We start from the raw sequence: 115,343 nt of genomic DNA on the forward strand, positions 1-115,343 counted from the left end.
TGTCCAAAACCATTTTCGTCTAATGCATGGCGAATTGCTGTTACAAAGCCGTCCATCATGTTTGATGGCGCAATAATGTCCGCTCCTGCTTTCGCTTGACTTACAGCTGTTTTCGCAAGAACTGCAAGAGACTCGTCATTTAAAATAATACCATCTTCAATTACACCGCAATGACCATGGCTTGTAAATTGACATAAACATGTGTCTGCAACTACTACTAGCTCAGGGAAATCACCTTTAATTTGCTGAATAGCACGTTGTACAATTCCATGATCACAATATGCTGATGATCCAACTTCATCCTTTTCAGCAGGTAAACCAAATACAATAACAGAACGAATACCTAAATCAACAACTTCTTGCATTTCAGCTTGCAATAAATCTAAAGACATTTGATATACGCCTGGCATAGAAGGAACTTCATTACGAACATTTTCACCTTCTAATACAAAAATAGGGTAAATAAAATCTTCCGTATGTAAAAACGTTTCACGCACAAGCGCACGCATGCCCCCGCTTTGTCTTAAACGACGATGACGATTAAATTGTAAAGAGTTCATAGATTTCTATCCCCATTCTTTCATTTTATAGATTCACAAACATATTGTAGTAATGCTTCTACAGTGTACTCTTTCGGCACAATAACAGACGGAAAATAAAGACTTGCCTCTTTTTCCGTAATAGGTCCTATACAAGCAATTGTACATTTTTTTGTCCATTCTCTCCAGTTTGTACCCTCAAGTAAACGAACAAAACTAGTAACAGTTGAAGGGCTCGTAAATGTAATAATGTCTACTTTCCCTAACTTCAATGCCGCTATAAGCTCTTGCTTTTTTTCTATATTCACTTTCGTACCGTATACGGTTAGCTCATCTAGAGAAACACCAATTTCCCGAAGTGCAACCGGAATTACCTCTCTTGCTAAATTCCCTTTCGGAAATAAAATACGTTCATTTCCACTTAATTCTTTTAGAAACTCTTCTGCAAATGCTTCTGCAACAAATGAAGTCGGAACAAAATGAACTTGATAGCCCCTTTTTTCTAACTCTAATTTTGTTTTCACACCTACCGCAGCGATTTTAATGGTTAGTGGTAGTTTCTTTTTTAAACTATCTAGAAAAAAAGCTACACCATTTCTGCTCGTAAAAATAACCCAGTCGTATGAATGTAGCTGCTCTTCAATATGTTGAATTTGCCTATGAGACATACCTTCCATACGCAAAAGCGGAATTTCCAATGGAATTCCGCTCTTTTCTTTCACTGCTACACTCATTTGTTTCGCTTGATGCTGGGCACGTGTAATCAATACCGTTTTTCCAGCGAGAGCGTTCATATTTATTGTTGCTCCTTATTTGCAGCAAGAATGAGTTCTTTGGCGCCTTGCTTAATTAAACGGTCCGCGGCCTCTAATCCTACTTCCTCAGGATCAGTACCCACTACTGTCTCTTTTAATAAAACAGAGCCATCCATAGAGCCGACAAGAGCTGTTAATTCGATTGCATCGTTTTCTGTAAGGGTTGCATATCCAGCGATTGGAACTTGGCATCCACCTTCAAGTTTATGAAGAAATACTCGCTCCGCCGCCACTGTTCTTTCTGTTATCGCATCATTAATATGCGCTAACAACTGCAATAAATCCTTATCATCCTCACGACACTCAATCGCTAATGCACCTTGTCCTACAGCAGGTACACATAACGTTTCATCTAAATGTTCTGTAATAACTTCATCATCCCAGCCCATTCTTTGTAATCCAGCTGTCGCTAAAATAATCGCATCGTAATCTTCTTCTTTTAATTTACGTAAACGTGTATCGATATTCCCGCGAATCCACTTCACTTGTAAATCTGGTCTCGCAGCGAGTAGCTGTGCACTACGTCTTAAACTACTCGTACCTAAAATAGCACCTTCCGCTAACTCTTTAAACGATGCTCCATTTTTTGAGATAAAAGCATCACGAGGGTCAACACGCTTTGGTGTACAGCCAATCATTAAACCTTCTGGAAGTACGGCTGGCATATCTTTCATACTATGTACAGCCATATCGATTTCTTTCGTAAGTAGCGCGTGTTCAATCTCTTTTACAAACAAGCCTTTGCCGCCTACTTTTGAAAGAGTAACATCTAAAATAACATCACCTTTTGTGACAATTTCTTTCACTTCAAATTCATATGGTAGACCTAGGGCTTTTAACTGATCAATAAACCAGTTTGTTTGCGTTAATGCTAGTTTACTCTTTCGTGATCCTACAATAATTTTGCGCATAATTCTCTCTCCTCATTATAAATACCAAAAGTGGAAATTGGATAAACTGCTTAATAGAAAAATGTTTACTAGCATTACGAGAAACGATCCGATATTCCACTGTACAATTTTCTTACCTTGCAACACATCTGCCGCTCGTAAATATAAACCTGTGCAATACACAAATAGAACGACAAAAGATCCGATTACTTTCGTATCATACCAATGGAAATTGTCCAATTTTGTATATCCCCATATACATCCCAATAAAATTGCTAGTAAGAAAAATGGAACAGAAAATAAATTTAATCCGTAAGACATAGATTCTAGCTTCGGTAAATTCCCTAATCTTCTTAATCTCGCATTCCATTTTTTCTTTTTTAATAGGCGATATTGTAATAAGTACATAATAGAAAAAATGAACGATACAGTAAACGTTGCGTAAGAAATAATTGCCATACCGACATGCACGTATACAAGTTCTGAAACTAATTGTTCCGCAAGTACTGGCGACATCTTTCCGAGCGGTGTAAAAATAGAAAAAGCGCTTACGCCAAATGCAACAACATTTGTAAAAAAGACTAAAAAGTCAATTCTCATAAATCGATTAATGACTAACGACATCGTAATCAATAACCAAACATAAAAATATATCCCTGATAATAAAGTTAAAATAGGATTCGTTTCTGAATCTGTAGCCCTAAGTAACATAAAAATAGACTGCAGGACCCATACAATCGAAAGTAACCAAAAAGCAAATCGGTTCGCCTTTCGGTTACTTTGGAAATAATCTATAAAATATAAACTAATGCTACAAGCATATAAAATAATTGCAATATGATAAATAATACTGTTATTTAAAAAACTCATCCGATCATCCTTCCAAATTATAAAGATGGAACGGATGGTGTCCACACTTTTTTATGTTCTACTTCTTCCGCACAATTCTCTACGTCTTCCGTTTCTAAATCGAAAATCTTCGCAAATAACGCTAATTTTTCGCTCGCTCCCTCTTCAGCAGCTATTTCTTTCGCTACTAAAATTGGGTCTTTTAATAATTGATTAATAATACTTTTCGTATGCTTACTAATAACTTTTTTCTCGCGATCACTAAGGTTTGGTATTTTTCGCTCTAGGCTTACCATCGTTTCACTTTGGATTGCAAGTGCCTTATCACGAAGAGCTGATATTAATGGAACAACACCAAGTGTACTTAACCACGTTTTAAATAGAACAATTTCCTCTTCAATCATAAATTGAATTTTCTCTGCTTCTTTCAAACGCTCAGCACGGTTTGCCTCCACTACTCCTTGTAAATCATCAATATCATACAAGAAAGAACCTTCTAGCTCATCAATCGCTGGATCAATATCACGTGGCACTGCAATGTCAACCATAAACAAAGGGCGACCACAGCGCATTTTCTCCACCTTTGTCATCATCTCTTTCGTAATGACATACTCAGATGCACCAGTTGAACTAATTAAAATATCTGCTTCTAATAATGCACATTGTAATTCGCTTAACGATTTTGCATGTCCCATATATTTCTCAGCCATTACTTCTGCTTTCGAAAGCGTCCTATTCATAACTGTTACTTTACGAGCACCACTTCCATATAAGTTTTGCAGTGCAAGTTCGCCCATTTTACCAGCACCAAGAATAAGCACATGACAATCTGTTAACTCGCCAAATATTTTCTTTCCAAGCTCAACAGCAGCATAACTAACAGACATCGCACTTTCCCCGATTGTTGTTTCTGAGTGGGCACGTTTTGCTAATGTAATGACTTGCTTAAACAATTCATTAAAAATTGTGCCTGTTGCTTTAACTTGTTGCGCTTCTAAAAAGCTATCTTTTATTTGACCTAAAATCTGCGTTTCTCCGACTACCATAGAATCTAAACCGCACGTTACGCGGAATAAATGATCTATTGCACCATCTTGTTCAAAAATAGTTAAATATGGCGCGACTTCTTCTATTTCAAGCTGAAACCAATCAGCTAAAAACTTCTTAATATAATACCGTCCCGTGTGTAATTGATCGACAACAGCATAAATCTCAGTGCGATTACAAGTTGATACAATGACATTCTCTAACACGCTCTTTTGATTTTGTAATGTAGTCATCGCTCGCTCTAGTTCTGCTGCCTGAAATGTGAGTTTCTCACGAAATTCTACAGGGGCTGTTCGATAATTTACACTAACAACAAGAATATGCACGCAGCATGTCCCCCTTCACCCGTTTTATCACTTTATCTACTATCATAATACAACTTTCCTCTTATGAATCTGACAATCGTGTGAACAACTGATTATTTTTTAATTATTCTCCGTATGTAATAAAGGAGATTCAGTAACACTAATAAAAAAACTTCTACTTTATAATGATTATAAATTAATAACTCTATTTGTACGTTACCAAAAAAAGCCCTCATAATCAAGTGATGGAAACTATTCCATATAAATTATAACATCATCTTCCCTATCTTCTTTCATCATGAAGGAAAATATGTATGATTGTTCCAAAATGCAACAAAGACTTTCTCAATACAATGTATTTGACATTGTATTTCTTTTTCGTTATATTGGTTTTACGAAATTAAATTGTGCACAAATTAATTAGAAGGGAGTTATTTATGACAGAGGACTCTTTGCATCTAGATAACCAACTTTGTTTTTCTATTTACGCCTGCTCTAGAGAGGTTACTCGTTTTTATCGACCTTATTTAGAAGAAATGGGTATTACGTATCCCCAGTACATTACTTTACTCGTACTATGGGAGCAAGATGGACTAACAGTAAAAGAAATTGGAGAACGTCTATTTTTAGATTCTGGTACGTTAACACCTATGTTAAAACGCATGGAATCATTAAAACTTGTAAAACGTGTTCGTTCCAAAGAAGACGAGCGAAAAGTTTGTATTGAATTAACAGAACAAGGCAAAGATTTAAAGGAAAAGGCTTGTTCATTACCGACAACGATGGCTACAAACTTAGGAATTACAGAGCAAGAATATCGCTCTTTATTAATTCAGCTAAATAAACTAATTGACACAATGAAAACAATTAATGATAGAAAAGGGGAATAAATATGGATAAATTATATACTGCTTCAGTAACAGCAACAGGTGGAAGAAATGGGAAAGTAGTTTCAGATGATGGCATATTAAATCTTGATGTAAAAATGCCGAAAGCACTAGGTGGTGCAGGCGGAGAAGCAACAAATCCAGAACAACTATTTGCAGCTGGTTATGCAGCTTGTTTCGATAGTGCATTACAACTTGTCATTCGTACAAAACGTGTGAAAGTAGAAAGTACAGAAGTAACTGCTCACGTTTCTATCGAAAAAGATACAGATGGTGGTTTCGGCCTATCTGCTGTACTTGATGTACATGTGGCTGGCGTTTCACATAACGAAGCACAAGAACTTGTAGAAGCGGCTCACGGTGTATGTCCTTACTCGAAAGCAACACGAGGAAATATTGAAGTTACATTAAACGTACGCTAAAAAATTTAGCAAAACAAAAACGCGCGACATTCGTCACGCGTTTTTTGTTTTTGTAAATTTATGAATTGCTTTCCACGCTTCTTCTTTTCCAAGTCCTGTTTCAGAAGAGAATAGAACAATTTCATCGCCAATTTCAACAGCAAGCGTTTCTTTTACAACTTTTAAATGCTTTTGCCATTTCCCTTTTGGAATTTTATCGGCTTTCGTCGCAATAATAATTGTTGGGATTTCATAATGCTTTAAGAAATCATACATCATCACGTCATCACTTGTTGGTTGGTGACGTAAATCAACTACTAATACAGCTGCGTCTAATTGCTCACGCGTTGTAAAGTACGTTTCAATCATTTTCCCCCATGCAGCGCGCTCGGATTTAGATACTTTCGCATATCCATAACCTGGAACGTCAACAAAGTGCATCATCTCATTGATTAAGAAAAAGTTCAGCGTTTGCGTTTTTCCTGGTTTAGAAGAAATACGCACTAACTTTTTACGATTTAAAATTTTATTTATAAAGGAAGACTTCCCCACATTTGAACGACCTGCTAATGCAATTTCTGGTAAATCACTGTCTGGATATTGTTCTGGTTTAACAGCACTAATTACAATATCTGCTTTTGTTACTTTCATTGTTTCACTCCTACTAATGCGTGCTCCAATACTTCATCTAAATGAGATGCAAGCACAAACGTAAGGTTTTCTTTTACGCTCTCTGGAATATCATCTAAATCTTTCTCGTTTTCTGCTGGCAAAATAATTTTTGTTAAGCCTGCGCGGTGAGCACTTAATGTTTTTTCTTTTAAACCACCAATTGGTAATACACGACCACGAAGTGTAATTTCACCTGTCATACCCACTTCTTTACTTACAGGAATACCTGTTAGCGCAGAAATAAGTGCCGTTGCCATCGTAATACCTGCTGACGGTCCGTCTTTTGGAACTGCTCCTTCTGGAACGTGAATATGAATATCATTTTTCTCATGGAAATTCGGATCGATTTGAAGCTCTTCTGCACGAGAACGTATATAACTAAACGCAGCTTGTGCTGATTCTTTCATAACATCCCCAAGTTTCCCTGTTAAAATTAGTTTCCCTTTTCCTGGCGCTACAGAAACTTCAATGGCAAGTGTATCGCCGCCTGCTGCTGTGTAAGCTAGACCTGTTGCCATACCAACTTGGTCTGTTTTTTCAGCTTGCCCATAACGGAATATGTGTTTACCAAGTAAATCAACAATCTTTTTCTCTGTCACAACGATACGTTTACGTTCTGCTGTAACGATAATCTTCGCTACTTTACGGCAAACTTTTGCAATTTGGCGCTCTAGCGTACGAACACCAGCCTCACGTGTATAATAACGAATAATCTCAAGCAGCGCTTCATCACGCACTTGTAAATTACCTTTTCGTAAGCCATGTTCTTTTAATTGTTTCGGCAACAAATGCTCACGAGCAATGTGTACTTTTTCAAGTTCTGTATAGCCAGCAATCGAAATGATTTCCATACGGTCAAGTAATGGACCTGGAATACTTGAAAGTGTATTAGCAGTTGCTACAAACATAACTTTTGATAGATCATATGGTTCTTCAATGTAATGATCACTGAAGTTATGGTTTTGTTCTGGATCTAATACTTCAAGTAATGCCGCTGATGGATCTCCACGAAAATCGTTAGACATTTTATCAATCTCATCTAATAAGAAGACTGGATTAACTGTTTTCGCCTTTTTCATACCTTGAATAATGCGTCCTGGCATTGCTCCAACATATGTACGACGGTGACCACGAATTTCAGATTCATCACGCACACCACCAAGAGATACACGGACGAAGTTACGATTCAATGATGTTGCAATTGAACGCGCTAGCGAAGTTTTGCCGACCCCAGGAGGGCCTACTAAACAAAGGATAGGTCCTTTTAATGAATTCGTTAACTTCTGTACAGCTAAATATTCAAGTACACGCTCTTTCACTTTTTCAAGACCGTAATGATCGTTATTTAAAATCTCTTCCGAATGAGCAAGGTCAATTATATCTTCTGTTGCCTCTGTCCACGGAAGCGCTAATAACCAATCAATATAATTGCGAATAACACCACTCTCCGCAGAACTTGCTGGTAACTTTTCATAACGATCTAATTCTTTCAGGGCAGCCTTCATTGTTTCTTCCGGCATTCCTGACTGTTCAATTTTCTCACGAAGTTCTTCTACTTCTCCGCCCTTGCCTTCTTTGTCGCCAAGTTCAGTTTGAATCGCCTTCATTTGCTCACGTAAGAAATATTCTTTTTGCGTGCGCTCCATGGAACGTTTCACTTTTTGCCCAATTTTCTTTTCTAGACTAAGTAACTCTTGTTCATCTTGAATAATTGAAATAAGTGTTTGTAATCGTTCTTTTACAGATACAATCTCTAAAATCTCTTGTTTCTGCTTCGTTTTAATCGGCAAGTGAGAAGCAATTAAATCAGCTAATCTCCCTGGTTCTTCCACATCAGCTACCGTTGCAAAAGTTTCATTTGAAACTTTTTTCGAAACTTTAATATATTGTTCGAAATGCTCCAGTAACGTACGCATAAAAGCTTTCTCTTCTAAATCATCTTCTACTTCTTCAGTTACCGTTTTAATAGACACTTGTACTACATTTTCTTCTTCGATAAACTCTATTACTTCTGCTCTATGTAAACCTTCCACAAGGACACGAAGCGTACCGTTCGGCAATTTTAACATTTGCTTCACTTTCGCCACTGTACCTACACTATATATGTCATCTTCTTTCGGATCATCGATATTCATTTCTTTTTGCATTGCTAAAAAGATGATATTTTCATCCATTGCCGCCTGCTCTAGTGCTTGTATCGATTTATCACGTCCTACATCAAGATGCAAAACCATCGTTGGATATACGAGAACGCCTCTTAATGGTAGGAGGGGCACGATTCTTTCGTTCGTATTCATACTAGACATAGCACCTCCATAATAAATTAAACTCCTGTTCAACTATTTTATATTACAATACACCTAGATGCAATTGCTGAGATTCCGCGCAATTGTAAATAGCTTGTTTTTCTACCTCACGAAAAGAAAAAGACTCCGATTAAGCATACAAACTTAAACGAAGTCTGGCAAATTTTATTATTGTTTATTTTTACATAGATTGTGCATCTGTTTCGTCTACGTGAGTATGTACATCTAGCTCTCTATGCATATTTTCTTGCATAAACGTTAACTCAAATACTTCTTTTAACTTACGAACAGGAATAATTTCAATTCCCTTAATCGTATACAAAAATGGTTGCATATTTTCAGCAGGAATAATGACTTTCTTAGCTCCCGCTTTTTTCGCAGCTTTTATTTTTGCGTACACGCCACCAATAGGTTTTACTTCTCCGTGTATACTTATTTCCCCTGTCATCGCTACTTCATTATTTACATACGTGCGGTGCACCGCAGAATATACACCTGTTGCCATAGCGATTCCCGCAGAAGGTCCATCAATTGGGATACCACCTGGAAAATTAATATGTATATCATATCCTTCTGGCAACACATCTAAAGAACGAAGTACTGTTAATACATTATCAACAGAGCCTTTCGCCATACTTTTACGACGAATCGATTTCGTTTGACTACCAATACTTTCTTCTTCCACAATTCCCGTAACATTTACCGATCCTTTATCTTTCGCCGGAATTGCTGTTACTTCAATTTCTAATAACGCACCTGTATTGGGTCCGTATACAGCAAGACCATTTACAAGACCAATCCTTGGAATCGGATAAATGCGCTTTTCATATTTCGGTGTAAGCTGACTTGAGTGAACAACCCACTCTATATCTTCATCCTTAATGAAAGAACGTTCTTCATTTATCGCCATACCCGTAGAGATTTGCACGAGATTAATCGCTTCTCGTCCATTCCTTGCATACATCCCAATCATTTCAATACCATTTTCACCTATTTGCATTTCCACTTTTTCCGCGGCATTTTTCGCTACTTTTTGAATTTCTTCCGTATCTAATTCACGGAAAAATACTTCTAAGCAACGTGACCGAATAGCAGGAGGAATTTCCTCTGGCGAACGTGTCGTTGCTCCAACTAAGCGAAAATCTGCCGGTAAGCCTTTTTGGAAAATATCATGTATATATGTTGGGATCATTGTATTTTCTTCACTATAGTACGCACTTTCTAAAAATACTTTTCGATCTTCTAACACCTTTAACATTTTGTTCATTTGAATCGGATGGAGCTCGCCAATCTCATCAATAAACAAAATACCACCATGTGCATCTGTTACAGCACCTTTTTTCGGTTGCGGAATACCTGCTTGCCCCATCGCCCCAGCACCTTGATAAATCGGATCATGCACCGAACCAATTAAAGGGTCTGCGATACCACGTTCATCAAACCGAGCTGTTGTCGCATCAAGTTCAATAAATGTTGCATTCGTACGAAATGGAGATTTAGGATTTCGTTTCGCTTCTTCTAATACAAGACGTGCTGCCGCTGTTTTCCCAACACCTGGTGGGCCATATATGATTACATGTTGCGGATTCGGACCACAAAGAGCCGCTTTTAACGACTTAATCCCGTCCTCTTGCCCTACAATATCTAAAAAGGTTGTAGGACGCACCTTTTCTGCTAGCGGCTCTGTTAAAGAAATCTCACGCATTTTACGAAGTTGTTCTAATTCTTTTTTCGATTCTCGATCAATTGAAACTTTTTGTGTTCGTTGATTTCGAAGTAAATGCCAGAAATACAATCCGACAATTACACCAAAAACAAGTTGAACAACTAAAAATATATTTGTCCAGCTCATTATTTATTTCCTCCCGCAATATTTTATCTCTTAGTATTTCCGCGGAGGAACGTAGCTAAACATAAAGAAAAACAGCAATTATAAAAATTGCTGTTTCCCTTTCGCATTCGCATTATGCAGATGTTTTTGTATCAAGTACAGTACCGTCTTGTAACACCAATTTTGGCGGCTCATTATCAGCTACTGTTTCTTTTGTAAGAATACACTTCTCGATATCTTTACGAGATGGAAGTTCGAACATTACATCAAGCATTAAGCCTTCAATAATAGAACGAAGTCCACGAGCACCCGTTTTACGTTCAATTGCTTTTTTCGCAATTTCGATTAGTGCACCTTCTTCAAACTCTAACTCAACATCGTCAAGCTCCAATAGTTTTTGGAATTGCTTAACAAGTGCATTTTTCGGTTTCGTTAAAATATCAACAAGAGCATCTTCATCAAGTGGCTCTAGGTTCGCAATAACTGGAAGACGACCGATAAACTCTGGAATTAAACCAAATCTTAAAAGATCCTCTGGTAATACGTGAGATAAAACATGCTTCTCATTTACATCAGCATTTTTCTTCTCAGAACCAAATCCAATTACTTTTTCACCAAGGCGACGTTTAATAATCGGCTCAATGCCATCAAACGCTCCACCACAAATGAATAAGATGTTCGTTGTATCAATTTGAATAAACTCTTGGTGCGGATGCTTACGACCACCTTGAGGTGGAACGCTTGCTACAGTACCTTCTAAAATTTTCAGAAGTGCCTGTTGCACACCTTCACCAGATACATCACGTGTAATTGATGGATTTTCGGACTTACGTGCCACTTTATCAATCTCATCAATATAAATGATTCCTTTTTCCGCTTTCTCTACATCATAATCAGCTGCTTGAATTAATTTTAGTAAGATATTTTCTACATCTTCACCAACATATCCAGCTTCTGTTAAAGATGTTGCGTCCGCGATTGCAAATGGAACATTTAGAATACGCGCTAACGTTTGTGCAAGTAATGTTTTACCACTACCTGTTGGCCCGATAAGTGCGATATTACTCTTCGCTAATTCTACATCATCAATTTTGCTGTTAGAATTAATGCGTTTGTAATGGTTATATACCGCTACCGCTAGTGCTTTTTTCGCGCTATCTTGCCCGATGACATACTCATCTAAGATTTCACGAATTTCTACCGGTTTCGGTACATCTTTGAATTCTACTTCTTCGTCCTTCGCAAGCTCCTCTTGTACAATTTCAGTACAAAGTTCGATACACTCGTCACAAATGTAAACACCTGGACCTGCCACTAACTTTCGAACTTGCGTTTGTGTTTTACCACAGAAAGAACATTTTAATTGCCCTTTTTCATCATTAAATTTAAACATATTTTCACACCCCTTACAAAGTGCTAACCTCTTGCCTTCGTATGTACACGATAAATGTATCGTATGTAAATACATATTATGTCACTACGTGGCGAGAAATACAAATAATATGACTAGTTATGTACAAATAAAAAATTTTTAAAACTTTTGAAATATGTATATTCGACTTGTAAAGGAACTTTTCCTTCTCCATCGAAAAGTTTTATAAATATATTTCTATATTTATAAAACAAGGCACGATTTTAATCGTGCCTTGTTATTTTATTATGCAGCGTTTTCTACTAAGAAGTCTACAGCTTTACGCACTTTAAGATCTTCAGCTAAAGCGTCTACGCTTCCAAGAGCTTGCTTGATAGCGTCTACTGGCATACCGTACATTTCAGCCATTTTTTCAACTTCTGCAGTTACTTCTTCTTCAGTAACTTCGATGTTTTCAGCTTCAATGATAGCTTCAAGAACAAGATTGATTCTTACACGTTTTTGTGCATCTTCTTTCATTTGCTCTTTTAATTTGTCAGCGTCAGTACCTGTGAATTGGTAGTAAAGCTCAAGGTTCATACCTTGTTGGCTTAAACGTTGCTCGAATTCACGAACCATACGATCTAACTCAGTGTTGATCATAGCTTCTGGAATTTCGATTTCAGCGTTAGCAGCAGCTAATTCTACTACTTCGTCACGTACTTTGTGCTCAGCTTCGTGCTTTTTGCCTTCTTCTAAGTTTGTGCGAAGTTTTGCTTTTAATTCATCAAGAGTTGCAACCGCTTCGTCTGCTTCTTTAGCGAACTCGTCGTTTAACTCAGGAAGTTCTTTTGTTTTGATTTCATGAATTGTTACTTTGAATGTTGCTGGTTTGCCAGCTAATTCAGCAGCATGGTACTCTTCTGGGAATGATACTTCAACGTCTTTAGACTCACCAGATTTAAGACCGATTACTTGCTCTTCGAAACCTGGGATGAATGTACCAGAACCGATTGCTAGAGAGTAGTTTTCGCCTTTTCCGCCTTCAAATGCTTCGCCATCAACGAAACCTTCGAAGTCGATTACAGCTGTATCACCGTTTTCAACAGTTCCTTCTTCTTTAACAACTAGTTCAGCTTGACGCTCTTGTAAAGATTTTAATTCGTTCTCTACATCTTCATCAGTTACAGTTGTTTCAACTTTTTCTACTGCTAAACCTTTGTACTCACCTAATTTAACTTCAGGTTTCACTGTAACTTTTGCAGTGAAGATAAGGTTAGCATTTTTTTCGAACTTCTCGATGTCGATTTCAGGATGATCAACTGGGAAGATACCAGCTTCTTCAATCGCTTCACCGTATGCTTTTGGTAAAATGATATCTAAAGCATCTTGGTATAAAGATTCAATACCAAAGCGTTGTTCGAATAATGGACGAGGCATTTTTCCTTTACGGAAACCTGGTACGTTAATTGTTTTTACTACTTTTTTGAACGCAGCGTCGATAGAGTTGTTTACTTCTTTAGCATCAACTTCGATTGTTAAAACGCCAACGTTACCTTCTAATTTTTCCCATTTTGTAGACATTTATTCTTTCCCTCCAACTATAATAATGTATGCACATACCTCTATAGATTAAGATCTTCATTATCTCTTTTTTGAAATAACAAATACACAAATAATCCTCTAGCAAAAGCTTTCAGATATAATGTTCCAATCTACTAATTGCCCAGAAGACAACTACGGTATATTTTGTTCGAGAATAATATGAAACATATTAAGTAAGAGAATTACACTTCTCTTCTCTTACAAACAGGCAGTTTTCTGCCTTTTGCAACCCTTATATTATAACATAGAATATGCTCGTTTCAAGAACTGAACGATTCTTTTTCATAATTATACGGGCAAATATCCTTCTCTTTCAACACGTAATAACCATTGATAGGCAATATGAAACTCTTCCAATTCGATATTGTATGCTGCCATAAGCTCTTCTTCATCAATAGCCAATCCGAAACGCTTTCTTCCAATTCTCTCTAAAACAGCTGACCAAATCTCTTCTTTATCCATTAATAGAGCGAATGGGAAAATGCTAATTTGCAATTCTTTCCAATATGTAACCATCGCTTCAAATATATCGGGATAATTTTGCTCTAATCGACTTGATAATTTATGTATAATGTTATTGGATTGCTCCTCATTATGACCTGTAAATGCTGGAATTACCTTAATCGTATTCCCAAACTTTTCTACCTCTATTTCCTCTTCTACCTGACTTTCTATCATTTTATACAAAATAGAAGTTTTCAAATAGGGGTGTTGCTCTTCGTCTATTAAAAATTTCTTTAAAACAGGTAATGCAAGATCTAAGTCTTTTAACGAAAGTCGCTGAATCGCTCTTAGCTTCTGTCCAAAGTTTTCTCCAAAAATTTCATTAGTAAACTCATCCAACTCAAAATTTGAATCCACTAGCGATGCGTCTCCCTCATTTAGCATACCTTCTGCAAATAAAGCAAGCTGCGCTAATTTTTCCTTTTGATCAGGCATTATATCTTTCGTTTGTAAAACCTTTTCAACAGTTTCAATAACACCTTCATAATCATTTGTTTGAACTAAAATAGTCACGTACGTTTCAAGAATATCACCAAATAAGACAACTCCTGTTTTAAGCAACTGTTCACATTTGTCTTTCGCTTCTTCCATACGTTTTAATTCGAGTAAACAAATAACTGAAGCTAATTCCGTTTGTTCCGTTTCCGCATTATACTGACGTAATATTTCAAAGCAGCGCAATGCATCTTCGAACTTCCGCTCTTTCAGCGCTAAAAAACCTTCATCAATATAGCGCTCTGATAGCTGCGGAAACAATACGACCGTATTTTCTTTTTTATCCATACGTCCGCCTCTTTTTCTTGATTTTAATTATGTTCAAAGTAAATATATCAAATGCGTAATGAGAACACAACATCCCAAAACTATTTGTTTGAAATATGAAAATATTTAATTTTTACATTCCAATACAAATAAATCTCTACTAAAAATTAAAATTGTACAAGTAAAAATCCCCAGCAACAAACGCAGAGGATTCATCATTAATGGAAAGCTTTTATAATTGTGGGGTATATTACAAGGGTAATAATTTGGAGAACAATAATTGCCATAACAATCATGCTAAAATAGAAGATTGGTTTACTTCGCTTCATTAAAAACATAATAATAAGCATCGTACAAGCAAACAAACTTAAGAAGAACAAACTTGTTGTCGAACTAAGTATACCACTTGGGACAAAGAACAATAACACTACACTACAAGTACCTATAATTCCAAATAACCATTCCATTCATTCACTCATTCCCTTTCCCTCTCATGGCTGTTTTCTCTAAGCAATCAAATGTTTCACAACATCAACTACATACGTTAATTTCTCATACGCTACAAATCCAAAAGCAACCGTCAAGCCCGTTACAACTAATCCTTTCATCATTTCTGCCTCCTCGTTTTATCGTTGTTATCTTCATTATAAAAGATTAGCAATTTCTTACCATCGAACTACCTTACAGTTACCTTACAGAATTGTAAGATTTCAAAAAGAGATTGAAAAACACCTCATATCGCTTGAGGTGCTTTCACGGAATTTATTTATAATCACTTGCAAAATTAACTTTTTCTCTTTGTTATTTTTCGGAGAATCCACTCTTAAACTAATAGATTTACTAAAAATTTTTGGATTGAAATAATAACAAAAATCTGTTTGAGGACAGTATACACAATACACATCTATCTCTTCTTTATTCACTTCTTTTGTAGTGACTCCGCTTGTCGTAGAATAACTAGATCGGAATCTAACTTCTAGTATCCCTCTTGCATTCAATTCTCTATATTTCACTTGTACCCTTTTAAATCTCCCGTCTTTATACACTACAAGATCAAACGGCGAATGCTCTGTTTGTGGCATTAAAATCATGTATCCTTTTTCATACAAATCAACTTGTGCCTTTAAAACAGCTAAATCTCCTTTTGTTTTTGTATGATGGTACACTTCTTCTCAGCACCTTTTTACATATTTTATAATAATATTCGTTCCTTTTCTTAACTTACCTCCCAATATTTTCTCATTAAAAGAACACCCTTTGTTAAAATCATGTTAATATATTTTTGTGCAATTAAGAATTTTTTTGCAAGGGGGATTATATATGTTCAAAAAAGTAGCTGCCGATGTTTTAGGATTAAGCGATGTAGGTTCTGTCATTACACCGAAAGATTACGATAAAGTCGATGCTGATGATTACGTAATGCATGAAGATGGAGAGAAAATTTACTTTCTAATTAAATCGAAATCAGATGAATATTGCTTCACAAACAAAGGATTACTCCATCTAGATGGTACAAGTGCGACAAGTAAAAAACGTACACTACGCCGCTTTAGTTATAGCAAATATCAAATTAAAAACGTAGCACTTGAAACTGCCGGAACGATTGATTTAGATGTAGAAATTAAGTTTCAAATGGGCGATGAGCATTACTCAATTGATGTTCATAAAAAACATATTGAAGAATTAAAAGATTTATATAAGGCTTTACTTAAAATCGAAGAAATTTCATACGACAACGATATTACATTACAATATGCACACAAAAGTTTAGATATGGCATCTAATGCTTTCAGCCGTATTTCAAACGCACAAGTAAACTTAGCAGAGCAATTTAAAGAGATGAACGAGATCGCCTTTAACTGGCTTGTTGATACGAAGAAACAATATAATGTGAAAGATTATGGTTTTGTCTTTGACAAGTTTATTAACAACTAATTTAAAACAAACAAAAAACCTTGTTATCAGAAGATAACAAGGTTTTCTTAGCGTCCCAGGAGAGATTCGAACTCCCGCTCCGCCCATTTCCTTACTACTTTATATATTTTGATCGCAGTCTTAATATATCTTCTCCTTCGCGAATGCCTGCCGATCCTTTCCTCACATTTTTTACGACAGTCCAATTCGGGTTAGTTTCATCACCGATGTTCTGTACTGTAAAATTGCCATCACCATATTTCCGGTGACCTTCTGCCAATTTCTCCGTTAAATCATTCTCATTTGATCTCGCCATCTTTGCGCCATCTCCCTTTTTTATACGACCTTCTTAAACCATCTAACCAATCACAGGTCCAGTCAATTGGAGATTCTCGTTTTCCGCTTCTATTAATTGTAACACACTAACAGGAATAAGTTTCGATAACGGTTGCTCAATCGTACTAGAGCGGTAAAAAGTTTTATAATATTGTAAGTGAACAGTTAGGAGAATCTGGATATGGATTTGAGTTCCACCATAAACCTATTGATTCTTTAAATTAAATAAGAGGAATAGGGCGCAACAGTTATAGGCAAAGGGCAACCACCTTTTGTAGGTGGTACGGAAATACCTCCAACTAAAGTTGAAATTAGAAGAAAACAATAGATAAGAGGTGTACTTATGTCTTTATACGAATTAGAAAAAGTTGATTTTATGGGCTACAATAAAGAAGAAAAAATAGCCTATTTAGTCATCGCTGATGAATTAGACTGGTCTGATGAGGAAAAACATATTGAATTACTGCAAGAAAAAATCAATTTGTATTTGGGCTTTATAGAAAGTGACGAGGTTTACGAAAGGTATCCTGAAGTAAAAGGGTATCGTTTTGTTATTAAGATATTGGGGAAATATCTTTTTACTGAATGGGGCAAAGAATTTTTAGAAAAGGTTGATGAGGTTCTCGTTGAAGCTGGATATGGTTTTCAATACGTGCATAAACCATTTGATGAGCCTGAACAAACAAATAATATAACTGACTAGCAAAGAGCTTTTTTAAGCGCTCTTTTTAATGCACTTTAATCTGTTGCATATACTCATTATCATATATCCCGTTATAATATTTTTAAACCTCTTGCACATACATCAATTTGTAGACAAACAAAAAACCTTGTTATCAAAAGATAACAAGGTTTTTTTAGCGTCCCAGGAGAGATTCGAACTCCCGACCCGTCTTTAACCTAAATATATAAACACTAGTATAATCCGTTTGTTGAATCGTTCATTGTTTCGGTCAACTGACCATTTGTTAAAATTCTACCTTATTATATACCTTATCGTCAAGATGATGCTTTTTCAATTAATTGACCTATTCCCTACCCCATATAATCAATTTCTAATTGAATTATAGTACAGTTTCTCGAAGCAATCTTTTTCATAAGCAGTCAAAAAAATTATAAAACACATGCTTTTTCCTGTTATAATGTCTCTATTTCTAAATCTACTTCTAATTCTAGAGCTTCGTTACATGCCTTAAATAACATTTCAAACATGTCTTTACCACCACTTGTGTAAAAGTAATTAGATAAGTCTGTTATATCTGTTGAAATATTATCTCCCCATGGTGGTTGCTTAGATAAATCTTCAATATCCCATACTACTTCTGATGGTGAGAATAATTTCAATTTTTCACGAGCTTCTTTCGCTTCCTCAATCGCCTTTGGGATATTTTTGAGTGTTAACCTTCCATTATATAGTTCTTTCATTAAGTGTGGATATCTTGTTCCCCAACCTTCTTTTTCTAAATGAAAACTAATAGTTGAGAAAAATGAATGTACAAAATCCGATGTACCTAATCTATACCATAGAAAGTCTGCTTTAAATCCCGTTGCCATATTCAATCACCTTATTTCAGTTTAAGATGCTAACAGTAAAAGTTAAGATGTTTTATCTGCTAAACTTTTTCGTATTACAATATCTATTTCTACTTCTTGTGCATCATCAAATGCGTGAAATAGCAGGTCGAAATAGGTAACTCCTCTAGATGTGACATAATATGTAGTTAAATCTGTCACTTGTGGTGGAAGTTGTTGTCCATCCCAAGGAGGTCTCTTTTCTAAATCTTCAATATCCCAAACCACTTCATCGGGTTTCTTTTTTTGTAATACATTTTGAATCTCTTTTAAATTTTCTCTTGCTTCTTTTACATCTTCCCAACTTAATTTTTTAAAGTACAAATCTTTCATAAGTAAAGGATATTTTGTTCCCCAACCTTCAGGTTCTGTATGGTAAGACATCGTTGAAAAAAAGCTGTGTAATAAATCAGGATGACCTACTTCATAAAAAATAACATCTACCCCAAATCCTGCATTTGACATATTATCACTCCAATATACTAATTTTTAATGTGTTTATGCCCCTATTTTTTACAAATAAGAAACAGGAACAAGTTTAAACTCCCTTTTTATAAAACAAAACATCTCAAAGGAAGCCCTGAGATGTTTTTGCGGAATTTTATTTACCTAAATTTGAAACTGTCACATCAATTTTGTTTCTTTTAGCGACTTTTAAAGCATTGCTTAGTAAGTCTAAGAAAGTTTTACCTGTTGGGGTAGCATGATAATTTTCCAAGCTAGTTATTCTAGTAGGAATCTTATTTCCCCAAGGTGGCTGTTTTTCTACATCCTCAATGTCCCAAATGACTTTTGATGGAGGTAATTTACTTAAAATCCCTCGTATTTCTTCTACATTTTGAAGTCCTTCTTCTGTATCTTCCCAACTCAACTTGTCAAAATACAAATTTTTCATTAACAGTGGGTACTTAGTTCCCCAACCTTCAGGTTCTGTATGATATGAAATTGTTGAGAAGAAGCTATGTAAAAAGTCAGGATGACCTACTTCATAAAAAAATATATCTACTTTAAATCCTACTGCCATTAATATCAATCCTCTCGCTTGAATATTACCTCTGGTGTTTCTTTAGCCTTTTCCCTTATTTTCCTTACAATATCAAATAAAGCATCTTCAGGAACGGTTTGTCCTCGTATATCAATAATGACGGTTTGTTTTGTACCCACAGGTAAATTATCAACCCTATCATTAACTTGTTTAACAATAACTCTAACTAGGTTACTTCTTTTTGACGAAGTAGACAAGTCATAATTTTTCACTTCCAAGCTGTGACCCTCTATATAAAAATCAGGTCTTGTACTACCTTTTGTAGCCTTTGAAACTTCTTCTCTATCTTTAAAAGCAACTTGGTCATCATAATCAGGATATTCCTTACCTACGTCAAGTTCAGACTGTCTCCATGAAGGTCTAGCAAACATGAGGTAGCTACTCAAATAATTTCCCCAATTTCCTGACGATGGTAATGCACTAAGTACTGCTTCACCAGTTAATCCAACACCTGCAAAGGCAGGTTGTAAACGTGGTGGAGTAATCTGAGTTATTTTAGAGAATCTAGCTCCTCTAGCAAGTGTAGAAACTTTATCCAACCCTTTACCTCCAAGGAATCCTAACCCGACTGATGTTACAAGGTAAGAACCCCAGCGAAAGCCACTTTCAACATCACCATGCCAAACATCATCCATAAAAGAATCTGAAAAGGCATTCCACATGGCAGGGAGAGTTTCGTCATAATTGACAACTGCATCCCACATGGCTGACCATGTTTCACCGTCACCTAACGCTTTAAATCCTTCCCAAGCATCTCCAACACCTTTTCCTGCACCATCATAAAGACCATCCCAAGCTTTCTCTAAATCAGATTTTGGTTTGCCACACATTGCACCTTCTTCAATTGAATTATCAGCCTGACGATTCCTATCTTCTGCAATCGCTTGAATAGAAGCCACCCACTCCATATTTAATTCTTTCGTACTAAATGTACCACTTGCAGGACTAAATCCTTTTCCACTTTGTACTTCTGCAAGACCTGTTGCAATACTAGCGGCTAGTTGAAGTGCTGTTGCGTAATTATTACTAGACGTTCGATTAAATTCATATAGATGTTCTAATTTTTCCTGAATTTTACGCCGCATCTCAATAAAAAGATTTACCATAGCGTCCATGCCCGAGATTGGCATAGCTTGATTGAGTGCTTCTGTACTTGCTATCATTCGGTCAATCTCTCGAATTTGTTCTAACAGTTCTTGTTCAACTACATCTGTGGAAGCAACTTGTGATTGAAATTGATTTGGAAAGGCATCATTCTGACGGATTAATTCTTCACATAAATAAATGATTCCTTATGCTAAAGGACGAAAAGTTTCTGCGAAGAATGCTTTTGCACTATCGTAAGTTTGCCCTTGTAGAACAGTATCGCTTGTAAAAGCATCAATCGACTGAATGGCTTGTTCCATACCTTGAATGGTAGAGGAACATACAGCGTTCATGCTATGAGTTTGGCTTTGTACTTCTCCCAAATACATATTTAAACTCATGCATTGATCCTCCTTCTTTATAAAGCATTTTATAAGAAAATTATACCATGTATGGTTATTTCACTGTTCCAAATATTAGAAATTACTAACAGGGAGAATGAATGCAATTAGTTACATAATTGAAAATAAAATTGTTAGACATAACTAACAATTGGGGGTGTATTTTTTTATAATACAATTTGTCACATAAAAAAATAAGCCCCCTAACTCGTTAGCGACCGCACATTGTACGATTCAACTTACGAATTAGAGAGCTTATATATTGCGGACTTTGACGTCACCGCAAAAGGTTTTTTTAGCGTCCCAGGAGAGATTCGAACTCCCGACCGTACGCTTAGAAGGCGTATGCTCTATCCGGCTGAGCTACTGGGACATGGAGCGGGTGAAGAGAATCGAACTCTCGACCAGAGCTTGGAAGGCTCTTGTTTTACCACTAAACTACACCCGCATATGTTATTTTATTTTTCTTCGTTAGCGCCGTTGCCCTATCGACAATATTTATTATATGTATAACCATACATAAAGTCAACACCTTTTTTAAAAGAGGATAATTTTTCTTATCCTCTTTTAAAAACTGCTTGTTCAACTAGCTGTCCGTCTAACGTTTCAAAACGAACTTCCATTTGATTTTCATCCATTTTTAATAAAGCAAATGTCTTTTCTACACGCTGACGTGGTAATAAAACACTGCCTGGGTTAATAAATAAAACGCCGTTGATTAATTCTGCACCTAATACGTGAGAGTGTCCGAAGCACGCAACTTGCGCCCCTACCTCTTCTGCATGGTACGCTAATGTTTGCAATGTCATTTTCACGTTATGACGATGTCCGTGCACAACTAAGAAACGAATGCCATCTACATCAGTTACGATTTCGTCTTGAAAGTTAGCATAATCACAATTCCCTTTTACAACATGGAAACCTTGCAACTCTTCATGAGCAGGCGTTAGCTCCGAATCACCGCAATGAATCATGATATCTACTTTCCCTTCATATTTCTCTTTTAACTGCTGTAATTCCTTCACAGAGCTATGACTATCGCTTACGATTAAAGCTTTCATCAATCTCTCTCCCTTATTCTCCTAAAAACCATTCCGGGATTTTTTCTTCTAATTTACGAAGAGCACGTCCGCGGTGGCTAATGGCATTTTTCTCATCTGAGCTTAGTTCCGCCATCGCTTTTTTATATTCTTCCACATAAAAAATCGGATCATATCCAAAGCCGTTTTCTCCGCGGCGCTGTTCTAAAATATATCCTTCACACGTCCCGTTTACAATAACAGGCTTTTTATCACCTTCAGGGAAAGCTACTGCTAATGCACAGTAGAAGCGAGCTTTACGCTTATCAAACGGTATTTCATTTAATTCTTGTAACACTTTATCAATATTCGCTTGATCATCTTTCGGCTCTCCAGCAAAACGAGCTGAATACACGCCTGGCTTTCCATTTAAAGCATCTACAATAAGACCTGAATCATCTGCGATTACAATTGCATTCAACTGTTTGCTCAGACTATCCGCTTTTAAAATCGCATTTTCCTCAAATGTTTCACCAGTTTCTTCGACTTCTTCAATATGAGGAAAATCGTGTAATGATTTTACTTCTAAATCAAATCGCTCAAATAACTCAGCAAATTCACGTACTTTCCCCATATTTTTTGTCGCTACAACAACTTGTTTCATACTTTCCACCTCTACTCTATATGAGATACGATGTCGCCTAAAGCTTCTTTTTGCATGTCAATCAGTTGGAAAATGCCTTGTTCCGCAGCATCAAGTAATTCATTTAACTGTGCTCTGCTAAACGTCGCTTCTTCTCCAGTTCCTTGCACTTCAACAAACTGCCCTTTTCCAGTCATAATTACGTTCATATCAACATCTGCTTTAGAATCTTCTACGTAGTTTAAATCTAAAACAACACCTTGTTCTTCAACAATTCCTACCGACGTTGCTGCTAAATAATCTTTCACTGGAATTTTAGATACTTTTTCTGCTTGTAATAACTTCTCAAACGCTAATACCATTGCTACATATGCACCTGTAATAGAAGCAGTTCTCGTTCCACCATCCGCTTGAATAACATCACAATCAATCCAAACTGTTCTCTCACCAAGTGCTTCTAAGTCAACTACCGCACGTAATGCTCGTCCAATTAAACGCTGGATTTCCATTGTACGTCCTGTTACTTTCCCTTTACTTGACTCCCTAATTGTACGTTGTTCTGTCGCACGTGGAATCATCGCATATTCAGCTGTTACCCAGCCCTTTCCTTCTCCACGCATAAACGGCGGGACACGCTCTTCAATTGTCGCTGAGCAAATTACCTTTGTATCCCCAACCTCAATTAATACTGATCCTTCTGGATGTTTTAAATAATTCGTATGAATATGTATATGGCGTAATTCTGTTTTCTCTCTACCATCTACTCGCATAAAAATAACCTCCTCATAACTACTTGTTAGTATAGCCAAATTTAAATGTATGATATGTATACAATAAAAGAAGGGGAACTCAAAAAGCAATTCCCCTTTCTTACTTAAGTATATCAAATTATTGGCGATTAAAAACTACCTGTATTCACGTTTTCTGGACGATCTACCGGTTTTATTAACTTTCCGCCCTTTTCATCTATAAGATTTGCTTTACCATTTACTTCAATAGAAACGCTTTTCACGCCTTTCTTTTCAGTTAAAGATAAAACTAACGACTTCAATACGTAATTTGAAATCATATTTTTATCTGGGTTTACAAATATATTTTCATTAAAGTTTAATGTAAGATTTCCGTCTTGTAATTTCGGATTCGTAATAAGCTTAACGCCTGGATTAAAATCATTCAGGAGCGATTGATGGATCGGACCTTTTACAAGCTCATCTATAATTGCTGCATAGTCATTTTCTTTACCTTCCGCAACGCGGCGTGTGACTGGTACGTAGTATTGCTGTTTATTATTATTTTGCGCCATAAAATACAGTGTGACTGGTTTTGTATTTGTTACATCTGCTACTTGTTCATCATCGAAGTTAATACCATTTGCACGGCTCACTCCTTCACCAAGCGGTGTACCACCAACCGGCATCTTTGCCAATTTCTCACCATTTATTTGGAACTGCACTTGTTTTATCTCTGTAAATTGCGTCAACGTCCAAGCTATAGATTCAACGATTTGACGCTCTTCTTCTTTCGCATAGTTTTTCATTTCTTTAGAGAAATCAATAACTGCCGTTCCGTCCTTTTTCAAATCTAAGGTCATCGTTGTATTCGCCGGAATGACTGCACGAAACCCATTTGGTAATAAATTCGTTACCGGTCCATCTTTCACAAGGTATTCTAACGTTTGCTTCACAGTCTCATTTGCTTTCGGAGTAGGTATAGCTAACGTTTGTGGTACAACATAACCATTTTTATCAACAAGGTATAGTTCTCTATTTACCATTTGCCCTTGCTTATCTTTTTTAGCTACTTCTTTCTTCCCACCCTCTGTATACGTAACTTGTTTTGGCGGATCAATTTGTTCAGTTGCTTTCTCTTGATTTATAAAGCCACACCCTGTTAGTAAAACAGCGCTCACAGTAGCACCAACAACCCATTTAAAAGTGGATTTAGGCATGCCATTCCCCCCTAAAATCTAAGTTTGTACTATTATGTATACGAGCTGTTTCACGTTTTAGAACAAGCTGTGCCTCTTATAAATTGAAACTTTAATCAGCAGGGGTCTTACTACCCAGCAAATAGCAAGATAAAACAAAAGCTCCTGATTTCTCAGGAGCTCACTTATATAAATTCTACTATTATTCTTTTTCTAAATGAATATGCTTCACATTTTCAATCGGTTGACCAAACCATTTTGATGCAATTTCTTTAAACAAGCCTATTTTTCCTGTTGTTAAGAAGAGATGATCGCTTTGTTCTTCTCCTTCATTCAACATTTTACTATGATATAAGATTGTACTTACTTCACGTGCTGTTTCATCACCAGAACTAATTAGTTGCACTTTATCTCCCATTACTTTTTTAATAACAGGTCCTAAAATCGGATAATGTGTACAACCTAATATAAGTGTATCAATATCGGTACTTTTCAGTGGTTGCAGCGTTTCTCTTACAACTTCATACGCCATTTCACTTTCGAAATTCCCACTCTCTACAAGTTCAACGAAAGGTGGACAAGCTAAACTTTCTACCATAACACGGTTATTAATAGACTTTAACGCCTCTTCGTATGCACCACTTTTCACCGTTCCAATCGTTCCAATAATCCCAACGTGATACGTGTTTGTCACTTTTAAAGCTGTACGTGATCCTGGGTGAATAACTCCTACTACTGGAATTGGTAATTGTTTTTGCATCTCTTCTAATACAACTGCAGTTGCTGTATTACACGCAATAACTAACATTTTAATATTTAAATCTAGTAAATGCTCCGTCATTTCCCACGTAAATTGACGTACTTCTTCTCGAGAACGTGGACCATAAGGACAACGTGCTGTATCTCCTAAATATATGATACGCTCTTTCGGCAATTGACGAATTAATTCCTTCGCTACTGTTAAACCGCCAACTCCTGAATCGATAACACCGATTGCTCTATTCAACTTCATCACCCGTTTTCTCATTCATCATCTTTTATGTTTATCATTATATTTTACACACTTTAAGTTCGCTCACTTCAAATGCTTCTGTATGAAAATTTTCATTTGCCCATGTATAGACTAGGACCTTTTTTATTTTGCTCCTTTTTTTCGTAATTTGCAAGATAGAAAAATAACCGACCTTCTATAAGAAAGTCGGTTTCTTCTATATAAAGTGCATATTCATTGCTCCATCTTTTTTTGAAAAGAAGACATTCCCATTAATAAGAAGAAATGAGCAGAAATTAAAATGACGATAATTTATTTACAGCCCTTTTTATAGCCTTACCTATTTCCACGCTAGACTGTGGATTTTGTCCTGTAATTAAATGACCATCTACTACTACATGCGGCGTAAAATTGGGGGCTACATAAAACAAAGCTCCTTCTTCTTTCAACTTACTTTCTAACAAAAACGGAACGCGCTTTTCTAAATGTACAGCTCTTTCTTCATCGTTTGTATAACCTGTTATACGCTTACCCGCAACAAAAAACGAGCCATCCTTATTTTTCACACCGACTAAAGAGCTTACTCCGTGACAAACAGCCGCTACAATCCGGTTATTGTTATACATATTCTCAATCAAATTTGCTACATATGGATTACCTGGAAAATCTACAATCGCCCCGTGCCCACCACAAAATAAAACCGCATCATAATCCGAAAAATGAACATTTGAAATCGGCCTCGTATTTTGCAATAAAGAAGCTACATGCTTGAATTCGCGAGGTATACCATTCGGAATAGACACTCTATCTATAGGTACTCTCCCACCTTTTATTGACACAATATCAACATCAAACTTAGCCTTTTTAAATACATGATAAGGAGCTGCGAGCTCTTCCAGCCACAAACCAGTCGGGTGTCCATTCATATCATGAGCACTTGTTGAAACTAACAGTATCCTTTTCAACATATCCCCTCCTTATTACCTATTTATGTATGGAGTGTTCTTATCATTCATATAGCAAGTGAAGCAAACAAAAAATAGCCGACTTTTATATAAAAGTCGGCTGCTTTCTTATAATTCGAGCTCTCCCATACGAAGAAGCTCCACAACTGCTTGTGAACGTCCTTTAACCCCTAGCTTTTGCATTGCGTTTGTTATGCATAATTGTAGATAGTTAAGACTACATTTCTATCCTGTAGACGATTTTTATATCCCCGTTCTCAAATATCTCAATCCTATCTATAATCCTTTTAAACTCTTCATACAAATTCTTACTTTCATCTAACAAAGCAAAAGCTTTTCTAAATTCATCTTGAGTTTGTTTAACTTCGCTCTTATCCTCCATCGACACAAATTGAACTTCTTTTTCCTTTATAGTCTTCTCTAATTCGTTGCGGCGACTCAAAAATTCTTCTTTTTCAATAAGTTCTTCCATATATAAATCAATCAGTTTTTTTCTCTTTTCTTCAATCCTTTGTATTTCTCTTTGTAATTTGTTTTTCTTCTCTGCATTTGAACTTTCTTCATTCAAATTGAATTCCGTTTCTAACTGTTTTTCTTTTTCTTTCAAATTCTCTAATATAAACTCACGAAATTCATGATATTGAATTGGAGCGTGGCGTACACATTCATCACTTCCGTATCGTTTATATCTAGAGCACTTTAAGTATCTCCACTCTTCCTTAGTTCCATCTTTCTTTTTCTTAGCGCTATATACAACTTGCATTGCTGAGCCACAATGCGCGCAAAACATTATCCCTCGAAATTCATTCCATAGTGCAGGCCTTCTCTTTTTAGCAGAGCGCGGCTTATTTACTAATTCCCACTGTTCCTCAGATACAATGGCAGGATGATGTTTTTTAAATATTGTCCATTTTTCTTCAGGATTTTTTATTTGTTTCTTACGACCTGAAACCTTTACTGTAGTGTACTGATTTAATATATAGTCACCTTTATAAATTGGATTCTTAATAATTCTTTGCACGGAAGACATTTGCCATTTACCGCCAGTTTTTGATGGGATGCCTCTTTCGTTTAATATTTTTGCAATTCCTATATATCCAATTCCTTTTGAATACATATCATAGATTTCTCTAACAATCTCAGCTTCTTCCTCATTAATTACATATTTCTTCTCACGATCAGAATAACCAAAAGGCAAACGCCCACCTGTATGCTCCCCTCTCCTAACTTTAGCTGATAAAGCTGCCGATATAGATACAGATAAAGTTTTCGGATATTGCGATGCGAACATAGCAAACATTTCAAACTTCATATCGTTTTTTCCTTCGTAATGGCTATCGTATCCCTCTTCGATTGTGACTAATCGAATCCCATTAGCAATAAGTATTTCTTTAATCTCTAGAGCATCTTTTAAATCACGCGCTAAACGATGGATTGATTTGAATAACACCATCTGTAATTCACGTTTTTTAGCTTTCTCTAGTATAAGTTGCATTGCATGTCGTTCTAATAAAACCGTGCCCGTAATACCATCATCAAAATATATTGAGTTTTCATCCCAATCATACCCATGCTGATCTAACCAATATCGACATACATCGATTTGATTTTCTACAGATGAGACTTGTTCGTCCCTGTCTGTAGATACCCGAACATAAACTGCATACTTCAATCAAATCACCATCTTTACTAGTTATAATTACTCATATCAATAAAATGTGAATGATTAAAGTATACAAACAAAATCTTATCCCTACAATCCTTTTTACTTATTCTGTAAGCCAATCATATAAGGTGTCTCTACACTCTTTTCTTCGTTCCACTATAAACTTACTTTCAACAATTCTATAAAAATAACCTTCAAAAGTACTTCTAATTTTATTTGCTTTTTCTGCGAAAACAGTTTCTTTGAATGCTTGAATCGCTTGATTTATTACTTGTTCAATAGGCTTGTCTATTTTTGAACGTTTATAAGCCATTAATACTCGATGATACAGTTTATAAATTTTATCTGCTGATTTGAAGAATGGGGCTACCACATCTCTGAATTGGCTTGGTACATTTTCTGGTGTGAAAGTTTCATCTAAATCCTCTAATTCGATTTCTTTAGATTCCCTTGCTGACCTTTCTTTTACGTTTAATTCGTTTTTTAATTCTTCTAGAGGATGTGATTCAGAAAGCTTAGTTTCCTTGTCCGATTTTGCATCGAAAACCTTTGATTCTGTAGGGTTTTCTTCATCTTGTCGCTGTGACATTTTCGGTAGGACATTCGGTGTGACACTATATTTTTTTAGAAGGACATAGACGTTATGCCCATTCCCTCCACGTAATTTCCCTTCCGTTCGAATTGTTTTATGTCTAGTTACTACCTCAAAATCCTCTAACACTTTTAATACCCTACGGACAGTTCGATCGCTTATATTTAATGCTTCAGCAATTGTTCCTACCTTCAGGAAAGATACACCTGGAATCTTGCAAGAATGCCTTGCTAGAAATTTCAATACTTTTATTGCTGACTCAGATAGTTCATGTGCATGTTTGTATAAAAAAGAACATATCGCTTCATTCATCTCTTCTACTGATTGGAATGATTGTAGTTCTTTGTATTGTGTGTAACTTGCTGAACTAAGCATCTCCTTACCCCCTAATTATATAAGTACAATAATCATATTAATTACAATTAAAATCGCAGAAACTGTGTAGAAACCATAAAACCATACAAGATCCGATTTACTTTCTAAACCAAAATAATCATTTAATCTTTGCATGTTTGTTCCTCCTTTTTAGTTCAACTATAAAAGTTGAACTATTTAAGTTGAATTATAACCCTCCAAATATTCAACGTCAATAGTTGAACGAAAAAAGTTTTACTAATTTCGATTGATGTTGTAAAATGGGTACAAGATAACCAGTGTTGCGGAGGAGAATAAAATGAAATTCACACTCGGAAATTCTTTAGATGAATTGGGGATCACGAAAAATAAGTTGTCTACAGAATCCCAAGTAAGATACAACACAATTAGTGATTTGGTGAATGGTAATGCTAATGCTGTTCGTTTTGATTCACTTGAAGCTATCATTGATGCTTTGAATACCATTGCTGCAGAAAAAGGAATTAATAAAATTTACAAAATAGACGATGTAATACAATACATAAAAAAGAGCTAATCATTCGAAAATGATCAGCTCTTTTTTCATCATTAAGTAGCAGCGATTACATATACTTTTACAAACACATTATATTTATTTGCCAGTTGTTCTAACTTCTTTTCTCTGTATTTTGTGATTGTAAAGAAATGAATAACTGGCACTTTTCCGTTATGCTTCTGTTTATAAATTTGCGTTAACTCTTCATATTTTTTTAATTTCTCATCGTTTACTATCATTTTCTGGGTACGATCTACTTCTACGGCATGAAGTATTCCGTCCTCATCACGAAATTTCACATCTGGAATTATTTTTTTCTTTTTATTATCTTTTATATATTTAATTTCAGTTTCTACTTGCCAATCATCTGGACAAAATAAATGTAACCAAGCCTCATTACGTAAAATAGCGTGTGCAACTTTACCATGATGTACAACTTTACCTTCACCGAACAACTTATGTCCTGATTGGTTTAAATAATATACATGCTCTTTATTGTAAACTAGCTTACTTGTATACGTAGATAAATCTTTCATGATTCGATTTGCATTTCTTATTCCGCCCATCTCATGAACACTCATTAAATGCCTTCTCGTTGCAAACTGTAGCTTTCTAATCGTCGCAAGTATCGCCATTTGACGGTTGATTTGCATATGTGTTTGCATTCTCATGTTTCTCCACCTCGTATCCTTTTAAATGCTCCCACATCATCTTGTTACTAATGTAAGGCACTTGTATTTCTGTAAGTCTATCAGTTTTGAAAATCGCACGTCCGGGAATGCTTTTTATCGTTTCTAATCCTGCTTCATCTATAACAACACTTGAGGCCGTTTGAGTTGGTAGCCTAAAACCTAATTTTGCATCACTATTTTGTTTCACTTGGCGTGGTAATGTATCCCCTGTCGGATACTGTGTACAAAAAATCAATCTAAACCCTAAAGCACCACCTATGCGCGCTATATGAGAAAGCATTTGTTGACAAGCTCCCAATAACCTTTGTTGTTCTTTTTTCATACTTTTATCTGGGCAAAGTTCAGCTCCTTCGTCTACTATAATAAAGTAACGCTCTTTGATATTTGTTTCTACAACATTTGTGTAATGTCTACCTTTCATATATTCCATTTTCTCTTCAATCTTCTTGAGAATATTAGTTAATATCATAAAAGCTTCTGTGGGCTTTTCAGCAATAGAAACTACTTGTTTTAAATTCTTATACGGCCCAAACTCCAAACCGCCTTTTAAATCAATAATGTATAAATTAATATGTTCTGGTTGCGCTAAAGTAAGTGAAGTAACTACATTCTTTAGAAACACCGTCTTACCCATTCGAGTGAGACCACCTAGTGTCATATGTGGTGTTTTATCAAAATCATGATAGACAAGTTTTTCTAAACTTTGGCCCATTGGAACACACCAACTTCCTTCTGCCACCAAATCTTTTGACCATGACCATTTTTTCGGTATATCTCTATGAAACACACGAATCTTTAACTTGTAATTATCATAATCAATTCGGACAGGTTTACTTAGCCCTTCAGAGACAACATCCTCCACCTTCTGAATAATTTTACTCGGCATTCCTACAGGCAACCGATATATATAAGTTGTACTTCGATCATCTTCTTTTTGTTCAAGAAAAACTGGATACTGTAATCTGTCCTCTCTACGTATCGCAATTCCGCTTACTTCGAAAAAAACTTGTATTTTCTTTCGATCACTCTCTCTTCCTTCGAGCCTCCCGCCAAATATGGCGAAAATTAAACCTGCGAATGGTACTGATAACAACTCCAGCATATAATCACTCCTTATATCCCTCTTATAGAGGGTATATATCCCTGTTTCAAGGAATATGTGCATACAAGCCAAACTCCTTATGACATAAGGAATAAAAGGTTTCCACATCGTATTCCCTCATAGAAATAAAACGAGAACATAACGTAGAAGGTATAGAAACGAGCCTGTAAGTGTTGTGTACAAGGTGACACGTGGAAGCCAATGTGGAACACTTTTTCCCATTTTTTCAGCTACTTTCATAGCGACTACAGATAATCCTGTTGCAGTCCAAATAACTACCGCTTCTCCTGCAAGTGTCATGATTATTCCTCCTCTTCCTTTTCGCGAAATACAATACCCTTTCTTGTAAGGACAACATCATAACAATCCATTAAAATCTCCCAATTTAAAACATCTTCTTCCTCACCATATAAATCTTCCTCCACTACCTGCGATAAATTAAAATACCCTTTGTACTCTTTGTTATTAAAAACTTTATGGCTTCTCATGTGATTTAAAATTGATTCAGTTTCTGCTCTTGATCTTGATTCGTTGTACATAGATCTTAACTCTTTTGAAGGATGTAAATATGGAGTTGTGTTTAAATGGTTATATTGCCAACGCATATAGACCTCTCCCCTCTTGTTGCCTCTTCTTCCTTGTGGTCTTCCAAATGGAAGTAATATAGGTATATGAACTAGAAAACAAAAACTTGTTTGTCCAACAACAAAAAAATCAAAAGGTTTTTCAAAAAATTGATTGAATGTTTTAAAGGGAGGGATTTTATGGAGTGCAAATTAAAAATGATTTTAGCCGATAGAATGATTAAACAATCTGCATTAGCAAAAAGAGCTGGCATAACAGATCAAACATTAAGTATGATAGTTAGAGGGAAAAGCGAACCGACATTACGAGTTGCTATGCGTATAGCAAAAGCCCTTGATATGCAGATTGAAGACATATGGATAGATACTGACTAAATTCAAGTTTCCTACCATGTTTTTAATTGGTATGATTCATCTAATTTAAGGGAGGGGATTTTATGGAATTGCGTAAAACTGCGGACGGTGAAACCTTTATTATTGAATTAGAAGAAAAGAAAAGTTCTACAGGTAATCAATTAAAAAGATTAATATACTTGTCAATCGGCATATTAGGTCTACTTATTTCAGTAGCATTATTCTTTACTATCATCGGTATTTTACCTGGTATTGGATTAGCATTTTTCTCAGTTATTTTCATGTATAAAGCAATGGGAAAACAATTTGTGAAATGTCCTAGCTGTAATAAAAAACAACCTGTTGTACATAAAGCAGAGGCTTTTATTTGTCATAGATGTAATAAACGTACGCTAATTGAATGGACACAATAAAAAAAGGGATTCCCAATAAGTTAGGAATCCCTCTTTTTACTTTACATAGACTTCATTTGTTGTGATATAGTATGTTTTACCTTTGTTGTCGTGCACTAGGTATTTGTGTAAGCACTCATTAATAAATTTGTTTTAAAATATGTTGAAAATTTTTATATCTCTTCACAAAGCTTAGGCTATTCTAAATATAACAAACTGTACAACGTCTGGAATTTGAACGTTACCGGAATTTCCTGGCAATGTGATTGGAGTTGCTGGAATTGTAACATTGCGTATAGTAATTTGATCTCCTGCTAGTAAATTTAATAACTTAACACCACTTACTTGATGAGGTCCTGTTCCAGTATTATCAACTATTCCTACATCTCCAGGTACTTGAAATTCATTTACAAATATAGAAAATCCACCTGCATTTTCTCCGTCAACTGTGATTGCAAACCAAGCATAGTATGTGCCTGAAGTATTTACTGTGATTACACTTCCAACTCTTGTTATATCAGGAGTACTAGGTCCATCAGCATTTAGTGGTACACTAGCTCCAAAAGGTATAACTTGAGGTGTAGTACTAAAATCCCATGAATTTCTAAAAGAAGTTGAAAATGTGGGACCTGTCGCTCCAGTGGCTCCTGTTGAACCGGTTGGGCCTATGGCTCCTTGGGGACCTTGTATTCCTTGAACTCCTTGGGGACCTGTCGCTCCAGTAGCTCCTGTTAAACCGGTTGGACCTATGGCTCCTTGGGGACCTTGTATTCCTTGAACTCCTTGGGGACCTGTCGCTCCAGTAGCTCCTGTTGAACCGGTTGGACCTATGGCTCCTTGGGGACCTTGTATTCCTTGAACTCCTTGGGGACCTGTCGCTCCAGTAGCTCCTGTTAAACCGGTTGGACCTATGGCTCCTTGGGGACCTTGTATTCCTTGAACTCCTTGGGGACCTGTCGCTCCAGTAGCTCCTGTTAAACCGGTTGGGCCCGTTGGGCCTATAGGACCTTGAGATCCTGTAAAACCAGGTGGGCCTTGTTCACCTTGTATTCCTTGAACTCCTTGAGGTCCAGTTGGACCGATTGGACCTTGTTCACCTTGTATCCCTTGAACTCCTTGGGGACCGGTTGGACCTATAAGACCTTGTTCACCTTGTATTCCTTGAACTCCTTGGGAACCGGTTGGACCTATAGGACCTTGTATTCCTTGTAACCCTTGTTCGCCTTGCGGACCAGAGGAACCAGTTGGGCCCGTTGGACCAGTCGGGCCCGTTGGACCACCTGGCGGACCGGTTGGACCGGTTGGGCCAGGTGGTCCGCCAGATGGTCCGGTTGGGCCAGTCGGGCCGGGTGGGCCACCTGATGAACCAGTCGGGCCAATTAAACCTTGGGGACCGGTTGGGCCCGTTGAACCTTGAATCCCCTGTAGACCTTGGGGACCGGTTGGACCAATTGGGCCAGGAACGCCTTGTAATCCTTGAACTCCCTGAGGTCCGGTTGGGCCAACCGGACCAGGAACGCCTTGTAATCCTTGAACTCCCTGAGGGCCGGTTGGACCAATTGGGCCAGGAACACCTTGTAATCCTTGAACTCCCTGAGGGCCGGTTGGACCCCTAGGACCGGTCGGACCTGTAACAAAAGGAGGAAGAGTAATTGAAGGGAGCGGTGGTAGTGTGGGGCCTATAGTATTAGGATCAAATGCGGCTGCAGATAAAAATTCACCTTCGTCGTTATTTTTTTTTGGGGACACTTATATCCCTCCTAATAAAAATATTGTTGGGCTAAAATACTTCTTCTACAGCATATGCACATCAAACAGAACGAATGCTCGTACTATTCAAAAAAAACAAGCACATTCGTCAACATTACAAAACTAAAACAAATATGCAATAGATAACTACCTTTAAATTCCATAAAATCGAAAAGAGAAAATTCAATATAATAGGGTTTAAAAATAAAAGAAAAGGACTGCCGAAACATTTAAACAGTCCTTTAAAAATATTAAATAAACTCACTACACCATTACTCTAACATACACATAGGCTTCATTTGCTGTTACATAGTATGTTTTACCTTTGCTATTGTGTACTTTATATTGCAACGATCCATTAACGCTTACTGTTGCATCAATTGTAAAGCCTAATCCCGTATCTACAGTACCTGCGACATTCTTATCTTCCCACGATGGAGCGCTGTAAAATCTGAGATTATTCACTTTCGACACTACACGTTTTCCAGCGACTGAACTTACAGCTTCTTTCTTTTCAAATCGGATATACGATGGATTATATTTTATCCACTGATCTCCACCTAAATTTAGCCATCCGTCCTTTTCTCCCCAAACTTTATAAGCCTCTGGTTTATTTAATTGACGAATAACAGAATAGCTTGCATCTGGGCCTTTGCGTAAATTTACACTATATCCTTCAATGTAAGCTACACCTTCTACATTGGCTGTTGGTTTTTCCGCTGGTTTAGAAGGTTGTTCAGGAATAGAAATACCCGTGTTATTATATGCACGTTTTACATCTGCTCGGAATTGAGCTTCAGATATACCATGTTTTTTTAGATAATCCAGTGGATCAGTGTGAGTGGTCCCACCAAGATATTTCCTTACGTCATCATGTGTCCATAGTCCTTTTTCTACTGAAAGTCCACGATCACGTAAAATTTTTGCTAATAATTTTACATACTTGTCATAGCTTCGCTTAAACTTGCTATAATCTGAAGTCTCACAAAGTTCAACGTGTACAAAACGTGCGTTAGCAGCTGGCCCAGCACCATACGCAATATAACGTGTATCTGCAATTTGAATGACTTCATCCCAGTCAACTGCATAATGTACAAATGCACTTCTCCAAGTACGTGTTTCATAGCGTTGAATATTGATTGCTGGAGCTTCTGGAGTCGCTGTACTATGTGCAACTACACCTTCATACGCTCCTACTCCATTTCTATATCCTTGCTTCGGTAAATCAGGAATGATTAATATTCTGTCAGCAAAAGCACTTGTTGTAATGGATAACACTAGAATAGCTGTAAGAACTATAGAAGAAATTTGTTTTAATGTCTTTTTCATTTTACATCAGCATCCTTTTTCATAATTTTTGTGTGGTCAAACAGTCCAATGATGATTCCTTGAAATACATTTGTTTTGATGTTTCCGTCCAAAAACAAAACGCCTAGCACAATGCCAAGCGTTAAATTCAATAACGGAACATATTTTGTTTGTAACCCAATTGTTTTTACAATCTGCGATAGCCCAACAACAACACCAATTATTACAGCAACACTAACCATTACATACCACCTCCTTTCAATAGGAAAGTGAGAACGGTTCCAATAATCCCTCCAACAATTAAACGCAAAATCCAAGTTGTATTGGCGCTGATTTTATCTAATTGTTTATTGATATTAATAATGTCTTTTTCGTTACCTGTCGTTCGAATTTCTAGACTTTTCATTTCTAAACGAATGTCCTTGATATCTTGCTTTATTTCTTGAACATCGTTCCTCACATCCTGTAACCCTTCCACTTTAATCACCCCTTTTTAGGCAATAAAAAAAGACCAGCTTATAACTGCTGCTCTGGTTTCTCGTTTATTAATTTTTGAACTAAATCAGTTAATGTGGACACGTTAATCGCAAGTATATTAACCTGCTCTTTTAATTGTATATTTTCTTCTTTAACTACATTTAACTCTTCGGTATTCTTTTTAACCTGTTCTGTTAAATGGATAAATTCACGATACTGTTGTTGAAAAGCTGCAATGAAAATAGAGACAGTATTATATAGATTAATGGCTCGTTTCTCTTTATCTGTAAATATATCTTCAGTATCGTCTGCAATCATGCCGAAATAGGTTTCGATATCTCTCGTTGTATATGGTTCTGTTTGTTCTTCTGACTTGTTCATACGCATTTGATACAGATCATACATATCATCTTTAAAGTTGTATTGTTTAATAGTTAAATTCATGATTTTCTCAAGAGCTGAGAAAGGGATATCTTTTATGTTTTCTTTCATATTTCTAGCTGACGTAGGGTTAAATGCTTTTGCCCACATTTGCCCAACAGCACTAATATTCTCTTGCGCTCGTAATGTTCTTAATTCTATATCTTTCCATCCCTTACCCATCATATCTTTAATCTGCAAGCCATTGTTATAACCTTGTACAAAACTTGACCTTATCATTGCATTACCCATGATTAAATCATGATCAGTGGCGCCGTTTATGAAATGTATTTCATAGTCACTACCTTTTCTTCTGAAAGTAAACTGTCCCCAGTTATTTGTAAAAGAATGTGGTTCAGTTGTAGTTACAAAGAAGTGACCATATCCTGGAGCCCATCCTTCAGATTCAAAAATAATATCATTCAAGTTTTTAAAACGAAATTGTCCATCTGAATATACGCTCAGATGTCCACCGTCATTCTGCATTTGAATATAATTTGACCAAATATTAGTTCCTTCTGCACTTTCTCCTTTAGAAACCCCAAATTTTGCATATGCTTTAGAAGGTTGATCGACTCCATTAATTCGCGGCATGACTTGATAAATATAAAACGATCCTGTACCCCTGTATTTAATATTGTCAGAACCAAGGACGAGTGAAGGTTGAATACTTCCATCATTTGTTTCCATAAATCCTATATAGCCACGTGGCTTATCCGAATCGAAAATCTTCATGTCTTGCTTATTTATTTCAACAAATCTATTTCCACTCGTTTTAAGTGTTACTCCTTCTAAAACTTGTCCTTTAATATGACTCGCTGTAATAAAACCTTTTAAGTTAATCCTGTTCGCATTCAAAGTAATGTTTTCTTTACTCATATTGAATGCTGCGATTACATCATTTTCTTTTACTGATATACTAACACCCTTTTCAGTTAACTGAAGACGGGTTTCCATATCTCTTACATAAGAATCTTTTGCAAATTGTCCATCTGCTTGTATCCTTGTATATACCTCTGTCTTTTTGGCTGCGGCATTGATACCTTCTTCATTGATAGTAAAACGGTTATTGATTTGAGTCATTTTTTGGTCAAATTGCTCCGTTGCAAGTTTGTTAGCCAATTCATCTAATAAATCTTGTTTATTCTGATTAACTTTTTGCTTCAACTCTGGAATCTTAAACCCAGCAACATAATCCTCTACTTGTTTAAGCTCAACTTTACCTTCAAGTGCTTTCGCAGTATTTTCCCATCCAGCTTTCGCCTCTTGTAATTGTCTTCCTTGTTCTGTCTGCGTATTTTGTATTAAAGAGACATTTTGTTTAATGGCAGTTGCATCTTTTTCTACAGTTGCAACACGCTTATCAAATCCACCTTGATTGTTTTCCACTTTTGTAATTGTTTCTTTAATTCCATCGACGCTTTTTGCAATTTCAGTTGTTTTCTGAGTGAACTCATCCGTTGTTACCTGTTCTTCAGGCGGTGCTGTCCAATCTTGCGGCTTATTCCCTTTATACAAGGCAACCCATTCCACAATAGATTTCGTAGTACTACTCGGATAGTTATATAAGCTTAACTTTCGTTCATTTCCACTTGTAGCTGCAACTGCTTTGAAGGTTACATAAGTTATTCCATTCGCGTAAACACTTGTTGCATATCCAACATTGCTAGACCCACCATTCTGCCAAATTTCAAATTTCTGCCCTTGTGGGACACTCCCTTTAATTACAAAGGTATATTCCTCACCCGCAAAGAAATTTTCAGTTAGAGAATATTGATTGATTAGATAGTCTGTTTTTTCATATTTAACATTTGATTTTAATAAAAGGTTACGTCCACCAGCTTTATCACTATTAACCTTTGTTTCTACACTCGTCAACTTCTCACTGATTTTCCCAGCTTTTTCTTCTATTTCAGTAGTTGTTTTCTTAAGCTCACTTGTTGTTTGCTGCACATCAGAAATAGTCTTCTTTGTACCTTCTACAGTAGATTCAACTGTATTTAATTTATTGCTAATGTCAGTATCTTTTTTTGTTAACGATTCAATAGAGGTTTTAAATCCATTAGAATCCTGTTCAAACTGAGTTACTTTCTTATCGATTTCACCTTGTTTATTTTCGATATTAGAAATTGTACGACTGACCCCTTGTAAACCTTCCTGTACTTTATTGAATTGTCCTGTAGCTTGATTCTGTGCTTCTTGTACCTTTTGGTTTAATTCTGTTTTTGTGGCCTCAATATCTTTATTAACCTGCTCAAGTGTTTCTTTCTTAACGGATTCAACATCTGGTACAACCGATTCCCAAGCTGTACCTGTCCATATTTTTAAAACGCCGGGCTTTCCGTTACTAATATCACGCCAAAGCGTTTTATTAGGTTTAAGCCCTGTTGTTGGTGGATTCTTAGCTTCTATAATTTCAACAGTATTGTTTTTAATATTCTCTTGTACCTTTTCAGCAAGTGTTTTCGCTGCTTCTGATTCTTTCTTAGCGTTACTTGCTGTTTCATTAGCTTCTTTCACCAATTTATCTAGCTGATCCAGCATTTCTTGTTTCTCACCGAATTTACTAAGGATTCGGTTGTAAATCTTCCGTAATTCCTCGTTTGGGTCTACTATCTCTCTATAATCCCCAAATTCGTATTTATCTTGTGCAGGATCAGTGAATGATTCGTCACCAGCAATAACACGCGCTTCAAGATATAGCTTAGGTGTGAAGCCTGTATCTTTGATTCGGATTGTATCTCCTTCATTGATTAGTTCATGCGCTAGTCCGAAAATGCGACCGATCGATTGTGCCTCTACTTCATACGAAACTGAAGAGTTAATACGTTTTTTCAGTTCTATTTCCATTAACGTCATTAAACGTTGTGGCGTCATATTTAACTCTTCTGTTTCTGGCGTATAAAAACCAAACTTATGCTTACCACGTTCGTTCCATCGTTGAAATGCATCATTATCGACAATATACGGAAGTCCCCTGTTAATACTTTCAATAGTGATTACACTATCGCCTTCACCTTTTACAAATCCGACTAACGCTGTACAAATATCTCTTGAATGTTCAATACGTGTAACACCTATCAAATCTTTACCTAACTCTATTTCTTTACCAGTATCTCGGCCACGCCTTTGAATCATATCGACATACCATCCAACTATTTGTGACCCTTGAACCTCAACACGGTATTGAATTTCTAATTTGAACAAAGAAGCTATTTTCTTCAAAAAGGTTAACGGATCCATAAATTCATCAATGGTCATAGTGTGAAAACCTGCATAATCTGTTTTTCCACGTTTCCATTTCATGCCTACAAGAGCCATATCAATAAATTCGTTTACTGTTTTACCTTCTATCCTTTGTGGTTTTATAATACCTGATTTAGCAATTTGAACCCAAGCTCCTGAAGCATATGTGGTAATGGATCGTTTGTCTGAATTCTTCTCTGTTTCTGTAATGACATATGGTACAACTCTTCCATCGCGAACTTCTTTTAGAACAAGATTTTGTTGTTGTAATGTAGCTGAATGAGTAGTTCCATCAAAAACAGTGAAATCCAGCATATCAACATTGTTTTTTAGTTCCCAACGCCTATTATCATCCCAATAGTCATTTGGCTGAATAGCTGCAACGATTTGATCTGTTTTGAAATCCACAACATGCAAAATCCCGCTTGGTGTTCTCATCTGTATCTCTCCCTATAACTAACAGTTGCTTTAACATCTGGTGGCATTATATCGATACGATTCTCACCACGTATGACAGTTGGAAAATTACTAAAAATGTCTTTTAAATTAATCGCATTTTTACCGTTAATGGTTACAAGACTTTTTTCTGTATCAATTATAATCTTGTCTCCCGTATTAAAAATGTAAGGCGGATTATTTTGAGTATTTAAATTCACTTTCCAGAATTTCAAATCTGAAACGGTCATTGCTTCTACTGGCGGTACATCTTGCCATTGCATAATACTGATCTGGATTTGTGCTGCTTTTTCCATATGATAGTTATTTTCATCCGTCCACCTTGCAAATCGTTCTGAATCATCCTTTTCTGTCCCCGGAAGGAATTTCGAGATATAAGCCTCCCACACATTTCCCGTTCTAGCTATCCACAATCTTCCGTAATATTGATTCCATGTATTCGGATAATCACCACTCTCATAAATCAAACCTATTTTTCCCGGCTTATTATCATATCCAATTACCATTGTTCCGAAATTTTGTTCAGCTTGCCAAAACACATCAGACATAGCAATTTTTGAAAGCACCTTGCTATTTTCATCCAATATCGCTATCTCAACCCGTCCCATTTCATTGATTCTTTTACTCTTACATGTAACGTAAGCTTGCATAATAAAATCTTGTACTGGGCCACCGGGGATATTTTTTTTAACAGCTGCACCATGCCACCCTTTCCCTGAACTAGTACCAAAATCAGAACAATAAAATTGATATTTATCTGATTTCATTTCGCCAATCGGTTCGCCATCTTCCATCGAACTGACTTTACTCCAACCTACAGTGGTAGCCATTTCATCCCATATAAGCCTTTGATTTCTTTCAACAGGTAGTTGCTCTGTTTTCAACGGATAACCGATTCTAAAATAATCACGATTATACGGATACTCACCATACCATACATCTAAAAATGTACTCGGTTTCTTGGCCTCAATCTCAATAATTGGAGGCGCTTCTACATTACCTTGATTGACGAAAGAAGTAGTGATTTCAGTGGACCAGTTTTGAGTAAACGTATGAGTATTTTGTTTTCCTAATTTATATGGCATTGGACAAACAAAAGTAATAACCCCTTTACCTCTATTAACTATTTCATCCAGGTCTACAGAACCATCAATTAACGCTAGATACGTCCTATCTAATTCATCATCAAAAACAAGTTCAGCAGGTTGCTCTGTATATAGCCAATCTGCTAAATCTTCTTTTATCTTTTGCAAATCCGCTATATCTTTTTTTGCTTTAATGACAAGAGGAACATCAATACGACGTTCCTCTGTTTCTGTATTAATAAAAAGAGCCCCTGCGCGATGAGGGACTCTTACTAATTTTCTTTTAACTGGAGCCCACGAAGGACGTTTTCTTCCGACTAGCATTTGAATATAATCTTTTCTAATCTTATTAAAAGTAAAACTGAGTTTCTCCAACATGTTCACCACCCTTAAAATTCCGCTCTTCTTTTTTGTTCACGATCTTGAAGTTTTGTAGTGTAGGTGTAACTTCCATTTGCAAGCTCTTTTCCATCTAAAACATTTGTCATATTTACAGTTAATTTCAGTTCTTGCTCTCTACCCGCTCTATCTGGGAATATAGTTTTTGCCATAGATGGGTTGTTATAAGCTAATTGCGGTTGCGTATATCCGCTAAAATTGCCAAACGTATTTTGCGGGATACTATATTGATTTGTTTGGAATCCAAAATCAAAAATAGATGGCATATTCCCCATCTGCTTCTTAACGGTTCCGACTACATTTTTTGCTGCATCGACAACAAATCGTTTCCCTTTATCCATACCAACTCCAACACCCTCTGGAACTGCGCTACCGACTGGAATCATCACTTTAGATGGACTGTTAATTTCTAACGCTCCAGAAATAGTCTTTTTAATCTCTCCAGCAATGCTTTTCGCCTTACTATATAAACCACCTGTCGCATCATCCAAACCTTTTTCAAGACCTTCTATAATTGATTTACCGACGGAACGTAGATTTATAGTGCTGAAGAATTTTTCAACTGTATTCCACTTATCTTCAATATCGCTCTTTATCTCCCGCATTTTATCATTAACAGCTTTTTTCTGTTCCTCAAATTTTCTTGAAACTGTATTTTTTATTTCTTCTACCTTGTTGTCGGCTGAAGTTTTGGTTTCTTCCCACCATTTCGTTATACCTGACCAAGTTTCTTTCATCTTTTGAATTACATCATCTTTCATTACTTGGTATTTGGATTTTATCTGACCAGTTTCCCAATCAACTTGATTTGCATGTTCTCCCGCTTGCGCTTTTGCTTCACTCACAATTTCCTTATGCTTATCTCTTGCTGTAGAAACTGTACTATCATACTGACGTTTTGCCTCAGCAATGATTGCGTTCGCTTCATCAGCAGTAATAGTTTTATTTTCATCACGCTGACGAATCGCCTCAGCAATTTTTTCATCGCGAGTTTTCTTCGCATCTTCAATAACCTTATCCCTTGCTTTAGCGCTATTCTCTACAACTTCCGCTGCCTGTCTAGCTGAAATTTCACTAGCCTGCACACGCATATTTTCAAGAATAACCTTTTGCTCCATTTGATTTTTAGACATATGCTCAACAGCAACTCTGTCCATTTCATCCTGTAATGCTTGTAACGAGATGCGCTCGGATGTTGTTAATTCTCTATTTTCCCTAGCGGCTGTTTGTAGAATTTCTTTAATTTTATTTTCTTTTTCTTGTGTTTTTAGCTTTTCTTGTTCATAATGCTGATTTAACTGTTCAATTCGTTTGTTCTCTTCTTCAGCGGTTAACACATATGAATCAGCAAAGAACTTTTTAAGTCCTTCAATTTCTTTTTGCTGCCTTGCATTGGTTTTTTCAATGATTGTATTAGCTAATTTATCATATTGACCAATCAACTTCTGTGACTGTTCTTCTGTTATTACTTCATGATTCAATCTAATTTCAGTTAACTTTTGTCTAATACCATCAGATAACTTGAAATACTCGCCAAGAACTTTCTTGGTCGATGCGCTTACTTTCCCTTCTGTATTCGTAGCAAAGCGATCAACTGAAGCAATACTATCTTCAGTTGCTTTTTGATATGCCTTATATGCGACAACTCCAGTTCCAATAAGAGCAGCTGCTATTAAACCGACAGGCCCAAGAAGCACTCCTAATGCGCTTCCTAACATTCCCACCGCCGCACCAGCAAGACCTGCAGCGCCACCAGCAATTCCTAATGATGTTGCTAACGCTCCAATACCTGACATAATCATCCCAACTGCAGCTAAAACTACACCAATTGCAGCAGCAACAGCTGTTAAAGCAAGGACAATACCACCTGTGATTGCTATTGCCTTTTGTACAGGAGCAGGTAAAGAGTTGAATCCATCAACAAGTTTTTGTAAACCAGCAACAAAAGCACTAACTACAGGAGCAAGTGCATCACCAATTGTCTTTTTCATTGTAGAAAATGCTGAATCTAATAAAACAATTCTTCCTTGGAGAGTATCAATCTTTGTTTTCGCAACATCAGCAGCCGTAACTTTAGACATTGCATCCCACATCTCATTGACCCCATTTGCTCCTTCTTTAAAGAGAATAGTCGCACCACGTACGGCATCCGAACCGAATAATGTTTCCAAAGCCATACTTCGTTGCTGGTCTGTTAAACCTTTCATCGATTCATGAAGTGTCCCTGAAATATTTTCTAAACTTTGAATATGCCCCTGTTGATCATAAAATTTTGATGATAAGAAAGCTGAGCTCGTGGCTAATTCACGGAATGTCGTATCACACTTGTCATTCCATTTTTTCGCACCTTCTATTTTCATTACATATCCTTCTATAGCTTGTTCAATATCACCAACGCTCCTTGACGCTGGTTGTATACCATTTTTAACAAGAAAATCATATCCAGCTTGCGCGTTGTATGTTATAAGACCTAAATCTCTCATTTTGTTATATGCTTCTTTTGTTGTTGGATTTAAACGCATGAGCATGGTTTTTAATGAAGTACCTGCATCTGAACCTTTTAAACCATTTTGGGCGAATACCGCCAAAGTTGTAGCTGTATCTTTAAATGTCATCCCTGCTCCTGCCGCTACTGCTGAAGAAGCAGCAAGGCCATATTTTAATTCGCGTACATCTGTTGCTGATGCGTTTGCTGCACCTGATAATATGTTAGCTGCATCCGCTACTGAAAGATGATCTGCTTTAAACGCATTTAAGGCCGTTGATGCGATTTCTGCCGCTTCACCTAAATCTAGTTCCCCAGCAGTTGCCAAGTTCAGAGCGCCTGATAGACCTCCGTTAATAATATCTGTTAAACTGACACCAGCCTTTATTAATTCCTCAATACCTTTTCCCGCTTCTACAGAAGAATACTTTGTTGTTTCCCCCATGTTGACAGCTAATTCACTTAATTTTTTCATTTCTTCTCCAGTAGAACCAGATACAGCTTTAACATTGGCCATTTGCTGTTCAAAATTCATAGATTCTGTAATTGCGGACTTTAAACCACGTCCTATTGCATACGTCATTCCACCAAAAACAATACCGATTTGACTTCCTGCATTTTGCAAATGATTGCCCAGTGTTTCCATACGATTTCCAAAATTCAGTAGCCGATTCCCTTGTTGCTCGAGTTCATGATTTGACTGTCGTAATCCTTGTTCAAATCGATTTAATTCAGCGGTTGCCCTATGAATTTGTTCTGCATAACGTTGCGCTGACTGACTTGCTTCCCCTTCTTCAGTTTTAGCTCGATTATAAGCTGACTGAAGTTCCCTAATTTTCTCCTTTTGTTTATCTACCATACGAGATAGAACATCAATTTTTGCTCGCGTCTGTTCAGTAGCATTGGTATATCCATGCATTCCAGTTGTAACCGCTTGGAATTCAGCTTGTAAAGATTTCAATGAATTATTTAATTTATCCATTGCTGTTTGTTGAGCCTGACGATTCACTTGTTTGAGTTCATTCTCAAATCTATTTAAATCCGCAACAGCTTTATTGACTTGTGCAGCGTACCGCTGAGTAGCAGCATCATTTTCTCCTAATTTAGCTTTATTTTGATCATAAGCTTGGCGTAATGCCTTAACTTTTTCTTTCTGAGCTTCAATTAGTCGAGTGAGCGTATTCAATTTCGCTTGTGTTTGCTGACTAGCATTAGCAAAACCGCCCATTCCTGTACTTACGGATTTTAACTCGTTCTGCAGCGTCCTGACTGCACGACCTGAATTTGAGATACCTTGTCGAAAGTTTACGTTATCAAGGGAAAGTCTAACGACCAGATTATTTATTTCGTTCGCCATAGTCTCACCTCCCTCGTTAAATAATGTTTTCTGCTGGCACTTCTATTTCATTTGAATTGGAGTCTTGGTGATTTTCATTTCCGTTTTCACGCATTTTCCGATTAAGCCTCAAATAATGCCAAATATCCATCTCATTATCAATGTGATGGTGTTTGTACCCTTGTTGCAATAAAGAGAGGTAGAGTTCATCCATAAACTCGCTGAACGTCAACCCTCCTCCCTCTATACGTTTGGGCTTTCTGCTCCATCAGTTACAGGATTCGCACCCGCTGCCTCTACGGTTTCGTTAACTAGATCATTAATTACATTTGTTGTCGTTAATAAAAATTTTCGAGCGTCTACACCATCCCAATACTGATCCACCGTAAACTGTTCACCATAAACTTGTACTACATATTGAACCATCTTATCTAAATCTGCCGCTTCAGGATTATTTGGAATATCTGCAAGTTCAGGAGCTTGGCGAATTAAACGAGCTGGAATGAATGCTGGTAAGTTAAAAGTTTTTTCTTCGTTATTGATTCGTAAAATTAATTTCATAATTTATTCCTCCTTAATTAATAAAAAAGAGAGAGCTTTTGCTCCCTCTTACTTTCCTGTTGGTGGTTGTGCCACGGGCTTCTCGAATACCTTTTTAAACCAATTATCTCCAATAGCTTTTGTAAATGTAGGCTCATCTTCATCCGCTGTAAACTTAGTTCTATCATCAAAATCACGTTCGATGAATGAACCTTTTAATTTCGTTGTTTGGAAGTTTGGCTTATCTTTTTTAGTTTCAGCTTCTTCCTCTTCCTGCGAAAGTTTCCCTTTTAATAACCAAACATATCGATACTTTCCGTTAGCTTTTAAAAAACGCCATCCAATTGCTAAATACGGTTTTTCTCCCTCTCGCTTTTCATCTAATACGCCATCTGTAACTTCTGGGAATCCTTCAATATCCGCCTTTGTTGATAATGAAAGGCCTCGAACTTCGATTTCAACCTCAACCTCACCATCAGACTCAGCAATTTCCGATTTTTTGTTGTCACTCCACATAATCTCAGTAGCTACTTTTTTAGATGTTTTAACCTTTACTGCACCTTCCATTTTTTTAACCGTACTGTAATCAACACCTGTTGCATCATCTTTCAATGACTTTGCATAAACTAGGTTATCTACACCGACAGTTGAACTAATTTTAATAACTTCTCCTGCCATCTATAACTCCACTCCTTTCGCGAATCGCATCGCGTAATGAAAAATTTTTGTATCCTCTTCATATAAATCAGCAACCGCATAACGTGAGAAACCAATTTTTTTCATGGTTTCATTCACTTTTTGATGGATTGCCGTTGTACTACTCTTCGCCCAAACATCAACTTGAAACAAGATTTCACTTTCAATCTCTTGATTATCTGCAAATCCATCTGGCCTATTATCTAATTCGAAATACGTAATTCGCGGAAACTCTTCTGCTTTCTTTGCTTTACGATAATAAATTCGTTTTCCACCTAACAATGAAACAAGCTCTTGATCATTCTCAAGAGCTTGTAAAATATCAGGTCTTAAATTTATCACAGATTCAACCTCATTTCGTTCTTTAAAATATCTGTCATAGCACGTACAGCTTCCGCTTTTGAAGCATTAAAACCAGGCTCTATAAATGGATGTGCTGGCATTTTAGATGTCCCCCATTCATGGAACTTCAAATAGAACCACGGGGAACGATCCGCTTTATCAAGACCAATCTTTACTGTTTTTATCCCGCCTTCGAGTTTAGCTTTTGTTACTTTTATCTGGTCTGCGCCATGTCGCCCTGTACGCCACGGCTCACTTTTAGAAGGTCTTTTGGGGCTTGGACTTCTTGGAGCTCGTTCTGCAATAGCTTTACGAATAGGTTTACCACCAGCTGCAAGAGCTTTATCTTCAATTTTCTCTCCTCGTAACCCCATTTGATCTAATTCAGTAACTAAACGATCAAATCCTAATAAATCTAAATCTATACCATCAGCCATTCATTTCACCACGTTTCCACATGATTAATAAAGTATGATCTTGAGTTGGAATAACGGAAACAATATCATAAATCACGTTTTTGTACTTAATTTTCATATCTGCACTTACATCATCCCGATCTCTGATTTCTGTTTCTCCTTGAACCTCACTATTAGCAGCCGCTGCCTCAAAGTATTTCCTTCCTTTTGAGTAAACCAAAGAGCCCCATACGGTAAAAGCATCTTTATAGCCGTCTATTGGATCACCGTCAGGCCCTTTTGCATTTTCATCTTTCACTTGAAACGTAAGCCTTTTATCTAATTTTGCAGGATTCATTTGCTTTCCTCCTGAGGCTCTGGAGCATATTGGAGCTGTAATATCATACTTTGAACAATGGTTCTGATTTTTTCACTGGCTTTTTCACCTACAAGTAGTCGGTTTTCATACCAATCAGCCACCAAAAATAAACAAAGCAACTTAGCATCTTCACTTGTTTGAGTAAATGTTTTGCCAGTTGCTTTGTAAATATATAATTCGGCCGCCTTAATTAACATAGTGATAGTTGGGTCATCATCTCCATCCACTCGAATCCATTCTTTAGCTTCTTCTAAGGTAACAAGCATTCAAATGCCTCCTTAGCTTACCCTTGAGGCTGTTCTGGCGTTGTACTTAAATCAATTTCTCCATATACAGCCGCTTCGTTATCCCATAGCTTAACATCATCACGTTGAATTGCTCTTAAATCTAATGTATTACGAGTAAAAGCTTTGCCCCCTACATCTGTAGAAGCAAGCTCCATATCTTCTCGTTTAAATAATACAATTGCCTCTTTTAAGTCCCCAATGATAAGTGGCGCTTTTTTAGTTTTTGTTTTTAAGAAACGATTTGAAATAACTACAACTGGGTTGCTGCCATTAAATAACTTTCTGTTTGGTTGAGTTGGATCAGGTTGTAAAATATATTTTCCATCCTTATCTTTTAACTTATCTAAGTAGTTAAAACCATCTTGATTTGTAAGTAAAATAGCATTTGGAGAGATTGCTGGGTCTAATTTAACATTTAGTACATCTTTAATGTCATCTAGAGATTTAATTGCCTGTTTTGCTAATTTTTCAATCACACCCAAAATTAATACATTTCGTGTAACTTTAGATTTTTTACCTAACCAGTTAGTTACATACTTTAGGATATTTTGATCACTATCTTTAAGTAATGAACGAGATAATGGTAAAATACCTGCTCTATCTTTCGTTGCATACTCTACGTTTGAGAATTTCGGGTTATCCGTTTCTGGAATTTCACCCATTTCAGTGATTTCAACAAATGGTACCATGTCTGAATTTTTCTCTAATACCCTTGAACCTGAACGTGTACGCACTGGCTCAACCGTTACATATTGCTCAAGTGCATCAAACGAACGAGATAATTCATTGATTTTCGTTTGAATATCTTGAGGAATGACAAGGCCTCCATCTTCCCCTGTTAATCCAGACATTGCCCGTTTTTCTAAATCATTTTCAAGAAATTCACGCTCTTCAGCGCTTAACGATTTATTGCGTAATGCTTTCATAAATACATCACGGTATTCCATTTCGCCATCTACATTACGTGTTTCAACTTCTCGGCCATTATTTCGCTCTTCCCTTTCTGATTCATCTAATGAGCGCTGTAAATCAACTTTTTTCTGAAGTGATCGCACTTCTTCCATCATTTGTTCTGCTTCTGCCACTTTATCTTCTCCCATAAGAGAGCGTACTTCTTCCTTTTTTCCTTCTAACTTGGCTAATAATTCACGTAATTCTTTTGACATTCAAATCACTCCTTAAATTTATCAATAAAAAAAGAGCCTTATATAAGCTCTAGTTCGATTTGTAATTTTCTTTTTCTAAACTCATCAGCTACTCGCTTTTCTCCTGCTTTAAATTCATCTAACGAACGTACACTTATTTCATTTGTGGGATATGCAGGAAATGCGACCGGTGATATTTCATATAGTTCAGCATTCAAAATCGAACGCTTATAAACCTTTCCATTTTCACGTTCTTCCGATGACCATTTATCTTTTGTAACCTTCATTCCAAAAGAAACACCATCAACATCTCCGCGCTTAATTAATTCCCATGCATCATTCCCGACAGTTGTATTAGGAATATCTAATTCAAACCGCAATTCTTTCTTATCATTTTCGATTCGTAATGTTTTACTTTTAGTGTTTCCTAATACTTGAGAAGTGTCGTGAGACCATAAACCTACAACATCGCGGACTTTTAAACTTTCATCAAAAGCTCCCTCTGCAATCTCTTCTACGAAAGTATCTCCCCACCAGTCACGCATTTCGGCACTTTCATTGTTATATTTTATCGATCCCGAAATTGTTCGTTTTCCTTCGTCCTCATTAACTTCACGGACTTCAATAGTCATTGGTAAAGCTCTAATTTCCTTCATTTCCTTCTTTGCTGACTTCTCCATTAGTATCACCTCCCTTCAAATATGCCTGTCCAGCCATATCAATCGGCAACATATTTCCATTAACAAGTAAACGATCCCCACCAACTTCTGGTGGTAAATCTTCCTTACTTCTAGCTTCGTTAGGTTTAAGGAAACCGCCTTGAATACCTGTCCTGTAAGCTTCATATCTCGTTTTGATATCCGCTCTTAAAATAGCATCTACATTGAATTTCGAATAAAACCCTTTATCCAACTCGCTGTCTAAAAATAACTTATACGTCATTTCTTGCTCATACATCGTTAAAGTAGCTTGCAATGTATCGGTATAAAATTGTTGTTGTTGCTGCTCAATATTATTTAAAGTCGCTTTACTCAAATCGTTTAATTGATGCATTTTAATGCCGAATGCAGTGGCGATTTGCCTAATAGTAAGCTCAGTATTTTCAAGAAATTGAGCATCTGACATATTTAATGAAATAGGCTGAAATTGATATCCTACTGGCATTAATGCAATACGATGACTATTTTGAAGACCACTAGACATTGATTCAAAATTCTCTCGGAAAATCTTCTTCGCATCATCATTTAAATCACCGACATATTGAACTAATCCCTTTACCTGTAACCCTTGTTTGTAAAAGTTATTTATGAATTTATCAGCTGAAGCTGAATTTTCTAATGTGGACTTTAAATATTCCATTGTAGGGACACCAACTAGACCATCAAGAGTTATTCCGTTTTTAAAGTGCAGAATCTCTTCCGGCTTTAACACTCTTTGTTGTCCATTCGTATTTACCACATACCACATTTTAGTTTTGGAATTTAATAAACCAACGTCATCAATGTACACTGTCACTTTAGAGGCATCTATTGGCCATAGCGCTTGCACTTTCCCTTTTCTATCAAATTCTATGTTAGCGTAGCTATTGCCATATAAATTTTTTTGAGCTTCTAATGCCCCAAAAAAATTCATGCTAGACATGTATGGATTAGGCCTTAGTCTCAATAAATTATTGAGATAATGCTTAGTCCCGCGTTGAATTCCGTATTCATCTTCCTGATATATTTTCAAGGGTAACTTTGATACAGATTCAGATAGTATTTTGATACATGCAAAGACTGTAGCGACTTTTAAAGCATTTTTGCCTTTAACGCTAATATCACTTGGAGAAATCCCTAACCATTCTAATAATTTTTCATCATCTTTATTTAACTCTATTACCTGCGATGTTTGACGTTTTTCAAAATTAAAGAACTTTTTAACTGAATCCACTATTTTCACATGTTCACCCCCTCCCTAGTTCCATAACTTGCCTAGAAAGTCTTTATTCGCAAATTCAGATACATCAAACCTGACACTCGCTCCATACATAGCCCTAGCAAACGCATTTAATACCGCTGCTGCTGGATCAATTCGATTTTTACTTATTTTTTTCGAAATCATAATGTTTTCCTGATCATCCATTTTAATAACAGCATTATTAAGCGCCCAAAAAAGGACTGGATCTCCATTATGTTTAACTTTCTTTTCATATACTTTTTCTCGAAAAGTTTTAGTTGGAATGGATAAATTAGCTATCCTTTGAGGGATTTCTACGCAAACAAACCCTTTATTCTCTAAATTTTGCGCTAGATGCAATGCATTCCATTTATCATAATCAAACTCTTGAATTTCTTTGTCTTTAGAAAAGTTTTCTATCCAAGATTCAACAATTGTATAATCAACCATTTCACCAGGTGTTAAAGTCAAATATCCTTGTTCAGCCCATAAGTCATAACGCACTTTATCTGTAGCCATCTTTTCTTTCAAACGCGCTTCAGGCATAAAAGAATGTTGTCCAATAATAAAATCGCCTTCATCATCCATTCCAACCCAACCAACACTTGTTAAATCCGTTGTCATTGATAAATCGCAACCTATCCAAAGAGTTGCACCTGAAAAATCAAGGTTATCTACTTCGCATTTTTGCCATTTTGACATATCCATGTATCCGTTGTCCTTTTTATCGACCCAGATATTCATGTTTTTTGTTAAAAAGGCCCTCATCTTTTCAGGTCTATCAAGAGCAACCTTCAAATCTGAACGTATACCTTCCAAACCTTCTTCATATGTTGCTACGATTGGGTTTGCTTTTATCCAATTCGACTCATCTTTGATATCATCATTCTTTTCCAATTCGCAGATCATAACGAAATAATCATCGTTTTCTACACTTTTTGACGGGTCTAAGATATCACTGACATACTCATACTCTCTATAACAAGGCCTTGATAAGTCGAAACCAGCTGTTGTTATGATAAACATTAACGGCTCTTTCCTTGCCACCATACCAGACGATAAAACATCGTAAATTTCATCAGTTTCATGTGCATGATATTCATCGACAATTCCAAGAGACGGGTTTTTACCATCACCAGTTTTTCTAGCTTCTTTTGAAAGCGGAACGACAACTGAGCCATTTTTAAATATTTCAATAGTACTGTAAGCTTCTTTCCATTTCCCTTCTAACAATTCGCTAGAACTAATCCCTGTTTTTACAGCCTCATAAACTTCAGATGATTGGTCCCTTGTCCATCCAGCGATATAAGCACGTTGTTTTTCTTCTCCAAGAAATGTACAAAAAGCCGCTACAATAGCAAGAAACTGAGATTTAGCATTTTTACGTGCTAACTGAATGAAAACTTTTCTAAATCGCCTTGCTCCATTTATTTTCTTTTTGAATCCGAAAATATTAGCCGCTAGAAACAATTGAAAATCAGTTAATTCTACGGATTCACCTGCCAAAATCCCTTCAACATGCTTAAATTCCTTTGCAAACCAGTAAAAATCCTCCGCTATCTCTCCATCAAAATAAAAAGAACTGTCTTCACTTTGACACTCCTCATAATCCCTTATAAATCGTTCAATGGCCCAACGATGTTTTTTACAACTATTTATCTTGCCGTTTAAAATATCCTCGCAATATGCAAAAACCCGTTCCATTATCCAGTTCATATACGATCACCAAAACGCTTTTGCGCTTCACTTTGCTTTTGTTGTGAAGTATCTGCTTCTGGAATAACTAATTTTAAGCGGGATGTAATGGTCAAACCTAAATCACTAGCTGAAGAACGGCATTCATTAAATAAAAGATTTTTACTTCTTTGCATTTGAGAATACAATTTAAAGTCATCTGAAGGTTTTGTTTTTCTTAGCAGACGAACCATTTTTATATATTGGTCTTTAGAATCAACGTACCTTGCTAAACTGTCAACATCTAAGTTACTGAAAATTTTCAACCTGACTAATTCAACAGCTAAAGTATCGAATTCCTTTTTTTGTGCTGCGGTCAAATAAGAAGGAGCTTCAATTTTATCAGTGTGCCCTCGTAATGCTTCTTCTTGTTTTTCTCGTCTGTTTTTCTCACTTTTTGTAATGTGATTTGATCTACCTTTTCCCTGTATAACAGAGAGTGGTTGTTTATTTCTTCCAGCCATGATTACACCCCCTTAAAAAAATATGCAAAAACGGATTTTTCTGCGAAGTTGAGGGGGCGGCGGTACGGGAAGACCGCCCTGAATGTTTTTCGACCCACCCCTACCCGTATTTCTTTTTGTCTTCTGCTGTTTTTCTGTTGTGACATGGATTACAGAGTGATTGTAAGTTTTCTAATTTTAATTTTAAACTTGGATCAACTTTTATTGGAATGATATGGTCAACCATATCTGCAACTTTAATCTTTCTGTTGTTCTTACAATGTAGGCACAACCCTTTGTCTCTCATTAGTGCCTGCTCTCTTAACCTTTCCCATGCCTTTGACTTATAGAAAGCCGTGCTCTCTTTGTCCCGTTTGAATCGGTCATAGTATCTATTCTTATCCTGCTGCGTTTCCTTCTCTTTGTATCTATGTTCCTCACAATATCTTTCACGTGTGAGATTATAACAATGAAATTCGCAACATGGTCTGAGCGGTTTCTTCATCAGCGTTCACTTCTTCCAAGCTCTTCTCCCTTGATTATGCCACCTTGAATTGAATCAGCTGTATGATTAACTATAGGCTTCGATAACAATTTACCTTCACAATAGAGTTCCACTGTATCACTTCGATTTGTAAACTTATCCATAATCTTTTCTAATTTGTCCAGTGCATCTGCACATTCATTAGCAGCTTCAGTTACTTCTTTAATTCCTTCTAATGCCTCAGTTGTATCTACACCAACTTGTATTGTTAGTTCACTATTCTTATTTTGATTTACTTGCTTCTCGACTGAGATATATGGTCTATATGGTTTCTCTATTGTCGGGCCGCCACACTTAACGCAGTTCATTCCTTCTGAAAAGTGACCAAACATTACTGTGCGACATTCTTTATCTCTACATTCCAATTGCGTTTTATAGTTCATTCTGCATCCTCCTTCAAAATAAAAGCACCATCACTTGGCGCTTTCTTTTTTCTTATTCACCTGTTGAAACGTCATTGGTCCGTTACAATGAGGACATTTCCAACCGTCACGTATCTTATGAGAAATCTCTTCAAATCCGCAGTTTCTATCTAAACACCAGTACTTTGTCAATGGCGCTTTCAAACTCGCTTCACCTCTCACTCTCTTCTTTCAAACCTCTTCCTTAACCGTTTCATTTCATCTTCGATAGCAAGATTCTTTTTATTAATCCGCTCATGACACTTTGCTATATCAGCTTGATGCTTGCGAATTTTATCATTCACATACGCAGCTACATGTTCATGATTACAATGAGGACAAATAAAGAAACACTTCTCAATACGATTCGGAAGTTGCGCTACTTGTGGTTGCATATCGTAATCTTTATTACAGTTAGAACAGTAGACTTGCATTTATACTCACTCCTTGCTCTCTAAAAACTCATCAATCGCTTTCCCCAATAAACTGATCGTCGCTTCTCTACGTTCTTTAGGAGTTGTATTATCAAAGAGATCATTATGGATTGCACTTGCTTGCGCTAACTTCTGGGGATTAATATGCTCATTAACAATCTGCTCACCAAGCGTTGAAATACAATGCGTCATTACAGCTGCTAGTTCTTGTTTAGATAGTTTCTTCAATTCTAATCACTCCTGAATCTTTTTCATTGTTTCTTTTGCTACCAATTCCAACACACCATTATCAATTTTCTCCACTAAATATTCTCCTTGTATCCCTAAATGCGGATACACCAATTTTATTTCATCACCTTTTTGTATAGATGTTTGTTTTAATTTATCTACCTTCGTTTCTACCTGCACTACTTTTCTTTCTAACTTTTTAAGTTGCATCAATAGTTCTTGGATACCCATTACTCATTCCCTCCAAAATAAAAAGCACTCCCTAAGGAATGCTTTCACCTACACCTATATCCATTTAACTATTCAACATTGAATTCAATAGTTCTATTCACGCATCGTTCTAGCCATGCGTAATCACCTTTATCATCTACATTAGATACTATGAATATTTTATTTATAATTTTTTCTTCAAGGATATTGTTTATGAACGCTTCTTTTAATTCGTTCGCCTTCTTGTTATATAATTCTATTGGATAAATTAATGCAAAATCTAATTTAGAAGGAGTTTTCCCCCATGTAGATTCATCAAATGAATCAAATGAGAAAAATGTATCTCCAACTAATTGAGTTTCCCCCGCTTGATTCCCTATGTTAAGTGGAACTTCTGGATTCGTTTGTTTAAAATGAATTGAAAAACTTTTTAATCTATGAGTACGAAATAAACCTTGCTTAAGACTTTTGTTCTCATTTATCATTTCCAATACTAAAGCATGTTTTTTGAAATCGTTTGTTCCTTTAATTAACATAACCTTTTCTGTATCAGATTTTAGAAACTCAATAATCTCTCTTGATGCAACTTCTTGATTACTCAAAACCATCTCTCCCTTCCTCCTATCTATTCGATAGAAAAGGAGAATATCCTACAAAAGAAAAAGAGCAACCGTGCACCAGTTGCCCTTCTGCTAAAATTGTATGCTATCAATATAAATCAATTTTTCAACCGTTTCGATTCATTTTAGGAGTGAACCTAAACGATACCTTCTCGTTCCACAAATTTAATTAACCTAACGAGTTCAGCATGTTTCTTTTTGATATGACTAGAACTATAATTTACTACCTCTGCTATTTCTTCTAACGTCATGCCATCCACATATTTCAATTTGAGTATCTGATTTTCTAATCCTCTAAACTTACTAATTAACTTTTCTAATTTATACATATCGTTCATCTTATGTGCTAATTCGTATTCAATCGCTTCAATGCGTTTTTCAACTTTTGCACCTTCAGATTCTGCCGTTAAACGTACTTCTCTCAAATCACCACTGACCCAGCGTCTTAATTCAGCTTTTGTCTTATCTAAGTTGTATTCCAGATAGGCTATGTCTTCTTCTAACTTTTGGTAATCTCTCAGCCAGTTAAACAAATGATGATTCACCTACTTTCATATTTCCAGATCAACAACCGCATTTCTGATTGTCGATAGGTGTCAAAATGCCTCGTTGTTTATTCCTACTACTTGTACATATGTTTTGCTATAATGGATTTACATTGCCATCTGGAAAAGTGACTTGTCCCCAACGAGTTGCTTTTCCTCTTTTTATTTTATGATTCCTGATTTTACAAAAATATTTCTCCAAGCTGCAGCAGTTCGTTCTTTATCGATTTCCTTTTGACGATTCAAAATCGCTCTTTTAACATGTTTCTTCTTCCCAGTTCTCATTTTTATACTCCCTTTCTTAATAAATTCATTCTAATTCCTACGCGATGTGTACAACAGGCTTGTACGCTCGAATAAGAGCTTTTCCATCAATAAGGTCTTATGATATTCAGCAAGTTATTACTACCTCAAAATGGAAAATCTGAGAAGTCGATTTACTCGAACCTTTGTTCTTTATTAACTTTTATCTCACTAACCTCATTTATGATGACCCCTTTGTCTACTAAATCATCCTCGGTTCTTTTTAAGCATTTAATCGTATCGATAACTTTTTCCTTTGACTCTGCTTCAACAACTGCCTCATATACCTTTAATTCTGTGAAAGTCACATTAAATGTTTTCATTCTTTCGACTCCCTTTCTCTAAAATAACGATTTTATTTAAAATGTATTCACGCTTTATTTTTATTTCTCATACACTTATACAGACTATAAAAAATACACAATATAATTCTTGGTCAAAGAGCGCCATACGCCCTACTGGCGCTCTTTTTAATTAGATAAGGATTTTATGAAAATTACATTGTCTAATTCTTCACTTAGCCATTTCGTTTTCTCTACTCCCTCATTTATTATTAGTAATACTAATTTTTCAGAGGTGAAATATTATGGAAGATTTTCTCTCTTCTGCTTCAATAAATCCTAGCTTAGTCGGACCTACTTTACCAGCTATTCCACCATTCACACTGCCTACTGGACCTACTGGCAATACTGGACCCACTGGCAATACCGGACCTACTGGCAATACTGGACCCACTGGCAATACTGGACCCACTGGCAATACTGGACCCACTGGCAATACTGGACCTACTGGCAATACTGGACCTACCAGCGATACCGGGCCTACCGGGCCTACCGGGCCTACTGGACCATCCGATGGACCTACTGGACCCACTGGACCTACCGGGCCTACTGGACCACCCGATGGGCCTACTGGACCTACCGGAGGCACTGGACCTACCGGAGGCACTGGACCTACCGGAGACACTGGACCTACCGGAGACACTGGACCTACCGGAGACACTGGGCCTACCGGGGACACTGGGCCTACTGGGGGCACTGGGCCTACTGGGGACACTGGGCCTACTGGGGACACTGGGCCTACTGGAAGCACTGGGCCTACTGGACCTGGATGTATAGAACCACTACCAACTTTCACTCAAATCGTCTATGTAAATAAAGCTGGTAATGATGCTACTGCTGATGGTTCTGAATGTGCACCGTTTTTAACAGTCACTGCAGCAATGGCATCAATAACGGATGCTATTGCCCCATTTCCGGATCCTTTAAATATAACTAAACGTTATGCTATCTCCATTGGACCTGGTAACTATATTGAACCATTAATTCATTTAAAAGCTAACGTTCAATTAGTAGGAACTAGTACTTTATTAACTAGATTACAAATTCCTTTCGATATAAATGATCCGTCTTGGTTTGATTTGAACTTTTCACAGGATCCTAGATCTGGGTTTGTCAATCTGACATTACTAAGTGGACCTCTCGATTTTAACTTTCAAACAGCGCAAAGTGTTTCAGGTAAATTATTCTTTGTTAGCGTTAATATAACCCCTACTCCTATATTCACAGCTTTATCGACTTCTGTGAATCAAGTGAATATCCGTGATTCAATGTTATCCGCTGGTTATACTCAAAATGGAATTAACATGGCGATGTTTGCTTCATTCGTTTCTAGTGGAAATATTACTATTAATTCACAAGCAACCACAGATACCCAAGTCAATTTAGTTGGTGGAGGAATAAATGGTAATGTCATTATTAATGTGCTACCTGGTCACATTCCAATTGACCCCTTAAATTTAACCAGCTTTGCTATTACAGAAAACATCTTCAATCCCAGCCCTAATTCAGGAAATTTAATTGTCAATGGCGCTAATAACGTTATTACAAGAGTCAGAGCGACAGTTGATTCATTACCTATTCGTTCCCGAATAAATCTCATAGGAACAAATACATCTTTGATTAGAGTTGATGATGCTTTCGGTTTAGCTTATACACCTATTAACCCAGCAAACTGGGCTCCTCTTCCTCCTACTACAGTACAGGAAGCTTTAGATAGAATTGCTGCATTACTAGCGGGAACTATCGGTACTCCCTAAATACCTTAAAAAGAACTTAAAATCTTTTTTAGTATAGGAACTAAGATGCTATGATATGTGCAAGAAAAGTCTCTTCAAATCTTATTGGAGAGACTTTTTTAATTTCTAAGTAAATCCAATATCAAAAATAAATCTCTGTTATAAATAAAGTATATATTTCTTAACAAAATTCAAATTGTATTAGTATCCATTACTTTGACGTTCATGATTAACCTTGTTTTTCTCAATGTATTCAAATTCAATTTCTTCTAGTGAAAAGCCCAATAATTCCCCTAAACCAAGATAATGGGCTAATAGGACGTCAGCTCTGAATGCTGTTGGTTCTTCTTTTAATCGTATTGCTAGCTGATACAATTCGAAAAAATGCTCTGTAACTGTCTCGCAACGCATAGAAGCAGGGAAGTTGATTTCTGTTTTCAAATCTATGCAAAGTCCAATTGCAAAGTGTAATCCATCAACGTATTCTTCTAAAAGTGGATTTTTATAGACTTCTACTTTACAACCATCATCTAATACTTTGATTTTCCCTGTAGGTATGCTAGTTCTCGGTTTACGATCATTGCTCCAAAACTTAAATACTCTCCATTCCTTCATGCATTCGCCTAATTCATCTAAAAACGCTAGTATCCTAAATTCAAATACTTCTTTTCTAGAAAGATTTTTTGACTCTAAAACTCTTTTATCCAAAACGTTCTGCATTGCAAATAACTTTTTAATATCCATTAAGAACACTCCTTTTTTAATCGATGACTGGGCAAAAAAAACATTCACTTTCTTTCGTTAAAAAAATGCAAGTTGTCCATCTGGCCGTTGTAATAACTTAACCTCTTCTTTAGTTTTTTCTTCTATATGATGATTTTGAACTGGTACAAAATCGGTAAACCAATGTAGCGGAAAACAACCACAAAATTTCTTGCGCTCCCGATCATGCCAAAAGTGGCAATGTTTCCCCCTCGGCTGTACGATGTAATCTTTAAGTGGTTTATCTTTATACCCCTTTTTTCGCCAAATCAACTGAGCTCTATAGAATAGTTTTGCATTTAACTCAGGCAGATTCGGTTGAGGTTCTGGTGTCCATACTTCCTTTTCCGTGATTTGAAACCTTGCAGCTGGATAGCAACCAAAATGCGCTCCTTTACGATTAAATCTGCTTACATAATAATGACTTGGTTTAGTAGGGAATAAAAAGTACTCTACTTTCTCCTTTAACAAATCTGAGTGGTCTACATCGATACAAACGCCTCTTGTAACACTCAATCTTGAAGCCCTCCTTCTTTACCAAATTGAGCAGCTCTTTGATTAATCTTTGCCAATATACGGCTAATTTGTACCTGACTGTATCCCATTTGATTTGCAATGTTTTGTTGCGTCATATTTTGTAAACGCATATCTAAAACGATATATTCTTTAGGAGGTAATGCAGCTTTAAATCCTCTTATTACAGCTCGATTAATGGTTGTTTCTTCAATATCTTCCGTTTTAGTATCTTCTATCATTGTTTCCAATGTCAGTTCTTCATTAGCTCCAGATGCATATACAACCTTATTAAGCGAATCCGTGCTTGGCTGATACTCCAAAGCCATTTTCACTAAAGTTACCGGTTCATTCAAAATGTCTGCTATTTCTTCTGGCTCCTTATCCGCTAACTGTTGATTTAAAATCTTTCCTTTTACTCCATATACGGTTCTTTGCACTTTTATTTTTTGATTATCCCGAATCGCCCTTCCTATTTCCCCAAGAATTTTCGGAACAGCATACGTTGAAAACGCACATCCAAATTCAAGGTCAAAATTATCTCGCGCCTTTATCAAACCGATCATTCCGAATTGTGTTAAATCCTCAATATCTAAACCAGTATCACGCTCTATACTAGCCCTTTTTTTCGCATACCTTTTCCATACGCAATGATGTACAAGTCTTCCGTATTTATCCATAAACTCATCATCTGACATTTCACGAACATTAACTATTTCCTTAGCTTGTCCCTTTTCTTCAGTCATTTTTGCTCTCTCCTTTTTCAAATTTAGGAAAGTGCTTTTCTCTTAACTTATTTAATGCCGTTTTAAAATCAATATCAGACTGCAGCTTATTATCACTTAGCATTTCAAACAAATCATCCACAAAGTTTTTTACCCTTTCATCTGTTTTAGATTTAATTAGCAGTTGCCTTAACAACGTATCAAACTCTTCCATCAATTTATTATTTTGACCCTTTATTTCTTTCATTTCCCCGCACCCCTTTTATTAGAATCCAATGTCTAAATTTACAATTCGTTTGTCAGTGGTTGATTTAAAAACAATCGTTTCATCTTTTGATACACCATTTAGCAATCTACTTGCTAGTTTCGGATCGTATTTTTGAAATAATTGAGCACTTGATAAATTTGAAGTTGTGATTGTTGTTTTATTCGCCCCTTGTCGTCCATTCGTCACACCATAAAGTATTTTATGAACAAAATCGCTTGCTTCTCCGTTTCGATTCATCGAACCACTTTCAGCCCCTAAATCATCAATTACAAGGAAATCTACATCCACCATTAAACTGATACAATAATCCATTGTGTATTTTGACTCTACATTTCTAAATGAATGCTGTATTAATCGAATTAGCTTTTCAATCTCTACGAATAAGCAGCTTTTCATATTTTTAAAAGCATGTTCGTCATTTAATTTTTCACCGTCTGATATTACCCAATAGTGTTTGACTAATTCATACAGCATCGCATACGCTAAATGGCTTTTTCCTACACCTTGAATCCCTGCAATGTATACATTTAAAAACTCACCGTTTTTTATACGTTCAATAATTTTCATAGCTTTTTCTTTGTTTTCTTTCGTTTCTTGACAATCCGTGTTGTATGTAGACAATCTTGATTCTGTAATGGATTGGTTTTCAATGATACTGTGTTGAAAGAGTACGTTTTTCTTCCGTTCTCTATTAATCTTTTTATAGTGATTATTTGCTTGCTGAAATAAAACCGAATTTTGCTCTTCAACCATGCAGCGGGGGCAATATACAGTTCCTGCATCATCAATCATTTTCCTAACCAATTTAACAACTTCTTTCCCGTGTTTATTAAAGGTGTGCTTATCACAGTTTTCATCTGCAAATTTTAAATTAGTGAGTTTTTCAAAAGAATCTTGTATCCTTTTCACATTTATTACTCCTTTCTAAAACGGCATTTCCCCCCTAAATCCAGGTATAACTATCTGATCTCCATGTTGTTGATTGGACATGTTGACCGTTTCATTTAAGTAGTTGTCAAAATGTTTTTGTGCAAATAACGTGCTTGGTCTTAAAAATTGATCTAGTGGTTTTCCATCAAAACTTTTCTTACCAAGCCATTGTGAGGTTTTGTTATCGATAACTTTTTTAAAGTCCTCTAACTTATACCCCTCATTCCATCTAGCGCGAATCAACTTCCTATGTCCTTCTGCTTTAGGATTGAAGTTTTTATTTGCTTTTTCATTGAAGTAATCCAATATATCTTTATATGGTATTGGATTGGACTTTGCGTCTGATTTTAAAGACGCTTTTGATTTTGTTTTTGTTTTTTCTTCTTCCGATTCTTTTTCTTTTTCTTTTTCTTCTTCTTCTTTTTCTTCTTGTTCTTCTTTTTCTTCTTGGTCACGTATCGTTAACGTATCGTAGGACGTATCGTTAAAACCCGCATAAAGATTGATTTTTCTTTTTAAGACTGCATGATCTGTATGTTCTAAAATGAATTTTATTAGAGATAAATCTTTCACTTTATCAATTTCTCTTTTAAGACAATCTTCAATTGGTTTCCCGCCTCTATTCAGGTTGTATTTGCCCCAATTTTTTATAGCTATTTCTCTTGTCATTTTGTTATATTTGATTAATTTATGATGGCTTTCAAAACGTTCCAGTAGTGCTCTAGCTGATTCTATTGATAGTCCGATTTCAAAAGCTATCATCTTAGGTGTGATTTCATATACTCCCAATTGAGTTGTGTGGGGATTAGTCAAAAGATACACCATAAACAATTTGTCTTCTGGCGTCATATCTTCTGATACTTTTACGTCTGTCCAAAATTCTGTATGCACTTTTCTAAAAAGAGCCATAATAACACCCTTTCCATACATCGAGCGTGTATGTTATATTTCTAATAAGTATATTTTTATAAGTATTTTTATTTAGTAACTTGTTGGCGCAAGTTACTTTCTTTGTTTATAAGCCTTAATAAAATCAATCATTGAACTGGTTTTAAATATCTTGGTCTATATTTTTTAACTTCTTGGATCTCACCAGTACGGTCATTTGTAATATATTCTTTTCCGCCCTTTTCTTTATGCTTTGTGTAAGTATCGATGCCTAATCGCTCGGCAAACTCTTCGGTTAACGATTTTTCACCTTGCATTTTCTGCAATTTATTCAAAATGCTTACAGAGGCTAAGTTGAATAGTGTTATATCTTTAAAGTTTTGGTAATCCCATAAAAACTCCATGATTTTCTCTCCAATAGGCGTATCCATTCCGATTTTTTTAATTTCATTTATGGTAAAAAAATAATCTTTCATTTCATAACGAGCGCCATCATAATTTTTATCGATTGGAAATATATTCATAAAATCCCGCGGCGTTAACACCTTCATTAAGTTTTCTAAATAGCTTATTAAAAGAAATCTATTCATTAGGTAGTCATAATTCGAAATATCATTTTTTGACCTTGAAATATATCTAACCCCTGAAAAAATTGCTTTTTTATACGTATCCTTGCTTAATGATTTTGTTTCCTTATCTTGTTCCTTTAACTCATTAACTGCATTCATAAACATTCTGAGATATATCTCAACATAATCTGGCTTACTCTCGTGTATTCCCTCAATAACACGTAACTGATCCATTACCTTTGCCACCTTTTCTTTTTAAGTTTTTGACTCAGAAAACAACGAATGAAAATAGCCTTACTTACTGCATTTCTATAAAATCCATTTGTGCATTTAAAAACGATATTTCCTCGCTTAATACAATTGGTAGCGTGTATTCCTCAACTATTTTCACTGCTACATTTAAGTGACAACGTTTAATTGCCTTATGACTTTTCACGCCAAATTCGCGGTATAATTGGTTATAAATATCACGGTACACTTTTCCTCTTAATCCACGATTTCTATAGGCATTAGACTGTTTTCCGCCTAGCAATATGACTCCTTGACGCTTTACGGCAGTAGAGATTTCATCACATTCAATTGCGAATAATGGTGTATTTTCTTTCAAGTCTTGTACATCCGACTTTATCTCTTCGATTGCTTGCTGCTGGCCTTCTAATGCTTCGAATGTAAGTTTTAAAATACTCATTGGGTCTGTAGCCACTTGATTCTTTTCCCTCATGTTGAAATATCCATCAACAAATTGATCGTAGATATCCCATGCTTTTTCATCTTCTAAAATTTTTAGTAATTTAAAATATCCTCTTTCAGAAAGTAAATAAATATTACCGTTACGCCCACGATAAGAATTTACGGCTTGTTGTGTAAATCCATATTTTTTAATCTCGGTATCCGTCAAACCGACACCTAACAAATCAATAATGTCTATCCCATCTTTAAACCGTTTTCTATTTTCGTTAATACGTTCATTGATTCGTGATGATTGTCTCCCATGAATAACGGCTATATCCTTAACTAACATTGCTTTCTTACCTTCACCGAATCCCCCCTCAATTCCAGTAAATTCATATCCAGCTATGTTTCTTCTTCCTAAAAGACGTATTTCACTTGCTACTGTTAACTGATCCATCTTATTCCCTCCTAAACTTATAAACTTGGAATTACACGAGTTGCGCTAGTATAACGGTGTACTAAATGCATTTCTCCATCCGTTTTCTTGAAAACCAACCAATTATCAGGATTTAAGCTGTATGATTTGAGATGCATTTTTTCACGTTTAGTCAATCTTTTTCCGTTTTTCATTCATTACTCTCCTTTCAGGCTTGTCCACTATATCTCCTCACTTCATTAAGCTATGCTCAATGAAGCTTAAAGCCTACTTTTCTTGTTCAGTTGCAACTAAGTTTGGATTTTTTCTTGTAACTTTTACTTTTATGCCAAATCGCAACTGGTATAGTTCTTCAAACACATCTTCAATTCTTTGGTCTCCATAGACTTCTTCAATAATTCTTAATTTCGTTTGTTTAACCACCAACCTCATCACCTCTTGATAACACCATATGATTCATTTTCACTGAGACAACACTCAAAAATTTTTATAAAAATATTCCCTGAGGGAACATTTGAGACTAAAAAAAATCGACCTGTTCCTCAAACAAATCAACTACATCTGATTTCAACACATTCGCCATTCTAGAAGCTAAGTTATAAGAAATTTTCTTCTTATAATGGTGGTTATTAATGAGCTTGTAACAATAACTACAAGAAATACCAAGTGCATCAGCTAATTCGTGATATTTATATCCAGAATTTTTAAATGCTGTTTTCAGTTTTGTTTCTTCTACATTTGTTTTCATTTGATGACTCCTTCCTATATCTGTGTAAATTACCTTAACATTCCCTGAGGGAAAATTCAAGACATATTTTTTCGCATTTTATTAAATAATCGGCTGTTTTATATCATTGATTTTCCCTACAGGAAACATTATAATAAACTCAACAAACCACTTATATGAGGTGATTATTGTGGAGTTTAAAGATCGACTGCGTCAATTACGAAAAGAGCGTAAATTAACTCAGACCGAGGTCGGCAAGGCAATCGGCGTTACTGCTGGCAGTGTTTCTAAATTCGAAACAGGTCTTAAACCAGCTTCTCGCGAAACCGTGGAACGTGCTGCTAATTTCTTTGAAGTACCTATTGATTTTATCTTAGGGAGGTCTGACTCTCGCGAAGTAGATGAGGATTTTAACAAGAAATACCACGGTATAAAGTCTCGATTAGAACAATTACCTGAAGAACATCAAGAAATCGTTCTACAAAATATGCTATCGATCATGGAAAGTCTTGAAAAATTAAATAATCCAACTGAAAAATAGTGGTGGTAACTGGATCATCACTATTTTTTTAGCTTGTTTTAATATTAAATGCTGTTTCAATGTATCGTTGTATATCTTCTTCATTTTGAGAAGCTTCAGCAATACATTTTAGGAACGATTTTAATATCTCTTCTGTTCCCATAAATATATCCCCCTTCCGTTCTCTGTAGGTATATAATAACATTTCCCCACGGGAATATTCTGAAAAGTACATTACTTTTCGTTTTTTCATTTTAGTTGACCATAAGAAAAAGACTGAGAAAATTCTCAGTCTTTAATTTCCAAACGATTTAACCACCGGGCTTAATCGTTTCTTGCATATATGTTATCATTTCATTTTGTTTGTAGTGATCTGGTTTCTCTGCGGTATATCCGCTCAACGCTGTGAATACTGTTAATGCAATTAAGATTGTAGAAGCTATCTTTTTCACTGCAAAACACTCCCTTTCCTATGTTCCCCTTAAAATTCATCATCGATTTAATTAACCCCGATTGATCTCCTCTTTTGTAAATCTCTTTTGCAACCAAACTTGTAAAAAAATAATTAGATTGCAGCAGAAACTTTTGAAAACATTCATATATCTCGTTCGGTGAATTGCTTACAATTCCCTTATAGTATACCAGAAAATCTTCTTCTTCCCCATCATATAGGGATTCTTGAAGCAATTTTAACATTTGAGTATCTGGACTATTTTGAAATTGTATTAAGTGTGGGTCTGAATCCTTTGCTAAGGGTTCGCCTAAATATATCTTAGCAAAATCTAGATTATAACGCACTTCTTTTTCGTACGTTTTGTCTCCGACCTTTTTAAATAGCGTGTAACTGTCCTCAAAGTATTTGAGGCTCTTTTCCTTGTCCTCACCTAGATAAGACATTCCTAGTATGTACAATGCGTCTGAGATGGTCTTTTCGCTGATATTAGCATCTATTATTACATTAGCGAATTTCCTAGCTAAATCTAAATGATTATAGTGTAAATATACTGGGGCAAAAATTTCTGCCACTCGATATATATAACATTCTTTAATATAAGATTTTCTATCACTATCAACAGCTTCAACTTGAGCTTCGATTTCTTGGATTAATTCCAACATTAAATTGTACTTCTTTAAGTGGAAATAATTGTAACACTTCATTATATCCATAAGAATGTTTAGAACTTTATCTTTGGGTTGTCCAACTTTTTTCAGTTGGTTAACAATTTCCGTTCCATGAACTTCTCCGATGATATATTGATACAAGATTCCATATACAGAAACATATTCACGTATAGTTCCTGTTTCATCTTTATGCTTTGTAAGTAATTTCCCTAAAAGATTAATATTCCGTGTTACACAAGCATATTCAAAACTTTGTTTTATAGCCTCAGTAGTATCTAGTTCTAGACACCATTCGGCCATTGTTTCTTTAAATGTTTTATCTTTCTCACTTAATATATGTGACAGCTTAACGAGCTGACAAAATCCAATTGCGCCTTTATTTTTAAATTTTGACATGTATTGTCTAGAAACTCCGATTTGTTCTGCTACATAGCTTAGGCTTAAATCTTCCCGATCCTCAATTATTCCGATAATCTTTTTGTGAAATCTCAATTGAAAAGCCCCCTTCATTTCAAACAAATAACGCCTTCTCCCTATATTTACAAAATATTCTACCATATAAATGAGAACGTGTATTCTCCTATTCTTCTGAAAAATATTGAGAAAGTTTTTATAACCGTAATCACTAGTTACAATTATACATTTCATTTGAGATATGGTTGCGAACTGTCTTTTCACTTATAAAAAGTTCACCTGCAATTTCCTTCGTTGTTTTATCTTGAACCAGCAATTCAAATACTTCTCTCTCTCTCTTTGTGAGTAAAGGTTTAGATTGATACGCTTTTTCCTTCAACTGGTATAACCCTCCTTGCTTAAGCCAGAGCTGTGTATGTGTAAGTTGGGTGTTTATTTAGTCAAGATATTGTATGAACGAAATGTGCAGGTGGTGAATAAAAATGGGCTTTATTTCCTATGTTATTTTAGACTTTTATACAGTGCGTACACTCTTTTTATCCACTTACTTTCCAACGCGCCATATTTGTTCTAGCAATATACTTACAACCGTACCTACAAATAAACCATTACCGAATATATATTGCATAATAGACGGCAAGGATTGGAGTGCTCCAGACGGTAAAAACATTACGCCGCTGCCAAATAATACTGCAACGCCTAAGATCGTTACATTCCTTTCACTCATCGGCACTTGTTTTATATTATTAAATCCAATTCCAATTAACTGTACGAACGAAGCCATTAAAACAGCCGATGCAACAGCTGATGGTAAAGATGCTAAGTAACGAATAATACTTGGAAAAAGAGACATTACGACTAGTAATGCACATGCCATTAAGAACGATCGTATATACTTTTGTTTTGTTAAACGTATAAATCCTGCCGTTGCTGGTAACGGAACGACACCTACAGTTGAAAATACAGAAGAGATGAGATGTGAAATCCCCCCAACCCATGTTCCATCTTTCAACTGTTTTTGTTCAATAGTCGCTTTATGAATAGTTGCTTGATTAATTGCTATAATAGCTGCCACCGTATTCGAAACTAAAATACATACCATAACGAAACTGGATACAGCCATACCAGTATTCCATTTTGGAAGTCCCCAAGCAAATATATGTGGAAGTTGCACAAAATGAGTTACTTGAGATGGGATTGTCACTTTTCCTGCAATGAGAAAAATAATCCACCCACTAATTAATCCTATTAAAACTGCATAACTTTTGACAAAGCCTTTTCCAAAATTAGATAGTATAATAACGAACAGAAATATACTAAACGCGATCATTGCTGTAAATCCGTCGATTTGAGAAATAGTAGCTGTAATTCCTAACATTCCTTTTAAAAATACACCACTTAATTGTAAACATAATAAAAGTAAAAACGTCCCTGTCACAAGCGGCGTAAATAAAAATAAAATACGTCCTATAAAACCAGTTACTCCTAATCCTATTAAAATAACACCGGAGATTATTATTCCTAATTCTAAAATTTGCAGTGTACTATGTAATTGATCCTGTCCGGCCGTTGCATAAGCAAGTACGGTAAATACACCAACCCAAGATCCAGCCGGCCCATCCGCAATTGGCAGTCTATGCCCAAGCCACCCTTGTAAAAAAGAAGATATACCAACTACAAAAAACGTACGCTGCATTAAATAAAATATTTCTTCCGTCGTAAGATGAAATAATCCGCCAACGACAATTGGTAGTGCGATTGAATTTGCTAATAAAAATATAAACCATTGCAAAGTTCCCATAATATGATTTTGGTTATGTTGATTGTCCAATTTTTTCATCCCTTCTAGCTTTCCTATAAAAATATATTGTAAGAATAAAAAAGAAGAGTTCTATACTCACCATTAGAACCCTCCTCAAAATATTTAAACGATTCTTCTACACAAGATTATTTAATTCCACCTCATTTAAACTTCCAACAACAATATTTCCTTTATACACGACTAAACGTTTTTCTGTTTGACGCGCTACTGCTTCAGCAGCGCATGTCGCATTCGTCAAAACAAAGCTCGCTTCATCCCCTACATTCGGCCATACTCGCTTCCCTTCATTATTTAACGTTTCTTTTCCTCCTGTAATAAAGCGGAGTGCTTTTCCTAAAGACCTTTCGTCACTCCACCCAAAACGCTCTGCTAATCGATTCGCCTTTTGAAGCATATCACCTGTTCCAAACGGTGACCAATGATCTGTAATGCTATCATTGCCTAATGCAACCTTAACACCTTTTTTATCTAATAACGGAATTGGGATTACTTGTTTACCAATTGGCACTGTTGAAGTAATATCAATATTTACATTTGCGAGTCTTTCTGCCACTTCTTCAGCCTCTTTATCAGTAACACCACCAAGTCCAAGTGCATGACTAATCGTTACACGGCCTTGCCATCCTGCTTCTTCTGTTAAACTTGCCAATCTCTTCATCGTAAACGTTCCAAGATTATTCGCATCGTGCAAATGAATATCAACATCCGCATTAAATTCTACTGCGATATCCATAATTGTATGTAATGACTTTTCAATGTCATTATCTACTGTAGCTGGATCTACTCCTCCGACTAGATGAGCACCCATACGCATCGCATCTTTCACGAGTTGCACAGAATCACTGCGCAATAATCCATGTTGCGGAAACGCAACAATTCTACTAGACACTCGATTTTTATATGTTTCTAATGCCGCTAACGTCGCCTCCAGATTACCAAGCCCAATAATCGGATCGACATTACAATGCGTTCTAATATTCGTTGCACCATTTTGCAGTAGTAACTCTAGCATATTTTCCGCTCTATTTTGGGCAGTCGCTAATTGCTTTGGTAAAATTTTTTCTTCTTCATTAAAACGTGTAAAAATACTTTCTGCTGGCATACAAGCTTTCCATGGGCCACTATAATATGTTTTATCAATGTGAATGTGCATCTCTTTGAAAGCTGGCAACATTAATAAGTTCTTAGCATCAAAAGTTACTATATCTTCCTCTTGAACAATCCCTTTTATAATTTTTTTAATTCGACCATCTTCAATAAGTAAACTGCATAATTCTGTTTCTGTTTGTGAAATTCTCTCTTCTTCATATGTATATCCTGATTCAAGCATTACGTTAGTCAACCAATATACTGTCATCTCTATTTCCCCACCCTTTATTAAAAATCACCTCATAACTACAAGTTTAATATCCACTGAAAATTAAGACAATTAATACGATCACTTCTCACAAAAAAATGTAATACAACCCCATAGTCTTCTCATAAATTTCCATATAGAATAAAAGTATGCAGTTTGATATAAAAAGGAGTTGATTGGAATATGTCAAAAAAGTTATGTAAATCCGAAACTGATAAAATGCTATTTGGTATATGTGGTGGTTTAGGAGAATATTTTGATATTAGCTCTACTCTTATTCGTATCATTTGGGTTATTGCTGTTTTATGTTTTGGGACAGGATTTTTAGTTTATTTCATTTGTTTATTACTTATGCCACGTTCGTACTAACGGCATTATTTCACATACTTAAGAAGAGAAATCACCTATAGAATCCTATAGGTGATTTTTTCATGAAGAATATTTCATCGTTAAATGTAATACCGCTACTTCTTCTTCTTCATTTTTATAAATATGCTTCTTATTCGCTTCAAATTGAATGGAATCAAACTCATTTAATTCGTATACATCATTCTCCACTTGAATAGACACTTTCCCTTTCATTACCGTTACAAGCTCAATCGCACCTTCATGATGAGCTTCTGGCTCATATATACTATTTGATCGTAAACAAGCGCGGTGCATTTCCATCCCTGTTTCTTTCGTATAACGGAACATCGTTTCTAAATGCCACGCTTGTCCTTCATCTACTGCAAATCCTTCTCCACAGCGCGCAACAGCTACAGGTTCTCCAACAACCATTAATCTGGATAAAGGAATTGATAACCCTTTCGTTATTTTCCAAATGACAGCTAGTGTCGGATTTGTTTCCCCTCTTTCGATCTTTCCTAATGTTAATTTACTAACTCCTGTTTTATGAGCTAATTCTTCTAAACTTAATTTCTGTTCATTTCGAATTTGTCTCAATAACTGTCCAACTTGTTGAATGACTTCTTTCGTTTGCATATCTTCATTTTCTTTCATATATAAAACCACCTTAAAGTATAAAATAGTTTACTTTTAATAATTAAAAGTATATCATACTATACATAATTATTTATTTTCGAAAGGAGTGTTATACTTCATGCGCGCAATTTTATTAGGTCTTTTATCATCGGCCTTTTTTTCTGCAACCTTTATTATTAATAGAGCAATGAATGTATCTGGAACGAGCTGGGCTTGGACAGCTTCCTTCCGTTTTTTATTTGCTCTTCCTATTTTATTCCTTATCGTTTTATTTCGCAAAAACTTTAGGGGATTATGGGAAGATTTAAAAAAACATCCATTGGCATGGATCGGATGGGGTTCTGTTGCCGGTATTGGTTTTTATTCTTTATTAAGTTTCGCAGCTGTCTTTTCTCCAGCTTGGCTCGTTGCTGGAACTTGGCAAGTTACGATTTTAGCTGGTTTACTACTATCACCACTATTTTTCGTGAAAATAGAAACAAAATCAGGTACGAAACTTGTACGTGGAAAAATTCCACTTCGTAGCTTATATGTTGCATTATTTATTTTACTTGGTGTAATTTGTATGCAAGCAACTGCCGCAGGCCATATTACAATGACTCAGTTCATTTCAGGTTTTTTACCTGTCGTATTAGCCGCTTTCTTATATCCGTTCGGTAACCGAAAAATGATGGAGCTTGTTGGTGGACGCCTTGATACGTTCCAACGTGTATTAGGAATGGCAATTGGAAGTCTTCCTATAACAATCTTGCTTGGTATATACGGATTTTCTACTACTGGCATTCCAACATCCAACCAAATACTTCAAGGATTTTTGTTAGCATTATGTTCCGGCGTTATTGCAACGATGACATTTTTCTTTGCTACTGACTTAGCAAAAGATAACCTCGCTCTACTTGGAGCTGTTGAAGCAACACAAGCTGGAACGATGGTCTTTACCGTACTTGGAGAAATCATTTTCTTAAATGGTTCACTCCCTGGAGGACTTTCTCTCATCGGAATGATTATTATCATGTTAGGAATGGTTGCAAATAGTATTTTAAACCGTTCTGTTCCAGTCGTTAAACAGAAAAAATCGGCATAAAAAAAGGGTATGGTTCTATAGAGATGAACCATACTCTTTTTTATTGTCCCCCTATTTCGCCTTATCAGAATAGTATTTCATTGGCTGCTTATACTAAAACTTATGTTATAATACGTTTCATGCGCATTAATAGGAGGTAAATTATGTTAAAAAAAGCAATCGCTGAATTTATTGGTACATTTGTACTTGTATTATTCGGAACTGGAGTAGCTGTCACTGGCGGCGGAATTGAAGGAATTGGAACATTAGGAATCGCTATGGCTTTCGGTCTATCTATTGTAGCTATGGCATATAGCATCGGAACAATTTCTGGATGTCACATTAACCCAGCAGTATCAGTAGCTATGTTCATCAACAAACGAATGAACGCTATGGAACTTTGTTATTATGTATTAGCTCAAATTTTAGGTGGTTTATTAGGAACTGCAACGTTAGTAACAATTTTAAAATCTGCTAAAACACCTTTAGATAATTTAGGACAAAATGGTTTCGGAACTCTTGGTTTATCTGGAGCATTTTTAGTTGAGTTCATTTTAACTTTCGTATTTATTTTAGTTATCGTTGCTGTAACAGGTAAAAAAGGAAGTTCTTCTTTAGCTGGACTAGTAATTGGTTTCACATTAGTTTTAATTCACTTATTAGGAATTCCGTTAACTGGAACATCTGTTAACCCAGCTCGTAGTATCGCACCAGCTTTATTTGTTGGTGGAGAAGCACTTTCTCAACTATGGGTATTCATCGTAGCACCAATTCTTGGTGGTATCTTCGCAGCTATCGTAGGTAAATTCATTTTAAATACTGAAAAATAGAATTTTCAATATTTCTGAATAAAAAAAGGCGAGCCCTCATTATGAGGAAGCTCGCTTTTTTTATTCTTTCATTTTAGACTTTAAATTTGTAACTAATTGATCTACCGTTACATTTGCAAGTACGTTTTCCATCGCTTCTTGCGCTTGCATTAAAATAATTTCTAATACTGATTGAATATTAGCTCCTACTGGACATTCAATGTTGGGATTTTCATGGAAGGAAAATAGCTGTCCTTCTTCTACAACTTCCACTGCTTTATATACATCAAGTAATGTAATTTCTTCTAAATCTCGAGCAAGTGTCGTACCACCTTTACCAGCTTGTACATCAACAAGTCCTGCTCTCTTCAACATTCCTGTAATGCGACGAATCACAACTGGATTTGTATTCACACTACCGGCAATCCATTCAGAGGTACAGCGAGAGTTTCGATCTATCGCAAGTAATGTCAGCATATGAACACCTACTGTAAAACGACTACTAATCCCCATCTGCACACCCTCCTTTTTATTCATTCTATTAAAAGACGACTCTTATCATTATATACTATTTTTAATTTATACATAAAGAAAAAGCATGATTTCAATAAGAAATCACGCTTTTCTCTCATTATTGACGCTTTATAAATTTCGCTAAATCTTTAAATTTCACTTTATCTGAGTAATTCATTACGCCGTTTACGTAAATGCGGCTTGTAACAGCATTTAATACCGCAATTGTCGCCAATAAGACTGCTAATGTTATCGTAATTTCTAGCATACCTGCTTCACCAGCTACAATACGTGAGAAGGTAACCATCGGTGTAAAGAATGGAATGTAAGAACTTACAACGACGATAGTACTATTCGGATCACTTAATGATTTAATACTAATAAAGAATGCAGCCATAATTAAAATCATTACCGGGAAAGATACAGCTTGTAAATCCTCCGTCTTAGACACGACAGCTCCAGCAGCAGCATACATCATCGCATAAAGTAAATATCCCGTAATGAAATAAACAAGAAACATGCTGATAACCTTTGCATCTAATTTCGTAAAGTCAATTGGAATACCAAATAGTGAGGCACTTTCTAAATCGACCCAACCTAACAAATATGGAATAAGATAACCACACGCCAATATGACAAGTTGTAATAACGCCGTTGAAACAACCGCTAAAATTTTCGCATACATCATCGTAAGAGGCTTCACTTTCGGAAGCATTACTTCCATTACACGTGACGCCTTTTCAGATGCAATATTCATTGCGATTGTATTTCCGAACGCTACAATAAACATATATAAAGCAAATGTAAAGAAATAGGCAATTCCGAAAGAAGATGTACGATCTTTTATCGCTTCTTGCTTTACTTGAATTTCTGTTTGTAATTGCTGTGCAATTTCTGGTGAAACATTATTTTTGGCAATCGTCACCATCGTATATTGTTGCTTTAAATATCCTGCCATAATTGCAGAAGTTGCTTGGCTTGGAAATCCATTATACATATATGTAATCGATGGAGCCCCATCCTTTTCCGTCACATGGAATAGACCATCTAAATCGCCTTCTTCTACTTGCTTATGCAGTTTATCAAAATCATCCTTTGAACCAATTGTTATTTTTGCTGATGGCAATAGCTTATTTAGCTCATCTTTTTGTACTTTATATGTGGAACTCTCTACTACAACTGCAATTTTATCTTTATCCTTATTTTTATCATCGCCTGAAGTAAAATGATTAAATGCAAAAATCCCAAACACAACTAAAAATAAAATCGCACTCGTAATTAATGATTTTTTAGATAAAAATGCTTCCCTAAAATAAAATGAAAATACGTGAGAAAATTTACGCATCGTTATTTCGCCCTCTCTACAAAGATTTCGTTTAACGTCGGCTCTAACATTTTGAATTGTCGTAAGCTAACACCTTGCTCTTGCAACTGTTGCAAAATCTTGAGAGCTTCCGCATCGTCTTGTACTTTCACATAAAGAAGGCCTTGTTGTTTTTCATACGATACATGTATAGCTTCTAATCCCTTTTCATTCTCTACTGTATCTTCAATCGTTAAATTACGGAAACCGTATTCTTTCTTAATATCACTTAGCTGTCCTTTTACGACTGCCTCACCTTTTTTCAAAATACATACATGTTGGCAAAAAGCCTCTACTTGTTCCATACGATGACTTGATAAAATAATCGTCTTTCCGCTCTGTACTTGTTCTTCAATAATACTAGCTAACATCCCAGCATTAACTGGATCAAGGCCGCTGAATGGTTCATCTAAAATGAGAAGTTCCGGATTATGAAGAAGAGCAGCAATTAATTGGATTTTTTGCTGATTCCCTTTTGAAAGCTCTCCAGCCGTTTTAAATTTATATTCTGGTATCGCTAAACGCTCTAACCAGTGATCAATAGCATGATCTACTTCTTTCTTCGACATTCCTTCTAATCTACCAAAATATCGCAGCTGATCTATTACTCTACTTTTTGTATATAAACCTCTTTCTTCTGGTAAATACCCAATTGTTACACCACTATTTCCAAATGCTTTTCCATCCCATGTAATCGAACCTTCATTAGGCGTTAATAATCCGAGAAGCATTTTGATTGTTGTTGTTTTCCCTGCACCATTTCGTCCAAGTAACCCTAGTACTTCACCTTTTGGTAACGAAATTTGCAAACCGTTAACTGCTTTTGATTCCCCAAATTGTTTCGTTAAGTTTTGAATTTGTAAACTCAAAGTATAAAGCCTCCCCTTTAGTATCATTCGTGCTCTCTTTCAAAGACTATGTTTATTCAAGACAAAATATAGCACCACGCTTCATCCTCTTATATGTAAACATCGTCATGAATCCATCATTTGTTCTATTTAGTTAAAATTGTAAATAACAAAGTTCTTTTTGTCAATTATAATTGTCATTACGACAATAAAAATTGTCAAAACAACTATTATTATTTTGCTCATCTTTCTAATATAGGACATACTACTATATATACAAAAGACAATATGCAAATGTTCATATAAAAATATTATATTTTAATATATAATATAAAATGATTTTCTAACATCAAGGAGGATACATATGAAGATGAAGAGGGGCATTACCACTTTATTATCTGTAGCAGTTCTATCTACATCACTTGTAGCATGTTCAGGAACACCAGAGAAAACAGTGGCGAAAGAAGAGAAAGTAAAATTAACAGAACAACAATTAATGGCTGATTTATGGTATCAAACAGCCGGTGAAACGAAAGCACTTTACTACCAAGGGTACAACATTGGTCAATTAAAGCTTGATGCAATTCTTGCAAAAGGGACAGAGAAAAAACCTGCTATCGTGCTTGATTTAGACGAAACTGTTTTAGATAACAGTCCTCATCAAGCAATGAGCGTAAAAACAGGCAAAGGCTATCCTTACAAATGGGATGATTGGATTAACAAAGCTGAGGCTGAAGCCCTTCCAGGCGCAATTGATTTCTTAAAATATACAGAGTCTAAAGGTGTAGATATTTACTACGTCTCAAATCGTAAAACGAATCAACTAGATGCAACAATTAAAAATCTTGAGCGTGTAGGTGCTCCTCAAGCAACGAAAGAACATATATTACTACAAGATCCGAAAGAAAAAGGGAAAGAAAAACGCCGTGAACTCGTTTCTCAAACCCATGATATTGTCTTATTCTTCGGTGATAACTTGTCTGATTTCACAGGTTTTGATGGAAAATCTGTAAAAGATCGTAACCAAACAGTAGAAGATTCAAAAGCACAATTTGGTGAGAAATTCATTATTTTCCCGAATCCAATGTATGGTGATTGGGAAGGCGCTTTATATGATTATGATTTCAAAAAATCAGATGCAGAAAAAGATAAAATCCGTCGCGACAACTTAAAATCATTTGATGTAAAATAAAAGAGGATGGCATTCGCCATCCTCTTTTATTTTACTTTCTCTGTTAAAGGCAAGATAAATACTTCCACACGTCTATTCTTTGCCTTTCCTTCTTGCGTATCGTTTGGAGCAATTGAACGGTATTCTCCGTATCCAATCGCACTAAATTTTTCTGGTTGTAATTCTTTATTTTGCAGTAATACTTGCATAAAATTAACTGCCCGCTGCGTACTTAATTCCCAATTCGACGCAAACTGCGCATTGGCAATAGGGACATTATCCGTATGACCCGATACTGTAATTTCACGAGGTGACGCTGAAACAAGTAAGCTAGACATCTCTTTTGCAATCCCTAAAGATTCTAATTTCACATCTGCTTTCCCCGAATCAAACAGTATATTTTCTAATATTGTCACCATTAATCCCTTTTCAGTTAATTTAGTTTGAAAAGAAGAGGATAATTGTTTTTCATTAATATATTGATCAATCTTTTTTTGTAATGCTTTCAATTCATCCATCTCTTTTTTTTCTTTAGCTCTAGCTTCTTCTTGTTTTTTTGCTTGTTCTGCCTCAAGGCTACTTGCTGATAATTCTTTTTCATCATTTGGCTTTTGATCACTTAAAAATTCTTTGTTGCCTGTTCCCCCAGCTAATTCACTTCGAAAAGCAACTGCCATCTGTTTAAACTTCGCAGCATCTATACTACTCATTGCGAATAAAACGATAAACAATGCAAATAACAACGTTAACATATCAGAATATGGAATTAACCATGTTTCATCGATATGCTCATCATGTTTTTTCTTTTTACCTCTTCTATTTTTCTTACTCCGCATTTTTTTCTGCTCCTTTTTCTAGCTTTTTACGCTCAGTTGCAGAAAGTGCACCTAAAATACGGTTCTTCATAATAAACGGATATGTACCTTCTTGTAACATTAATAAACAATCAATGATTAAACGTTTTTTCTCAATTTCAGCTGAAGATTTTTGCTTTAACTTATTTGCAAATGGATGCCATAATACATAACCGGAAAAAATACCAAAAATCGTTGCAATAAACGCACCCGAAATAGCATGACCTAACTTTTCAATATCAGTTAAGTTACCAAGCGCAGCTACAAGACCGATAACAGCACCTAAAACTCCTAATGTCGGTGCATACGTACCAGCTTGTGAAAAAATAGCAGCTCCCTTTGCATGTCTTTCTTCAATTGCCTCTAATTCAGATTCCAAAATCTGCTCTAAATCTTCTGCGGATACACCATCAATCACAAATTTCATACCGCGCAAAAGAAATTCATCTTGAATTTTGTCTAATTGTTGCTCTAAAGACAAAATACCGTATTTTCTACTTTCAGATGTCCAATGAACAAATAATTCTAGCAACTGTTCATAACTTAAATCCTTTTTATTTGAACCAAAAAGAACTTTAAATAGTTTTGGAACCCTTTTTAGTTGATTCATCGGAAATGCAATACATACTGCAGCAAATGTACCGATAAAAATAATTAATGCTGCGGCAGGATTTAATAAGGCTGTTATGTCAGCGCCCTTGACGACCATCCCTACTACCACTGCTACAAATCCTAAAATAAGTCCAATAATTGTTGCAAAATCCATTCCCATTCACTCCTAGTCTATACAAGAAGTTCTCTATTCTCGATAATCGCTACATCTTCTTATGTATATATATTACATAAAAAATGCATTTCATGAAAGATAAGAAATGAATTATATAAAAAAATACTACAAATTCACACATTTTCTGACATTTTCTTTGCATTTCTATTACGTTATGACTCTTATATTCCTTTTCCAACAAACTAGATTTATAATAAAAAAACATTACACATTCTATTAAGAAGGGACTGTGATTACAAGGCATCATGAAAAAGATAATAATTATTTCTGCCACTACTATTGTAATCGGTATCACATCTTTCGCTTACTTTGGTTCTAAATCACCACTACATCATGAAGCGAAAGCTGTCGAAAGTCAAAAACATACTAACCATAAAAAAGAAGAAATTCCTGATTTTCCAAAAGCTGATCATAATGCAAAGAAAATAGACAATGACTTTTCAGTTGTAACAAATCCAAAATCTAACCTTGTCTTAATTAATAAACATCGAAAACTACCAGATGGATACACTCCTGAAGACTTAACGAGACCAAATGTACCATTTACTAGTCCAAAAGATAAAGAAAAAACATTACTACGCAAAGATGCTGCAGAGGCACTTGAAAACATGTTTAAAGCTGCGAAAAAAGAAGGGCTTGATCTTACAGCTGTATCTGGTTATCGTTCATACAAACGCCAAAAGTCGTTGCATGATACATACGTTAGACGCCAAGGAAAAGCCGAAGCTAATTCAGTAAGCGCAATTCCTGGTACAAGTGAACACCAAACGGGTTTAGCAATGGATATTAGTTCAAAATCAGCTAAATTTCAATTAGAGCCTATCTTCGGGGAGACAGCAGAAGGAAAATGGGTCGCAGAACATGCTCATGAATTCGGCTTTGTCATTCGTTACTTAGAAGATAAAACAGATACAACAGAATATGCATATGAACCATGGCACTTACGCTACGTTGGTAATCCATACGCTACATACCTATATAAACATCACTTAACATTAGAAGAAGTGATGGAAGACAAAAAATAAGAGAGCAAATTGCTCTCTTATTTTTCTTTCACTCTATCATTGTAGTAATTTCTTCTTCCATTCTTCAGGCCATGGTTCGCCTCTTCCTGTTTTTTTCGACGCTTGAACCATCATTCCACGACCTACTAAACAAACCTCTCCTGCTTCATTCTTCACCATATAATGTAAATCTAAAGAAGAATTCCCAACCGACCCTGCTTTTACATACACCTTCAACTGTTCATCAAAATATATTTGCTTAATAAAATTACATTGTAAATCCGCAACAACGATCATCGTTTCTGATGATGCATGTGTCCACTCTTGCATAAATCCAAGTTCTTTAAACAACGCAATACGAGCTTCTTCAAAATAAGTAAAAGCAACGACATTATTTACATGTCCAAACATATCTACTTCACCAAAACGAACCTTTACAGGGTTGTAAAACGAAAAACCACTTTCCCATTGCTCAAAGTCTTCAATATAAGAAATCCTCTTCATTGTTATCTCTCCTTTTCATCTTAAAATAAACAGAATAAACAGAAAAATATAGTTATAAATATTGCCTCTTCGATATGAAGAGGCAATATTTATTAATAGTTATTATCGCTACCAAAGAAATCTTTGAACGATTGAATTGTTGTATCACGGTTTAATGCCGCAATTGAAGTTGTTAAAGGAATACCCTTCGGACATGATTGCACACAGTTTTGCGAGTTACCACAGTTTGCTAGTCCTCCATCTCCCATAATTGCACGTAAGCGATCTGCTTTATGCATTTCACCCGTTGGATGTGAGTTGAATAAGCGAGCTTGTGATAACGGTGCTGGTCCAATAAAATCAGACTTACTGTTTACGTTTGGACATGATTCTAAGCAAACACCACATGTCATGCATTTTGAAAGCTCATAAGCCCATTGACGCTTTTTCTCAGGCATTCTTGGTCCTGGACCTAGGTCATACGTACCATCAATTGGAATCCACGCTTTAACGCGTTTTAGAGCATTAAACATGCGACTACGATCAACTTGCAAGTCACGTACAACCGGGAATGTCTTCATCGGTTTTAAGCGAATTGGTTGCTCTAATTGATCGATAAGTGCCGTACATGATTGACGTGGTTTTCCGTTAATCACCATCGAACATGCACCACATACTTCCTCTAAGCAGTTCATATCCCATGCAATCGGAGTTGTTTGGTTCCCTTTTGAATCAACAGGATTACGACGGATTTCCATAAGTGCTGAGATAATATTCATATTCGGACGATATGGAATTTCAAACTCTTGGTCAAAGGCTTGCGCATCTGGCCCGTCTTGTCTTGTAATGATGAGGCGGATTGTTTTCTCAGACATGTTGTTTATCCCCCTTCTCTTCACCCTTAGCAGCTACATCGTGTTTTGAAGAATAATCACGTTTACGTGGTTTAATTAACGAAATATCAACGTCCTCGTAATGGAATGCTGGTGCATTTCCTTCTCCCTCAAATTTTGCCATCGTAGTTTTTAAGAAGTTTGCATCATCACGATTTGGGAATTCAGGTTTGTAATGCGCCCCACGGCTTTCATTACGGTTATATGCGCCAATTGTAATAACACGTGCTAACTCAAACATATTTGCAAGTTGGCGTGTAAATGAAGCACCTTGGTTACTCCATCTTGCTGTATCGTTAATGTTAATACGTTTGTAACGAGCCATTAATTCTTCAATTTTCGCATCTGTTTCTAATAATTTTTTATTTTCACGAACTACTGTAACGTTATCTGTCATCCATTCTCCAAGCTCTTTATGAAGAACATACGCATTTTCGTTACCATCCATCGTTAAAATATTGTTAAATTTCTCTGTTTCGATTAATTCATTTTGCTCATATACAGTAGATGAAACAGCATCAGATGATTTAGAAAGACCTTTCATATATTCAATTGCGTTTGGTCCCGCTACCATACCACCATAAATTGCTGATAATAGTGAGTTCGCACCAAGACGGTTACCACCGTGCATAGAATAATCACACTCACCTGCTGCAAATAAACCTGGAATATTTGTCATCTGTTTATAATCAACCCATAGTCCGCCCATTGAATAGTGAACAGCTGGGAAGATTTTCATCGGTAGTTTACGAGGATCATCCCCTGTAAATTTCTCATAGATTTCAATAATTCCACCTAGTTTAATATCTAGTTCTTTTGGATCTTTATGAGAAAGATCTAAGTACACCATGTTTTCACCGTTAATACCTAGTTTTTGCTCTACGCAAACATCAAAGATTTCACGTGTTGCGATGTCACGAGGTACAAGGTTTCCGTAAGCCGGATATTTTTCTTCTAAGAAGTACCATGGTTTACCATCTTTATATGTCCAAACACGTCCACCTTCACCACGTGCAGATTCACTCATAAGACGTAATTTATCGTCTCCAGGAATTGCCGTTGGGTGAATTTGAATGAACTCACCGTTTGCATAATATGCGCCTTGTTGATATACAGCAGAAGCTGCTGTACCTGTATTGATAATGGAGTTTGTTGATTTTCCGAAAATGATACCAGGGCCCCCTGTTGCCATAATCACGGCATCTGCTCCGAAACTTCTAATCTCCATAGTTTGTAAGTCTTGTGCAACGATTCCTCGGCACACACCTTCATCATCAACAACAGCTCGTAAGAAATCCCAACCTTCATATTTCGTTACAAGTCCTGCTACTTCGTGACGACGTACTTGTTCATCTAATGCGTAAAGTAATTGCTGTCCAGTTGTTGCACCAGCAAATGCTGTACGGTGATGTTGCGTTCCACCAAATCGACGGAAATCAAGAAGTCCTTCTTCCGTACGGTTGAACATAACACCCATACGGTCCATTAAATGAATGATACCAGGTGCTGCTTCACACATCGCTTTAACTGGTGGTTGGTTCGCTAAGAAGTCCCCACCATAAATTGTATCGTCAAAGTGGATCCATGGAGAATCCCCTTCACCTTTCGTATTTACGGCACCGTTAATTCCGCCCTGAGCACATACAGAATGTGAACGTTTTACTGGTACTAAAGAAAACAGTTCAACATTTACTCCTGCTTCTGCCGCTTTAATCGTTGCCATTAAGCCAGCCAAGCCACCGCCGACTACTATAAGTTTCCCTTTCATGCTCTCCCACTCCTTACTGGTTTGCTAGCTGTGGATCGATGAACGCTAATAATGCACTCACACCTACATAAGATAAACCTAAGAAAATAGCTAATGTTACATAAGTAGAGATTCTTTGTGAACGTGGAGATACTGTAATTCCCCAGCTGATGCAGAATGTCCATAGTCCATTTGCAAAGTGGAAAATTGTTGAAACAACACCAACTAAGTAGAATGCAAACATAGCTGGATTGTTTAAAATATCTGCCATCATATCATAGTTTACCTCTTTACCTAACATTGCTTGAATACGAGTTTCCCAGACATGCCAAGAAATGAAAATCAGCGTAACGATACCTGAAATTCTTTGGAAAACGAACATCCAGTTACGGAAATAACCGTAAGAAACCGCATTGTTCTTAGCTGTAAATGCAATATATAAGCCATATATAGCATGGTACAGTATCGGTAAAAAGATGATGAAAATTTCTAGCGCATACCGGAATGGAAGGAGCTCCATAAAGCCTGCAGCTTTGTTAAAAGCCTCTGCTCCTCGTGTTGCAAAGTTGTTTACAATTAAATGTTGCGTCAAAAAGACACCAACCGGGATGACCCCCATTAATGAGTGCCACTTACGAAACGTATACTCGCGGCCTTTCATGTCCCCATTACCCCCCTTGAATGTTTGACTGCTGTTTTCAGATTAGTTTATGACAATAATGTTTTTTCACTATTGGCATAAGAAAAACTGAAAAAATTATTCGAAATATTTCAGCATAATTTGATACCAAGTTCATTTTACTCCTATTTTTGTCGAAGCGTCAAGAAAACGTATACATAATTTGCATATAATTTGCCAATTCTTTTTTTCTTCTTATATATTCAGATTTTCCTAAAGAAAAATCTGTTTTTATAAATGTGAAATGTTATATAATAATCCCTATAGAAAGAGGGGAATATTGTGAGTAAAAATACAATCGATACAACATCTTTAGAAGATGTTTCATTGAACGCCTTCGCTTATGAATTGCTACGTGAAGAATTACTACCTGATTTAATCGGCAACGATTTAGATGGTATTTTATACTGGTCTGGTAGAAACCTTGCAAGAAAATATCCGCTAGAAACAATTGAAGAAGTCATTCAGTTCTTTGAAAAGGCTGGCTGGGGCACTTTAAGCATTGTTGAACATAAGCGTCGTGAAATGCAGTTCCAACTTAAAGGCACACTCATCGCAGAACGTCAAAAACAAAAACGACATTCTTCTTATCAACTAGAAGCCGGATTCATCGCTGAACAAATCCAAAAGCAACGGAACGTCGTTGCGGAGTCATACGAAGAAAAGAAAAAACGTTCTGACTCTATTACATTTCTTGTAAAATGGGATATAAAAGATCTCATTGAAGTGTAAGCATTACCTACAGTCAACTAGACATATCAGTTTAGTTGACTTTTTTGTATTTTCATTCAGATGCGTTTATTTTAAATCTTCAGAAATTATACCAAAAAACAGAAGACGTTGTAAACTACAACGTCTTCTTATCTGTTAAATACGTATAAATCGTCTCCGCGACATTTTTCGGCATACCCGCTTCGACAAATTCCTCTATAGAAGCTTCTTTCATCTTCTTTAATGAACCAAAATGTTTTAACAATACCTTTTTCCGTTTATCACCGATTCCTGGAATATCATCCAATGCTGATTGAATGACAGATTTCCCATGTAATTGACGATGGAATGTAATCGCAAATCGATGCACCTCATCTTGAATACGCTGCAACAAATAAAATTCTTGGCTATTTCTCTCAAGTATCACAGGTTCCGGTGGATCCCCAATAATTAAATGGGAGGTTTTATGTTTATCATCTTTTACAAGACCTGCCATCGGAATATATAATCCGAGCTCATTCTCTAAAATATCACTTGCAGCCGCTAGATGGCCTTTTCCTCCATCAATAATAATCAAATCAGGTAAAGGTGAATTTTCTTTAAGCGCCCTTGTATAACGGCGCCTCACAACTTCTCTCATAGACTCATAATCATCTGGTCCTTGAACCGTTTTAATTTTATATTTCCGATACTCTTTCTTCGCCGGTTTCCCATCGATAAAAGCAATCATTGCAGAAACGGGATTTGTTCCTTGAATATTTGAGTTATCAAACGCTTCAATACGATATGGCGTTTCAATCCCAAGCTGCTTCCCTAAATGATCTACCGCTTTAATCGTTCGTTCTTCATCACGTTCAATTAAGTAAAACTTCTCTTCAAGAGCAATCTTCGCATTTTTATTTGCCAATTCTACAAGGTCTTTTTTCTTACCACGTTTCGGCTGCGTCGCTTCCACTTCTAAAAAGCGCTCTACTAATTCCGAGTCTATACTTCCTGGAACGACAATTTCCTTCGGCTTAAAATGACTACTGTTTTCATAAAATTGGCCGATAAACGTTAAAAAACCCTCTTCTGGTTCATCGTAGATTGGAAACATAGAAACATCACGTTCAATTAGCTTTCCTTTTCGAACGAAGAAAACTTGAACACACATCCATCCTTTATCCACTGCATATCCAAACACATCACGATCCACTAAGTCACTCATAATCATCTTTTGTTTTTCCATAATCGCATCAATATGAGCAATTTGATCACGCAACTCTTTTGCACGTTCAAACTCTAGTTTCTCTGAAGCCTCATACATTTTTATTTCTAGTTCTGAACGAACTTCTTTATGTCCACCATTTAAAAACTTAATAATTTCATCTACAATTTCTTTATTTTGTTCTTCCGTCACTTCTTTCACACAAGGTGCTAAACATTGACCCATATGATAATACAAACAAACTTTATCTGGCATATTCGTGCATTTCCGAAGTGGATACATACGATCTAGCAGTTTTTTCGTTTCATGAGCAGATTGTGCATTTGGATAAGGACCAAAATATTTCCCTTTATCCTTTTTTACGTTTCGAGTAATGAGTAAGCGCGGTTGCTTCTCCGCCGTAATTTTAATAAAAGGATATGTTTTATCATCTTTTAATTGAATATTATATTTCGGATCATATTTTTTAATTAGATTTAACTCTAAAATAAGTGCTTCTAAATTCGAAGAGGTTACAATATATTCAAAATCAACAATTTCTCCTACAAGCCGCAGTGTTTTCCCATCATGTGAACCAGTAAAGTACGAGCGCACACGATTTTTAAGCACTTTTGCCTTTCCGACATATATAACCGTTCCTTGCTTATCTTTCATTAAATAGCAACCAGGTTGATCTGGTAAAATAGCCAACTTCTCTTTCAAATGTTCGTGCACTCGTCTCCCTCCATTTCTACATACTTAGCATTTTTATTTTCCCTTGAAAACATACTATGCCCAAACACCCAACATACGTTCTTTTATTGTAACGGAAAGACTGTAAAAAAGAAAATAAAAAAAGCTACCAAATGGTAGCTTTTTTATTTTAGAAGTGTTTAGAAACTAATTCTACTAACGCTTCTTTCGGTTTGTAACCTAACGCTTGATCAACTACTTTACCGTCTTTTAATACGAAAAGAGCTGGAATGCTCATTACTTCGAATTGACGAGCAGTTTCTTGGTTTTCATCAACGTCTACTTTTACTACTTTTACTTTTTCGCCTAGTTCTGCATCAATTTCCTCTAATACAGGAGCGATCATTTTACAAGGTCCACACCAAGGTGCCCAGAAATCTAATAATACAACACCTTCGCTAGTTTCAGCTGCGAAGCTTTGGTCATTTGCGTTTACAATTGCCATTTTATTTCCTCCTTCAAGTATATTCTACCAAGAGTATATCATTAACTTATATACGTGGCGAATAATATGTATCGTTATGTATTGTAACAAAAAAATGTTCCTTTATACTATATAAAAATACGGATTAAATACTAAAAAGATGAGAGACAGGGGATCTCTCACCTTTTTCTATATATAGGGGTACTTCACTTGGAACTCAAGGGTACTTAAATCATGAATGTACTTTTAACTTTTTAAACTCTTCTGTTAAAAGAGGTACAACTTCGAATAAGTCACCGACAATACCATAGTCAGCTACTTTAAAGATACTTGCTTCTGGATCTTTATTAATCGCAACGATTATTTTTGAGTTAGACATACCTGCTAAATGCTGAATCGCACCAGAAATACCACATGCAATGTATAAGTCTGGCGTAACAACTTTACCAGTTTGACCAATTTGTAATGAGTAATCACAGTATTCAGCGTCACAAGCACCACGAGATGCCCCAACAGCGCCGCCTAGTACGTCTGCTAACTCTTTTAATGGTTTAAAGCCTTCTTCACTCTTCACACCGCGTCCGCCAGCGATAATAACTTTTGCTTCAGAAAGATCCACACCTTCTGCTGTTTTACGGACAACATCTTGAATGATTGTACGTAAATCTTTCACATCAACTGTAATAGAAGATACGTCACCGCTGCGAGACTCATCTTTTTCCAGAGTTGCAATGTTATTTGGACGCACTGTCACAAATAAGATGCCGTCTGTTACAATCTTCTTCTCGAATGCTTTACCAGAATAAATTGGACGAGTGAAGATAACATTTCCACCTTCAACCTCTAAAGCAGTTACGTCAGAAACTAAACCAGCTTCAAGCTTCGCTGCTAATTTTGGTGATAAATCTTTACCAAGTGCTGTATGTCCAAAGACAATACCTTCTGGATTTTCTTCAGCATGTACAGCTAAAAACGCTTGTGCATAACCATCAGATGTATATGATTTTAATTTATCATTTTCAACTGTCACAACGCGATCTGCACCGTAATGAATCAATTCATTTGCAAAAGAGGCAACGCTGTCTCCAATTAGAAGACCTACTACTTCACCGCCTTCTGCAATTGTTTTTGCTGCTGCTACCGCTTCAAAAGAAACGTTACGTAGCGATCCATCACGAACTTCACCCATTACTAATACTTTACGAGCCATAGATTTTCCCTCCTGCATATATAATTTCGTATTTTATTAGATTACTTTCGCTTCTGTATGGAGCAACGATACAAGTTCTTTTACTTGATCTTGCAGCTCGCCTTGTAACACTTTTCCTGCATCTTTCTTAGGAGGCAAATAGATTTCAATTGTTTTTGTTTTTGCTTCCACATCATCTTCTTCTAAATCTAAATCATCTAATTCTAATTCTTCTAGCGGCTTTTTCTTCGCTTTCATAATACCTGGAAGCGATGGATAACGCGGTTCATTTAAACCTTGCTGTGCTGTTACTAAAACTGGTAATGAAGTTGCAATCACTTCTGTATCACCTTCAACATCACGCTCAATCTTCACATTTGTACCGTCAATTTCAAGTTTTGTAATTGTCGTTACATATGGAATATTTAACGCTTCAGCTACGCGTGGTCCTACTTGTCCAGATGCACCATCAATTGCAACGTTTCCACCTAAAATTAAATCTGCATCTTTATCTTTTAAATATTCAGCAAGCACTTTTGCTGTCGTGAACTGGTCACCATTTTCTACATCATCTTCAATATTAATTAATACGGCTTTATCACAGCCCATTGCTAATGCAGTACGAAGTTCTTTCTCACTATCTTCGCCACCGACTGTTACAACTGTAACTTCTCCACCTTGTGCGTCTCTTACTTGAATTGCTTCTTCAATTGCATATTCATCGTAAGGGTTGATGATGAATTCCGCTTCGCCATCGTAAATTGCACCGTTTTTAATTACGATTTTTTCTTCTGTATCAAATGTTCGTTTCATGAGTACGTAGATGTTCATTCCATTTACCCCCTTGTTTTTCAGAAAGATTCTATCAATTTTAATTTTCTGTTAATTTATATTAAAAAAATAATTGAACTACCTGCCACTAAATGAAGGTTTACGCTTTTCTAAAAATGCAGCTACACCTTCTCTTCCATCTTCACTTGTAAATACTTCACCAAAAATCTGTGATTCACGTTGTACACCTTCATAGTAATGAGACGATTTTGTCGTTTGCAATAACTCTAGTACAGCACGAGTTGTTGCTGGACTTTTTCCAGCAATTTGTTTTGCAACTTTAAGCGTATCATCTAAAAGAGATTCTTCAGAGAACAATCCGTTAACAAGTCCCCACTTTAATGCTTCTGCACCAGTAATTGGTGTACTTGTTAACATCATTTCACAAGCTTTCGCTTTCCCAACATAACGTGGTAAGCGCTGTGTACCTGCAAAGCCAGGAATTAATCCAAGTGTTAATTCAGGTAAACCAAGTTTTGCACTTTCAGTTGCAAAGCGCATGTGGCAAGACATAGCAAACTCAAGGCCGCCGCCCAGTGCCGCTCCATGAATTGCCGCAATAACTGGTTTTGAACATTTTTCAACACGCTCAAACGTAACTTGTCCAAGCTGTGCTAATTCTGTTGCTTGTTTCGCTTCAGTAACAGATGTAAATTCTTTAATATCTGCTCCCGCTGAGAAGAAACGTCCTTCACCGTGAATAACAACAACACGAATGTTATCATCCTTTTCCACTTGATCAATTAATTCAGTAACGTCATGCATAACTTGTGAAGACATCGCATTCGCTGGTGCGTGATTTAACGTCGCCACCGCGATATGATCTTCAACTCTTACAGATAGGAATTTCAACATGATCCCTCCCATTATTGACGATAACCACAAGCTGCAATAAGTAGCCCGTGTACCGTTTTTGAAAGTGCGACCAGATCATACTTATGATCGCTCATTACCCAATTGGTCACAACTTCATCTACTGTTCCAAAGATCATTTGTCTTGCCACGCGAACATTTAAATCTGCTTGAAATTCACCTTGTTTTATACCAGTCTCTAAAATCTCATCCATAACTTGTAAGTAGCCTTTTAATACTTCATTTATTTTAAGGCGCAAGTCTTGATTGGACTGCCTCAGCTCTAATTGCGTAACGATAGCAAGAGGATCATTTTGCGACAACAGCAAGAAGTGCGTTTCTACCAACATGAATAACTTCGATACAGCGCTTTCAATTCCTGCTGTTTTTTGACGAATTGTTTCGACAAATTCTCCCATCTTCTCTTGGAATAAGGATATTAATATATCTTCTTTATTTTTAAAATATAAATAAATCGTGCCATCAGCTACCCCAGCTTGCTTTGCGATTTTAGAAACTTGCGCTTGGTGGTACCCATTCTCCGCAATCACAATGACTGCCGCATCAATAATTTGATTGTATTTCGGTCTATTTTTCTTCACTTTACTGTCCCCTTCAAGAAGATGACTGAATGAATAGTCATTCATATTCTTATAATACTGACTATTTAGAAAAGTGTCAATCCTATTTTTTCAAAAAGAAAGGGCCTTAGCCCGTTTGCTCATCCTCATTCTTTCTCTTCTCTTCATCTATTAGAACACGGCGCAAAATTTTCCCTACTGTCGTTTTCGGCAATTCATCTCTAAACTCATATACTTTCGGCACTTTATAAGCCGCTAAATATTTACGTGCAAACTGATTTAATTCTTCCTCAGAGCACTCCGTACCTTCTTTTAACACAACAAATGCTTTAACTGTCTCTCCTCGGTACGGATCTGGAACTCCAATTGTCACTACTTCTTGCACTTTTTCATGCTCATATAATACTTCTTCAACTTCACGAGGATACACATTAAATCCACTCGCGACAATCATATCTTTCTTGCGATCTTTTACATAGAAGAATCCATCTTCATCCATGTAGCCAACATCACCTGTATGGAGCCAGCCATCTTGCAATACAGCCGCTGTTTCCTCTGGCTTATTCCAGTATCCTTTCATAATTTGAGGACCTTTCACTACAATTTCCCCTATTTCTCCTGGCGGTAATGCCTCACCAGTTTCAAGTGACATAATGATCGCTTCTGTATCTGGCCACGGAACTCCAATGCTACCTGGCACTCGCTTTTCCCATAAAAAATTACTATGTGTAACCGGAGAGGATTCTGTTAAACCATATCCCTCTACTAGTTTACCACCTGTAACTGTTTCGAACTTTTCCTGTACTTCTACTGGGAGTGGTGCTGATCCACTAATACAAGCACGAATAGAAGAAATATCGTATTCTTTTAAAAGTGGGCTATTTAAAAGAGCGATATAAATAGTTGGTGCACCTGGAAATAGTGTCACTTTATGCTTCTTAATCGCTTCAAAAACCATTTTCATATCAAACTTTGGAATAAGGACCATTTTGTATCCTTGCATAACACTCAAATTCATAACAGCCGTCATGCCGTACACGTGGAAAAATGGAAGAACCCCAAGAACGACTTCTTCTCCTTCTTTGCAATTATATAACCATTGAACTCCCATTAACGTGTTAGAGACGAGGTTTTTATGCGTTAACATAACGCCTTTCGGAAATCCGGTTGTTCCTCCTGTGTACTGTAAAAGAGCTAGATCTTTTTCAGGATCACAAGGCTCCTCAACATCCGTATTCACTTCTTTTTCTACTGAATTCCAAAGATGAATCGTTTCACTCTCTGATACTTTCACAACTAAATTTGACTGTTTTTTCTGCACAAATGGATACAATAGATTTTTAGGGAATGGTAAAAAGTCCGCAATGCGAGTTACGATAATATGCTCAATTTTTGTAGCAGATTGAACATTCGTTACTCTTGGAAACACTAAATCGAGACAAAGAATTACTTTCGCTCCCGAGTCATGAAGCTGATATTCTAATTCTCTCTCTGTATACAGTGGATTTGTTTGTACTACGATACCTCCCGCAAGTAATGTACCATAATAACCAATTACAGCTTGCGGACAATTCGGCAACATAATAGCAACTCGATCACCCTTTTCCACACCGAGCTTTTGAAGATAATTTGCAAACCTCTTCACCTTATCATGGAAGTCCGAAAACGTAATATCCTTCCCTAAAAAGTGAAGCGCTTTCTTTTCTGGGTAGCGAGAAGCCATCTGTTCTACATATCTATGAAGCGGCTGAATATCATAAGAAATCGTACTCGGAATTTCCTCTGGATAACTTTTCAACCATGGTTTTTCCACCTTCATTCCCCCTTCAAATACATAAAAATAAATGAATGTTCATTCATGATGGTTATTTTCATTATATTATAGTCACCATAGCGTTACAATCATAATATTCTGACTTTTGTATAACTATGCTTTACTTCATTAACTTCTTATTATATGTAGAAACTCTCTTAATCTTAAAAGAGTAAGAGAGTTATAGTTTAACTTAATCTTATTATCGTTAACACTGCTCCTGGAGTAGTTGTTGATAATGTTGCGACAGCTAACAAACCAAATAATTGCAAGCTAATAGCATCTCCTGCTGCAAGAGTTGTAATGATTGTTGCGCTAAATGATGTAGTCGCTACAGCAGGAGAATTAATCGTCCCAGCAAGTGGTGCTCCATTGATTGTAATCCGTGAACTAACTAATAATGAAGCCGTTATATTAATCGAATATGAAATATAGTAATTTCCAGCATTTGCAACCGTAAATACTGTATTTCCCCCGGAAACCGTAATACCTGGACCGATATTTTGATTATTCGGAAGCGGGACATTCGTTCCACCTAGAAGTACTGATATCGCTGTTCCTGACGTATTATTTGCAAATGCATATGTCGCCGTGATACTTGTACCTGTAGCTCCGGTTGGGCCTGTCGCTCCTGTTGGACCCGTTGATCCTGTTATTCCTGTCGCTCCTGTTGGACCCGTTGGACCCGTTGCTCCTGTTATTCCTGTCGCTCCCGTTGGACCTGTTGAGCCTGTTGCTCCCGTTGCTCCCGTCGATCCTGTTGGACCTGTTGAACCTGTCGCTCCCGTTGAACCTGTCGCTCCCGTTGGGCCTGTTGAACCTATCGCTCCTGTTGGGCCTGTTGAACCTGTCGCTCCCGTTGGACCTGTTGAACCTGTCGCTCCTGTTGGGCCTGTTGAACCTGTCGCTCCGGTTGGGCCTGTTGAACCTGTCGCTCCGGTTGGGCCTGTTGAACCTGTCGCTCCCGTTGGACCTGTTGAACCCGTTGATCCCGTTGGACCTGTTGAACCTGTCGCTCCCGTTGCTCCTGTTATTCCTGTCGCTCCCGTTGGACCTGTTGAGCCTGTTGCTCCCGTCGGACCGGTTGGACCAACCTTAGGCACTGTCCCATCGCAACTAAAACAGCATGAATCAACATGTACACCATTTTGATTATTACACCCACAATATCCATTTATGTTATTGCTCCATGAAGACATGTTGATCACTTCCTTTATATTCGATCTTTCTAGTGCAATCACCAACTAAAAAAACAACTATCTAAATAACAAAGAAATACTTTGCCTAGTCGGGGATAAAACACAGATTTCCTCCATACATTCTAGTAATTATTACATGCGATTCACTCTCCTTTTGCTTGTACTTTCGCCCCATCTCCACAGATTATTAACCATACACATTACACTTTCGTACACAGCCAAGTTCCCATTTTAACTTTCCACATTCGCCAATATTTTTAGTAAAGAGACTTACTCTCCATAAAGTGAAACTTTAATCAGCCCGACTCCCACCTAACTTCTTTGCTCCACCCAAATTTTGAGATATGAATCTTACGGCCGGGCAAATAGCGGGATAAATAACGACTATAATATATATAAATTCATATAATTTGTTGTTTTTCGTCAAAATTTTAAAAATATATTGACACTTAAAATACCCTCATAGTATGATTTGGGTGTTGTAATTGATAACCATTTTCACTCATGGTACTAGTTACAAAAAACACTTAATTTGGGGGCAGAAGATGAAGAAAATTATCAGTATTTTTATAGTAGTTCTTCTATTCGCTGTTGGATGCGGACAGCAAAAAGAGGAGAAAAAAGAAACAAAAGCGGACAATAAAAATCAAGCTATAACAATTAAACACGCTGAAGGGGAAACGAAGTTAGATAAACCAGCGAAAAAAGTAGTTGTACTTGAGTGGGTATATTCAGAAGACTTATTAGCACTTGGTGTTCAGCCAGTAGGGATGGCAGACATTAAGAATTATAATAAATGGGTAAATACAAAAACAAAACCGAGTAAAGATGTTGTAGATGTAGGGACACGTCAACAACCAAACTTAGAAGAAATTAGCCGTTTAAAACCAGACTTAATTATCACAGCTTCATTCCGTGGTAAAGCAATTAAAAATGAATTAGAGCAAATTGCACCAACAGTTATGTTTGATCCATCAACAAGTAATAACGATCACTTTGCTGAAATGACAGAAACATTTAAACAAATTTCAAAAGCAGTTGGAAAAGAAGAAGAAGGTAAAAAAGTATTAGCTGATATGGATAAAGCATTCGCTGATGCAAAAGCAAAAATTGAGAAAGCAGACTTAAAAGATAAAAACATTGCAATGGCACAAGCATTTACTGCTAAAAACGTACCAACATTCCGTATCTTAACTGACAATTCTTTAGCTTTACAAGTTACAAAAAAATTAGGTTTAACAAATACTTTTGAAGCAGGAAAATCTGAGCCAGATGGTTTCAAACAAACAACTGTAGAATCATTACAAAGTGTACAAGATTCAAACTTCATTTACATTGTAGCGGATGAAGATAACATTTTTGACACGCAACTAAAAGGCAACCCTGCTTGGGAAGAATTAAAGTTCAAAAAAGAAAACAAAATGTATAAATTAAAAGGCGATACTTGGATTTTCGGTGGTCCTGAGTCTGCAACATCTTTAGCAACACAAGTAGCAGATGTAATGACAGCGAAGAAGTGATTACACGATGAATAGCTTACAACACACACTTCGAGCAAGTCTTGTATTCGGAGGAGGAGCAGCTCTCTTGCTCCTCCTTTTCTTTATTCATATCGGACAAGGTCAAGCAAACATTTCCTATAGTATGATTATTGATGCTCTTATCTCACCGAACCAATCGCTAGAACATCAAACTTTAATCATGCTTCGATTACCTAGAGCTGTAATTGCCATTTTAGCTGGAGGCGCTCTTGCTGCATCAGGGGTTATTTTACAAACGTTAACGAAAAATCCACTTGCTGAATCCAGTACAATGGGTATTCACTCTGGCGCATATTTCTTTCTAGTAGCGGCTACAATTTTCTTACCGAAAGGTTTACAAATTAATTCTCTTCTGTTCACATTTATCGGCGGCGCTATTACTGCTTTATTTGTATACCGTATTTCTGGTGGAAAAAAGGGAACCCCACTTAGAATGGCATTAGCTGGTATGGTCGTTACATTAATGCTCTCTGCCTTTACCGGAACGATGCAGCTTTTCTATGAAAATGAAACAGCTGGTTTATTTTTATGGGGAGCTGGCTCTCTTATTCAAAATAACTGGGATGGCGTTCAATTTGCTTTTCCATTTATCATTATTTCTTTCCTAGTTTTACTATTTATGTCTCGTAAACTCAACATTCTCTTACTTGGTGATGATGTTGCTGTTTCTCTTGGTGAAAAAACAGCAGTAACACGTCTTATCGCCTTCATTGCTGCAATCTTTTTAACAGCAGTAATTGTTACTGTTGTTGGACCAATTGGATTTGTCGGCTTAGTTGCGCCTCATTTAATGCGCCTTATCGGATACCGTCAACACTTTACTCTTCTTCTCTCTTCTTTCTTATGGGGGGCAGTATTATTACTTGGAGCAGATGTTGTCGGTAAATTAATAGATCCAACCGGTGCAGAACTTCCTGTTGGGGCAGTCACAGCAATGATTGGATCTCCTTGGCTTATTTACTTAGTGTACCGAATGATGAAGTCGAAACAATATATGAATGATAACGGTGCGAATGCAGCTGGAGCTAGTTCCCGCTATTACTCTTATAAAAAGGTAATCATTATATCTATCACACTTTGTATTGTGACGATTGCTCTTGGTGTTACAATCGGTAGTAACGCTTATATCGAAAGTATTACAAATGTTATATCAGGTCAATTAACACTATTTGACAAAAATATGATGATGAATCTTCGTTTACCAAGAATGCTCGTGGCTGCTATTGCTGGCGCATGCCTTGCAATAAGTGGGCTTGTTTTCCAAGGTATATTACGAAATCCACTTGCCGATCCTTCTATTATTGGTATTTCATCGGGAGCTGGTGTTGGTGCTTTAACTATTATGTATGTCTTTCCTGCACTTCCTGGTTTCTTTCTACCAATTGGTGCATTTATCGGAGGACTACTTGCAGTAGGAATTGTCCTCTTCTTTTCATGGAAATCAGGATTTAGCCCAACAGCCCTTGCTTTAATAGGAATTGGTATTTCTGCACTTGGCTCGGCAATTATTCAAATCTTTATCGTTAGAGCCAATTTGAATGTTGCCGCTGCTTTAACATGGTTATCTGGCAGTACGTATGCAAGAGGATGGAATCACTTAGAAAATATCATTCTATATCCATCTCTAATTCTTGTATTCATTATCTTTTTCTTAATAAAACAACTTGACGTTCTCGTACTTGGAGACGATTTAGCAACTGGACTTGGGCAACCAGTAAATAAAACACGTCTTGCTCTGATTGTGCTAGCGACACTACTTGCATCAGTAAATATCGCTGCTGTCGGTACAATTGCCTTTTTAGGCCTTGTCGCACCTCACTTAGCAAGAATTATTGTTGGTATGAATCATCAAAGACTATTCGTTTGTTCAGCACTATTTGGAGCAATCCTTCTTTCTGTTGCTGACTTACTTGGACGTACAATCGCATATCCGAAAGAAATTCCTTCTGGTCTTGTCGTTGCTGTACTTGGAGCACCTTATTTCTTATGGTTGATGAGGAAGAGTGGGAAGAAGGTTAATTAAAAGACGGCTTCATATATGTGAAGCCGTCTTTTCCTATTATGGCATAAAATTAACATAGGCTTTGTACATAATATATATAACAAGTAAATACATGATTATATTGAACACACTTCGTTTTAAAGTTAACTTTCTCTTTAATTTCTTATCTTGTAATCTCAATTCTATTCCATTCGCTATTTTCAACCTACCTACTATTTGAAATAACTCTCTGTAATCATCAGCATTTCCCAATAATACGTATTCGTTATCATTTTTATACTTTATATGCAGAAACTCACTTCCACCTTTACGGTCTAATATTGTTTTCATATAAGCTACTTCATTCAATACACATACTTTTAAATCAACTTCATTATAATAACGATCCATAAAAAACACATACAACCGTTTATTTGTAACGATTAACACATTATTAATACCGAAGTTCATTGCAAGAACGCCTATCCCTAATGTCATTGCTGTGCCTGTCTGCCAATTTTTCACACGATGATTTTCGGCAAGCATACTATATAAAATCTCTTCGCTTCCCTGTAACTCTTCTTGTACAACCTCATAACAACGTTTCATTAAAATTGTTTTTGTTACAACTTCTTTTGTACGATCTATTTTCTTTTTATCTATTTTCTCATCATTTCTATAATCATCTACACAATTATCGCTATACTGTAAGTTATTTAATTCCTGAAGTAACTTTTCTTTATTCATTCCTTTTCCCCCCCAGCAGCTTCTTCAATTTCTTTCTCCCTCTTGAAAGCCTACTATATACCGTATCTCGTGTCATACCGAATTCAAGCGCTATTTCTTGTACGCTATATTCATCTAAATACCTTTTTATAAAAATTTTCTTATCTTCTTCATTCAATTCTTTAATTAAAACGTAAAAATTATAATCTCGCTCTTCTTTTGTTAAATTGACATTTTTTCTATCTTCATATATTTCTTGCTGAAACTCTTGTAATTGATAAGACTTATTACTTTTTCGTTTATAATCGATGGCCTTAAACCTAGCGACAGATATAAGCCAGTTTCTAAACTTCCCACGATTTTCATCATAACTACTAATGTTGTACCAAACGATTAATAAAATATCGTCAACACATTCATCCACTAACACCTTACTCTGTGCAGTATCTAAAATACTATGAACTACCTTATAAATTAAATCTCCATATCGATCAATTGCTGTATGTAATGCTAACATATCTTGTTTCCGAAGACCTTCTACTATTTCTATATCCTTCACCCTTATCACCACTCTTTATCCTATTCTTTATTCATTATATATACGAATGAGCACATTCGTTTCCTGACACTTTTACAAATATTTTCTAATTGTTTTCATATTGTAGCAATGCTTAATTAATTATTTCTTGTGGAACAGGGATTATATTATCTCTCACGAATTTAATCTATGAACAAAAATAGGAGGGATAACTATGTACCAAACAATTGAAGGCTTTTTACAATCATGGACATACGAAGCAGAGTCTACTGAGAAAATGCTTGATTCATTAACCGATGCATCTTTATCACAAGAAATTGCACCTGAACATTGGACTTTAGGAAGAGTCGCTTGGCATATCGTGACGGCAATTCCTGTTATACTATCTGGCACAGGGCTAAAGTTTGAAGGAGAAACGAAAGATTATCCTGTTCCAACTTCTGCAAAAACAATTGCAGATGAGTACCGTAAAGTGAACGCGGCTTTTGTTGAAACACTTCAAAATAAATGGACTGATAAAGACTTAGCTACTATTAACGACTTCTTTGGTCGCCCTATGCCGAATTCTATATTTTTAATGACACTTATTAATCATCAAAATCACCATCGCGGGCAAATGACGGTTTTAATGCGACAAGCCGGCTTAACAGTTCCTGGTGTGTACGGCCCCGCAAAAGAAGAGTGGGCTGCGGCTGGAATGGTAGCTCCTAAAATGTAATGACAAAAAAGACAAGGTGTTTACATATCTTGTCTTTTTCTGTAACTTGTTTCATGTGAAACTATTTTTTAAAATGGTTGTTTTATGGAATATATAGGTTAAAATGAATACATATTACGAAGAGGAGTAACCAAATTGAATACAAAAAATAAAAAAATAGCTATGGGAACTATTTTACTAACTTCCCTTATTGGAGTTATTAGTGTATCTCTTTATTTCACCTATTATGGTACCCCTTGGGGAAAACAAGCAGCAATTACGGACTCAAAAGAATATATTACAAAATATTTTAATCTAGATGCAGAAGTCAAAAATACTTCTTACGATGCTAAAATGAATAGCTATGCCATCTCCTTTGAGACAAGTAGAGACGGAGATTTTACTATCGAATATAAAAGTCCTAATAACTTTAATATCTCTCCAGGAGTTCAAGAGTATTTAAGCAAACACTCCAAATTTACAGAGTAGTAACGAAGCATACATATACAAAAAAGAGTTAGTGTAACGCCAACTCTTTTTTCTTATTCTTGTCATACAGCTATATCTTCCTTCTCTATATTTTTAATTCCGTAATATGCAATCACAGCTCCAATTGCTGCGAGTGCTAGTTGAAGGGGAAGTAAAGTTGCTGTAGGAAACGCTGGGTTGCTATTCATTGCAATTGCTACAACGATAAGAGATGAAACAATTGTAGTTGGCACTGAACGTTTACGCATTCCGAAATATAATGGGATTAAACTCATTCCCGCAGTTGCAATAGCTAAAGGAACCAGTTTTATTCCTTCTTGCACCAATTGATCTACTGTGAATGAATGAGGAAGAATTGAAAAATAACTATCTATCCCAAAGAAAATTCCTACTACTAAAATGTTAGATACAATAACTGTTATAAATGTTACTATCGCTGTAATAGCCAACTTACTAGCCATCATTTTCTTTCGGTTAATAGGATAAGAAAACATGAGTAGTATTGTTTTATTTTTATATTCGCCAATTATTAACCTTGCGATTAACACACTACCAAAAATAATAAATGTTGCTCTTACTACTGTACTAGCCATTAGCAAAATCATCTGCGGATCTCTTATTTCTGGATCTCCTTCTATTTGTGCAATGAAACTAACAAAGATTAATAATGCCAGTATAATGATATTTGCAATAACTGCTCCCCTCACATACCATCCAAACTTAAACTTCTTCAATTCTAGCTTCATAAGACGTAGCATGATAGTCCTCCTTTCATTTAAACTTTAATCAATATAAATTACCCCTGTTTTACTTAAAATCTTCACTTCGTTTTTTGCATCACCAATAGTTCCTTCTTTTATCTTTTCTGTATTTTTATCTTTCTTAAGTCCTTTTAAATCCACTATTACGTCAGCCGAATTACTTTTAGCCATAAGCTTCAATGATGCAGGGACACCTTTATACCGTACGCCAATATCACCTGATTTTGTTTCTATAAATAATGATTTTCCTTCTGTCATATCTTTCAGTAATACTTCCCCAGATGTTGAAGTGATGTTCATATTTGAGTTACTTACATTTGTTATATAGTTATCACCAGTCGTAGACTTTATATTTAATTCTTGTACTGAACTACCTTTTAAAACTAACTCTCCACTTTGCGATATGAATTCACCTTTCTCGGCTGATAGTCCTACAATCATTTCATCTCCAGACTTGCCTTTTGTCATGATATTTTTTACTACTATATCTCTTATTTTCACATCACCCGATTTATTATTTAATACAATTTTATTTATTTCTTTCTTCGGAATAGCTATAGATATACTATTTTTCTTCCTAAACGTAAAACCATTAAAAAATCTGTTCATCTTTTGTTTTTGTTTAATCACAATTTTATTTTCATCATTTTCTATTTTGACAGGATCTATCTCTTTATCTACTTGTTCACCTTGAGCGGAAATTACTATTTTATTAGCGTCTGTACTTTTAAATTCAAGATTCCAGTTTTCATTATCTACTTCTATTTCTTTTATATTATTTATCTCAAAAGACTTTTCTTTCTTAAAATCTTTCCCCTGAAATACCTTAATACCAAAAACTACACTAGCAATTGTAATGAATAATATTGCAATTACTATTATCTTTTTCACCATTCATACCCCAGTTCGTTGTTGTTTTAAGCTTGCTTCACACCACATCAATCTTATCGATTTTACGAAACGATAAATAACTAATGAAAATCCCTAATAAACAGAGCACGATTGGGATAGCTATAAAATCAAACATACTTACTTGATCGTTTCCAGGACCAACGTTACCACTAATCAGCATACCAATTATTACTGCCGAAGTAATCGTTGTCGGTGTCGATTTCTTTCTCATTCCAAAAAATAAAGGAATTAAACTTATACCAGATATCATAAATGCACTTATAAAAGTATCTGGAACGATAGCTATTATTTCACCTATCGTAGCTGGCGTTTCAATCAGTCCCATCATTGGACTCACAAAATATACGAGTAAACTAATAATAAAAGTAGCGATAATGGTGCTCACAAAACAAAAACAAAAAACAATTGTTAATTTCGCCCTCATTAGCATTTTCCTTTGCAGCGGGTACATAAACGATAATTGCATCGTTTTGTTCTTATACTCATCAATTACTAAACGTGATAAAATGACCGAACTAAAAATAATGAATGTTATCCTAATAAAAATATTTGCTGCAGCCATGTTCTGTGTGAAATCAGAGAAGAGCATGTCTTCCTCGGCTTTCATTCCCAATGCCATAAGGCTTACTGCAGCGAAAATTGCTATAATACAAATTGCTACACTTTTAAAGTAACGAGATAATTTATGTTTCTTCCATTCGAGCTTCATTAATTTAAACATATAAATTACGCCTCCATTCTTTATATACCTGTCTCTACGCTGCTAACATTCTAATTCCAGCAGTAACGAAGCTTAACATTCCTATCACTAGTACAATGAACAACCATTTCCGCTCTGGTTTTCTATAATATAAAATTCCACTTATTAGCATTACGATAAATCCACTTACCAGGTTCAGCCACAGTCCATTAAGCATGAATACCTTCTCCATCCATTACATTTAAGAAATATTCTTCTAAGGAACTATGTTTCTTATTAATACTTTCAATTTCCACATCGTTCATAATAAGTGCTTTTGAAATGGCTTGCTGTGTCACCGCCACTTCATAAATCCGAATCATGTTTCCGCTCATTATTTTGTAATTTTTTATACCAAGTTTATCTTCTAAAATATAAGCTGCACGTTTCACATCAGGAACAGTAATTTCAATATACTCTGTTTGTTTTCCGTTAATACTCTTCATTGAAACTTCTTTTATTAGTTTTCCATTTTGAATCACACCAATTGTATCGGCCATTAGTTCCATCTCACCTAAAATATGACTAGAAACTAATAATGTAATGCCATATTCTTTGCAAAGCATTTTAAATAAGTCTCGTAACTCTTTAATACCAATTGGATCTAAACCGTTAATTGGTTCATCTAAAATGAGCAATTCTGGCTTTGTAACGATTGCCCTTGCAATACCGAGTCGTTGTTTCATTCCTAATGAAAAATCTTTTACTTTTTTATTATCTACCCCTTGTAGTTTCACTAAATGTAAAGCATGGTCAATTGCATTTTTATCGTAGTAGCCCATGTATTCACAATGTAGGTCTAAGTTTTCTTTCGCCGTTAATTTATCATAAAAGATTGGATATTCAATAATTGTCCCCATTCTTTTTAATACTTCATAAGATGTATCTGTTAATTTATCACCGAAGATTTCAATATCACCACTCGTCGGTTTTATTAAATTTGTAATCATTTTCATAATCGTTGTTTTACCAGCACCGTTTGGTCCTAAAAAACCGTATATCTCTCCTTTTTTCACATGCATGTTAACACTGGAAATAACTTCTTTCCCTTTAAACACTTTCGTTAACTGATTTGTTTTTAATATATATGTCATGTTACTTTCCCCTTTCGCAATACTCTATATTTCTATAATAGACAACGGAAATCTCTTTTTTCTTACCCGTTTCTTACAAATTCCTTACGCTGAAAAAAAGCTTGTAGAATCTACTTCTCTACAAGCTAAAACAGCATCTTTTTTAATACAATTGTAAAAATTGTTTTTTCATACGGTTTACTAGAAAGATGAATTTTTCCGTCCATCGCTTCCACAAGCCGTTTCGTAATCGTTAATCCGAGACCGCTTCCTTGGTACAATCTATTTCTTGAATCTTCAAGTGTGTACATACGCTCAAACACTTTATCAATATGAGATTCATCAATTCCTTTTCCTGTATCCCATATATCTATATACACGCTCGTGTCATCATCTCTTAACGTCATACCGAGTGCCTTTCCATCGTCTCCATATGTAATCGCATTTGATATTAAATTATTCAATACCCTACCTAATACTTCCACATTTCCAAGTGCGTATATATTTCTTTCTGGTATATCAATATGAACCTGAAAACCTTTCGTCGTCACTAAATCATAAAATGATAAAATCTTCTCGCGACAAACTTCATTCATATTTACTTTTGTCATTTCAATTGCTTTGTCACCAGATTCTAATTTCGCTAAATCAAAAAACTTATGAATTAGCTCCATCACTTCTAGTGTTTTCGTATGCACTTTCTCAAGTAATATTTGTTGTTCTTCTTTATTCATCGTTTTATCCTTATTTAACATTTCTGTATATCCAAGAATAACTGTTAGTGGTGTTTTCAAGTCATGCGAAATATTTGAAAGCATTTTTCTCATCGAAATTTCTACTTTTGCATGATCTGCATTCGTTTTCTGTTTTGCATCTAATAATTGATTAATTGCCACTAATAATTTTTGCAATTCTAGATCATCTGTCATAACGAGTAACGTCTCGCCTGTTTTTTCATTTACAATACTTTCTAACTTTTCATATGTGTATCGTAAATTTTTACTACTATTTTTTCTCATTTTATATTGCATATAAATAACACATAACAATATAAAAATAATACCTATTAACAAATTGATCATATTACATCACTTCCAGCTTATAGCCGATGCCCCATAACGTTTTAATATATTCTGGATTAGATGGATCACTTTCGATTTTCTCACGCAATCTTCTCATATGAACATTAATGACGTTATCGTCACCGTAATACTCTTCGTTCCAAACTAACGTGTATATTTGTGCTTTCGTAAATACACGATTTTGATTTTTTACGAACAGTTTTAAGATCTCAAATTCTTTTAAAGTAAGTTTGAGAGGTTTCCCGTTTTTTTCAACCGTAAAATTAATTGGATCGATTGTTAAATCACCAATTTGAATCATTTTTTCTTCTGTTGATTCTGTAGCCGAATATTTCGTAGACCTCCGAATACCTGCCTTTACACGTGCAGCTAATTCAATCATAGAAAATGGCTTACAAATGTAATCATCTGCTCCAAGTCCTAATCCAACAGCTTTATCAACATCTGTATCTTTTGCCGACATCATTAAAATCGGAACTGCACTTTTTTCTCGAATGATTCGTACAACCTCTAAGCCATCTAGCTTTGGCATCATAATATCAAGGATAATCAAATCAAATGAACCTTTTAAATATGTGTTCACGCCTTCTTCTCCATCAGACGCAATTGTTACTTGAAAGCCCTCTTTTATTAAATACTTTTCCACCATCTCTTGAATTGAGATATCATCTTCAACTAATAAAATATGATGTGACATATGTCTATCCCCTTTTTTACAAACATTAGCATTTTAATTGTATCGTAACGAATGAATACTGTGAAGAATTATATGAATTTTCAAACCAACTTCCCTTCCTTCCCTAACAATGATATGATGAAATTTACTACGATAGTTCATAATTAACTTTATATAAAGGAGACTTATCATGTCAGAAAACAAAAAAGTAAGCTTAGCTGATTTAATGCGTGAACAACTTGCAAAGAAAAAGCAAGGTAACGGTAATGGTCAAAATGCCAAAAATCAAAGCCAAGAAACAAAAAAATTACAAAACCAACAAACAAAGAAAACAAACAACCAACGTAGACGTACAGGTGTGTAAATGAACGGACAAAAACGTTCTAATATAGCACCCGGTCTTGAAGTTGATATTGTACAGGCAAATTAACACGTGGAATTGTAAAAGATATTTTAACAAACTCCCCTTCCCATCCGCATGGCATTAAAGTGCGATTGCAGGACGGGCAAGTCGGTAGAGTACAAAATATCGTTCAATAAGAAAAGGAGCTCAAGTAAACTCGAGCTCCTTTTCTTTATTAACCTTTAATTTTCTCGATGAAAACTACTTTTAAATAGTCTCCTTCTTTAAATTGATCAATGGTACGGAAATCTTCTGGTAAAGAATGTTCTTCTAATATTTTATATTTGCCATTCATTTCTTTAAAGGCTGTATCGATAAAGCCTTTAAACTTTTTCATATCGAATGCGCTACAATTTGTAGAAGCAACGATAATACCGTTATTTTCTGTAATAGCAATTGTTTCTTTTAATAAATTTTTATAATCTTTTGCTGCACTAAATGTATATTTTTTTGAGCGTGCAAAGCTTGGAGGATCAAGTACGACCATATCAAATTTCATTTTTTTCTTCGCTGCATATTTGAAGTAAAGAAATACATCTTCTACAATAATATCTTGCGCTTCATAATCAACTTCATTTACACTAAACTGCTCAATCGTTTTACTTAAACTACGATTTGCAAGGTCGACACTCGTCGTTTTGCTCGCTCCGCCAAGCGCTGCAAATACAGAAAAAGCACCTGTATAAGAGAACATATTTAACACGGTTCTTCCCTTTGCATACTTATCACGAATTTGTTTTCGAACGTTACGCTGATCTAAAAATACACCAACCATCGCTCCGTCATTTAAATAAACAGCAAAGTTCACACCATTTTCTTTTACGATAAGCGGGAACTCACCACGCTCTCCTGCTACGAAATCATCACCCTCAATATATTTCCCTTTCGTATCAAAACGCTTTTTCTCATAAATACCTTTAAAGTTTGCTACTTTTTGAAGAGCGGCTATAATCTCATCTCTGAAAGTATAAATCCCTTCACTATACCAACTTACTACGTAGTAGCCATCATAATAATCGATAATTAGTCCTCCAAGACCATCACCTTCACCGTTTAGGGCGCGGAATGCTGTCGTATCACTTGATTTGTAAAATTGCTTTCGTTTATGTAAGGCAGATTTTATTTTACTTTCAAAGAAAGACTGATTAATTTGTTCACTCTCTTTTCTCGTTAAAATCCAGCCGTATCCTTTATTTTGTTTTCCATAATAGCCTTTTCCGATAAATTGGTTCTTCTCATCTACTACTTTAATGATTGTTCCTTCTTCCTGAACATCATTTAAATTTTGAATCGCATCTTTTAAAATAAGCGGATATCCACTTTTAATTTCTTTTATAAATTTCGGTTTTATTTTTACAGTTACTTCTGATCGCATATAATAACTTCCTTTCCATTTGCATGCTTTCTCTACAGGAAGCATTTAAAAAACGAGACTGAAAAAACAGCCTCGTTTCACTATACCATATTATTGCTTTGCTAGTACAACTCGCTCATTCTCTCGCTTAACTGCCACATATTTACTACATTTTGAACTGGAAATCTTACTGTCCAATATAATATAAAAAACTTTTATATTTCACATTTAGCATTGACAATGATAATGATTTTCATTATCATTTAATGTATATGAGTTCTCGAAAATAAAGTCTATATTTAATAGGAGGAATAAACATGATTATTGTTACAAATACAGCTAAAATTACAAAGGGAAATGGACATAAATTAATTGAGCGTTTTAATAAAGTAGGTAAAGTTGAAACGATGCCAGGCTTTTTAGGTCTAGAAGTTCTTTTAACGCAAAATACAGTTGATTATGATGAAGTAACAATTAGCACTCGCTGGAATGCAAAAGAAGATTTCCAAGGTTGGACAAAGAGCGCTGCATTTAAAGATGCTCACTCACATCAAGGCGGAATGCCAGAATATATTCTTGATAATAAAATTGCTTACTATGATGTAAAAGTTGTACGTATGCCAATGGCTGCAGCACAGTAAAAACAGTCCTTTTTTAAAGTATAGAATATGAGAAGCGTTATCTATCACTTCTCATATTCTATACTTTTTTCTTTAATTTCTTTTTATTAATTTTGCGTGTACAACTAGCCTTCCAGCCTCTGGATCAAGCGCATAGTCACAAGTAGAAAGTGTTACGATTTCATCATTAGCCGTCAATTCCGTATCCGTTTTGTACAGTGATTTTTCTTGAATTTCCTTTAAGAACGATGTATATGCTGCATCATTTTCAAAATCCGTTTCAATGTAATAAAAGTCCGTTGTTGTCGTGTATACTGAAAAAACTTCCACGTCGTATCCTTCAAATAATGTATCGTAATATAATTTACGATGAGACATAAAAAAGTCTTCATCCAACATCTTTTTTAAACTACCAAACATAGAACCGTCTTTCATACGATGGCCATATAAAATCGTATTTCGATTTTGAGATTTCACATCATTACGATGGTCCATAAAAATGCTTCCCGCTCTCATATCTTCACCTTTATAATTACGAAATAAATAGTAATCATTATCTTTTGCTTGAACGATTGGATAATTAATTTGTGTATCATCCATCGTAATCCATCCGACTATCTCTGGATTAATTTTCTGGAGATCCTGAAACTGTTTACGTACCTCTCCATCTTCTGATTTTTCTTCCATTGGACTTCTTTTATAAATATGTTGTGCCTCAGCCATTACTTTACGATTTTCATAATAATCCATGAAAATCCCGCCCAACTCATACATTGAATAGAAAAAGATTCCTAAAAACACAATTGTAAGTATGCGTTGAAAAAAAGAATTCTTTTTCCGTCCTTTCTTACTATTCAAATTATCACCTCAAAACGGATTATGCTCAGCCTTTAGATTCCCATAGGTACCATGTACAATCCGGTATCTTCATCCTGCTTTACAATGACATCTACACCATATATTGCTTTAACCATTTCTTCTGTTATTACATCATTAGGATTACCTTTCGTAATGATTTCTCCATCTTTCATAACGATAATATGGTCGCTATAACGAATGGCTTGATTAATATCATGTAATACCATTACAATCGTTAGTCCATGCACTTCATTTAACTCTTTCACTAACTCTAATATTTCTAGCTGATAGTAAATATCTAAATATGTGGTCGGCTCATCTAAGAAGAGCATTGGTGTATTTTGAGCTAATGTCATTGCGATCCAAACTCGCTGCCTCTCTCCACCAGATAAAGCATAAATTGGCTTATCACGCTTACTTTGTAAATTCGTACATACTAGCGCACGCTCAATCGCTTCTCTATCTTCATCTGTTTGCGGAGAGAATATATTTTTATATGGCATACGCCCGAAGCTTATTAGCTTTTCCACTGTAATATCTGCTGGAGCCTCATTTTGTTGATGGACAACCGCTAGTTTTCTAGCAAACTCTTTCGGTTTATATTCACTAATCGCTTTCCCATCAAGTATTACTTCTCCACTGCTAGGAGCGTGGTTTCTAGACATGACACTAAGTAATGTTGATTTCCCACATCCATTCGGTCCAATGATTGTTGTAATTTTCCCAATTTCTATTTCACTACTAACAGACTTTAATCGATTTGTTACGTTATCGTATGAAAAGGTTACATTTTTAATTTCCATGAACTTTATCACTCTTTCTAAGCAAGAATATTAAGAATGGACCACCAATAACCGCCATAATTGTTGCTGCTGGAATTTCGTTAGGTGGCACAATTAACCTTCCAATCGTATCTGCCGTCAAAATTAATAACGCCCCTGCAAGAGCAGAAAATGGAATTAATACTTTATGGTCTGAACCGACTAATTGTCTTGAAATATGCGGAACTAGTAATCCTACAAAAGCAATAACACCTGCAATCGCTGTTGATACTGCCGCTAAGAGTACTGCAATGGCAGAAATAATAAGACGAACTCTCGTCACGTGCAAGCCTAAGTTTTTCGCAGTCTTATCTTGTAGCGATAATAAGTTACACCAAGCTCCTACGAACAGAGCAAGAATAAGACCAATCGTTCCATAAGTCACCATTATTTCTACATCGCCCCACGTCTTCATTGTTATGTTAGAAGTCGTCGTTTGCTTAATACTCTTAATAAAATATCCACAAATCGTAACGAATGATTCATTTAATCCAGTAAACATTGCATTAATGGCAATACCAATTAAAATAATGCGAAGCGGGCTTAATCCTGATTTCCATGAAAACGAATAAACGAGATAACATGCAAGCGCACCACCTAAAAAGGCGAATACGGGTGTCCAGAAAAAGAATTGCGGGAACAACGTAATAATAACAAGTGTCATAAAACTTGCTCCTGAAGATATACCGATTACCCCAGCATCAGCGAGTGGATTTTTCATAACAGCTTGAAAAAGCACACCTGAAACAGCGAGAGCCGCTCCAGTGAACAACGCAATAATAATACGCGGAAAACGTAAATCTTTAATGACTTCAACATCTTCATTTCCACCTGTAAATATCCCTTGTACAAGTTCAACAATACCTACTTCTAAACTACCTTTCATCGCTGACAATGATGTCATAACAATAAGCAATGCAGTAACAATGAGGAAACTCCAAGTTTTTTTATTCATTCTACTCTTCCTTTATATTAAAATGCATCACGGATACATCATTTTTTTCAATTCATCTAATGCTTCAATTGCTGCTAAATTGCCTGTCGTTCCAAATAAACGCTCTTCTAAATCGTAAACACGGTTATTTTTAACCGCAGCAAAGTGTTTCCAAATATCATTTGTTTTAAATTCTTTATCAAACATTTTTACAACTTCATCAGGCATACCATGAGCTGCTCGTAAAATAATATCTGGATCAGCTTTCTTTAAATACTCTGTATTAGAAGCTAAATATTCTACTTGTTCACCTTGCACAATATTTTTACCACCTAGTTGTTTCACTAAATCTCCAATATAAGAATGCTCTGTTGCTACTAAATAACTTCCCGGCACACCTAATAAAATAAGCACTGTCGGTTCTTTCTTTCCTTTTACTTCTTTTTGAATGCTAGCAACCTTTTTATCTAATTTAGTTACTACTGCTTCGGCCTGTTTTTCACGCCCATATTTCTTACCTAAATCGCTAATAGAACTTTGCATATTTTTCAAGCTCGTTAAATCTAAAAAGTTTGCTTTCATACCCACACCATCAAAAACTGGCTTTAATTCATATTCAAGTGTTGTCACAGATAACACTTCTGAAGGCTTTAATGACTTTACCTTTTCCATATCTGGACTCATTGGATTCCCAACTTCAGGTAAACCTTTATATCGCTTCGGTAAAGTTTTAGAACTTGTTGGAACGCCGACTAAATCTACTTCTAACGCATCCATAATTTCAGTAACAGCCACTGTTGTTGCAACGACGCGCTCTTTACTTTCACTCTTTACCTGCTTTGCTGATTCTTTTTTTGGTGATGAGCACCCGGCTATACTCATTAACAAAATGATAGCCATTAGTACACTTGCAATTTTCTTCACTCTCAATCACCACTCCTTTCCATACAATATGAAACAAGTCTTGATGCATGCGAACATGCATCAAGACTCCAAAAATTACAATCTACCTGCTCTATATTTACGAACTAGTAAAGCAAGTGAACCTAGCAGTAACACCATGTATAAACCAAGTTGTGCTGTATCTGCAGTTTTTGAGTTTTTCTCTTTTTTCGAATCATTTTTTGTATCTTCTTTTTTCTTGTGACCATCTGCATTTCGATTAAAATCAGGAGTACCTACTGTTTTTACATTATCTACTTTCGGTGTAGTCACTGGATTTTTCGGTTCATTTTTCAGTTCCTCTTTAAGAGTTCCTAACGCGCCGATATTATTTGTATCAAATTGAATTTGTACATCGTAGAAATGATGGTAGTTCATCTCATCGATGTCTACCTTTACTTTTGCGTTTAATTTTTTAAATAGATCTTCTACTTCAAACTGTACTACTCGCGTATTTGCATTTTTATCTTCGCTTACTACTTTCGCATCAGCGAATAGTTCATTGTTTTCCGCTTGGAATTTCGTAATCCACGCACTATTTTTCAGCGTCATCTCAATATATTTTTTACCATCTTTTACGATTAATTTCGCTGGATTTACAACATAGTCATGCATCTTTGAAATCTCATCTGTTTTATCTTTTAATACTTTAAATGTAATATCATATTGGCCATCTACTAAATTTTTCGAATCAACTATTACTCTCGGTTTATTATTTTCATCTTGGTTGTTGTTTCCACCTTGGTTGTCGTTTCCGCCTTGGTTGTCGTTTCCGCCTTGGTTGTCGTTTCCGCCTTGGTTGTCGTTTCCGCCTTGGTTGTCGTTTCCGCCTTGGTTGTTGTTTCCGCCTTGGTTGTCGTTTCCGCCTTGGTTGTTGTTTCCGCCTTGGCTATCTAACGGCTTAATGCTACCTTTATCAAATGCAAATTGAATATCGTAAAAATGGTGATAATTCATTGAATCGATATCTACTTTTACTTTTGCATTTAACTTTTTTGATAAATCTGGTACTTCTACTTCCACTACGCGTGTATCAGCTTTTTTATCTTCACTTATTACATGTGCATCAACAAACGAACCATTTTTCTCAAATTCAAATTTTGTAATCCAAGAACTGTTCGTTAACGTAAATGATACATACTTCTTACCATCTTTTACTTTTAGCACACCTGGACTTTTTGTATATGTGTTCATCATTGAAATTTCGTCTGTTTGATCTTTTAATGCTTTGAAATTGATGCTGTATTCACCATCTTTAATTGTTTCAGCATCTGGTTTTTTATTTTCATCTGATTTTTTATTTTCATCTGGTTTTTCTACTTCTGGTTGTTTCTCTTCATTTTTAATTTGTTCAAGTTTATCTTGTTCAAATAAAAGTTGTACATCATGCGTTTGCTTATAATTTCTTGATGCCATTTCGATAAATACTTTTGTATTTAGTTTTTTAGATAAATCGTTTACTTCAAACTCTACTACTCTTGTATCTTTTTCCGTATCCTCACTTACTACTTTTGCATCAACAAATGTGCCATCTTTTTCCGTTTGAAAATTTTTAATTAATGAGCTACTTTTTAATGTTACAATTGCTTTTTTCTTACCGTTTTCTACTTTTAATACTCCTGGATTTACCATGTAAGTATTCATCTTAGATTCTTCATCTGTTTGATCTTTTAACACTTTAAATGGAATGCTGTACGCACCATCTTTAATTGTGTTAGAATTTGGTTGTTGATCTGGGTCAGGCTTTTGGTCGGGCTTCTGACTTGGATCCGGTTTTTCATTTGGATCTGGCTTATTAGCTGGGTCCTCTTTTTCATTTGGTTGTTCCACATGAATTGGTGTAATACTATTTTGATCAAATGCAATACGAACGTCGTACTCATGATGATAATTTAAAAAATCAATATCTACTTTTACTTTTGCATTTAATACCTTCTCTACATCTTCTACATCAAATTCTACTACTCTTGTATCTTTTTCTTTATCTTCACTAATTATATTTGTCGCAACTAGCTTACCTGCTTTTTCTGTTTCAAACTTCGTAATCCATGAACTATTCGTTAATGTAAAGGATACTTTCTTTTTCCCATCCTTCACTTTTAAAGTCCCTGGGCTTACTGAATATTGATTCATCATCGATTCTTCATCTGATGTATCTTTTAAAACTTTGAACCCAATTGAATATTCACCGTCAGCCAACTTGGTAGCTGCTTGAACTGCAAGTGGTTGTAATGTTGATACGAATGTAAATATCATTAAAAACATAGCAACAATAATTTTTGTATACCTGTTCAATGGAACGACTCTCCCTTTTGAAAATTATTTAATACTGCTCCCATCAAATACAAAGCGAATATCATACGAAGCATTATAATTAATAATTGGAATATTAATTTTCACCTTTCCATTTAGTTTTTTTGACAAGTCAGCAACTTCAAATTCTACTACTCTAGTATTATCTTTTTTGTTTTCACTTAACACGGTTGTTTCTACAAATTGACCATCTTTTTCTACTTGGAAACTTTTAATAGAAGCACTATCTTTCACTTTAAATGAAACGTATTGTTTTCCATTTTTAACTGTTAATGTTGCTGGGCTTTCAAAATAACTATTCATTCTAGACGATTCATCTTTATCGCCTTTCCATACAGTAAAAGCAATATTATATTTTCCATCAGCTAGTTTTGTAGCAGCCTTTGCATCTTGTAAACCTAGTGTTGCGATAAACGTAAATAAAACAGCAAATACGGCAATAATCATTTTAAATTGTTTAAACATATATTCATCACCCTTCAAAAGATTTATTTACTCAACTTCACTTTACGAATTAAGAAAGCACCTGAAATAAGAATTAACGCTGCAAACAATCCAATACGTGCTTCATCGCCTGTTTTTGGGTTATCTGTTTTTTCAGCTTTTCCATTTTCATTTTTTGTTTCTTTGTTCACTTCTTTAGCTGTTTCCTTACTCTCTACTTTTGTTTTCTCTTCTTTTACTTGTGTATCTGTTTTCGCTTGATCATTATTTTTTTTTGTAGCAGCTACGCCGTTATCGCCACCTACAGCTTTTACATTTGCATCAAATGCAAAACGAATTGTGTAGTGGTGGTCATAGTTTGCATTTGGTACAACAACATGAATTTTTACAGCTGCCGGTTTGGATAAATCATCTACTTTAAACTCTACTGTTCTTTTATCTGCCGATTCATCTTTACTAACAACTTTCGCATCAACAAAATTCCCATTCTCTGGTGCTTTAAATTCTGTAATCCAAGCACTATGATTCATCGGAACTTGTACTCTCATCTCACCGTTTTTCACTATTAATTTTGCCGGCTTTTCAAAATAGTCATTTGCCATTGAAGCTGAATCATTTTCCGCTTTTTGAATTACGTAATTAATATCGTAAGTACCATCAGCTAGTTTTGCTAAAGCATTCCCGTATGGCATTACAAGAAAAGCTAGCATACATACGAACGTTATAATAAAAGCGGGTAATACAGAAACCTTTTTCATTTTTCTTGTTTCCTCCTTGGTTATCTTTTATTTCACTTCTTGAAAATGATAATTATTCTCAATTTATAAGAAAAAAAATAATCTCTTCTACCTATTATTTAATTAGCATTCTTTTATGTAACATAAGTATTATTGATTATCATTCTCATTTAATGTTAAAAATAATATCTCACCCTATTCCTTATACGAAGGCATAGAAACTGAGAAAAAATGATAAAACGTATTTATTGATTATCATTCTCAATGCAAATCAAAAAAAATAAACTATCTCTTCTCCTCTTCTTTCACCTCTTCCCATAACAACACTATAGTTATAGAAACCCCTTTTCCCTCACTTCCCTTCCAATATTTCCACAACTAAGTCAATCTTAGCCTACTCATAAATTTTTTGTCAACTATATTACGTATAAAATTTTTAATATCTGAATTTCTCTATATGCTGCTTTTTTTACAAAAAAAGAGACTTTCTGTTATAGAAAGTCTCTTTTCTCTATTTCTCTACAGCAATTTCCTGCTTTTGAAACTTAGAAACTATATAACCAAATCCTATACCGATTATCCCTGGAACTAACCAACCAATTCCTACACTATATAATGGAATCTTATCTAAAATAGGTGCTAGCGCTGCAATTTGAAGGTTTGCATTGTGTAATCCATCAAAGAAACTTATTGCAAATGCTCCTACAATCCCGCCCACATACATCGCTAATGGAAGACGAACGTAGTTTTCAACAAGTGATAATACGATAAGTACGATTCCAATTGGATAAATTGCGATTAAGATTGGTAATGCTAATGCATTTAACTGAGTTAACCCAAGGTTTGCTACCATAAATGCTAATACACAGAAAATGAAAACGACTTTTTGATAAGAAAGCTTTGGTAATAAGGAAGAGAAGTAATCACCACAAGCTGCAACAATACCTACAGAAGTTGTCAAACATGCTGCTGTAATTGCGATCCCTAATAATAAAGTTCCGTAGCTACCAAATAAATGATTCACGACATTTGTTAAAATAATTCCTCCGTTTGCACCCATTCCAAGTGACACACTAGAAGCTCC

The 115,343-nt window shown here is 35.8% G+C and carries 131 protein-coding genes, 2 tRNA genes and 5 pseudogenes (2 of these 138 running past the window's edge); 23 read left to right on the forward strand and 115 right to left on the reverse strand.

The window, feature by feature from the left end; genetic code table 11:
* The 5 genes in view from hemB to hemA are tightly spaced (at most 20 nt apart) and all read right to left on the reverse strand, a layout consistent with a single transcriptional unit that may run on beyond the window.
* A protein-coding gene (gene hemB / locus NST86_RS22620; protein ID WP_001087065.1) for a porphobilinogen synthase crosses the window boundary here: on the reverse strand, positions 1–560 show its 5' portion. 430 nt of this gene lie to the left of the window's left edge; the window shows 560 of its 990 coding nt (coding positions 1–560); it begins with the start codon at positions 558–560; its stop codon lies beyond the left edge, outside the window.
* Positions 561–580: 20 nt separating this feature from the next.
* Entirely contained in the window at positions 581–1,333 is a 753-nt protein-coding gene (hemD, locus tag NST86_RS22625; RefSeq protein WP_000992349.1) for a uroporphyrinogen-III synthase, read from the reverse strand.
* Between the two features lie 2 nt (positions 1,334–1,335).
* A complete protein-coding gene (hemC, locus tag NST86_RS22630) occupies positions 1,336–2,265 on the reverse strand; it encodes a hydroxymethylbilane synthase (protein WP_001226399.1) in 930 nt (309 codons plus the stop codon).
* A gap of 15 nt (positions 2,266–2,280) precedes the next feature.
* Positions 2,281–3,114 carry a cytochrome c biogenesis protein gene (locus NST86_RS22635; RefSeq protein WP_000008999.1) on the reverse strand — a complete coding sequence of 278 codons (834 nt, stop codon included), beginning with the start codon at positions 3,112–3,114 and terminating at the stop codon, positions 2,281–2,283.
* Between the two features lie 17 nt (positions 3,115–3,131).
* Positions 3,132–4,466, reverse strand: coding sequence for a glutamyl-tRNA reductase (gene hemA, locus NST86_RS22640; protein WP_000547864.1), 1,335 nt, complete (start codon positions 4,464–4,466; stop codon positions 3,132–3,134).
* Positions 4,467–4,882: 416 nt separating this feature from the next.
* Between hemA and NST86_RS22645 the strand changes: the two genes are divergently transcribed.
* A complete protein-coding gene (locus NST86_RS22645) occupies positions 4,883–5,335 on the forward strand; it encodes a MarR family winged helix-turn-helix transcriptional regulator (protein WP_016118673.1) in 453 nt (150 codons plus the stop codon).
* Between the two features lie 2 nt (positions 5,336–5,337).
* Positions 5,338–5,754: an organic hydroperoxide resistance protein gene (locus NST86_RS22650; RefSeq protein WP_061664902.1), complete on the forward strand. Its 417-nt coding sequence runs from the start codon at positions 5,338–5,340 to the stop codon at positions 5,752–5,754.
* Between the two features lie 33 nt (positions 5,755–5,787).
* Here the strand turns inward: NST86_RS22650 and ysxC are convergent, their stop codons facing one another.
* The 8 genes and pseudogenes from ysxC to NST86_RS22690 form a co-directional block, all read right to left on the reverse strand.
* Positions 5,788–6,384, reverse strand: a complete 597-nt coding sequence (gene ysxC, locus NST86_RS22655; RefSeq protein ID WP_000869116.1) for a ribosome biogenesis GTP-binding protein YsxC — start codon at positions 6,382–6,384, stop codon at positions 5,788–5,790.
* A complete protein-coding gene (gene lon / locus NST86_RS22660; RefSeq protein WP_000097285.1) occupies positions 6,381–8,711 on the reverse strand; it encodes an endopeptidase La in 2,331 nt (776 codons plus the stop codon). The genes ysxC and lon overlap by 4 nt, the downstream gene beginning before the upstream one ends.
* A gap of 181 nt (positions 8,712–8,892) precedes the next feature.
* Entirely contained in the window at positions 8,893–10,563 is a 1,671-nt protein-coding gene (gene lonB / locus NST86_RS22665) for an ATP-dependent protease LonB (protein ID WP_061664903.1), read from the reverse strand.
* Between the two features lie 112 nt (positions 10,564–10,675).
* Complete coding sequence (gene clpX, locus NST86_RS22670; RefSeq protein ID WP_000472289.1) at positions 10,676–11,935, reverse strand: ATP-dependent protease ATP-binding subunit ClpX; 1,260 nt, start codon at positions 11,933–11,935, stop codon at positions 10,676–10,678.
* 264 nt (positions 11,936–12,199) lie between these two features.
* Positions 12,200–13,477 carry a trigger factor gene (tig, locus tag NST86_RS22675; protein WP_000105215.1) on the reverse strand — a complete coding sequence of 426 codons (1,278 nt, stop codon included), beginning with the start codon at positions 13,475–13,477 and terminating at the stop codon, positions 12,200–12,202.
* A 309-nt stretch (positions 13,478–13,786) separates the two neighbouring features.
* Positions 13,787–14,785, reverse strand: a complete 999-nt coding sequence (locus NST86_RS22680; protein ID WP_000358274.1) for a hypothetical protein — start codon at positions 14,783–14,785, stop codon at positions 13,787–13,789.
* Between the two features lie 197 nt (positions 14,786–14,982).
* Positions 14,983–15,231: a hypothetical protein gene (locus tag NST86_RS22685; protein WP_001983650.1), complete on the reverse strand. Its 249-nt coding sequence runs from the start codon at positions 15,229–15,231 to the stop codon at positions 14,983–14,985.
* 295 nt (positions 15,232–15,526) lie between these two features.
* Positions 15,527–15,930: pseudogene (locus NST86_RS22690) on the reverse strand (group I intron-associated PD-(D/E)XK endonuclease).
* A gap of 154 nt (positions 15,931–16,084) precedes the next feature.
* On the opposite strand from NST86_RS22690, the gene NST86_RS22695 reads away from it, so the two are divergent.
* Positions 16,085–16,699 carry a PH domain-containing protein gene (locus tag NST86_RS22695; protein ID WP_000475205.1) on the forward strand — a complete coding sequence of 205 codons (615 nt, stop codon included), beginning with the start codon at positions 16,085–16,087 and terminating at the stop codon, positions 16,697–16,699.
* 94 nt (positions 16,700–16,793) lie between these two features.
* Here NST86_RS22695 and NST86_RS22700 read toward each other — a convergent pair whose 3' ends face one another.
* Positions 16,794–16,994: a hypothetical protein gene (locus tag NST86_RS22700; RefSeq protein WP_000124460.1), complete on the reverse strand. Its 201-nt coding sequence runs from the start codon at positions 16,992–16,994 to the stop codon at positions 16,794–16,796.
* Positions 16,995–17,146: 152 nt separating this feature from the next.
* Between NST86_RS22700 and NST86_RS34910 the strand changes: the two are divergent.
* A pseudogene (locus NST86_RS34910) lies at positions 17,147–17,239 on the forward strand (DUF6572 domain-containing protein); the annotation flags it as partial.
* A 118-nt stretch (positions 17,240–17,357) separates the two neighbouring features.
* The gene (locus tag NST86_RS22705; RefSeq protein WP_000061064.1) at positions 17,358–17,717 is read left to right on the forward strand and encodes a DUF6572 domain-containing protein; all 360 of its coding nucleotides are present in this window, start codon (positions 17,358–17,360) and stop codon (positions 17,715–17,717) included.
* 434 nt (positions 17,718–18,151) lie between these two features.
* Here the strand turns inward: NST86_RS22705 and NST86_RS22710 are convergent, their stop codons facing one another.
* The 17 genes and pseudogenes from NST86_RS22710 to NST86_RS22790 all read right to left on the reverse strand — a co-directional run bounded on the left by NST86_RS22710 (position 18,152) and on the right by NST86_RS22790 (position 29,431).
* On the reverse strand, positions 18,152–18,568 hold the full coding sequence (locus NST86_RS22710; protein ID WP_016118675.1) for an immunity 70 family protein: 417 nt from the start codon (positions 18,566–18,568) through the stop codon (positions 18,152–18,154).
* Between the two features lie 42 nt (positions 18,569–18,610).
* Entirely contained in the window at positions 18,611–19,051 is a 441-nt protein-coding gene (locus NST86_RS22715) for an Imm70 family immunity protein (protein WP_016118676.1), read from the reverse strand.
* A gap of 136 nt (positions 19,052–19,187) precedes the next feature.
* Positions 19,188–19,610 carry an immunity 70 family protein gene (locus NST86_RS22720; RefSeq protein WP_016118677.1) on the reverse strand — a complete coding sequence of 141 codons (423 nt, stop codon included), beginning with the start codon at positions 19,608–19,610 and terminating at the stop codon, positions 19,188–19,190.
* A gap of 5 nt (positions 19,611–19,615) precedes the next feature.
* Positions 19,616–20,794, reverse strand: coding sequence for a WXG100 family type VII secretion target (locus NST86_RS22725; RefSeq protein ID WP_137026126.1), 1,179 nt, complete (start codon positions 20,792–20,794; stop codon positions 19,616–19,618).
* Positions 20,795–20,923: 129 nt separating this feature from the next.
* Positions 20,924–21,118, reverse strand: coding sequence for a hypothetical protein (locus NST86_RS22730; RefSeq protein WP_016118679.1), 195 nt, complete (start codon positions 21,116–21,118; stop codon positions 20,924–20,926).
* A gap of 299 nt (positions 21,119–21,417) precedes the next feature.
* A tRNA-Arg gene (locus NST86_RS22735) sits at positions 21,418–21,491 on the reverse strand.
* Between the two features lies 1 nt (position 21,492).
* A tRNA-Gly gene (locus NST86_RS22740) sits at positions 21,493–21,566 on the reverse strand.
* A gap of 109 nt (positions 21,567–21,675) precedes the next feature.
* Positions 21,676–22,179: a metallophosphoesterase gene (locus NST86_RS22745; RefSeq protein WP_000645489.1), complete on the reverse strand. Its 504-nt coding sequence runs from the start codon at positions 22,177–22,179 to the stop codon at positions 21,676–21,678.
* A gap of 13 nt (positions 22,180–22,192) precedes the next feature.
* Positions 22,193–22,801, reverse strand: coding sequence for an XTP/dITP diphosphatase (locus NST86_RS22750; protein WP_000815929.1), 609 nt, complete (start codon positions 22,799–22,801; stop codon positions 22,193–22,195).
* Between the two features lie 11 nt (positions 22,802–22,812).
* Positions 22,813–23,550: a ribonuclease PH gene (gene rph, locus NST86_RS22755; RefSeq protein WP_016118680.1), complete on the reverse strand. Its 738-nt coding sequence runs from the start codon at positions 23,548–23,550 to the stop codon at positions 22,813–22,815.
* Positions 23,551–23,678: 128 nt separating this feature from the next.
* Complete coding sequence (gene gerM / locus NST86_RS22760; protein WP_016118681.1) at positions 23,679–24,728, reverse strand: spore germination protein GerM; 1,050 nt, start codon at positions 24,726–24,728, stop codon at positions 23,679–23,681.
* A gap of 181 nt (positions 24,729–24,909) precedes the next feature.
* Positions 24,910–25,719, reverse strand: coding sequence for a glutamate racemase (racE, locus tag NST86_RS22765; protein ID WP_000774005.1), 810 nt, complete (start codon positions 25,717–25,719; stop codon positions 24,910–24,912).
* A 275-nt stretch (positions 25,720–25,994) separates the two neighbouring features.
* The gene (locus NST86_RS22770) at positions 25,995–26,666 is read right to left on the reverse strand and encodes a type 1 glutamine amidotransferase domain-containing protein (RefSeq protein WP_016118682.1); all 672 of its coding nucleotides are present in this window, start codon (positions 26,664–26,666) and stop codon (positions 25,995–25,997) included.
* A gap of 105 nt (positions 26,667–26,771) precedes the next feature.
* Positions 26,772–26,858 (reverse strand): annotated as a pseudogene (gene gerE / locus NST86_RS22775) (spore germination transcription factor GerE); the annotation flags it as partial.
* A gap of 22 nt (positions 26,859–26,880) precedes the next feature.
* Positions 26,881–28,335, reverse strand: a complete 1,455-nt coding sequence (locus NST86_RS22780) for a recombinase family protein (RefSeq protein ID WP_340934331.1) — start codon at positions 28,333–28,335, stop codon at positions 26,881–26,883.
* A 97-nt stretch (positions 28,336–28,432) separates the two neighbouring features.
* On the reverse strand, positions 28,433–29,296 hold the full coding sequence (locus NST86_RS22785; protein WP_340934333.1) for a helix-turn-helix domain-containing protein: 864 nt from the start codon (positions 29,294–29,296) through the stop codon (positions 28,433–28,435).
* A 15-nt stretch (positions 29,297–29,311) separates the two neighbouring features.
* A complete protein-coding gene (locus NST86_RS22790; RefSeq protein WP_001189355.1) occupies positions 29,312–29,431 on the reverse strand; it encodes a DUF3961 domain-containing protein in 120 nt (39 codons plus the stop codon).
* 163 nt (positions 29,432–29,594) lie between these two features.
* Here NST86_RS22790 and NST86_RS22795 point away from each other — a divergent pair, with 163 nt between their 5' ends.
* Positions 29,595–29,831 (forward strand): helix-turn-helix domain-containing protein, encoded by a 237-nt coding sequence (locus tag NST86_RS22795; RefSeq protein WP_000673258.1) that lies wholly within the window; start codon positions 29,595–29,597, stop codon positions 29,829–29,831.
* Between the two features lie 32 nt (positions 29,832–29,863).
* On the opposite strand, the gene NST86_RS22800 is transcribed toward NST86_RS22795, so the two are convergent.
* From NST86_RS22800 to NST86_RS22815, 4 genes are all read right to left on the reverse strand, one after another.
* On the reverse strand, positions 29,864–30,481 hold the full coding sequence (locus tag NST86_RS22800) for a replication-relaxation family protein (RefSeq protein ID WP_340934340.1): 618 nt from the start codon (positions 30,479–30,481) through the stop codon (positions 29,864–29,866).
* Positions 30,423–31,604 (reverse strand): FtsK/SpoIIIE domain-containing protein, encoded by a 1,182-nt coding sequence (locus NST86_RS22805; protein WP_340934341.1) that lies wholly within the window; start codon positions 31,602–31,604, stop codon positions 30,423–30,425. The genes NST86_RS22800 and NST86_RS22805 overlap by 59 nt, the downstream gene beginning before the upstream one ends.
* Before the next feature lie 117 nt (positions 31,605–31,721).
* Positions 31,722–31,904 carry a hypothetical protein gene (locus NST86_RS22810; RefSeq protein WP_000170787.1) on the reverse strand — a complete coding sequence of 61 codons (183 nt, stop codon included), beginning with the start codon at positions 31,902–31,904 and terminating at the stop codon, positions 31,722–31,724.
* A gap of 2 nt (positions 31,905–31,906) precedes the next feature.
* Positions 31,907–32,209: a hypothetical protein gene (locus NST86_RS22815; RefSeq protein WP_340934343.1), complete on the reverse strand. Its 303-nt coding sequence runs from the start codon at positions 32,207–32,209 to the stop codon at positions 31,907–31,909.
* Positions 32,210–32,368: 159 nt separating this feature from the next.
* Between NST86_RS22815 and NST86_RS22820 the strand changes: the two genes are divergently transcribed.
* Together NST86_RS22820 and NST86_RS22825 are read left to right on the forward strand one after the other, a co-directional pair.
* Entirely contained in the window at positions 32,369–32,563 is a 195-nt protein-coding gene (locus NST86_RS22820; protein ID WP_340934345.1) for a helix-turn-helix transcriptional regulator, read from the forward strand.
* 62 nt (positions 32,564–32,625) lie between these two features.
* The gene (locus NST86_RS22825) at positions 32,626–32,955 is read left to right on the forward strand and encodes a hypothetical protein (RefSeq protein WP_340934349.1); all 330 of its coding nucleotides are present in this window, start codon (positions 32,626–32,628) and stop codon (positions 32,953–32,955) included.
* Positions 32,956–33,126: 171 nt separating this feature from the next.
* On the opposite strand, the pseudogene NST86_RS22830 reads toward NST86_RS22825, so the two are convergent.
* From NST86_RS22830 to NST86_RS22970, 29 genes and pseudogenes are all read right to left on the reverse strand, one after another.
* A pseudogene (locus NST86_RS22830) lies at positions 33,127–34,614 on the reverse strand (collagen-like protein); the annotation flags it as partial.
* A gap of 333 nt (positions 34,615–34,947) precedes the next feature.
* Positions 34,948–36,012, reverse strand: coding sequence for an N-acetylmuramoyl-L-alanine amidase (locus NST86_RS22835; protein WP_340934353.1), 1,065 nt, complete (start codon positions 36,010–36,012; stop codon positions 34,948–34,950).
* Entirely contained in the window at positions 36,009–36,233 is a 225-nt protein-coding gene (locus tag NST86_RS22840) for a holin (protein ID WP_340934355.1), read from the reverse strand. The genes NST86_RS22835 and NST86_RS22840 overlap by 4 nt, the downstream gene beginning before the upstream one ends.
* Positions 36,233–36,469, reverse strand: a complete 237-nt coding sequence (locus NST86_RS22845) for a hemolysin XhlA family protein (RefSeq protein ID WP_340934358.1) — start codon at positions 36,467–36,469, stop codon at positions 36,233–36,235. The genes NST86_RS22840 and NST86_RS22845 overlap by 1 nt, the downstream gene beginning before the upstream one ends.
* Positions 36,470–36,507: 38 nt before the next feature.
* Positions 36,508–40,572, reverse strand: coding sequence for a phage tail spike protein (locus NST86_RS22850; protein WP_340934363.1), 4,065 nt, complete (start codon positions 40,570–40,572; stop codon positions 36,508–36,510).
* Positions 40,569–42,053 carry a distal tail protein Dit gene (locus NST86_RS22855; protein ID WP_340934365.1) on the reverse strand — a complete coding sequence of 495 codons (1,485 nt, stop codon included), beginning with the start codon at positions 42,051–42,053 and terminating at the stop codon, positions 40,569–40,571. The genes NST86_RS22850 and NST86_RS22855 overlap by 4 nt, the downstream gene beginning before the upstream one ends.
* A gap of 11 nt (positions 42,054–42,064) precedes the next feature.
* Positions 42,065–45,916: a phage tail tape measure protein gene (locus NST86_RS22860; protein ID WP_340934369.1), complete on the reverse strand. Its 3,852-nt coding sequence runs from the start codon at positions 45,914–45,916 to the stop codon at positions 42,065–42,067.
* Between the two features lie 16 nt (positions 45,917–45,932).
* Positions 45,933–46,127, reverse strand: a complete 195-nt coding sequence (locus NST86_RS22865; RefSeq protein ID WP_142389124.1) for a hypothetical protein — start codon at positions 46,125–46,127, stop codon at positions 45,933–45,935.
* An 11-nt stretch (positions 46,128–46,138) separates the two neighbouring features.
* On the reverse strand, positions 46,139–46,456 hold the full coding sequence (gene gpG / locus NST86_RS22870) for a phage tail assembly chaperone G (protein ID WP_340934372.1): 318 nt from the start codon (positions 46,454–46,456) through the stop codon (positions 46,139–46,141).
* 48 nt (positions 46,457–46,504) lie between these two features.
* On the reverse strand, positions 46,505–47,113 hold the full coding sequence (locus NST86_RS22875; protein WP_151522119.1) for a major tail protein: 609 nt from the start codon (positions 47,111–47,113) through the stop codon (positions 46,505–46,507).
* Positions 47,114–47,473, reverse strand: a complete 360-nt coding sequence (gene gp17, locus NST86_RS22880; RefSeq protein ID WP_340934377.1) for a tail completion protein gp17 — start codon at positions 47,471–47,473, stop codon at positions 47,114–47,116. It abuts the gene before it with no gap.
* Positions 47,470–47,910, reverse strand: a complete 441-nt coding sequence (locus NST86_RS22885) for an HK97-gp10 family putative phage morphogenesis protein (RefSeq protein WP_340934380.1) — start codon at positions 47,908–47,910, stop codon at positions 47,470–47,472. The genes gp17 and NST86_RS22885 overlap by 4 nt, the downstream gene beginning before the upstream one ends.
* Positions 47,903–48,226 (reverse strand): phage head closure protein, encoded by a 324-nt coding sequence (locus tag NST86_RS22890; RefSeq protein ID WP_340934382.1) that lies wholly within the window; start codon positions 48,224–48,226, stop codon positions 47,903–47,905. The genes NST86_RS22885 and NST86_RS22890 overlap by 8 nt, the downstream gene beginning before the upstream one ends.
* Positions 48,223–48,513, reverse strand: coding sequence for a head-tail connector protein (locus NST86_RS22895; RefSeq protein ID WP_340934383.1), 291 nt, complete (start codon positions 48,511–48,513; stop codon positions 48,223–48,225). The genes NST86_RS22890 and NST86_RS22895 overlap by 4 nt, the downstream gene beginning before the upstream one ends.
* Before the next feature lie 17 nt (positions 48,514–48,530).
* Positions 48,531–49,700, reverse strand: a complete 1,170-nt coding sequence (locus NST86_RS22900) for a phage major capsid protein (protein WP_000032134.1) — start codon at positions 49,698–49,700, stop codon at positions 48,531–48,533.
* Positions 49,701–49,738: 38 nt separating this feature from the next.
* Positions 49,739–50,359 carry an HK97 family phage prohead protease gene (locus tag NST86_RS22905; protein ID WP_340934387.1) on the reverse strand — a complete coding sequence of 207 codons (621 nt, stop codon included), beginning with the start codon at positions 50,357–50,359 and terminating at the stop codon, positions 49,739–49,741.
* Positions 50,322–51,620 carry a phage portal protein gene (locus NST86_RS22910; protein ID WP_325853325.1) on the reverse strand — a complete coding sequence of 433 codons (1,299 nt, stop codon included), beginning with the start codon at positions 51,618–51,620 and terminating at the stop codon, positions 50,322–50,324. The genes NST86_RS22905 and NST86_RS22910 overlap by 38 nt, the downstream gene beginning before the upstream one ends.
* Before the next feature lie 15 nt (positions 51,621–51,635).
* Positions 51,636–53,333, reverse strand: a complete 1,698-nt coding sequence (locus tag NST86_RS22915; protein ID WP_340934394.1) for a terminase large subunit — start codon at positions 53,331–53,333, stop codon at positions 51,636–51,638.
* Positions 53,330–53,815 (reverse strand): phage terminase small subunit P27 family, encoded by a 486-nt coding sequence (locus NST86_RS22920; protein WP_340934398.1) that lies wholly within the window; start codon positions 53,813–53,815, stop codon positions 53,330–53,332. Before NST86_RS22920 ends, NST86_RS22915 begins: the two co-directional genes overlap by 4 nt.
* Before the next feature lie 100 nt (positions 53,816–53,915).
* Positions 53,916–54,299 carry an HNH endonuclease gene (locus NST86_RS22925; protein ID WP_322371963.1) on the reverse strand — a complete coding sequence of 128 codons (384 nt, stop codon included), beginning with the start codon at positions 54,297–54,299 and terminating at the stop codon, positions 53,916–53,918.
* On the reverse strand, positions 54,299–54,721 hold the full coding sequence (locus NST86_RS22930) for a hypothetical protein (RefSeq protein WP_340934404.1): 423 nt from the start codon (positions 54,719–54,721) through the stop codon (positions 54,299–54,301). Before NST86_RS22930 ends, NST86_RS22925 begins: the two co-directional genes overlap by 1 nt.
* 30 nt (positions 54,722–54,751) lie before the next feature.
* Entirely contained in the window at positions 54,752–54,904 is a 153-nt protein-coding gene (locus tag NST86_RS22935) for a hypothetical protein (protein ID WP_340934405.1), read from the reverse strand.
* A 14-nt stretch (positions 54,905–54,918) separates the two neighbouring features.
* Positions 54,919–55,173 (reverse strand): hypothetical protein, encoded by a 255-nt coding sequence (locus NST86_RS22940; protein WP_340934410.1) that lies wholly within the window; start codon positions 55,171–55,173, stop codon positions 54,919–54,921.
* A 6-nt stretch (positions 55,174–55,179) separates the two neighbouring features.
* Positions 55,180–55,401, reverse strand: coding sequence for a hypothetical protein (locus NST86_RS22945; RefSeq protein WP_098345865.1), 222 nt, complete (start codon positions 55,399–55,401; stop codon positions 55,180–55,182).
* Positions 55,402–55,407: 6 nt separating this feature from the next.
* The gene (locus tag NST86_RS22950) at positions 55,408–55,632 is read right to left on the reverse strand and encodes a hypothetical protein (protein ID WP_340934418.1); all 225 of its coding nucleotides are present in this window, start codon (positions 55,630–55,632) and stop codon (positions 55,408–55,410) included.
* 68 nt (positions 55,633–55,700) lie between these two features.
* Entirely contained in the window at positions 55,701–56,213 is a 513-nt protein-coding gene (locus tag NST86_RS22955) for a hypothetical protein (RefSeq protein WP_142321002.1), read from the reverse strand.
* Positions 56,214–56,368: 155 nt separating this feature from the next.
* Positions 56,369–56,764 (reverse strand): sigma factor-like helix-turn-helix DNA-binding protein, encoded by a 396-nt coding sequence (locus tag NST86_RS22960; RefSeq protein ID WP_340934424.1) that lies wholly within the window; start codon positions 56,762–56,764, stop codon positions 56,369–56,371.
* Between the two features lie 174 nt (positions 56,765–56,938).
* Complete coding sequence (locus NST86_RS22965; RefSeq protein ID WP_001258960.1) at positions 56,939–57,061, reverse strand: DUF3983 domain-containing protein; 123 nt, start codon at positions 57,059–57,061, stop codon at positions 56,939–56,941.
* 152 nt (positions 57,062–57,213) lie between these two features.
* A complete protein-coding gene (locus NST86_RS22970) occupies positions 57,214–57,402 on the reverse strand; it encodes a hypothetical protein (protein ID WP_340934427.1) in 189 nt (62 codons plus the stop codon).
* A gap of 263 nt (positions 57,403–57,665) precedes the next feature.
* On the opposite strand from NST86_RS22970, the gene NST86_RS22975 reads away from it, so the two are divergent.
* Positions 57,666–59,177 carry a collagen-like triple helix repeat-containing protein gene (locus tag NST86_RS22975; RefSeq protein ID WP_340934430.1) on the forward strand — a complete coding sequence of 504 codons (1,512 nt, stop codon included), beginning with the start codon at positions 57,666–57,668 and terminating at the stop codon, positions 59,175–59,177.
* Between the two features lie 180 nt (positions 59,178–59,357).
* Here NST86_RS22975 and NST86_RS22980 read toward each other — a convergent pair whose 3' ends face one another.
* From NST86_RS22980 to NST86_RS23030, 11 genes are all read right to left on the reverse strand, one after another.
* A complete protein-coding gene (locus tag NST86_RS22980) occupies positions 59,358–59,900 on the reverse strand; it encodes a dUTP diphosphatase (RefSeq protein ID WP_340934433.1) in 543 nt (180 codons plus the stop codon).
* A 57-nt stretch (positions 59,901–59,957) separates the two neighbouring features.
* Complete coding sequence (locus NST86_RS22985) at positions 59,958–60,434, reverse strand: hypothetical protein (protein ID WP_340934436.1); 477 nt, start codon at positions 60,432–60,434, stop codon at positions 59,958–59,960.
* On the reverse strand, positions 60,431–61,177 hold the full coding sequence (locus tag NST86_RS22990; RefSeq protein WP_340934443.1) for a sigma-70 family RNA polymerase sigma factor: 747 nt from the start codon (positions 61,175–61,177) through the stop codon (positions 60,431–60,433). Before NST86_RS22990 ends, NST86_RS22985 begins: the two co-directional genes overlap by 4 nt.
* A complete protein-coding gene (locus tag NST86_RS22995; protein ID WP_061684654.1) occupies positions 61,170–61,403 on the reverse strand; it encodes a hypothetical protein in 234 nt (77 codons plus the stop codon). The genes NST86_RS22990 and NST86_RS22995 overlap by 8 nt, the downstream gene beginning before the upstream one ends.
* A gap of 18 nt (positions 61,404–61,421) precedes the next feature.
* Positions 61,422–62,333: an ATP-binding protein gene (locus NST86_RS23000; RefSeq protein WP_340934446.1), complete on the reverse strand. Its 912-nt coding sequence runs from the start codon at positions 62,331–62,333 to the stop codon at positions 61,422–61,424.
* Positions 62,334–62,348: 15 nt separating this feature from the next.
* The gene (locus NST86_RS23005) at positions 62,349–63,263 is read right to left on the reverse strand and encodes a conserved phage C-terminal domain-containing protein (RefSeq protein ID WP_340934449.1); all 915 of its coding nucleotides are present in this window, start codon (positions 63,261–63,263) and stop codon (positions 62,349–62,351) included.
* A gap of 128 nt (positions 63,264–63,391) precedes the next feature.
* A complete protein-coding gene (locus tag NST86_RS23010; protein WP_340934453.1) occupies positions 63,392–64,045 on the reverse strand; it encodes a hypothetical protein in 654 nt (217 codons plus the stop codon).
* 64 nt (positions 64,046–64,109) lie between these two features.
* Positions 64,110–64,940: an ORF6C domain-containing protein gene (locus tag NST86_RS23015; protein ID WP_000372564.1), complete on the reverse strand. Its 831-nt coding sequence runs from the start codon at positions 64,938–64,940 to the stop codon at positions 64,110–64,112.
* A 17-nt stretch (positions 64,941–64,957) separates the two neighbouring features.
* On the reverse strand, positions 64,958–65,113 hold the full coding sequence (locus NST86_RS23020; protein WP_000788394.1) for a DUF6906 family protein: 156 nt from the start codon (positions 65,111–65,113) through the stop codon (positions 64,958–64,960).
* Between the two features lie 73 nt (positions 65,114–65,186).
* Positions 65,187–65,345, reverse strand: coding sequence for a hypothetical protein (locus NST86_RS23025; RefSeq protein ID WP_340934887.1), 159 nt, complete (start codon positions 65,343–65,345; stop codon positions 65,187–65,189).
* 94 nt (positions 65,346–65,439) lie between these two features.
* On the reverse strand, positions 65,440–65,667 hold the full coding sequence (locus tag NST86_RS23030; protein WP_044798152.1) for a helix-turn-helix domain-containing protein: 228 nt from the start codon (positions 65,665–65,667) through the stop codon (positions 65,440–65,442).
* Between the two features lie 169 nt (positions 65,668–65,836).
* Between NST86_RS23030 and NST86_RS23035 the strand changes: the two genes are divergently transcribed.
* Complete coding sequence (locus NST86_RS23035) at positions 65,837–66,187, forward strand: helix-turn-helix domain-containing protein (RefSeq protein ID WP_000394560.1); 351 nt, start codon at positions 65,837–65,839, stop codon at positions 66,185–66,187.
* A 333-nt stretch (positions 66,188–66,520) separates the two neighbouring features.
* On the opposite strand, the gene NST86_RS23040 is transcribed toward NST86_RS23035, so the two are convergent.
* The 4 genes from NST86_RS23040 to NST86_RS23055 form a co-directional block, all read right to left on the reverse strand.
* On the reverse strand, positions 66,521–67,798 hold the full coding sequence (locus NST86_RS23040) for an AimR family lysis-lysogeny pheromone receptor (protein ID WP_157404400.1): 1,278 nt from the start codon (positions 67,796–67,798) through the stop codon (positions 66,521–66,523).
* 115 nt (positions 67,799–67,913) lie between these two features.
* Positions 67,914–68,081 (reverse strand): helix-turn-helix domain-containing protein, encoded by a 168-nt coding sequence (locus tag NST86_RS23045; protein WP_000659485.1) that lies wholly within the window; start codon positions 68,079–68,081, stop codon positions 67,914–67,916.
* 165 nt (positions 68,082–68,246) lie between these two features.
* Positions 68,247–69,542, reverse strand: coding sequence for a purine/pyrimidine permease (locus tag NST86_RS23050; protein WP_016118683.1), 1,296 nt, complete (start codon positions 69,540–69,542; stop codon positions 68,247–68,249).
* 97 nt (positions 69,543–69,639) lie between these two features.
* Positions 69,640–70,881, reverse strand: coding sequence for an amidohydrolase family protein (locus tag NST86_RS23055; RefSeq protein WP_000219559.1), 1,242 nt, complete (start codon positions 70,879–70,881; stop codon positions 69,640–69,642).
* A gap of 183 nt (positions 70,882–71,064) precedes the next feature.
* Between NST86_RS23055 and NST86_RS23060 the strand changes: the two genes are divergently transcribed.
* Positions 71,065–71,250: a PspC domain-containing protein gene (locus NST86_RS23060; protein ID WP_000038411.1), complete on the forward strand. Its 186-nt coding sequence runs from the start codon at positions 71,065–71,067 to the stop codon at positions 71,248–71,250.
* A 60-nt stretch (positions 71,251–71,310) separates the two neighbouring features.
* On the opposite strand, the gene NST86_RS23065 is transcribed toward NST86_RS23060, so the two are convergent.
* The gene (locus NST86_RS23065) at positions 71,311–71,883 is read right to left on the reverse strand and encodes a helix-turn-helix domain-containing protein (RefSeq protein ID WP_000661924.1); all 573 of its coding nucleotides are present in this window, start codon (positions 71,881–71,883) and stop codon (positions 71,311–71,313) included.
* A gap of 100 nt (positions 71,884–71,983) precedes the next feature.
* On the opposite strand from NST86_RS23065, the gene NST86_RS23070 reads away from it, so the two are divergent.
* A complete protein-coding gene (locus tag NST86_RS23070; RefSeq protein WP_001201625.1) occupies positions 71,984–72,949 on the forward strand; it encodes a DMT family transporter in 966 nt (321 codons plus the stop codon).
* A gap of 143 nt (positions 72,950–73,092) precedes the next feature.
* Positions 73,093–73,758: an aquaporin gene (locus NST86_RS23075; RefSeq protein ID WP_000913213.1), complete on the forward strand. Its 666-nt coding sequence runs from the start codon at positions 73,093–73,095 to the stop codon at positions 73,756–73,758.
* 60 nt (positions 73,759–73,818) lie between these two features.
* Here NST86_RS23075 and NST86_RS23080 read toward each other — a convergent pair whose 3' ends face one another.
* The 3 genes from NST86_RS23080 to NST86_RS23090 form a co-directional block, all read right to left on the reverse strand.
* A complete protein-coding gene (locus NST86_RS23080) occupies positions 73,819–74,250 on the reverse strand; it encodes an Rrf2 family transcriptional regulator (protein WP_000512998.1) in 432 nt (143 codons plus the stop codon).
* 118 nt (positions 74,251–74,368) lie between these two features.
* Positions 74,369–75,595 carry an ABC transporter permease gene (locus NST86_RS23085; RefSeq protein WP_016118684.1) on the reverse strand — a complete coding sequence of 409 codons (1,227 nt, stop codon included), beginning with the start codon at positions 75,593–75,595 and terminating at the stop codon, positions 74,369–74,371.
* A 2-nt stretch (positions 75,596–75,597) separates the two neighbouring features.
* Positions 75,598–76,482 (reverse strand): ABC transporter ATP-binding protein, encoded by an 885-nt coding sequence (locus NST86_RS23090; RefSeq protein WP_000058117.1) that lies wholly within the window; start codon positions 76,480–76,482, stop codon positions 75,598–75,600.
* A 343-nt stretch (positions 76,483–76,825) separates the two neighbouring features.
* Between NST86_RS23090 and NST86_RS23095 the strand changes: the two genes are divergently transcribed.
* Positions 76,826–77,653, forward strand: a complete 828-nt coding sequence (locus tag NST86_RS23095; protein ID WP_044796505.1) for a 5'-nucleotidase, lipoprotein e(P4) family — start codon at positions 76,826–76,828, stop codon at positions 77,651–77,653.
* Positions 77,654–77,679: 26 nt separating this feature from the next.
* Here NST86_RS23095 and motB read toward each other — a convergent pair whose 3' ends face one another.
* Together motB and motA are read right to left on the reverse strand one after the other, a co-directional pair.
* Positions 77,680–78,468, reverse strand: a complete 789-nt coding sequence (gene motB / locus NST86_RS23100) for a flagellar motor protein MotB (protein WP_001256734.1) — start codon at positions 78,466–78,468, stop codon at positions 77,680–77,682.
* Complete coding sequence (gene motA / locus NST86_RS23105) at positions 78,458–79,252, reverse strand: flagellar motor stator protein MotA (protein ID WP_000344853.1); 795 nt, start codon at positions 79,250–79,252, stop codon at positions 78,458–78,460. The genes motB and motA overlap by 11 nt, the downstream gene beginning before the upstream one ends.
* Positions 79,253–79,518: 266 nt before the next feature.
* Between motA and NST86_RS23110 the strand changes: the two genes are divergently transcribed.
* The gene (locus tag NST86_RS23110; protein ID WP_016118685.1) at positions 79,519–80,298 is read left to right on the forward strand and encodes a M15 family metallopeptidase; all 780 of its coding nucleotides are present in this window, start codon (positions 79,519–79,521) and stop codon (positions 80,296–80,298) included.
* Positions 80,299–80,334: 36 nt separating this feature from the next.
* On the opposite strand, the gene NST86_RS23115 is transcribed toward NST86_RS23110, so the two are convergent.
* From NST86_RS23115 to sdhC, 4 genes are all read right to left on the reverse strand, one after another.
* On the reverse strand, positions 80,335–80,781 hold the full coding sequence (locus tag NST86_RS23115) for an acyl-CoA thioesterase (protein WP_000822736.1): 447 nt from the start codon (positions 80,779–80,781) through the stop codon (positions 80,335–80,337).
* 92 nt (positions 80,782–80,873) lie between these two features.
* Entirely contained in the window at positions 80,874–81,635 is a 762-nt protein-coding gene (sdhB, locus tag NST86_RS23120; RefSeq protein WP_001291827.1) for a succinate dehydrogenase iron-sulfur subunit, read from the reverse strand.
* Positions 81,628–83,421: a succinate dehydrogenase flavoprotein subunit gene (gene sdhA / locus NST86_RS23125; RefSeq protein WP_000676750.1), complete on the reverse strand. Its 1,794-nt coding sequence runs from the start codon at positions 83,419–83,421 to the stop codon at positions 81,628–81,630. Before sdhA ends, sdhB begins: the two co-directional genes overlap by 8 nt.
* A 13-nt stretch (positions 83,422–83,434) precedes the next feature.
* Positions 83,435–84,061, reverse strand: coding sequence for a succinate dehydrogenase cytochrome B558 (gene sdhC, locus NST86_RS23130; protein WP_000678354.1), 627 nt, complete (start codon positions 84,059–84,061; stop codon positions 83,435–83,437).
* A 300-nt stretch (positions 84,062–84,361) separates the two neighbouring features.
* Here sdhC and NST86_RS23135 point away from each other — a divergent pair, with 300 nt between their 5' ends.
* Complete coding sequence (locus tag NST86_RS23135) at positions 84,362–84,811, forward strand: YslB family protein (RefSeq protein ID WP_000042226.1); 450 nt, start codon at positions 84,362–84,364, stop codon at positions 84,809–84,811.
* Positions 84,812–84,926: 115 nt separating this feature from the next.
* Here the strand turns inward: NST86_RS23135 and uvrC are convergent, their stop codons facing one another.
* The 8 genes from uvrC to NST86_RS34915 form a co-directional block, all read right to left on the reverse strand.
* Positions 84,927–86,711 (reverse strand): excinuclease ABC subunit C, encoded by a 1,785-nt coding sequence (gene uvrC / locus NST86_RS23140; RefSeq protein ID WP_000544295.1) that lies wholly within the window; start codon positions 86,709–86,711, stop codon positions 84,927–84,929.
* Positions 86,712–86,859: 148 nt separating this feature from the next.
* Complete coding sequence (gene trxA / locus NST86_RS23145) at positions 86,860–87,174, reverse strand: thioredoxin (RefSeq protein ID WP_001018943.1); 315 nt, start codon at positions 87,172–87,174, stop codon at positions 86,860–86,862.
* 211 nt (positions 87,175–87,385) lie between these two features.
* Positions 87,386–88,363: an electron transfer flavoprotein subunit alpha gene (gene etfA / locus NST86_RS23150; RefSeq protein ID WP_000101947.1), complete on the reverse strand. Its 978-nt coding sequence runs from the start codon at positions 88,361–88,363 to the stop codon at positions 87,386–87,388.
* 36 nt (positions 88,364–88,399) lie between these two features.
* The gene (gene etfB / locus NST86_RS23155) at positions 88,400–89,173 is read right to left on the reverse strand and encodes an electron transfer flavoprotein subunit beta (protein WP_001029028.1); all 774 of its coding nucleotides are present in this window, start codon (positions 89,171–89,173) and stop codon (positions 88,400–88,402) included.
* A 78-nt stretch (positions 89,174–89,251) separates the two neighbouring features.
* Entirely contained in the window at positions 89,252–90,028 is a 777-nt protein-coding gene (locus tag NST86_RS23160) for an enoyl-CoA hydratase (RefSeq protein ID WP_000911292.1), read from the reverse strand.
* 11 nt (positions 90,029–90,039) lie between these two features.
* Positions 90,040–90,627 carry a TetR/AcrR family transcriptional regulator gene (locus tag NST86_RS23165; RefSeq protein ID WP_000742223.1) on the reverse strand — a complete coding sequence of 196 codons (588 nt, stop codon included), beginning with the start codon at positions 90,625–90,627 and terminating at the stop codon, positions 90,040–90,042.
* A gap of 106 nt (positions 90,628–90,733) precedes the next feature.
* Positions 90,734–92,419 (reverse strand): long-chain-fatty-acid--CoA ligase, encoded by a 1,686-nt coding sequence (locus NST86_RS23170; protein WP_016118686.1) that lies wholly within the window; start codon positions 92,417–92,419, stop codon positions 90,734–90,736.
* Positions 92,420–92,607: 188 nt separating this feature from the next.
* Positions 92,608–93,618 (reverse strand): BclA C-terminal domain-containing protein, encoded by a 1,011-nt coding sequence (locus tag NST86_RS34915; RefSeq protein WP_445661330.1) that lies wholly within the window; start codon positions 93,616–93,618, stop codon positions 92,608–92,610.
* Between the two features lie 545 nt (positions 93,619–94,163).
* Between NST86_RS34915 and NST86_RS23185 the strand changes: the two genes are divergently transcribed.
* A complete protein-coding gene (locus NST86_RS23185) occupies positions 94,164–95,138 on the forward strand; it encodes an ABC transporter substrate-binding protein (RefSeq protein ID WP_000720874.1) in 975 nt (324 codons plus the stop codon).
* Positions 95,139–95,145: 7 nt separating this feature from the next.
* The gene (gene fhuB, locus NST86_RS23190) at positions 95,146–97,182 is read left to right on the forward strand and encodes a Fe(3+)-hydroxamate ABC transporter permease FhuB (RefSeq protein WP_001087096.1); all 2,037 of its coding nucleotides are present in this window, start codon (positions 95,146–95,148) and stop codon (positions 97,180–97,182) included.
* A gap of 36 nt (positions 97,183–97,218) precedes the next feature.
* On the opposite strand, the gene NST86_RS23195 is transcribed toward fhuB, so the two are convergent.
* Positions 97,219–97,887, reverse strand: coding sequence for a hypothetical protein (locus tag NST86_RS23195; RefSeq protein WP_001031129.1), 669 nt, complete (start codon positions 97,885–97,887; stop codon positions 97,219–97,221).
* A complete protein-coding gene (locus tag NST86_RS23200; protein WP_206702468.1) occupies positions 97,880–98,383 on the reverse strand; it encodes a sigma-70 family RNA polymerase sigma factor in 504 nt (167 codons plus the stop codon). Before NST86_RS23200 ends, NST86_RS23195 begins: the two co-directional genes overlap by 8 nt.
* Positions 98,384–98,618: 235 nt before the next feature.
* Here NST86_RS23200 and NST86_RS23205 point away from each other — a divergent pair, with 235 nt between their 5' ends.
* Together NST86_RS23205 and NST86_RS23210 are read left to right on the forward strand one after the other, a co-directional pair.
* A complete protein-coding gene (locus NST86_RS23205) occupies positions 98,619–99,122 on the forward strand; it encodes a DinB family protein (RefSeq protein ID WP_000284964.1) in 504 nt (167 codons plus the stop codon).
* Positions 99,123–99,257: 135 nt separating this feature from the next.
* Positions 99,258–99,590, forward strand: coding sequence for a YfjL-like protein (locus tag NST86_RS23210; protein WP_001093299.1), 333 nt, complete (start codon positions 99,258–99,260; stop codon positions 99,588–99,590).
* 62 nt (positions 99,591–99,652) lie between these two features.
* Here NST86_RS23210 and NST86_RS23215 read toward each other — a convergent pair whose 3' ends face one another.
* The 7 genes from NST86_RS23215 to NST86_RS23245 form a co-directional block, all read right to left on the reverse strand.
* Positions 99,653–100,348 (reverse strand): ABC transporter permease, encoded by a 696-nt coding sequence (locus NST86_RS23215; protein WP_061663235.1) that lies wholly within the window; start codon positions 100,346–100,348, stop codon positions 99,653–99,655.
* Between the two features lie 24 nt (positions 100,349–100,372).
* A complete protein-coding gene (locus NST86_RS23220; RefSeq protein WP_061663236.1) occupies positions 100,373–101,245 on the reverse strand; it encodes a DUF4097 family beta strand repeat-containing protein in 873 nt (290 codons plus the stop codon).
* A 34-nt stretch (positions 101,246–101,279) separates the two neighbouring features.
* Positions 101,280–101,984, reverse strand: coding sequence for an ABC transporter permease (locus NST86_RS23225; protein WP_000475529.1), 705 nt, complete (start codon positions 101,982–101,984; stop codon positions 101,280–101,282).
* A 34-nt stretch (positions 101,985–102,018) separates the two neighbouring features.
* The gene (locus NST86_RS23230) at positions 102,019–102,180 is read right to left on the reverse strand and encodes a hypothetical protein (RefSeq protein ID WP_000931813.1); all 162 of its coding nucleotides are present in this window, start codon (positions 102,178–102,180) and stop codon (positions 102,019–102,021) included.
* Complete coding sequence (locus NST86_RS23235) at positions 102,173–103,096, reverse strand: ABC transporter ATP-binding protein (RefSeq protein ID WP_044796494.1); 924 nt, start codon at positions 103,094–103,096, stop codon at positions 102,173–102,175. Before NST86_RS23235 ends, NST86_RS23230 begins: the two co-directional genes overlap by 8 nt.
* A gap of 125 nt (positions 103,097–103,221) precedes the next feature.
* Entirely contained in the window at positions 103,222–104,157 is a 936-nt protein-coding gene (locus NST86_RS23240) for a HAMP domain-containing histidine kinase (protein WP_044796492.1), read from the reverse strand.
* Between the two features lies 1 nt (position 104,158).
* Entirely contained in the window at positions 104,159–104,854 is a 696-nt protein-coding gene (locus NST86_RS23245; protein WP_016118692.1) for a response regulator transcription factor, read from the reverse strand.
* Positions 104,855–105,023: 169 nt separating this feature from the next.
* On the opposite strand from NST86_RS23245, the gene NST86_RS23250 reads away from it, so the two are divergent.
* Together NST86_RS23250 and NST86_RS23255 are read left to right on the forward strand one after the other, a co-directional pair.
* Positions 105,024–105,197: a hypothetical protein gene (locus NST86_RS23250; protein ID WP_001293578.1), complete on the forward strand. Its 174-nt coding sequence runs from the start codon at positions 105,024–105,026 to the stop codon at positions 105,195–105,197.
* Positions 105,198–105,373 (forward strand): annotated as a pseudogene (locus tag NST86_RS23255) (YwbE family protein).
* A gap of 38 nt (positions 105,374–105,411) precedes the next feature.
* Here NST86_RS23255 and NST86_RS23260 read toward each other — a convergent pair.
* Positions 105,412–106,611, reverse strand: a complete 1,200-nt coding sequence (locus NST86_RS23260) for a class I SAM-dependent rRNA methyltransferase (RefSeq protein WP_016118693.1) — start codon at positions 106,609–106,611, stop codon at positions 105,412–105,414.
* 296 nt (positions 106,612–106,907) lie between these two features.
* On the opposite strand from NST86_RS23260, the gene isdG reads away from it, so the two are divergent.
* Complete coding sequence (isdG, locus tag NST86_RS23265) at positions 106,908–107,231, forward strand: heme oxygenase (RefSeq protein WP_000587818.1); 324 nt, start codon at positions 106,908–106,910, stop codon at positions 107,229–107,231.
* A gap of 72 nt (positions 107,232–107,303) precedes the next feature.
* Here the strand turns inward: isdG and srtB are convergent, their stop codons facing one another.
* From srtB to brnQ6, 8 genes are all read right to left on the reverse strand, one after another.
* Complete coding sequence (gene srtB, locus NST86_RS23270; protein ID WP_001086121.1) at positions 107,304–108,068, reverse strand: class B sortase; 765 nt, start codon at positions 108,066–108,068, stop codon at positions 107,304–107,306.
* Between the two features lie 32 nt (positions 108,069–108,100).
* Positions 108,101–108,871, reverse strand: a complete 771-nt coding sequence (locus NST86_RS23275; protein ID WP_000403761.1) for an ABC transporter ATP-binding protein — start codon at positions 108,869–108,871, stop codon at positions 108,101–108,103.
* A complete protein-coding gene (locus NST86_RS23280; RefSeq protein WP_001036848.1) occupies positions 108,861–109,844 on the reverse strand; it encodes a FecCD family ABC transporter permease in 984 nt (327 codons plus the stop codon). Before NST86_RS23280 ends, NST86_RS23275 begins: the two co-directional genes overlap by 11 nt.
* A 27-nt stretch (positions 109,845–109,871) precedes the next feature.
* Complete coding sequence (gene isdE, locus NST86_RS23285; protein ID WP_002098036.1) at positions 109,872–110,753, reverse strand: heme ABC transporter substrate-binding protein IsdE; 882 nt, start codon at positions 110,751–110,753, stop codon at positions 109,872–109,874.
* A gap of 69 nt (positions 110,754–110,822) precedes the next feature.
* Positions 110,823–113,060: an NEAT domain-containing protein gene (locus NST86_RS23290; RefSeq protein ID WP_340934468.1), complete on the reverse strand. Its 2,238-nt coding sequence runs from the start codon at positions 113,058–113,060 to the stop codon at positions 110,823–110,825.
* Positions 113,061–113,084: 24 nt separating this feature from the next.
* On the reverse strand, positions 113,085–113,543 hold the full coding sequence (locus NST86_RS23295) for an NEAT domain-containing protein (protein WP_000476165.1): 459 nt from the start codon (positions 113,541–113,543) through the stop codon (positions 113,085–113,087).
* A 23-nt stretch (positions 113,544–113,566) separates the two neighbouring features.
* Positions 113,567–114,280 carry a heme uptake protein IsdC gene (gene isdC / locus NST86_RS23300; protein WP_061663238.1) on the reverse strand — a complete coding sequence of 238 codons (714 nt, stop codon included), beginning with the start codon at positions 114,278–114,280 and terminating at the stop codon, positions 113,567–113,569.
* 490 nt (positions 114,281–114,770) lie between these two features.
* Positions 114,771–115,343: the final stretch of a branched-chain amino acid transport system II carrier protein BrnQ6 gene (brnQ6, locus tag NST86_RS23305; RefSeq protein WP_000842650.1), read on the reverse strand. It continues 753 nt past the right edge of the window; only the last 573 of its 1,326 coding nucleotides appear in the window; the start codon falls outside the window, past its right edge; it ends in the stop codon at positions 114,771–114,773.

It is taken from the genome of Bacillus sp. FSL L8-0199 (assembly GCF_038005705.1).
GTDB lineage: Bacteria > Bacillota > Bacilli > Bacillales > Bacillaceae_G > Bacillus_A > Bacillus_A cereus.

What these genes read in the sequence shown, in the direction of transcription:
- NST86_RS22700 (WP_000124460.1), bottom strand. Translation starts at nt 16,994, where the DNA reads ATGGCGAGATCAAATGAGAATGATTTAACGGAGAAATTGGCAGAAGGT.
- NST86_RS22705 (WP_000061064.1), top strand. Translation starts at nt 17,358, where the DNA reads ATGTCTTTATACGAATTAGAAAAAGTTGATTTTATGGGCTACAATAAA.
- NST86_RS23115 (WP_000822736.1), bottom strand. Translation starts at nt 80,781, where the DNA reads ATGAAGAGGATTTCTTATATTGAAGACTTTGAGCAATGGGAAAGTGGT.
- NST86_RS22890 (WP_340934382.1), bottom strand. Translation starts at nt 48,226, where the DNA reads ATGAATCCTGCAAAATTAGATAAAAGGCTTACGTTTCAAGTGAAAGAT.
- NST86_RS23245 (WP_016118692.1), bottom strand. Translation starts at nt 104,854, where the DNA reads ATGTCACATCATATTTTATTAGTTGAAGATGATATCTCAATTCAAGAG.
- clpX (WP_000472289.1), bottom strand. Translation starts at nt 11,935, where the DNA reads ATGTTTAAATTTAATGATGAAAAAGGGCAATTAAAATGTTCTTTCTGT.
- NST86_RS23200 (WP_206702468.1), bottom strand. Translation starts at nt 98,383, where the DNA reads ATGTTAGCATTACATACAGCAATTGATCGATATGGAGATTTAATTTAT.
- NST86_RS23080 (WP_000512998.1), bottom strand. Translation starts at nt 74,250, where the DNA reads ATGGGGATTAGTAGTCGTTTTACAGTAGGTGTTCATATGCTGACATTA.
- NST86_RS22850 (WP_340934363.1), bottom strand. Translation starts at nt 40,572, where the DNA reads ATGAGAACACCAAGCGGGATTTTGCATGTTGTGGATTTCAAAACAGAT.
- tig (WP_000105215.1), bottom strand. Translation starts at nt 13,477, where the DNA reads ATGTCTACAAAATGGGAAAAATTAGAAGGTAACGTTGGCGTTTTAACA.
- NST86_RS22815 (WP_340934343.1), bottom strand. Translation starts at nt 32,209, where the DNA reads ATGCGTTGGCAATATAACCATTTAAACACAACTCCATATTTACATCCT.
- NST86_RS22950 (WP_340934418.1), bottom strand. Translation starts at nt 55,632, where the DNA reads ATGGGTATCCAAGAACTATTGATGCAACTTAAAAAGTTAGAAAGAAAA.
- NST86_RS22790 (WP_001189355.1), bottom strand. Translation starts at nt 29,431, where the DNA reads ATGCAAAGATTAAATGATTATTTTGGTTTAGAAAGTAAATCGGATCTT.
- NST86_RS22855 (WP_340934365.1), bottom strand. Translation starts at nt 42,053, where the DNA reads ATGTTGGAGAAACTCAGTTTTACTTTTAATAAGATTAGAAAAGATTAT.
- NST86_RS22930 (WP_340934404.1), bottom strand. Translation starts at nt 54,721, where the DNA reads ATGAACTATAAAACGCAATTGGAATGTAGAGATAAAGAATGTCGCACA.
- lonB (WP_061664903.1), bottom strand. Translation starts at nt 10,563, where the DNA reads ATGAGCTGGACAAATATATTTTTAGTTGTTCAACTTGTTTTTGGTGTA.
- NST86_RS22980 (WP_340934433.1), bottom strand. Translation starts at nt 59,900, where the DNA reads ATGGATATTAAAAAGTTATTTGCAATGCAGAACGTTTTGGATAAAAGA.
- NST86_RS22710 (WP_016118675.1), bottom strand. Translation starts at nt 18,568, where the DNA reads ATGGCAACGGGATTTAAAGCAGACTTTCTATGGTATAGATTAGGTACA.
- NST86_RS23050 (WP_016118683.1), bottom strand. Translation starts at nt 69,542, where the DNA reads ATGAAAAAATTGGACAATCAACATAACCAAAATCATATTATGGGAACT.
- NST86_RS22645 (WP_016118673.1), top strand. Translation starts at nt 4,883, where the DNA reads ATGACAGAGGACTCTTTGCATCTAGATAACCAACTTTGTTTTTCTATT.
- NST86_RS22965 (WP_001258960.1), bottom strand. Translation starts at nt 57,061, where the DNA reads ATGAGAACTGGGAAGAAGAAACATGTTAAAAGAGCGATTTTGAATCGT.
- NST86_RS23005 (WP_340934449.1), bottom strand. Translation starts at nt 63,263, where the DNA reads ATGGCTCTTTTTAGAAAAGTGCATACAGAATTTTGGACAGACGTAAAA.
- NST86_RS22730 (WP_016118679.1), bottom strand. Translation starts at nt 21,118, where the DNA reads ATGAGTTTAAATATGTATTTGGGAGAAGTACAAAGCCAAACTCATAGC.
- NST86_RS22810 (WP_000170787.1), bottom strand. Translation starts at nt 31,904, where the DNA reads ATGACACTTGCAGGAGAAGCGGTAGTTATTTGGACTGCAACAGGATTA.
- NST86_RS22975 (WP_340934430.1), top strand. Translation starts at nt 57,666, where the DNA reads ATGGAAGATTTTCTCTCTTCTGCTTCAATAAATCCTAGCTTAGTCGGA.
- NST86_RS23250 (WP_001293578.1), top strand. Translation starts at nt 105,024, where the DNA reads ATGTCAGAAAACAAAAAAGTAAGCTTAGCTGATTTAATGCGTGAACAA.
- NST86_RS23040 (WP_157404400.1), bottom strand. Translation starts at nt 67,798, where the DNA reads ATGAAGGGGGCTTTTCAATTGAGATTTCACAAAAAGATTATCGGAATA.
- NST86_RS23085 (WP_016118684.1), bottom strand. Translation starts at nt 75,595, where the DNA reads ATGCGTAAATTTTCTCACGTATTTTCATTTTATTTTAGGGAAGCATTT.
- NST86_RS22725 (WP_137026126.1), bottom strand. Translation starts at nt 20,794, where the DNA reads ATGATAGCAAGTACAGAAGCACTCAATCAAGCTATGCCAATCTCGGGC.
- fhuB (WP_001087096.1), top strand. Translation starts at nt 95,146, where the DNA reads ATGAATAGCTTACAACACACACTTCGAGCAAGTCTTGTATTCGGAGGA.
- NST86_RS22995 (WP_061684654.1), bottom strand. Translation starts at nt 61,403, where the DNA reads ATGAAAGAAATAAAGGGTCAAAATAATAAATTGATGGAAGAGTTTGAT.
- NST86_RS22970 (WP_340934427.1), bottom strand. Translation starts at nt 57,402, where the DNA reads ATGAAAACATTTAATGTGACTTTCACAGAATTAAAGGTATATGAGGCA.
- NST86_RS22840 (WP_340934355.1), bottom strand. Translation starts at nt 36,233, where the DNA reads ATGGTTAGTGTTGCTGTAATAATTGGTGTTGTTGTTGGGCTATCGCAG.
- NST86_RS23220 (WP_061663236.1), bottom strand. Translation starts at nt 101,245, where the DNA reads ATGGTGAAAAAGATAATAGTAATTGCAATATTATTCATTACAATTGCT.
- NST86_RS23225 (WP_000475529.1), bottom strand. Translation starts at nt 101,984, where the DNA reads ATGTTTAAATTAATGAAGCTCGAATGGAAGAAACATAAATTATCTCGT.
- NST86_RS23060 (WP_000038411.1), top strand. Translation starts at nt 71,065, where the DNA reads ATGTCAAAAAAGTTATGTAAATCCGAAACTGATAAAATGCTATTTGGT.
- NST86_RS22915 (WP_340934394.1), bottom strand. Translation starts at nt 53,333, where the DNA reads ATGAACTGGATAATGGAACGGGTTTTTGCATATTGCGAGGATATTTTA.
- NST86_RS22650 (WP_061664902.1), top strand. Translation starts at nt 5,338, where the DNA reads ATGGATAAATTATATACTGCTTCAGTAACAGCAACAGGTGGAAGAAAT.
- NST86_RS22685 (WP_001983650.1), bottom strand. Translation starts at nt 15,231, where the DNA reads ATGGAATGGTTATTTGGAATTATAGGTACTTGTAGTGTAGTGTTATTG.
- NST86_RS23075 (WP_000913213.1), top strand. Translation starts at nt 73,093, where the DNA reads ATGTTAAAAAAAGCAATCGCTGAATTTATTGGTACATTTGTACTTGTA.
- NST86_RS22895 (WP_340934383.1), bottom strand. Translation starts at nt 48,513, where the DNA reads ATGCTTGTTACCTTAGAAGAAGCTAAAGAATGGATTCGAGTGGATGGA.
- trxA (WP_001018943.1), bottom strand. Translation starts at nt 87,174, where the DNA reads ATGGCAATTGTAAACGCAAATGACCAAAGCTTCGCAGCTGAAACTAGC.
- etfA (WP_000101947.1), bottom strand. Translation starts at nt 88,363, where the DNA reads ATGGCTCGTAAAGTATTAGTAATGGGTGAAGTTCGTGATGGATCGCTA.
- lon (WP_000097285.1), bottom strand. Translation starts at nt 8,711, where the DNA reads ATGTCTAGTATGAATACGAACGAAAGAATCGTGCCCCTCCTACCATTA.
- NST86_RS23240 (WP_044796492.1), bottom strand. Translation starts at nt 104,157, where the DNA reads ATGATCAATTTGTTAATAGGTATTATTTTTATATTGTTATGTGTTATT.
- gpG (WP_340934372.1), bottom strand. Translation starts at nt 46,456, where the DNA reads ATGAAATTAATTTTACGAATCAATAACGAAGAAAAAACTTTTAACTTA.
- NST86_RS23185 (WP_000720874.1), top strand. Translation starts at nt 94,164, where the DNA reads ATGAAGAAAATTATCAGTATTTTTATAGTAGTTCTTCTATTCGCTGTT.
- NST86_RS22940 (WP_340934410.1), bottom strand. Translation starts at nt 55,173, where the DNA reads ATGCAAGTCTACTGTTCTAACTGTAATAAAGATTACGATATGCAACCA.
- NST86_RS22990 (WP_340934443.1), bottom strand. Translation starts at nt 61,177, where the DNA reads ATGACTGAAGAAAAGGGACAAGCTAAGGAAATAGTTAATGTTCGTGAA.
- NST86_RS22900 (WP_000032134.1), bottom strand. Translation starts at nt 49,700, where the DNA reads ATGTCAAAAGAATTACGTGAATTATTAGCCAAGTTAGAAGGAAAAAAG.
- NST86_RS23230 (WP_000931813.1), bottom strand. Translation starts at nt 102,180, where the DNA reads ATGCTTAATGGACTGTGGCTGAACCTGGTAAGTGGATTTATCGTAATG.
- NST86_RS22785 (WP_340934333.1), bottom strand. Translation starts at nt 29,296, where the DNA reads ATGCTTAGTTCAGCAAGTTACACACAATACAAAGAACTACAATCATTC.
- NST86_RS23260 (WP_016118693.1), bottom strand. Translation starts at nt 106,611, where the DNA reads ATGCGATCAGAAGTAACTGTAAAAATAAAACCGAAATTTATAAAAGAA.
- NST86_RS23295 (WP_000476165.1), bottom strand. Translation starts at nt 113,543, where the DNA reads ATGTTTAAACAATTTAAAATGATTATTGCCGTATTTGCTGTTTTATTT.
- NST86_RS22885 (WP_340934380.1), bottom strand. Translation starts at nt 47,910, where the DNA reads ATGGCTGATGGTATAGATTTAGATTTATTAGGATTTGATCGTTTAGTT.
- NST86_RS34915 (WP_445661330.1), bottom strand. Translation starts at nt 93,618, where the DNA reads ATGTCTTCATGGAGCAATAACATAAATGGATATTGTGGGTGTAATAAT.
- NST86_RS23205 (WP_000284964.1), top strand. Translation starts at nt 98,619, where the DNA reads ATGTACCAAACAATTGAAGGCTTTTTACAATCATGGACATACGAAGCA.
- hemD (WP_000992349.1), bottom strand. Translation starts at nt 1,333, where the DNA reads ATGAACGCTCTCGCTGGAAAAACGGTATTGATTACACGTGCCCAGCAT.
- NST86_RS22635 (WP_000008999.1), bottom strand. Translation starts at nt 3,114, where the DNA reads ATGAGTTTTTTAAATAACAGTATTATTTATCATATTGCAATTATTTTA.
- NST86_RS22920 (WP_340934398.1), bottom strand. Translation starts at nt 53,815, where the DNA reads ATGGCTGGAAGAAATAAACAACCACTCTCTGTTATACAGGGAAAAGGT.
- NST86_RS22905 (WP_340934387.1), bottom strand. Translation starts at nt 50,359, where the DNA reads ATGGAGAAGTCAGCAAAGAAGGAAATGAAGGAAATTAGAGCTTTACCA.
- NST86_RS22820 (WP_340934345.1), top strand. Translation starts at nt 32,369, where the DNA reads ATGGAGTGCAAATTAAAAATGATTTTAGCCGATAGAATGATTAAACAA.
- NST86_RS23020 (WP_000788394.1), bottom strand. Translation starts at nt 65,113, where the DNA reads ATGAAAAACGGAAAAAGATTGACTAAACGTGAAAAAATGCATCTCAAA.
- NST86_RS22680 (WP_000358274.1), bottom strand. Translation starts at nt 14,785, where the DNA reads ATGGATAAAAAAGAAAATACGGTCGTATTGTTTCCGCAGCTATCAGAG.
- NST86_RS22720 (WP_016118677.1), bottom strand. Translation starts at nt 19,610, where the DNA reads ATGGCAGTAGGATTTAAAGTAGATATATTTTTTTATGAAGTAGGTCAT.
- NST86_RS22860 (WP_340934369.1), bottom strand. Translation starts at nt 45,916, where the DNA reads ATGGCGAACGAAATAAATAATCTGGTCGTTAGACTTTCCCTTGATAAC.
- NST86_RS22795 (WP_000673258.1), top strand. Translation starts at nt 29,595, where the DNA reads ATGAAATTCACACTCGGAAATTCTTTAGATGAATTGGGGATCACGAAA.
- NST86_RS23055 (WP_000219559.1), bottom strand. Translation starts at nt 70,881, where the DNA reads ATGACAGTATATTGGTTGACTAACGTAATGCTTGAATCAGGATATACA.
- NST86_RS23010 (WP_340934453.1), bottom strand. Translation starts at nt 64,045, where the DNA reads ATGGATCAGTTACGTGTTATTGAGGGAATACACGAGAGTAAGCCAGAT.
- NST86_RS23065 (WP_000661924.1), bottom strand. Translation starts at nt 71,883, where the DNA reads ATGAAAGAAAATGAAGATATGCAAACGAAAGAAGTCATTCAACAAGTT.
- gerM (WP_016118681.1), bottom strand. Translation starts at nt 24,728, where the DNA reads ATGCCTAAATCCACTTTTAAATGGGTTGTTGGTGCTACTGTGAGCGCT.
- NST86_RS22695 (WP_000475205.1), top strand. Translation starts at nt 16,085, where the DNA reads ATGTTCAAAAAAGTAGCTGCCGATGTTTTAGGATTAAGCGATGTAGGT.
- NST86_RS23110 (WP_016118685.1), top strand. Translation starts at nt 79,519, where the DNA reads ATGAAAAAGATAATAATTATTTCTGCCACTACTATTGTAATCGGTATC.
- NST86_RS22805 (WP_340934341.1), bottom strand. Translation starts at nt 31,604, where the DNA reads ATGCTGGAGTTGTTATCAGTACCATTCGCAGGTTTAATTTTCGCCATA.
- NST86_RS22715 (WP_016118676.1), bottom strand. Translation starts at nt 19,051, where the DNA reads ATGTCAAATGCAGGATTTGGGGTAGATGTTATTTTTTATGAAGTAGGT.
- motB (WP_001256734.1), bottom strand. Translation starts at nt 78,468, where the DNA reads ATGCGGAGTAAGAAAAATAGAAGAGGTAAAAAGAAAAAACATGATGAG.
- NST86_RS22825 (WP_340934349.1), top strand. Translation starts at nt 32,626, where the DNA reads ATGGAATTGCGTAAAACTGCGGACGGTGAAACCTTTATTATTGAATTA.
- NST86_RS22770 (WP_016118682.1), bottom strand. Translation starts at nt 26,666, where the DNA reads ATGTTGAAAAGGATACTGTTAGTTTCAACAAGTGCTCATGATATGAAT.
- etfB (WP_001029028.1), bottom strand. Translation starts at nt 89,173, where the DNA reads ATGAACATCTACGTACTCATGAAACGAACATTTGATACAGAAGAAAAA.
- motA (WP_000344853.1), bottom strand. Translation starts at nt 79,252, where the DNA reads ATGGATTTTGCAACAATTATTGGACTTATTTTAGGATTTGTAGCAGTG.
- NST86_RS22835 (WP_340934353.1), bottom strand. Translation starts at nt 36,012, where the DNA reads ATGAAAAAGACATTAAAACAAATTTCTTCTATAGTTCTTACAGCTATT.
- NST86_RS23070 (WP_001201625.1), top strand. Translation starts at nt 71,984, where the DNA reads ATGCGCGCAATTTTATTAGGTCTTTTATCATCGGCCTTTTTTTCTGCA.
- sdhC (WP_000678354.1), bottom strand. Translation starts at nt 84,061, where the DNA reads ATGAAAGGCCGCGAGTATACGTTTCGTAAGTGGCACTCATTAATGGGG.
- rph (WP_016118680.1), bottom strand. Translation starts at nt 23,550, where the DNA reads ATGCGAGTAGATGGTAGAGAGAAAACAGAATTACGCCATATACATATT.
- isdC (WP_061663238.1), bottom strand. Translation starts at nt 114,280, where the DNA reads ATGAAAAAGGTTTCTGTATTACCCGCTTTTATTATAACGTTCGTATGT.
- NST86_RS23030 (WP_044798152.1), bottom strand. Translation starts at nt 65,667, where the DNA reads ATGAAAACAAATGTAGAAGAAACAAAACTGAAAACAGCATTTAAAAAT.
- NST86_RS23195 (WP_001031129.1), bottom strand. Translation starts at nt 97,887, where the DNA reads ATGAATAAAGAAAAGTTACTTCAGGAATTAAATAACTTACAGTATAGC.
- NST86_RS22745 (WP_000645489.1), bottom strand. Translation starts at nt 22,179, where the DNA reads ATGAAAGCTTTAATCGTAAGCGATAGTCATAGCTCTGTGAAGGAATTA.
- NST86_RS22800 (WP_340934340.1), bottom strand. Translation starts at nt 30,481, where the DNA reads ATGAGAATGCAAACACATATGCAAATCAACCGTCAAATGGCGATACTT.
- NST86_RS23275 (WP_000403761.1), bottom strand. Translation starts at nt 108,871, where the DNA reads ATGGAAATTAAAAATGTAACCTTTTCATACGATAACGTAACAAATCGA.
- sdhB (WP_001291827.1), bottom strand. Translation starts at nt 81,635, where the DNA reads ATGTCTGAGAAAACAATCCGCCTCATCATTACAAGACAAGACGGGCCA.
- sdhA (WP_000676750.1), bottom strand. Translation starts at nt 83,421, where the DNA reads ATGAAAGGGAAACTTATAGTAGTCGGCGGTGGCTTGGCTGGCTTAATG.
- NST86_RS23095 (WP_044796505.1), top strand. Translation starts at nt 76,826, where the DNA reads ATGAAGATGAAGAGGGGCATTACCACTTTATTATCTGTAGCAGTTCTA.
- NST86_RS23235 (WP_044796494.1), bottom strand. Translation starts at nt 103,096, where the DNA reads ATGACATATATATTAAAAACAAATCAGTTAACGAAAGTGTTTAAAGGG.
- NST86_RS22925 (WP_322371963.1), bottom strand. Translation starts at nt 54,299, where the DNA reads ATGAAGAAACCGCTCAGACCATGTTGCGAATTTCATTGTTATAATCTC.
- NST86_RS22875 (WP_151522119.1), bottom strand. Translation starts at nt 47,113, where the DNA reads ATGGCAGGAGAAGTTATTAAAATTAGTTCAACTGTCGGTGTAGATAAC.
- racE (WP_000774005.1), bottom strand. Translation starts at nt 25,719, where the DNA reads ATGAAGTTGAATAGAGCAATCGGTGTTATCGATTCAGGAGTTGGCGGT.
- NST86_RS23160 (WP_000911292.1), bottom strand. Translation starts at nt 90,028, where the DNA reads ATGTTGAAATTCCTATCTGTAAGAGTTGAAGATCATATCGCGGTGGCG.
- ysxC (WP_000869116.1), bottom strand. Translation starts at nt 6,384, where the DNA reads ATGAAAGTAACAAAAGCAGATATTGTAATTAGTGCTGTTAAACCAGAA.
- NST86_RS22750 (WP_000815929.1), bottom strand. Translation starts at nt 22,801, where the DNA reads ATGAAACAAGTTGTTGTAGCGACAAAAAATATGGGGAAAGTACGTGAA.
- NST86_RS23215 (WP_061663235.1), bottom strand. Translation starts at nt 100,348, where the DNA reads ATGCTACGTCTTATGAAGCTAGAATTGAAGAAGTTTAAGTTTGGATGG.
- NST86_RS23015 (WP_000372564.1), bottom strand. Translation starts at nt 64,940, where the DNA reads ATGGATCAGTTAACAGTAGCAAGTGAAATACGTCTTTTAGGAAGAAGA.
- NST86_RS23280 (WP_001036848.1), bottom strand. Translation starts at nt 109,844, where the DNA reads ATGAATAAAAAAACTTGGAGTTTCCTCATTGTTACTGCATTGCTTATT.
- hemC (WP_001226399.1), bottom strand. Translation starts at nt 2,265, where the DNA reads ATGCGCAAAATTATTGTAGGATCACGAAAGAGTAAACTAGCATTAACG.
- isdG (WP_000587818.1), top strand. Translation starts at nt 106,908, where the DNA reads ATGATTATTGTTACAAATACAGCTAAAATTACAAAGGGAAATGGACAT.